73 protein-coding genes and 2 tRNA genes are annotated in these 81,763 nt (G+C 42.9%); 31 read left to right on the forward strand and 44 right to left on the reverse strand.

Annotation, left to right across the window (positions count from 1 at the left end):
• Positions 1-363: 363 nt before the first annotated feature.
• Positions 364-2,229: a DUF3858 domain-containing protein gene (locus tag VR862_RS09580; RefSeq protein ID WP_324720744.1), complete on the forward strand. Its 1,866-nt coding sequence runs from the start codon at positions 364-366 to the stop codon at positions 2,227-2,229.
• Complete coding sequence (locus VR862_RS09585) at positions 2,226-4,238, forward strand: transglutaminase family protein (protein ID WP_324720745.1); 2,013 nt, start codon at positions 2,226-2,228, stop codon at positions 4,236-4,238. Before VR862_RS09580 ends, VR862_RS09585 begins: the two co-directional genes overlap by 4 nt.
• 81 nt (positions 4,239-4,319) lie before the next feature.
• Here VR862_RS09585 and tsf read toward each other — a convergent pair whose 3' ends face one another.
• The 4 genes from tsf to rplM form a co-directional block, all read right to left on the reverse strand.
• Positions 4,320-5,144 (reverse strand): translation elongation factor Ts, encoded by an 825-nt coding sequence (gene tsf, locus VR862_RS09590; RefSeq protein WP_324720746.1) that lies wholly within the window; start codon positions 5,142-5,144, stop codon positions 4,320-4,322.
• Between the two features lie 91 nt (positions 5,145-5,235).
• Positions 5,236-6,135: a 30S ribosomal protein S2 gene (rpsB, locus tag VR862_RS09595; protein WP_324720747.1), complete on the reverse strand. Its 900-nt coding sequence runs from the start codon at positions 6,133-6,135 to the stop codon at positions 5,236-5,238.
• Positions 6,136-6,318: 183 nt separating this feature from the next.
• Positions 6,319-6,705, reverse strand: coding sequence for a 30S ribosomal protein S9 (rpsI, locus tag VR862_RS09600; RefSeq protein WP_324720748.1), 387 nt, complete (start codon positions 6,703-6,705; stop codon positions 6,319-6,321).
• Positions 6,705-7,160, reverse strand: coding sequence for a 50S ribosomal protein L13 (gene rplM / locus VR862_RS09605; RefSeq protein ID WP_266067999.1), 456 nt, complete (start codon positions 7,158-7,160; stop codon positions 6,705-6,707). Before rplM ends, rpsI begins: the two co-directional genes overlap by 1 nt.
• Positions 7,161-7,507: 347 nt before the next feature.
• Between rplM and VR862_RS09610 the strand changes: the two genes are divergently transcribed.
• Together VR862_RS09610 and VR862_RS09615 are read left to right on the forward strand one after the other, a co-directional pair.
• A complete protein-coding gene (locus VR862_RS09610) occupies positions 7,508-10,150 on the forward strand; it encodes a DUF5916 domain-containing protein (protein ID WP_324720749.1) in 2,643 nt (880 codons plus the stop codon).
• 242 nt (positions 10,151-10,392) lie between these two features.
• Positions 10,393-10,992 (forward strand): lipocalin family protein, encoded by a 600-nt coding sequence (locus VR862_RS09615; RefSeq protein WP_324720750.1) that lies wholly within the window; start codon positions 10,393-10,395, stop codon positions 10,990-10,992.
• A 93-nt stretch (positions 10,993-11,085) separates the two neighbouring features.
• Here the strand turns inward: VR862_RS09615 and polA are convergent, their stop codons facing one another.
• The 3 genes from polA to VR862_RS09630 form a co-directional block, all read right to left on the reverse strand.
• Positions 11,086-13,911 carry a DNA polymerase I gene (gene polA, locus VR862_RS09620; protein ID WP_324720751.1) on the reverse strand — a complete coding sequence of 942 codons (2,826 nt, stop codon included), beginning with the start codon at positions 13,909-13,911 and terminating at the stop codon, positions 11,086-11,088.
• Between the two features lie 338 nt (positions 13,912-14,249).
• Entirely contained in the window at positions 14,250-15,560 is a 1,311-nt protein-coding gene (locus VR862_RS09625) for a sugar MFS transporter (RefSeq protein ID WP_324720752.1), read from the reverse strand.
• 2 nt (positions 15,561-15,562) lie between these two features.
• Positions 15,563-16,528: a glycosylasparaginase gene (locus VR862_RS09630; RefSeq protein ID WP_324720753.1), complete on the reverse strand. Its 966-nt coding sequence runs from the start codon at positions 16,526-16,528 to the stop codon at positions 15,563-15,565.
• Positions 16,529-16,804: 276 nt separating this feature from the next.
• On the opposite strand from VR862_RS09630, the gene VR862_RS09635 reads away from it, so the two are divergent.
• Together VR862_RS09635 and VR862_RS09640 are read left to right on the forward strand one after the other, a co-directional pair.
• Positions 16,805-18,025, forward strand: a complete 1,221-nt coding sequence (locus VR862_RS09635) for a metallophosphoesterase (protein WP_324720754.1) — start codon at positions 16,805-16,807, stop codon at positions 18,023-18,025.
• 73 nt (positions 18,026-18,098) lie between these two features.
• The gene (locus VR862_RS09640) at positions 18,099-18,395 is read left to right on the forward strand and encodes a thioredoxin family protein (protein ID WP_324720755.1); all 297 of its coding nucleotides are present in this window, start codon (positions 18,099-18,101) and stop codon (positions 18,393-18,395) included.
• 193 nt (positions 18,396-18,588) lie between these two features.
• Here VR862_RS09640 and VR862_RS09645 read toward each other — a convergent pair whose 3' ends face one another.
• The 3 genes from VR862_RS09645 to VR862_RS09655 form a co-directional block, all read right to left on the reverse strand.
• Entirely contained in the window at positions 18,589-21,849 is a 3,261-nt protein-coding gene (locus tag VR862_RS09645) for a S41 family peptidase (RefSeq protein ID WP_324720756.1), read from the reverse strand.
• A gap of 111 nt (positions 21,850-21,960) precedes the next feature.
• Positions 21,961-22,599, reverse strand: coding sequence for a polysaccharide deacetylase family protein (locus VR862_RS09650; RefSeq protein ID WP_324720757.1), 639 nt, complete (start codon positions 22,597-22,599; stop codon positions 21,961-21,963).
• Between the two features lie 15 nt (positions 22,600-22,614).
• Complete coding sequence (locus tag VR862_RS09655) at positions 22,615-25,878, reverse strand: protein O-mannosyl-transferase family (RefSeq protein WP_324720758.1); 3,264 nt, start codon at positions 25,876-25,878, stop codon at positions 22,615-22,617.
• Between the two features lie 250 nt (positions 25,879-26,128).
• Here VR862_RS09655 and VR862_RS09660 point away from each other — a divergent pair.
• Positions 26,129-26,201: transfer RNA gene (locus VR862_RS09660), tRNA-Gln, on the forward strand.
• A gap of 172 nt (positions 26,202-26,373) precedes the next feature.
• Here the strand turns inward: VR862_RS09660 and VR862_RS09665 are convergent.
• Entirely contained in the window at positions 26,374-26,718 is a 345-nt protein-coding gene (locus VR862_RS09665) for a hypothetical protein (protein WP_324720759.1), read from the reverse strand.
• Positions 26,719-26,991: 273 nt separating this feature from the next.
• Here VR862_RS09665 and VR862_RS09670 point away from each other — a divergent pair, with 273 nt between their 5' ends.
• The 5 genes from VR862_RS09670 to hemN all read left to right on the forward strand — a co-directional run bounded on the left by VR862_RS09670 (position 26,992) and on the right by hemN (position 33,427).
• Entirely contained in the window at positions 26,992-28,461 is a 1,470-nt protein-coding gene (locus VR862_RS09670; RefSeq protein WP_324720760.1) for an AsmA family protein, read from the forward strand.
• 71 nt (positions 28,462-28,532) lie between these two features.
• Positions 28,533-29,792 carry a putative DNA modification/repair radical SAM protein gene (locus VR862_RS09675; protein WP_324720761.1) on the forward strand — a complete coding sequence of 420 codons (1,260 nt, stop codon included), beginning with the start codon at positions 28,533-28,535 and terminating at the stop codon, positions 29,790-29,792.
• Position 29,793: 1 nt separating this feature from the next.
• Positions 29,794-30,570, forward strand: coding sequence for a TIGR03915 family putative DNA repair protein (locus VR862_RS09680; protein ID WP_324720762.1), 777 nt, complete (start codon positions 29,794-29,796; stop codon positions 30,568-30,570).
• Between the two features lie 215 nt (positions 30,571-30,785).
• Positions 30,786-31,739: a DUF4382 domain-containing protein gene (locus VR862_RS09685; protein WP_324720763.1), complete on the forward strand. Its 954-nt coding sequence runs from the start codon at positions 30,786-30,788 to the stop codon at positions 31,737-31,739.
• Positions 31,740-32,062: 323 nt separating this feature from the next.
• A complete protein-coding gene (gene hemN / locus VR862_RS09690; protein WP_324720764.1) occupies positions 32,063-33,427 on the forward strand; it encodes an oxygen-independent coproporphyrinogen III oxidase in 1,365 nt (454 codons plus the stop codon).
• A gap of 524 nt (positions 33,428-33,951) precedes the next feature.
• Here the strand turns inward: hemN and VR862_RS09695 are convergent.
• The 16 genes from VR862_RS09695 to ccoS form a co-directional block, all read right to left on the reverse strand.
• Positions 33,952-34,338, reverse strand: a complete 387-nt coding sequence (locus VR862_RS09695) for a group III truncated hemoglobin (protein WP_324720765.1) — start codon at positions 34,336-34,338, stop codon at positions 33,952-33,954.
• Positions 34,339-34,345: 7 nt separating this feature from the next.
• Positions 34,346-34,636, reverse strand: a complete 291-nt coding sequence (locus VR862_RS09700) for a hypothetical protein (RefSeq protein WP_324720766.1) — start codon at positions 34,634-34,636, stop codon at positions 34,346-34,348.
• Between the two features lie 121 nt (positions 34,637-34,757).
• Positions 34,758-35,351: a Crp/Fnr family transcriptional regulator gene (locus tag VR862_RS09705; protein ID WP_324720767.1), complete on the reverse strand. Its 594-nt coding sequence runs from the start codon at positions 35,349-35,351 to the stop codon at positions 34,758-34,760.
• 4 nt (positions 35,352-35,355) lie between these two features.
• Complete coding sequence (gene trxA / locus VR862_RS09710) at positions 35,356-35,655, reverse strand: thioredoxin (RefSeq protein ID WP_324720768.1); 300 nt, start codon at positions 35,653-35,655, stop codon at positions 35,356-35,358.
• A 62-nt stretch (positions 35,656-35,717) separates the two neighbouring features.
• A complete protein-coding gene (locus VR862_RS09715) occupies positions 35,718-36,992 on the reverse strand; it encodes an acetyl-CoA hydrolase/transferase family protein (RefSeq protein ID WP_324720769.1) in 1,275 nt (424 codons plus the stop codon).
• A 4-nt stretch (positions 36,993-36,996) separates the two neighbouring features.
• A complete protein-coding gene (locus VR862_RS09720) occupies positions 36,997-37,569 on the reverse strand; it encodes a YceI family protein (RefSeq protein ID WP_324720770.1) in 573 nt (190 codons plus the stop codon).
• A gap of 72 nt (positions 37,570-37,641) precedes the next feature.
• Positions 37,642-38,907, reverse strand: coding sequence for a dehydroquinate synthase/iron-containing alcohol dehydrogenase family protein (locus VR862_RS09725; protein ID WP_324720771.1), 1,266 nt, complete (start codon positions 38,905-38,907; stop codon positions 37,642-37,644).
• A gap of 57 nt (positions 38,908-38,964) precedes the next feature.
• On the reverse strand, positions 38,965-39,555 hold the full coding sequence (locus tag VR862_RS09730) for a YceI family protein (RefSeq protein WP_324720772.1): 591 nt from the start codon (positions 39,553-39,555) through the stop codon (positions 38,965-38,967).
• Positions 39,556-39,932: 377 nt separating this feature from the next.
• The gene (locus VR862_RS09735; RefSeq protein WP_324720773.1) at positions 39,933-40,634 is read right to left on the reverse strand and encodes a sulfite exporter TauE/SafE family protein; all 702 of its coding nucleotides are present in this window, start codon (positions 40,632-40,634) and stop codon (positions 39,933-39,935) included.
• On the reverse strand, positions 40,634-41,080 hold the full coding sequence (locus VR862_RS09740) for a FixH family protein (RefSeq protein ID WP_324720774.1): 447 nt from the start codon (positions 41,078-41,080) through the stop codon (positions 40,634-40,636). The genes VR862_RS09735 and VR862_RS09740 overlap by 1 nt, the downstream gene beginning before the upstream one ends.
• A gap of 4 nt (positions 41,081-41,084) precedes the next feature.
• Positions 41,085-41,381 carry a hypothetical protein gene (locus VR862_RS09745; protein WP_324720775.1) on the reverse strand — a complete coding sequence of 99 codons (297 nt, stop codon included), beginning with the start codon at positions 41,379-41,381 and terminating at the stop codon, positions 41,085-41,087.
• A 19-nt stretch (positions 41,382-41,400) separates the two neighbouring features.
• Positions 41,401-42,819 carry a cytochrome c oxidase accessory protein CcoG gene (ccoG, locus tag VR862_RS09750; protein ID WP_324720776.1) on the reverse strand — a complete coding sequence of 473 codons (1,419 nt, stop codon included), beginning with the start codon at positions 42,817-42,819 and terminating at the stop codon, positions 41,401-41,403.
• A gap of 32 nt (positions 42,820-42,851) precedes the next feature.
• Positions 42,852-43,724, reverse strand: a complete 873-nt coding sequence (locus VR862_RS09755) for a cbb3-type cytochrome c oxidase N-terminal domain-containing protein (RefSeq protein ID WP_324720777.1) — start codon at positions 43,722-43,724, stop codon at positions 42,852-42,854.
• On the reverse strand, positions 43,721-43,906 hold the full coding sequence (locus VR862_RS09760; RefSeq protein ID WP_324720778.1) for a CcoQ/FixQ family Cbb3-type cytochrome c oxidase assembly chaperone: 186 nt from the start codon (positions 43,904-43,906) through the stop codon (positions 43,721-43,723). The genes VR862_RS09755 and VR862_RS09760 overlap by 4 nt, the downstream gene beginning before the upstream one ends.
• Positions 43,907-43,911: 5 nt before the next feature.
• Positions 43,912-46,101, reverse strand: a complete 2,190-nt coding sequence (ccoN, locus tag VR862_RS09765) for a cytochrome-c oxidase, cbb3-type subunit I (protein ID WP_324720779.1) — start codon at positions 46,099-46,101, stop codon at positions 43,912-43,914.
• A 16-nt stretch (positions 46,102-46,117) separates the two neighbouring features.
• Positions 46,118-46,294, reverse strand: coding sequence for a cbb3-type cytochrome oxidase assembly protein CcoS (gene ccoS, locus VR862_RS09770; protein ID WP_324720780.1), 177 nt, complete (start codon positions 46,292-46,294; stop codon positions 46,118-46,120).
• 177 nt (positions 46,295-46,471) lie between these two features.
• Between ccoS and nirK the strand changes: the two genes are divergently transcribed.
• Genes nirK through VR862_RS09785 form a run of 3 tightly spaced genes read left to right on the forward strand, consistent with a single transcriptional unit; the run spans position 46,472 to position 49,333 of the window.
• Complete coding sequence (gene nirK, locus VR862_RS09775) at positions 46,472-47,923, forward strand: copper-containing nitrite reductase (RefSeq protein WP_324720781.1); 1,452 nt, start codon at positions 46,472-46,474, stop codon at positions 47,921-47,923.
• 7 nt (positions 47,924-47,930) lie between these two features.
• Positions 47,931-48,710, forward strand: a complete 780-nt coding sequence (locus VR862_RS09780; protein WP_416384494.1) for a formylglycine-generating enzyme family protein — start codon at positions 47,931-47,933, stop codon at positions 48,708-48,710.
• A 2-nt stretch (positions 48,711-48,712) separates the two neighbouring features.
• The gene (locus VR862_RS09785) at positions 48,713-49,333 is read left to right on the forward strand and encodes an SCO family protein (RefSeq protein WP_324720782.1); all 621 of its coding nucleotides are present in this window, start codon (positions 48,713-48,715) and stop codon (positions 49,331-49,333) included.
• Between the two features lie 705 nt (positions 49,334-50,038).
• Here VR862_RS09785 and VR862_RS09790 read toward each other — a convergent pair.
• The 3 genes from VR862_RS09790 to VR862_RS09800 all read right to left on the reverse strand — a co-directional run bounded on the left by VR862_RS09790 (position 50,039) and on the right by VR862_RS09800 (position 54,777).
• Positions 50,039-52,411 carry a heavy metal translocating P-type ATPase gene (locus VR862_RS09790; protein ID WP_324720783.1) on the reverse strand — a complete coding sequence of 791 codons (2,373 nt, stop codon included), beginning with the start codon at positions 52,409-52,411 and terminating at the stop codon, positions 50,039-50,041.
• Between the two features lie 124 nt (positions 52,412-52,535).
• Complete coding sequence (locus VR862_RS09795) at positions 52,536-53,432, reverse strand: YihY/virulence factor BrkB family protein (protein ID WP_324720784.1); 897 nt, start codon at positions 53,430-53,432, stop codon at positions 52,536-52,538.
• A 94-nt stretch (positions 53,433-53,526) separates the two neighbouring features.
• Positions 53,527-54,777 (reverse strand): cation:proton antiporter, encoded by a 1,251-nt coding sequence (locus tag VR862_RS09800; protein ID WP_324720785.1) that lies wholly within the window; start codon positions 54,775-54,777, stop codon positions 53,527-53,529.
• A 141-nt stretch (positions 54,778-54,918) separates the two neighbouring features.
• On the opposite strand from VR862_RS09800, the gene VR862_RS09805 reads away from it, so the two are divergent.
• Positions 54,919-55,686 (forward strand): XRE family transcriptional regulator, encoded by a 768-nt coding sequence (locus VR862_RS09805; protein ID WP_324720786.1) that lies wholly within the window; start codon positions 54,919-54,921, stop codon positions 55,684-55,686.
• Between the two features lie 74 nt (positions 55,687-55,760).
• On the opposite strand, the gene VR862_RS09810 is transcribed toward VR862_RS09805, so the two are convergent.
• The 7 genes from VR862_RS09810 to VR862_RS09840 form a co-directional block, all read right to left on the reverse strand.
• Entirely contained in the window at positions 55,761-55,925 is a 165-nt protein-coding gene (locus tag VR862_RS09810; RefSeq protein ID WP_324720787.1) for a hypothetical protein, read from the reverse strand.
• A 15-nt stretch (positions 55,926-55,940) separates the two neighbouring features.
• Positions 55,941-56,093, reverse strand: coding sequence for a hypothetical protein (locus VR862_RS09815; protein ID WP_324720788.1), 153 nt, complete (start codon positions 56,091-56,093; stop codon positions 55,941-55,943).
• A gap of 38 nt (positions 56,094-56,131) precedes the next feature.
• The gene (locus VR862_RS09820) at positions 56,132-56,302 is read right to left on the reverse strand and encodes a hypothetical protein (RefSeq protein ID WP_324720789.1); all 171 of its coding nucleotides are present in this window, start codon (positions 56,300-56,302) and stop codon (positions 56,132-56,134) included.
• Between the two features lie 120 nt (positions 56,303-56,422).
• A complete protein-coding gene (locus VR862_RS09825) occupies positions 56,423-56,650 on the reverse strand; it encodes a hypothetical protein (protein WP_324720790.1) in 228 nt (75 codons plus the stop codon).
• Between the two features lie 195 nt (positions 56,651-56,845).
• The gene (locus tag VR862_RS09830; protein ID WP_324720791.1) at positions 56,846-58,537 is read right to left on the reverse strand and encodes a hypothetical protein; all 1,692 of its coding nucleotides are present in this window, start codon (positions 58,535-58,537) and stop codon (positions 56,846-56,848) included.
• Between the two features lie 134 nt (positions 58,538-58,671).
• Positions 58,672-59,067, reverse strand: coding sequence for a response regulator (locus tag VR862_RS09835; RefSeq protein ID WP_324720792.1), 396 nt, complete (start codon positions 59,065-59,067; stop codon positions 58,672-58,674).
• Between the two features lie 99 nt (positions 59,068-59,166).
• A complete protein-coding gene (locus tag VR862_RS09840; RefSeq protein WP_324720793.1) occupies positions 59,167-59,670 on the reverse strand; it encodes a DUF456 domain-containing protein in 504 nt (167 codons plus the stop codon).
• 109 nt (positions 59,671-59,779) lie between these two features.
• Here VR862_RS09840 and VR862_RS09845 point away from each other — a divergent pair, with 109 nt between their 5' ends.
• From VR862_RS09845 to VR862_RS09860, 4 genes are read left to right on the forward strand one after another with little or no spacing between them, the layout of a single operon-like run.
• Complete coding sequence (locus tag VR862_RS09845; RefSeq protein WP_324720794.1) at positions 59,780-60,142, forward strand: BlaI/MecI/CopY family transcriptional regulator; 363 nt, start codon at positions 59,780-59,782, stop codon at positions 60,140-60,142.
• Positions 60,142-61,581 carry a M56 family metallopeptidase gene (locus tag VR862_RS09850; protein ID WP_324720795.1) on the forward strand — a complete coding sequence of 480 codons (1,440 nt, stop codon included), beginning with the start codon at positions 60,142-60,144 and terminating at the stop codon, positions 61,579-61,581. The genes VR862_RS09845 and VR862_RS09850 overlap by 1 nt, the downstream gene beginning before the upstream one ends.
• Entirely contained in the window at positions 61,574-62,734 is a 1,161-nt protein-coding gene (locus VR862_RS09855; protein WP_324720796.1) for a tetratricopeptide repeat protein, read from the forward strand. The genes VR862_RS09850 and VR862_RS09855 overlap by 8 nt, the downstream gene beginning before the upstream one ends.
• Before the next feature lie 53 nt (positions 62,735-62,787).
• Complete coding sequence (locus VR862_RS09860) at positions 62,788-63,267, forward strand: hypothetical protein (RefSeq protein WP_324720797.1); 480 nt, start codon at positions 62,788-62,790, stop codon at positions 63,265-63,267.
• A 200-nt stretch (positions 63,268-63,467) separates the two neighbouring features.
• On the opposite strand, the gene VR862_RS09865 is transcribed toward VR862_RS09860, so the two are convergent.
• The 3 genes from VR862_RS09865 to VR862_RS09875 are packed head-to-tail and all read right to left on the reverse strand — an operon-like array spanning position 63,468 to position 66,484.
• Positions 63,468-64,340, reverse strand: a complete 873-nt coding sequence (locus VR862_RS09865; protein WP_324720798.1) for a hypothetical protein — start codon at positions 64,338-64,340, stop codon at positions 63,468-63,470.
• 48 nt (positions 64,341-64,388) lie between these two features.
• Positions 64,389-65,522, reverse strand: a complete 1,134-nt coding sequence (locus tag VR862_RS09870) for a glycosyltransferase (RefSeq protein ID WP_324720799.1) — start codon at positions 65,520-65,522, stop codon at positions 64,389-64,391.
• Positions 65,519-66,484: a hypothetical protein gene (locus tag VR862_RS09875; protein WP_324720800.1), complete on the reverse strand. Its 966-nt coding sequence runs from the start codon at positions 66,482-66,484 to the stop codon at positions 65,519-65,521. Before VR862_RS09875 ends, VR862_RS09870 begins: the two co-directional genes overlap by 4 nt.
• Before the next feature lie 75 nt (positions 66,485-66,559).
• Here VR862_RS09875 and ruvC point away from each other — a divergent pair, with 75 nt between their 5' ends.
• The 10 genes from ruvC (at position 66,560) to VR862_RS09925 (ending at position 76,808) form a co-directional block, all read left to right on the forward strand.
• Entirely contained in the window at positions 66,560-67,111 is a 552-nt protein-coding gene (gene ruvC, locus VR862_RS09880; RefSeq protein ID WP_324720801.1) for a crossover junction endodeoxyribonuclease RuvC, read from the forward strand.
• A gap of 74 nt (positions 67,112-67,185) precedes the next feature.
• A complete protein-coding gene (hemW, locus tag VR862_RS09885) occupies positions 67,186-68,313 on the forward strand; it encodes a radical SAM family heme chaperone HemW (protein ID WP_324720802.1) in 1,128 nt (375 codons plus the stop codon).
• 205 nt (positions 68,314-68,518) lie between these two features.
• The gene (locus tag VR862_RS09890; RefSeq protein ID WP_324720803.1) at positions 68,519-68,812 is read left to right on the forward strand and encodes a GIY-YIG nuclease family protein; all 294 of its coding nucleotides are present in this window, start codon (positions 68,519-68,521) and stop codon (positions 68,810-68,812) included.
• A 590-nt stretch (positions 68,813-69,402) separates the two neighbouring features.
• Positions 69,403-70,155 carry a cyclase family protein gene (locus VR862_RS09895; RefSeq protein ID WP_324720804.1) on the forward strand — a complete coding sequence of 251 codons (753 nt, stop codon included), beginning with the start codon at positions 69,403-69,405 and terminating at the stop codon, positions 70,153-70,155.
• Entirely contained in the window at positions 70,152-70,541 is a 390-nt protein-coding gene (locus VR862_RS09900) for a DUF4260 domain-containing protein (RefSeq protein WP_324720805.1), read from the forward strand. The genes VR862_RS09895 and VR862_RS09900 overlap by 4 nt, the downstream gene beginning before the upstream one ends.
• A 17-nt stretch (positions 70,542-70,558) precedes the next feature.
• On the forward strand, positions 70,559-70,915 hold the full coding sequence (locus VR862_RS09905) for an MmcQ/YjbR family DNA-binding protein (RefSeq protein WP_324720806.1): 357 nt from the start codon (positions 70,559-70,561) through the stop codon (positions 70,913-70,915).
• 8 nt (positions 70,916-70,923) lie between these two features.
• On the forward strand, positions 70,924-72,696 hold the full coding sequence (locus VR862_RS09910; RefSeq protein WP_324720807.1) for a MutS-related protein: 1,773 nt from the start codon (positions 70,924-70,926) through the stop codon (positions 72,694-72,696).
• A 112-nt stretch (positions 72,697-72,808) separates the two neighbouring features.
• Positions 72,809-73,810, forward strand: a complete 1,002-nt coding sequence (locus tag VR862_RS09915; RefSeq protein ID WP_324720808.1) for a metal-dependent hydrolase — start codon at positions 72,809-72,811, stop codon at positions 73,808-73,810.
• Positions 73,811-73,867: 57 nt separating this feature from the next.
• Positions 73,868-75,580, forward strand: coding sequence for a DUF885 domain-containing protein (locus tag VR862_RS09920; RefSeq protein ID WP_324720809.1), 1,713 nt, complete (start codon positions 73,868-73,870; stop codon positions 75,578-75,580).
• 652 nt (positions 75,581-76,232) lie between these two features.
• Complete coding sequence (locus VR862_RS09925; RefSeq protein ID WP_324720810.1) at positions 76,233-76,808, forward strand: PhnA domain-containing protein; 576 nt, start codon at positions 76,233-76,235, stop codon at positions 76,806-76,808.
• An 81-nt stretch (positions 76,809-76,889) separates the two neighbouring features.
• Here the strand turns inward: VR862_RS09925 and VR862_RS09930 are convergent, their stop codons facing one another.
• The 3 genes from VR862_RS09930 to VR862_RS09940 form a co-directional block, all read right to left on the reverse strand.
• A complete protein-coding gene (locus VR862_RS09930) occupies positions 76,890-78,830 on the reverse strand; it encodes a M56 family metallopeptidase (protein WP_324720811.1) in 1,941 nt (646 codons plus the stop codon).
• Between the two features lie 2 nt (positions 78,831-78,832).
• Positions 78,833-79,198 carry a BlaI/MecI/CopY family transcriptional regulator gene (locus VR862_RS09935; RefSeq protein WP_324720812.1) on the reverse strand — a complete coding sequence of 122 codons (366 nt, stop codon included), beginning with the start codon at positions 79,196-79,198 and terminating at the stop codon, positions 78,833-78,835.
• A 396-nt stretch (positions 79,199-79,594) separates the two neighbouring features.
• Positions 79,595-80,995 (reverse strand): dipeptidase, encoded by a 1,401-nt coding sequence (locus tag VR862_RS09940; protein ID WP_324720813.1) that lies wholly within the window; start codon positions 80,993-80,995, stop codon positions 79,595-79,597.
• A 293-nt stretch (positions 80,996-81,288) separates the two neighbouring features.
• Here VR862_RS09940 and VR862_RS09945 point away from each other — a divergent pair.
• Positions 81,289-81,370 (forward strand) — tRNA-Leu (locus VR862_RS09945).
• Positions 81,371-81,581: 211 nt separating this feature from the next.
• Here the strand turns inward: VR862_RS09945 and VR862_RS09950 are convergent.
• On the reverse strand, positions 81,582-81,763 hold a 182-nt coding region (locus tag VR862_RS09950), incomplete at its 5' end, for a hypothetical protein (RefSeq protein WP_324720814.1).

Genomic DNA, 81,763 nt, shown 5'->3' on the forward strand with positions numbered 1-81,763 from the left:
ATTCAAGTAAGTAAGATTATTTCTTTTTGTATAGCTTATCTTTGAAAAGATCCTCACAATTCAAACATACGAGGGTTTAGAACCCTGAAAGGGTTGAAGCAACAAAAAAACCCGCTCCTTTTTGGAAACAGGTTTTTCAGGTACTTCTCCTATCCCATAACTCCTCTCCAAAAGCTTTTTTCGAAGTGCACTTCCTTTTTTAACGAATAAGAAATACGAGTTAATTTTTTTAAAGAAAAGCAGGTTTCGTAACTATTTTAACATTAAATTAGTAAAATCTGCTGAAGCTCGTTTCTGCAACAATCGAATGCTTTCCTGAATCATTTCCTGGTCATAGGAAAGTCATTCAAAGATCATTTTAGCATGTTTAAATTAAGCCATTCGTGGAGGGCGAAAACTTTTTCTGTCGGTCTTTTATTCTTATCCCTTTTCGGTACTTTCCAGAATATCCGGAGCCAGGTTCTCAAAAATGAGACGCGAATAACAATTGATAACAAGAACAGGAAGAAAACAGTGAAGACTGTTTCCATCCAGATCAATAACAAATCTGAGAATTCCCTGGCCCATGTTGAGATCAGACATAGTCCTTTACAGGATTTTTCCTTTGGGCATGCCAGGATAATTGATTTTCAGGGAAACACGTTGAGGAAGATTAGGAAGAAAGATCTTACCACCCGAAATGACTTATCCTATGCTGCTTTCTACCAGGACGATTTAATTACCGAATTTGATCTTTACTGGCATCAGTATCCATACACCATAGAATATTCTTATACTATTGAAGAAAGAGAATTTATTTACCTGTCGTGGTGGACGCCGGTTTTATTTTCTTCTGTTCCGACGCTGAAAGGATCTTTAGAGGTTAATGTTCCATTAGATTATAAGATCAATGTTAGTCAAACGGATGATGTTGTATTCACTGAAGCGGTTATCGCTGACAGGAAAATTCTCCAATGGAATGCAGCTTTTGATGGGGATGTAGAGAATGAAATCTTTTCCCCTCCTGTACAGGAGTCTATACCTGTAGTTCGGGTTGTGCCGGAAAATCTGAATTACGGAGTACCCGGCAGTACCGAATCGTGGTCAACCTTTGGATCCTGGTTAAATGAACTTAATGAAGGAACAGATCTACTCCCTCTTAGGGAAAAACACGTGATCAAACGATTGATAAAAGACAGCAAAGATCAGGAAGAGATCGTGAGGAGACTATATCATTATCTTCAGGATCATACGAGATACATCAACGTGGCCATAGATGTTGGAGGACTCAAGAGTTACCCTGCAGATTATGTCTGTACAAATAAGTATGGTGACTGTAAGGCCCTCACAACCTATATGAAGTCTATGCTCAAAAGTGTAGGAATTAAATCATACTACACTGTTATTAATGCCGGTAAAAATGAAGCGCGGATCAATACCGATTTACCGGGACAGCAGTTCAACCATGTGATCCTTGCTGTACCACTTCAAAAGGATACCATCTGGCTTGAAAATACCTCCGGCTCTCTGCCTTTCAATTACCTTGGAACCTTTACCCAAGACCGCTATGCTCTGGCTGTTGGTGACGAAAAGAGCGAGTTAATAACAACTCCCGAACTAAAGCTTCCGGATGTCCTTGTGGAAAGAGACTACAAATACCTTTTGGATGAAAAAAAGGTTTGGCAGAGCCAGGTTACCCTGATCCTTCGGGGAGATGCATTTGAAGATTTTCGCCATGCCCTGTTAAAACAGGATAAAGAAGATAAGCTGGTGCAGGTAAACAAGAGCTTGGGAGTGAGGGGCTTTGAGGTCAGGGAATGGAGCTTAATGGACTTCCATAGGGATAGTAGTAGCGTTAAAATTCAGGTTTCAGGTTTACCACCTAATCCCGTCCGGGAAATAGGTAGCATGAAAATTATTAATCCTCTAAAAATCTCAATTCCCGATTTTGAGGATCCGGATAAAAGGACTTTGGAGGTAAGAGTCAGATACCCTATTAACAGAACGGACAAAACAGAATATCACCTGCCGTTTGAGGCTAAGGACGTCCAAATTCCCGAGGGTATTACCCTGAAAGGTGACTATGGGGAATATTCGGTCAGCTTTCATAGGGAGAACAATTCGATCATAACACGGGAAAAATTCACCTTACTAAAGAAGATCATAGCCATTGAAGAATACCCGCAATTTTATTCTTTTCTGCAATCCATAATAAACTACAAGAAAACAACAGCAATTCTAATACAATGAAAATTTTTCTACTTGCCCTCAGCCTTTTTATAGGCGTTCAGGCTCTATCTCAGAAAAAGGAAATAGAGTTTGGAAAAGTTACAAACCAGGAACTGGAAATGACCGGATATGATAAAGACAAAGAAGCAAAAGCGGTGGTCCTTTATGACAAGGGGAAATCGATATTCTTCGATACAGAAAGAGGATATGACATTCGTTTTACCCGTCATAAAAGAATAAAGATCTTTGACAAGAGTGAATCTCAGCACGCAGAGATTTCTATCCCTTATTTTGTAGATGGATATGGAAAGACAGAAATAGTGAAGTCTATTGAAGCCATCACTCACAACTATGAAAATGGAAGACTGGTCCAGAAAAGCCTTGATCCTTCAACTGTTTACGAGGAGCAGATCAATGACCGCTGGTTTAACAAGAAGTTTGTTTTCCCGGACGTCCAAAATGGATCGGTTCTCGAATTCAGGTACGTCCTGGAGACACCATTTCACTTCAATCTTCCAGACTGGACATTCCAGGATAAAATTCCAACCATTTACAGCGAATATGAAGCCAGTATGATCCCGTTTTATGAATATATCTTCAGAGTACAGGGTATTAAAAAATTTGACTACCAAACCTCGATAGTTTCTAAAGTTGACAGGACCTGGGGTAATGTCGCGAAGTCCTATGGCTCAAACGTGGGAAGGGGAATAGAATTTCAGGATTATGTACATACCTACGTCCTAAAGGATGTTCCTGCATTTAAAGATGAATCCTATATCTCATCCGTAAATGATTATGTTATAAAAATGGACTTTCAGCTGGCAAAATTTCACAGTCCTACAGGAAGTACTTCCGAAGTTATTTCAACCTGGCCCGAATTAAACAAGGCTCTACTTAAACACGATGATTTTGGTAAATATTTAAAAAAGAGTTCCCGGCAGGCAAAGAAAATCCTGAAGGAGGAGTTGAACTTGGCCAATCTTGAGGAAACCGACAAGGCGGCAAAAATTATTGAATATGTAAAGGGTAATTTTAAATGGAATGGCAATAATTCGAAGTATGCATCCAGGTCGGTCAATGACTTCTGGAAAGAAAGGGTTGGAAATGCAGCTGATATTAATCTACTACTCGTAGCTTTATTACAGGAAGCCGGGATTGAAGCCGAACCAGTTATACTGAGCAGCCGGAATAATGGAAAGTTGCACATAGGTTATCCATTTGACCACTATACTAATTATGTAATTGCTCTGGTCAAAACTTCCAGTTCATTCTTAGCAGATGCGACAGAAGACGATCTGCCTTTTAACATGCTTCCTCCCAGATGCTTTAATGAAACAGGCCTTGTAGTATCCAAGGCAGATGAACCTCAGTGGATCAAATTGGAATATAAAAAGCCTTCTTTAGAGAAGCAGGTTATCACTCTTACTGTTGATCCCTCAACTTTGGATACACAAGCTGTAGTCTTTATTCAGAGTACCGAATATGATTCTTACTTGAACAGAACCAGGTTTGGTGATGATACCTTAAAGATCAAGGAATATTTTACTGATAAAATAGGGGATATAGATGTTGTAAGGACGCTGGGATTCGAAAACAAATCCTCCTCTTATTCGATGAACTTTAAGGGTAGATCTGAAACTGAGAAGATCAATAAAAATGTGGTAGTCAAGCCATTTTTAAATCTGCCGATATCTACAAACCATTTAAAGCAGAAGGTGAGAAGCTATCCGGTGGATTTCATTTATCCATGGGAGGAGCAGTTTGAATCTATTGTACAACTGCCGGAGGGCTATGTGGTGCCCGTTCTTCCCAGACCATATAAAATGGATAATGAACTTGCCGAAATTAACCTAAACTACAGTTATTCTGAAGGAGCAATTGTGGCAAAAGGGAATTACAAATTTAAAAAACCGGTCTATGCTGCGAATGAATACTCCCGTGTGAAATATTACCTTGATGAAATCGTAAGGCACTTCAACCAGCCGGTGGTGCTGGAACCAAAGAAAAAGGAAACTTCAGGCGAAGGTTAAAATTTCTTCAGGAACGACCTATGGAAACAAAAAACCCGCTCCTTTATGGAAGCGGGTTTTTCTATTTTATTTCTAAAGGAATTATCCTAGAGCAACTCTTTCAAAAGCTACAACCTTGAGGTTGGCATCTTCAGACTTTACATATTCAGCAACAGACATTTTGCTGTCTTTGATGAAATCCTGGTTAACAAGAGTGTTGTCTTTAAAGAAACGCTTGATCTTACCTTTTGCAATATTGTCCAGCATTGCCTCAGGCTTCCCTTCCTGTCTAAGTTGGTCTTTAGCGATCTCAACTTCTTTATCGATCACAGATTGATCAACACCTTCTTCATTAAGAGCAACAGGGTTCATAGCAGCTGCCTGCATAGAAACGTTCTTTGCAACTTCTTCGGCATTATCAGTCTTTCCTGAAAGTCCTGTAAGAACAGCGATCTTATTACCGGCGTGGATGTAAGATCCTACGAATGGAGCCTCAAGTGTTCTAAAGTCACCGATCTCGATCTTCTCACCAATTACTCCGGTTTGCTCGGTAAGTTTCTCCTGTACAGAGATCCCTTTATAGTCTTTAGCAAGTAGCTCTTCCTTGGAATTTACTTCCAAAGCAAGCTCTGCAAGATCCTGGGCGAACTGCACGAAAGAATCGTTCTTAGCTACGAAGTCTGTCTCACAGTTAAGGGAAACGATAACTCCTCTGGTGTTGTCAGCATTCACAGTTGCGATCACAGCTCCTTCAGAAGATTCTCTGTCGGCACGGTTTGCTGCAACTTTTTGCCCTTTCTTACGAAGGATCTCGATAGCTTTATCGTAGTCTCCTTCAGCTTCAACAAGTGCCTTTTTACAATCCATCATACCGGCACCGGTAGCTTTTCTCAATTTATTTACTTCTGCGGCGGTTATATTAGCCATAGTCTTAAATGTTTTTTATTAAAAGAATAAGTCGTTTAGCTGAATTCTGATGAAAGCAACCAAACGACTCATAGATTAATTATATGAACTTCTATTCTTCTTCGTCGTTGGACTTTGCATCGGCTAAAGTCTCTTTCTTAGACTTTAGTTTTACATCTTCCTGAGCTTCTTTCATATCTTTTTGATCTTGTGGATCTTTAGATACAGCTTCGGCTTCTAATCTTGGCTTTCTTGCCTTAGGAGCTTTTTTTGCCGGCTTGTCTTCTGAAGCGTCTTCTTCTTTACCTTCTTTTCCTGAAGCTTTTCTTTCTGAAAGTCCTTCAACAATAGAGTCAGCAACATAAGAAACAACTTTACTGATTGATTTTGAAGCATCATCGTTTGCAGGAATCACATAATCCACATCTCTTGGATCTGAATTGGTATCGACCATTGCAAAAATTGGAATGTTTAATTTTTGAGCTTCTTTAACCGCGATGTGTTCACGAGTGATGTCTACTACGAATAAGGCACCAGGAAGGCGGCTCATATCTGCAATAGAACCTAAGTTTTTATCCAACTTAGCTCTTAAACGATCTACTTGTAAACGTTCTTTCTTAGAAAGGGTGTTGAAAGTACCGTCTTTCTTCATTCTATCGATAGAAGCCATTTTCTTAACAGCTTTACGAATAGTAACGAAGTTAGTCAACATACCACCAGGCCATCTTTCTGTGATGTAAGGCATGTTAGCTTTTTCGGCTTGTTCAGCAACGATTTCTTTTGCTTGTTTTTTGGTAGCTACGAAGAGTATTTTTCTACCGCTGGCTGCGATCTTGCTAAGAGCCTCACCGGCTTCCTGCATTTTAGCAGCACTTTTATAAAGGTTGATGATGTGAATCCCGTTGCGCTCCATGTATATGTAAGGCGCCATGTTTGGATTCCATCTTCTTGTGAGGTGACCAAAGTGTACACCTGCATCAAGTAATTCTTTTACTTCTACTTTGTTTGCCATTTTTGTAATAGTTTACGTTCTGTTGAGATAGCAACAATCAGGTGGCGATATGATATCAGGCCCTGACCGTTTAGATGCTAAACTAACCACCGGCACTTCGACTAGCTCAGTGTATATTCCGGAGTAACAACAAAAATCTTATGATTTAAATGAACTTTTTGGTGCTTTACACACCAAACAATATTAACGTTTAGAGAACTGGAATTTCTTACGAGCTTTCTTCTGACCGAATTTCTTACGCTCAACCATTCTTGGGTCTCTTGTAAGTAGTCCTTCCGGCTTAAGAGTGCTTCTGTTCTCAGCATCCAACTCTACCATAGCTCTGGAAAGGGCAAGGCGAATAGCTTCTGCCTGTCCTGTGATCCCACCACCATAAACGTTTACTTTGATGTCAAAGTTCTCGTTGTTTCCGGTCATGTTAAGAGGCTGTCGTACTTTGTACTGAAGCGTGCTTGTAGAGAAGTAATCCTTAACGTCTTTTTTGTTTACAGTGATGTTTCCGCTTCCTGTTGAAACGTACACACGTGCAACTGCCGTTTTTCTACGGCCAATTTTGTGAATAACTTCCATTACTTAAGATCGTTTAAGTTAATAGTTTTTGGCTTTTGCGCCTGAACGTCATGCTCAGATCCTGCAAAAACTCTTAGGTTACGGAAAAGATCTGCTCCAAGTTTGTTCTTTGGTAGCATTCCTTTTACTGCATTTTCAACAAGTCTCTCGGGACCTTTAGTGAATAATTCCGTTGCAGTTAAACTTCTTTGACCCCCAGGATAGCCGGTGTGGCGAATGTACTCTTTAGAGTCCCATTTCTTTCCTGTTAAGTTGATCTTCTCGGCATTGATAACAACTACGTTATCACCACAATCAACGTGTGGGGTGAAATTAGCTTTGTACTTTCCTCTTAGTAGCTTTGCTACTACAGAAGAAAGGCGGCCAAGGGCCTGTCCTTCAGCATCCACAACAACCCACTCCTTATTTACAGTGGCTTTGTTGGCAGAAACCGTTTTGTAGCTTAATGTGTCCACACTAATTAAATTTACTTTATAATTAAACATTCCATTCCCTGCATAAAACAGGGGTGCAAATGTACAATTATAAATTTATAATTCAAATGCCGTAAATATTAATTTCTTTTGCCTGAAGTTTCTGATTTTCAGGTAGCTCCAAACTCCTCTTTTTTGAGGGCTTTCAGGCTTCACAAATCCTTCAAGAATCCGGGTTGGGATTTTCTTTTTGAATAATTCTTTAAAGACCTCCCTTGACGATTTCATTTCTGTAATTTTGCCGCTCCAAAAAGATCAAATTATACATTTCTTCTTTTTTACTGTCACAAAGTACATTTTATACAGTCTTTATAGAAATTTCACTAACCATGCTAGCCAGGAAGATCTTCTATTTACTCTTTTTTATTTTTTCATTTAATTCAGCTTTTCCACAGGCAAACACAGAGCCCGACGTAAAGCTTCCCTTTGCTACCCGTACTTACACAACCCAGTCTGTAGCAGGAAAGGAAACCATTAAAATAGATGGGGTTATAGATGAAGAAACCTGGGAAGCGGTGGATTGGACCTCCGACTTTGTTGAGTTCGAACCAGATAATAATACTCCTCCCAGTTACCAGACTAAGATGAAGATCGTTTACGACGAGAAGTATCTATATGTAGCCTTTAGATGTTATGAGCCGAATCCCGAGAAAATAGTACGGCGTATGGGCAGGCGGGATGACTTTCCCGGAGATTGGGTGGAGCTCAATATCGACAGTTATAATGATGATCGCACTGCTTTTTCTTTCACCATATCTGCCAGTGGCGTAAAAGGAGATGAATTTGTTTCCAACAATGGTAATTTCGATCCCAGCTGGAATCCTATCTGGTACACGAAAACCAATATCGATTCCGAGGGGTGGACTGCAGAAGTGAAGATTCCTCTTAGCCAATTGCGCTTCAGCGCGGAAGAAGAACAGGTTTGGGGTATTCAATCAACCCGGCGATATTTCAATAACGAAGAAAGGTCTACCTGGCAACCGGTGCCGGCAAATCCGGCGGGTTGGGTCAGTTCTTTCGGGGTTTTGAAAGGATTAAAGGGAATAGAGCCTCAAAAGCAGCTGGAAATTCAGCCATACTCGGTAGGTAGAGTGTCCTCTTATGAAGCTGAGGCGGGTAATCCCTTCAGGACAGGAAGTGATGGTGAATTTGCTGCAGGATTGGATGCTAAAATTGGGGTGACCAATGACCTTACTGTAGATCTGACAATAAATCCTGATTTTGGACAGGTAGATGCCGATCCGGGTGCAGTTGCGCTTGATGGATTCGAGATCTTCTTTGAAGAGCGTAGGCCCTTTTTTGTTGAGAACAAGAGTGTGTTCGATTTTCGCTTCGCCAATGGACAGGACAACCTGTTCTTTTCCCGCCGTATTGGTCGTACCCCACAGGGATCAGCTTTCGGTCCTAATGTAGCCTATGTTGACCAGCCGGTCAATACGACGATATTAGGAGCTGCTAAATTCAGTGGGAAAACAGAGAACGGTTGGACCCTTGGATTATTGGAATCTGTAACCTCCAGAGAATTTGCTGCAGTTTTAAATGAAGATGGAAGCGAAGATGAGATTCTGGTTGAACCGCTTACCAACTATGTGGTAGGGAGGGTACAAAAAGATATGAACGATCGCAACAGCTATATAGGAGGAATGCTTACCGCTACTCATAGAAACCTGGAGGGGAATTTGAACTTTTTGCATGCCCAGGCTTACAGTGGCGGGTTGGATTTTAAGCACTCGTGGAAAGAAAGGACTTATTATTTAGAAGGTAATGCTGTGGTGAGTAATGTAAGGGGGAGTGAAGAGGCTATTTTAAATACTCAAACTTCCCTGGTGCATCTTTTTCAACGTGCAGATGCCGGTCATGTGGAGGTTGATCCCGGCAGGACTTCTCTAACAGGGACAGGTGGTAAACTGGAGTTTGGAAAAGAGGGTGGTGGAAACTGGCGTTATAATGTTGGCGGAAAATGGCTTTCTCCTGAGTTGGAGATCAATGATATTGGTTATTTACGGCAGGCAGATGATATTCGCCAGTATGTAAACGTGAGGCGACTGTTTAACAAGCCGACAAGCTTTTTCAGAAAAGCCATGGTTGGAATGGAGCAAATGACTTCCTTTGATTTTGATGGTAACCATAACCGCACCCATTATGAACTGCAGGGATTCATTAATTATAAGAATAACTGGTGGAGTGAAGGAGGAGCCGCCCATAAACCAAGAATATTCATAAACACATTTTTAAGAGGTGGTCCCCGCTGGAGATTCAATGAGGAGAACTATTTCTTTATTTTCTCCGGAAGCGATCAAAGAAAGAAACTTTCCTCCAGGTTTGGCTGGGTTCATTCCGAAGCTACTCAGAACAATTTCAGTCTGGACAGATTTCAGGCCGGCCTCCGTTATCAGCCTCTGAATTCCTTGAGCCTGTCACTGGATCTATCCTATGAAACAAATCCAAACAAGACCCAATACGTAGCTGAACGTTCCTTTAATAATAATGCCCGGTACATCTTGGGAGCAATAGACCAGGAAACACTTAGCGCCACTTTACGATTGAACTATAATATCAATCCCAATCTTACCATACAATATTATGGACAGCCCTATATCTTCAAGGCAGATTATTCCAACCTTAATTATGTCGTGGATGCTACAGCCGCCGATCTTGACCAGAGGGTGGCATGGTACGGTGAAGGACAGATCGCTTTTGAAGAGGGAGTTTATAAAATAGACGAGAATAGAGATAATATTATAGACTACACTGTAAGCAACCCCGATTTTGCCTTTGTGCAGTACCGTTCAAACCTGGTGGCAAGATGGGAGTATATTCCCGGCTCTGAGATCTTCTTCGTTTGGTCGCAGGGCATTACCGGTCTTGGGGATGTAAACAATGATTTTAGTGGGATTGTGGACAATCAGTTATTAAGACAGAAACCGCAAAATACCTTTTTAATAAAAGCGACTTATCGTTTGATCCTATAGAGAATTTCTGAAAAATAGAATTGGCTATTTTTCCCTCCTTTGAAGTGTAGAATCTCTTTTTCAGAATCATCTTTTTAATTCAAAATGGGAGCGGCAAGGATCATAGTGAAATCCTGCATCTCATTTAATTTCATCGATTAAAGGCAAGAAATGTACGATTAGTGGTAAAATTCACTGTTAAAGAATTATTAAAATCGACTTTTTTCCTTCTATCTTTGCTTCTGAAAATGAAGCATCTGGATATGAAAAAAAGTTTTACCCGATTTGTCCTTACCGGTGTAGCCGGAATTTTACTTTCTGCCTGTTCCGCGGAAAAATATAGTGAAATTGATAGTGCCTCCCTTAATGCCACAACAACCACTGCGTCTTCTCAGGAGATTGTAAGCTCCGACCTTGTTGGCACATGGAACATGTTTTCCATGACGTCAATGGAAACAATGGTAGATTTTAATTTGGATGGCACCTATACAAATGACCTTCTTGAAGAAACGGATTGTTTTGATCCCATGTATTTCATCTTTATGAATAATGGCATCGTGGATACCAGGCAGTCGAGGTTGTTCTTCGATTCTGTAAAAGGTGATTTTACCTGTTACACCACCGGAGATTACACAGCCACTTATTCCGTAAGTGGAGATATCCTTACTGTTACTTTTACCATTGACGGAGTAGAGTACACCGAAACCAAAACTATTTCAATCTTCAGTGAAAACGGAAATGATTTTCTAAAGGTCACCCTCACCAAAGAGGAAACTAATGCAGCTGTCTATGTTGCCGATGATCCCGGAAACACAGTTGCTTCCGAAATTCAAAAAATTGAAATGGTTTATATCAAAGCATAATAATTTTTGCCCCCCTTAATACCAACGACCCCCGAAGATATCTTCGGGGGTCATTTATATTCTACCGTCTACAGATTACCGCCTTCAGACTACCTAGTGTGCCTCCAGCCAGTTCTCGCCAACTCCGAGCTCCACTTCCAGCGGCACATCTATTTTAAAGGCATTTTCCATTTCGTGCTTCACCATTTTCTGAATGTCCTGTAACTCCGGGCGGTAAACGTCAAAGACCAATTCATCATGTACCTGAAGGAGCATTTTGGTTCTGTAGTTGCCTTCCTGCAGTTTCCTGTGAATGTTGATCATAGCCAGCTTGATAATATCGGCAGCACTTCCCTGGATTGGTGCGTTAACGGCGTTTCTTTCGGCAGCACCCCGCACAACCTGATTTTGGGAGTTGATATCTTTTAAATATCTCCTTCTGCCCAGCACCGTTTGCACATATCCATGCTCCCTTGCAAAATCGATCTGTTCACTAATGAAATTTCGCAGTTTCGGGTAGGTCTTATAATAGGTATCAATAAGTTCTTTAGCCTCCCCTCGGGAAAGATTAGTTTGATTGCTCAACCCAAAGGCCGAAACTCCATATACAATTCCAAAATTCACCGTTTTGGCGTTGCTTCTCTGTTCCCGGGTTACCTGTTCAATAGGTACGTTGAAAACTTTTGCTGCGGTAGAGGCGTGGATATCCTGGTTTTGCTGAAAGGCAGAGACCATATTATCTTCTTCACTCAAGGATGCTATGATGCGCAGCTCGATCTGGGAATAATCGGCAGCCAGGAGAATGTGATCTGCATCTCGCGGTACAAAGGCTTGCCTTACCTGTCTTCCTCTTTCGGTACGGATTGGGATATTCTGGAGGTTTGGATTGGTTGAACTCAGTCTTCCGGTAGCGGCAACTGTTTGTACATAATCTGTGTGTACCCTCCCGGTAGTTTCATCCACCTGCAATGGTAAGGCATCTATATAGGTATTTTTCAGCTTTACAAGTCCGCGGTAATCCAGTACCTGCTGTACGATCTTGTGCTGGGGTGCCAGGGCAGAAAGTATTTCCTCCCCGGTCGAATACTGGCCGGATTTCGTCTTTTTTGGCTTGTCTACTAAATTCAGCTTTTCAAAAAGAATAATTCCGAGTTGCTTAGGAGACCCAATATTGAACTCTTCTCCTGCAGTCTCAAAAATGTCATTTTCGAGCTGCTTTATATCCTTATCCATTTCTTCTGAAAGGCTGGAGAGAAAATCCTTATCCAGCTTGATGCCTTCCAGTTCCATATCGGCCAGTACTTTTACCAGCGGGATCTCAATCTCGTTGAAAAGTTTTTCTGTATTCGCTTCTTTAAGTTCGGGAGTGAAATGCTGCTTAAGCTGAAGGATAACATCGGAATCTTCTACGCTGAATTCTGTTTGTTTTTCCAGCGGGATCTCGCGCATAGACTTCTGGTTCTTACCTTTTCCTAACAGTTCTTCCACAAAAACAGGAGTGTAGTTGAGGTAGGTCTCAGAAAGCACATCTAAACTGTGACGCATATCGGGATTGATAAGATAATGTGCGATCATAGTGTCGAAGAGCGGACCTTTGAACATGATGTTGTATTTGGCCAGTACTTTTATGTCATACTTAAGATTTTGCCCCACTTTCTCAATGTTCTCAGCTTCGAAGAAAGGCCGCAGTTTCTCCATGGTTTCCTGGGCTGCCGTACGATTTTCGGGAACAGGTACATAAAATCCTTTCCCGGCCTCCCAGGAAAAAGCTATTCCTATTATTTCTGCAGCAAATGGATTCAGCCCTGTGGTAGTAAATTCAAAACAAACACATTTTTGCTTCATCAAATTCTGAAGAAAGAGGTCGGTAGCCATTCCTGTAGCAACGCTTTGATAAACATGCGGTACGTCCTTAATGGTTTTTCTTCCTGAAAATTTTTCGACTCCTTCTGAAGCTTCAGCTCCAAAAAGTGAAAATTGACCTGCTCCTGCCGGCTGCGCCTGTGCCTTTGCCGTGGGAGTGCTGGTCACCTGAGTAGGACGTGCAGTTTTGTCACCAGAGAACAGTTTTAAAAATTGCTCCTTTAGACGACGGAATTCCAATTCCTCAAAGATCTCCTGCACTTTTTCTGCATCGGGCACAGAGAGTTCATAGTCTTCGGCATGGAACTTCACATCACAATCGGTCATAATAGCTGCCAACTGCTTAGATACCATTCCCTGTTCGGCGTGAGCTTCCACTTTTTCCCGCATCTTTCCCTTTAGCTTGTCGGTGTTGGCAAGGAGATTTTCCATGCTTCCAAACTCCTTCAGGAATTTTTTAGCGGTTTTTTCACCCACTCCGGGTAAACCCGGGATATTGTCTACCGCATCTCCCATCATTCCGAGGAAATCGATCACCTGCTCGGGCCGTTCTACGGCAAACTTTTTCTGTACTTCGGGGATTCCCCATATTTCAATACCGTTACCCATTCGGGCAGGTCGGTACATGAAGATATTTTCAGAAACCAGCTGCGCAAAATCTTTATCTGGGGTAACCATGAAAACTTTATAACCCTCTTTTTCGGCTTGTTTGGCAAGGGTGCCAATAATATCGTCGGCTTCACAACCCGGAAGCACAACACAAGGAATGTGCATCGCCTTGAGGATTTCCTGGATGTAAGGAATGGCTTTTAGTATAGGTTCGGGAGTCGCATCCCGGTGTGCTTTATACGCTTCAAATAATTCGGTACGTGCAACACTTCCTTCTTTGTCAAAACACACTGCCAAATGATCTGGCCGCTCTCTTCTTATCACATCAAAAAGAGAGTTCATGAACCCCATGATGGCCGAGGTGTCAAGTCCTTTTGAATTTACAATAGGATTGTTGATAAAGGCGTAGTAGCCTCTAAAGATGAGTGCATAAGCGTCTAAAAGGAATAAGCGTTTTTGTTCGGGCATGGATAATTTTTTAAGAAGGCTAAAATTACGAAACTTCTATTACACAGGAGATTTTTGATTTTAGATGTGGGAAATTAATGCGCCAAAATACTAACACCAAGCATCAAGCACCGGGTACCAATTAAAAATATTTACCCGCCGAAGAATTTCCGTTAAGGTGGGCCATACTGTAAAACTAATTTTGGAAATGTGCTGGTTAGAAGAATTCAGGATGTTTGGTGACTAATAAATCCCAATTATAAGTCCAAAATTAATTTTTCATTAAGCGAAAGGGACAACGGGTAACAACGTGCAACCTAAGGCAGAACCCTAATCCTTATTCCTTAAACCTTTATCCATTAAACAGTAACCTCTGTTGCTTTGTGCTTAAACCCAAAGAACATGATATATCCATAGCACAACATGACCAGGATGAGCGCCAGATTGAATCCAAAGGAGTCTGTAAGGTAGCCGAAGGCAGGTGGGATAATTGCTCCGCCAACGATCATTGTACAAAGTACTCCCGATCCCTGCGGCTTATTATCTCCAAGTCCGTCAAGTGCCAAACTAAAGATAGTCGGGAACATGATCGAGTTGAAAAGTCCTACAGCAATAAGGGACCACATGGCGACCAATCCAACGGTAAGATCAGAAATCAGCACAAGGCCAATAGCACATGCCGCAAAGAACATAAGCACTTTCGCCGGATTCAGAATTTTAGTCAGATAAGAACCTATAAAGCGGCCTATCATAGCGCCTGTCCAATAGAAGGTTACAAATACTCCAACCACCGCCATATCGGTAGAGGTGGTAACTCCAGAGGTCAGGATCCATTCGGCAAGCGTCCGCATAAAAGGAGTTTCCCGAATAACATCGGGCAGGTTGAGACTCAGGAAGTAGTTAACCATGTAAGATCCTATAGCAACTTCGGCGCCCACATAGAAGAAAATTCCGAAGGCTCCCATCACCAGGTTTCTGTTCTTGAGTACAACTCCATAATCGTTTGAAGCCTCTGTATCTGTTACCTTTGGAAGGTTTACAAAAAGGAAAACAAGAGCTATAAGAATAATGAAAATTGCTATTCCTAAAAAAGGAGTTTGGACAGCAGCAGCTTCAGAGGCATAATATTTCAATTGTTCGGCTTCTGTCATAAAAGCGATCTCATCTTTGGTCATTACTTTATCACTCAGGATAAACAGCGCCCCCAGTGCCGGAGCAATGGCTGTTCCAAGAGAGTTGAAGGCTTGTGACAGGTTGAGGCGACTTGATGCTGTACTCGCAGGACCTAAGATCGTTACGTAAGGGTTTGCTGCTACCTGCAGGATGGTAATTCCTCCGGCAAGAATAAAGTACCCCAGCATAAAAATTCCGAAGACCCTATAAGATGCAGCAGGCCAGAACAGGAGGCAACCTGCAGCCATGGTAAATAACCCCAGCACAATCCCTTTCTTGTAGCCTATTTTTGAAAGCAGCCAACCGGCGGGTATGGACAGAAGAAAGTACGCACCAAAAAAGGCAAATTGTACCATCCCAGCCTGAAAATAGGAGAGCGTGAAGACTTCCCTTAACCTTGGAATTAGGGAGTCGACCAGTACTGTGATAAAGCCCCATAAAAAGAAAAGGACGGTAAGGAAAATAAATGCAGTGCGATAGGATTTTTTCTGTTCCATTTTTAGATGTAATATTTACTTGGGAAATTTTTGTTCTCACCGTTCCGGAAATCCATATAGGAAAAACCTTTTTGAATACAGTAAGAACCTACTTCTCCATTTTTGTTGATAGCAATGAAAGCTGCCTGAAAGTCTTTATAGTTTGGATTCTGTTTCACAATGCGCAAAATAGCAATTTCACATGCTTCCTGCGGAGATTTTCCCTGGCGCATAAGTTCCACGATCAGGAAGGAACCTACACTTTTTAGAATTGCTTCTCCCATTCCCGTGGCTACAGCACCTCCCACTTCATTGTCAAGAAACAGACCCGAACCAATGATTGGGGAATCTCCAACCCGTCCATTCATCTTATAGGATAAGCCGGAGCTGGTGCAGGCACCTGCAATATCACCTTTTGAATCAATACATAACATGCCAATGGTGTCATGATTCTCAATATTGATAATGGGTTTGTATTCTTTGGTCTTAAGCCATTCCTTATAGGCTTTTTCAGAATTTGTTGTAAGTAATTCCTCTTTTTCAAACCCCTGTTCAAGGGCAAAGCGGTCGGCACCTTCCCCTGCCAGGATGACGTGGGGCGTCTCTTCCATTACTTTTCGGGCAACAGAAACTGCATGAGTATTGTTCTTGAGGTAAACCACTGCACCGGCGTCGCCATTTGGGGCCATAATACAGGCATCTAGAGTGACATTTCCTTCCCTGTCGGGCGCACCACCGCGGCCCACAGTGGTGTTCCGAATGTCGGCTTCTTCCACCATCACTCCCTGTTCCACGGCATCAAGGGCAAGGGCTCCTGTACTGAGCATTTCACCTGCCTTTCGACTGGCATTTGGAAAATTCCAGGTTGCTATACAAACAGGTTCAGATTTTTGCATTATTGGGAGGTTTAGATAATTCATAAAGGGAGAAGCTGCAGCGACTCCAATCCCGCTTAAGGATGTATTCTTTATAAATTGGCGTCTTTTCAAGATTATAAAAAACAGGTTTTGACAGTTGGGGTGTAAATGTATGAAAACTGAATTATAATTTGCGATCTGGGATAACGCGGCTTCAGCTTTTCATGATATTTATCATCTCCCGAAAATTCTTCTGAAAATACTCTCAAAAAAGAGGTGATCTAAAAAATCATTTTTGAGGGGTGAGTAATTCTCCGTTAACCTCCTATAGTACTATAGATTATTCAATTGGTAAGGTGTGTTTTTTGGCAAGGCTTTAGCTGTATCTTTGCCGCTTAATTTTTCTACATGCGCTGGATCATTTTTGTTATCATCTATATAATCCTGGACATTTACGCTTACCAGGCCTTTAAAACCATCACGCGTCATTCCTGGATCTATTTTGTTTACCTGGCCCTGTCTCTGGGGGTGCTGGCATATTTGCTTTACCAGTTCAACGTGCCTGAAAAAGAGGGGCTAACCGGGGCACGGAGTTATGCAATAGGTTTCTTTCTTGCCTTTTTTGTGCCTAAAATGATTCTCTTTGTCCTTCTTTTTGGTGAGGATCTGGTAAGGCTGGTAGTGAGTGGATTTCAAAAGCTTACTCATACCAATGAAGCTTATTCTCTGCCTTCGCGGCGGAAATTTCTGAGTCAAATCGCTCTTGGGATTGCAGCAATTCCTTTTGCGTCCCTTCTCTACGGAATGTATAGGGGACGCTACAATTACAAAGTGCTGAAATATGTCTTACATTTTGAAGACCTGCCGGAAGCTTTTGACGGCTACAGGATCACGCAGATAAGCGATGTTCACTCCGGAAGTTTTGATAATGCTGAAAAGATAAGGTATGGGATTGAGCTTATCAATGAGCAAAAAAGTGATGCGATCATGTTTACGGGAGATCTTGTGAACAACACAGCTTCTGAAATGGAGCCCTGGAAAGAAATGTTCGCCTCTCTGTCTGCACCCGATGGTGTCTTTTCAGTTTTGGGAAACCATGATTATGGGGACTACGTTAACTGGGAATCTGCAGCGGCAAAAAGGGCAAATTTGGAGGACCTTAAAAATGTGCACCGCGAGATGGGCTGGAACCTGTTACTGGATGAGCATAAAAAAGTAGCCCGGGGTGATGACTCCATTGCTATTGTAGGGGTGGAGAACTGGGGAGCCGGTTTTAAGCAGGTAGGAGATCTGGATAAGGCTGCTCAGGGACTTTCAAAAGAAGAATTCAAGATCCTGCTCTCTCACGACCCTTCTCACTGGCAGGAAAAAGTAAAGAAGAATAACAAAAAATTCCACATCACTCTTAGTGGTCATACCCACGGAATGCAATTTGGTATAGAAATTCCCGGCTGGTTCAAATGGAGCCCGGTACAATACAGGTATGAACACTGGGCCGGTATTTACGAAGAAGCAGGTCGTTTCCTAAACGTAAACCGCGGCTTCGGATTTTTAGCTTACCCCGGAAGAGTAGGGATCTGGCCCGAAGTTTCTGTTATAGAACTTCGAAAAGGTCCCAAACCGGTATAAATCAAACTTTTGACTATATTTGAAATAAGCTGCTAAAGAAGCTTTCTGCAGCAGCTCTTCAAATATTACTATTATGTCAAAGTTTGGGGAATTAATAGACTTGCAGGTGCCGGTTCTTCTTGATTTTTATACCGAGTGGAATGAAGCTTCTGTAGCCATGCATCCGGTACTAAAAGATGTTGCCGCAGCTCTTGGCGACAGGGCCAGGATCATCAAAATAGACGTGGATAAGAATTCTGAACTTGCTGAAGCCTTACGTGTAAAAGGCTTACCTACTCTAATGATTTACAAGGAAGGGGAGATGAAGTGGAGGCAAAGTGGCGAGCAGGATGCCAATACCTTAATTGGCCTCATCAAAGAATACGTCTAGAGCAGGAGTCAGAAATGTTATTTTTGAAGCATCTGTTTTTCGGGTGTTTCGACTGGTTTTCTTTGAACTCATGTTTCTTCCACCTCCAATGTAGAACATTGATCTCTCATTACAGCTTTGCTATAAAAGCCGAAACTCCCTTTTCTTAAGGAGTTTCAGCTGGTCTAAGGTTTCAAAAAAGGTGTTTTTGCTATCAGTTTTTTGTTTTATCCGGGTACGGAGGACGCTTAACTTCTTTAGGCGGATTCTCTTTTAATTGCTGCATTACCACCTCAATTGCCTTTTGAAGTTGAGGGTCTTTTCCTGCAATGACTTCTTTTGGAAGTTGTTCTACTTCAATATCGGGGGCCACGCCTTCGTTCTCCACCCTGAATCCTTCTTCAGTATAGAAAGCAACATTGGGAGCAGTGACAATTCCGCCGTCGATGAATTCGGGATAGCCCAGTACCCCCACGAGTCCGCCCCAGGTCCTTTTTCCGATAATGGTTCCCATGTCGAATTTTCTAAACATCCAAGGCAGGTAATCTCCACCCGAGCCTGCAGTCTCATCTATAAGCATCACTTTTGGTCCCTGTATGGACGCACTGGGTGACTTTAGGTCATCACCATACCTAAAGTTCCAGTTGGCCTGGTGAGGTCGCTTTAACAGGTCGATATAATAATCTGCCAACTGGCCGCCGCCATTGAACCTCTCATCTATAATGACTGCTTTTTTGTTGGCCTGCGGGAAGAAATAGCGCTTAAAGTATTCGTGGCCTGCATCGGCAGTGTTGGGCACGTAGACGTAAGCTACCTGTCCATTGGTTGCTTCGTTCACTTTTTTGATATTTCCTTCAACCCAGTCCCTGTTTCTTAAAGCCCATTCAGAATCAATTGGAGTTACTTTTTCTGTTCTGGAATTCCTCATGGAAGGCGATGAGCTTACGGTAAGATTCACAAGCTTGCCGGCGGTATTTTCAAAGAAGCGGAAAAGGTTATCTTTTGCTGTTACTTCTTCCCCGTTCACTGCAAGAATATAATCTCCTTCCTTGATCTTTACCCCGGGCTCGGTGAGAGGCGAGCGCATGTCGGGATTCCAGTTTAGGCCTCCATAGATCTTTTTGATCCTGTACCTGCCGTTTTCTACTTCATAATCGGCACCCAGCAATCCGCCTTTGATGTTATCGGGTTCTTCAAAATCATCACCCCTGCTGGAAAACCTGTGGTGGCCTACTCCCAATTCGCTGAACATCCATTCCATAACCTGGTAGAGGTCATCCCGGGTGGTAAGGTGTGGCAGGAACTGGCTGTACTTTTCTTTCATGGCATCCCAATCCACTCCGTGCATTCCGGGATCGTAAAAGTAATCCCTGTTCACTCTCCAGGCTTCGTTGAAGATATTCTGCCACTCATCCCGGGGATCTATCTTTACCTGTACTTCGCCTAATGCCAAAGCAGGCTTATCGGGTTTTTTGCCTAAAGTGGCTACTCCGAACTTATTCTTTAGTTGGTAGAGCACCTTTTCCCCATTGGCCGAGATCTCAAAGTCTGATGCCGGCATGATAAGGGTATCTTTTTTTTCCTTCAAATCAAATTTTCTAAGGCTGCCGGGGCCATCTTCATGATATGGAAATTTGAGGTAGTACAATTGACCTTCGGCAGGGGCTTCGAGATTAGTATAAGCTCCGGCCGGTACCGGGATGTCCACCATCCGGAATTCCAGGTCTTCAAAATCTATTTTTAGAGGCTTGATCTCGGGCTTCTTGTTATCTTCCTTGTCTTTTTTCTTTTTTTCTTCTTCCTTTTCCTGCTGCTGAATGACTTCTACATCATTCTCCTTAAAGAAAGGAGAAACCACATCTTTCTGAAGGGTGACCAGGTACATCGAGCTGCTCATTTCCATGTCTTGATTTGATTGATCAAACCAGTTCACCACAGGCCCCGCATCTGTTGAAGCCAGCATGTAGAGATATTTTCCACTTGGATCGAACTCGGGACTTGTCACGTTTGAATATCCGTCTGATACCGGCCAGGACCTTTTTTCCGGAAGGGAGTAGACGAAAGCCTGCTCGAATTGAGTATCTGTAATTGTAGTGTAAGTGATCCAATTCGAATCATGTGACCAATCCCCAAACAGATCCCTGAAGACCCCGGGAGTATAAAGAACATCTGAAGCAATTTTTTCTACCCTGTCCTTCTCCCGGTTGTAAACATAGAGAGTACGGCTATTATCAACAAAAGCAATTTTCTTACTGTCTGGTGACCAATGTGGATACGCATAGAATCCTGCACCCTCCAGGTTTACTTTCTTTACCACTTTGTTCTCACTTTGGTCGTATAGATGTAAAGCATACTCGCCCGATTCATCCGAAAAGTAGGCTATGGTCTTACCATCTGGGGACCAGGCCGGGAATTTTTCATGTACTCCTGTGGTGCTTGTAAGGTTCATAGGATCACCTTTTTCTGCGGGAACGGTGATTATGTCTCCTCTATAATCCATCACAACTCTTGCGGCCGATGGTGAGATGGAGGCGCTGCGAACATATTTGTCTCCACTTACAAACCGCGGTCTCAGCTCCAGTAGATCTGTAGCTATACCTATTGTTATTTTTTCTGTACGACCGGTTTGTGGGTCGAGGCGGTGAAGGTAACCGGCCTGTTCAAAAATGATCTCATTTTCTCCTGCAGAAAGATCTACTACCGGGAAATCTTTGAAGTCTGTATGTTTTGAGACAGCGCCCTGTACAGGATCATAGCTGTAGATATTGAATTCCCCGTCGCGGTCACTTCTAAAGAATACTTTTCCTTGCAGCCATTGAGGCTTTGTGTCATTACTTCCTCCTTCAGGTTTTGGTACCTCTGTCACCTCATAGGTTTCGGGATCATAAATCCAGATCCTGGTAGTGGTACCACCGCGATAATGTTTCCATTGTTCAAAGCGGTCGCCGAGAGGAGTATAAGCAATTTTGCTGCCATCGTTGTTATAACTGGCCCAGTTCGCATGGGGTATCTTTAGAGGTACGACATTTCCATTCTCAATATCAACCTCAAACAGGCTGCTGTACCGGTTGGTAAAAACATCCCGTTGGGAAGCAAAGAGTACTTTTGAACCATCTGGCGAAAAATCCCTTACCGCATCGGGATAAGGGTGCCAGGTTAGTCTTTTTGGCACTCCTCCTTCTGCGGGAACCACATATACGTCGATGTTTCCGTCGTATTCAGCACTAAAAGCGATCGTGCTGCCGTCGGGAGAGAACACAGGATTTCTTTCTACGCCTTCATCTACAGTAAGGCGTTTAGGGTTCGACCCATCCCTGTTTGCCACCCAAAGATCTTCAGCATAAATAAAAGCGATCTTCTCATCGCTCATTGCAGGTTGGGAAAGGAGGCGGGTGTCCTGAGTGTTTATCTGGGCATTCGCCATTAATGATAAAAAAAGGGAAAGACAAAGCGGAAGGTTGATGAAGTACTTCATAGATGCCGGGATATTATTTAATAAAAAGTGCACCTGAAGATAGAAAATTCTGTAGGAAAAAAGGTGTCAAAAATGGCTTTTTTGGCACCCTGTAAAACCTATGATCTTTCTTTACAGAGATTTGAAGCTGTAGCCGAGTCCGGTGTAATGCTCCAGTACCAGTGGTAAAACTTCTCTCAGATTTTTTTCGGCTTTATGACTGTCGTGGAAAACTATGACGCTTCCCGGTCGGGCATTTTTCACCACGTTTTGATAACATCTCTCTGCGGAAATCCTGTGGTCATAATCCATGCTCACAATGCTCCACATGACGGTCCTATAGCCGAGCTTTTGTAGCTTTTTCGCCTGTACATTTTTAATCTTTCCATAAGGAGGACGAAAAAAGGGATTTCTTAGGCTCACCCCGTCGGGCAGTTCACGCTCCATTACCTTCTGCGCCCTGGTTGTGTTTTCAAGATATTCAGCAATGGGGGTTCTCCAGCCGTCAAGATGGTTGTACGTGTGATTTCCTACCACATGACCTTCAGCCAGAACCTGCCTGAAGATCTCGGGGTTTTTCTCCACATTTTCGCCAATACAAAAGAAAGTGGCTTTTGCGTTGTATGTCTTCAACTGTTCCAGCACCCACTCTGTAGGTCCTGGAATAGGCCCGTCATCAAAGGTGAGGTAAAGATCTTTATCCCCGGCAGGCCCGTCCCAGATCCTTTGGGGGTACATCCATTTAATGATTGCGGGTACACGCTCCCTCATCCTCTCCTGAGTTAACTACAGAGAATCCTGGATCTCCGTTGGCAAAAGGTCTTCTTCGGCGGCAGGTAATTCTTCCGAAGCTTCTGGACCTCCGTAGAAATGCTGGAACAACATGAGATAATTGTTGAATTTATCTGCTTCTTCCCGTGCAAATTCTTCGGTATCATTCATAATCAACAGATCGACAAGGCTTCTGTAGCGTTCAATATCGGTGACCACTTCACTGCCACGGTCAAACTGCCTGTCCAGATCAAGGGAACTGTAATAAGTAAGATTTTCCTGATATTTTTGAGCAACCTGTAAATACAGATCCCGGGCTTTTTCCCTTTCGCCAACTTCATAATAGCCCTGGATGAAAGGTTCAAGCAAGGTGTAATATCCAAAATACTCGACCGGCATTTTTTCCATCGCCAGGTCAAGAATATCTTCAGCTTTTTCCATCTTACCTTCGTTGATAAGAGCTTCGGCAAGACGTGCTAAATTACTGCGGTAAGTGATCGCATTTTTTCGGGTTTCAGGATCGTAATAAAGATCGGAGTCACCCGAATTCCCCCAGTACCAGTTCATCACGATATCGTACATCTTATCTTCATCTATACGGCCCATATCAAACGGGTTACGTGGATTTACCGGAGTCTCGATTGGCACCAGTTTGTAAGCTACTCCATCGAGCTGAAGGTAATCTTTCATCCACAGGTAATCATCATCGCCAAAGCTGCCGCCGGTAAAATAAATTGGACGTTTCCAGTCATTACCTGCAATTATATCCAGCATCAAGAGCCTGTTCTTGTATAGGATATCCCCTGAAAGTTCAATGATGATCTCGTCTACAATTTCATCTGCGTTTTGAGGTTTTACAATCCCGTATTCCAAGACATTCTCCTTGTTGACCGGAATCCTGATGTGTTTTGTTGGAAAGGTGCTTACGCTTTGTCCGCTCATCAGTTCAGCTTTGGTACGGGGGTCGTCACTGGCGATCCAGTTCATCCATGTCTGGATATTCATAGTGTCCTGGGTAATGGGTTGATACCATACGGCATCCCTGGTTCCATACCTGTACTGTTCATGCTCGAGCTGCCCGGGAATAGGTTCACTTTCCCATGCCTGTCTTTTCATTTGATCAATATACCAGTCGGTAGCAAAAAGGCTGGTGTTCACGATACGAACATCTGTACGATAACCTTCAACCTGCTGGGCATACCAGAGGGCAAAAGTATCGTTATCACCAATGGTAAACAGAATCGCATCCTCATCGAGACTGTCCAGGTACATCTTTGCCATTGCAAGTGCGGTATAGCGGTTCGATCTATCGTGATCATCCCAGTTTTCACTGGCAAGAACTCCGGGCACAGCAAGTAGTGAGATTGAGATCACCACAGGGACTGCGATCTTTGGCTTGAGGTAATCCTTTAGCATATCAAAAAGTGCATATGCTCCAAAGCCTATCCAGATCGCGAACACATAGAACGATCCAACCAGCGCATAATCCCTTTCCCGTGGTTCAAAAGGTCGTTCGTTAAGGTAAATCTTAAGGGCTATCCCGGTAAAGAGGAAGAACACCAGTAAAACCCAGAAGCGTTTTTTGTCTCTGCTGTAATGAAAAACAACACCGAGAATTCCTAACAGGAGGGGTAGAAAATAATAGGTGTTCCTCGCCGGATTGTTCAAAGCATCTGAAGGTAAAAGATCCTGGTTCCCCAGGCGGGCCTCGTCAATAAAGTCGATGCCACTTAACCAGTTCCCGTCTTGATCTGTGTATTTTCCCTGTATATCATTCTGGCGACCTGCAAAGTTCCACATGAAATAACGCCAGTACATATAGCCCATTTGATACTCAAATAAGTAATTCAAATTGGAACCAAAGGAAGGTTTTTCAACATCCAGGTATTCCCTGAAGCGGCGAAGGAAGGAATCATACTGCTGATAGTCAACATTCCCCTGATTAAAATTTCTTTTAAATTCATTCACAGCCTGAATGAGCTGCTCCTCCTGTTGATATCCCGGTTTGATCGTAAAGTCAAGAGGGCCTGTGAATTCCATGTAGTTGGAAGCGTGTTCTGTACTCCACATACGAGGCAAAACCGCCTTGTGATCATCATCGGTATTCTGCTTGGCGTTCTTGTAATCGTTCACAATTACATATTTGCCTGCAGCTTCGTCCTTTTCATATTTTGGTTTATCATCTATGTAAGGATTATTCTCATCCAGTCCGCTGTAGATCTCGGTGAATTGTGGTCCGTAGAACAAATGAGTTTCAGGATATTGTTCCCGGTTGTAATAGGCCAGTAGTTCCCTGGCGTTGTTCGGGTTGTTCTCATTGATCACTGTGTTTGCGTTTGCTCTAATTGGCAGCATTAGCCATGATGAGAATCCTATGAAAATGAACAGGATGCACAGGAGCAAGGTATTTAGCTGATAGTATTTTTTGCTTCGGGTGTATTTGAATCCGAAGTAAAAAGCAGCGATCAAGACCAAAGCAGTAAATATGGTTCCCGAATTAAACGGCAGCCCCAATGTGTTTACAAAGAAGATCTCTGTGGCCGAAAACAGCACTAGTGAATAAGGTAGAAGTAGCTTAAAAATGAACATAAGAACCGCTACTACCACTATGTTGGCAATAATGAAATTCTTAACCGTGATTTTAGAAAAATTCTTGAAGTAGTAAAGGAAACCTATTGCGGGAATGGTAAGAAGCCCCATAAAATGGACTCCAAAAGAAAGTCCTATAATAAAGGAAATGAGGATGACCCATCGGTTTCCTCTCGGAGCAAACATATCCCGTTCCCATAGCAGCCCCAGGTAAAAAAGTATGGCCATAAGAAAGGTCGCCATTGCATAGACTTCGGCTTCCCCGGCATTGAACCAAAAACTGTCTGTAAAAGTAAAGGCAAGGGATCCAACTGCGGCGCTACCTAGAACGGCAGCTTTTTTGGCAGCAGAGATCTCGGTCACAGGCCCGGAGATCTTCAGCAATAATAAAACGATCGACCAGAACATGAACAAAATAGTAAATGCACTGGCAAAGACCGACATAAGGTTCACCATATAGGCTACCTGTGAAGGTTCGCTGGCAAAGATCGAGAAAAATGCACCCATCATTTGATACAGTGGTGCTCCCGGAGGGTGACCTACTTCCAGGTTTGAGGAAGTTGCAATATATTCTCCCGCGTCCCAAAAACTAAGAGTGGGTTCTACGGTGAGCCAAAATGTGGTAAGAGCTATAAGAAAAACTAACCAGCCCAGAATTTTATTCCACCTGGTAAAGTTGAAATCGGTCATAGATGTGAGTTTGAGAACTGTGGCGAATTTAAGAATAATTAAGCTATTGTAGGAAGAACGATTTTTAAAAGAAGATATTTTGAAGCGACAGCTACTTAAGTCTTTAGCCTTATAGAGAGAGCAGTAAAATCAAGGGTTTCAAAAATGCCATTTTTAAGAGGATCTGTTTTTTAGATTTTGCCGAAAGAATTCGAAAAAAATATTTGTACAAGCCAAAGTTTGTTTTAAATTTGCATCCGCATTATAGCAATGGCCTATGGTGTAACTGGCAACACGTCTGATTTTGGTTCAGAAGAGTCTAGGTTCGAGCCCTAGTAGGCCAACAAAGTGAAACCCATCGTAAGATGGGTTTTTTTATGCCTTATGTTTTCTTCAGGTTTGCGCAATCTTCGCGATTACCATCACAACTTCTTACGGGACAAAAAACGCAATAAAAAAGCCCCGGAAGTACCGGAGCTTTATAATTATATAGTAAAGCCACATTTTTACATTTCTCTATGCCACCTGGGACAGAGCTCCCGGAATATGGTTATAATAATTTAAGGAGCTTTGATAAAAATTCAGGCTTCTTTTATCTTTTTTGATGCAGGATGAGAGGAAACGATCCAGGTCCTGGCATTCGAAATTCACAGTCGTAAACTCGTAATCAGAAATAGGAATTTCTGCTTTGATGGTTTGCAATTTATAATCGATCTCCACACGACGGGCTCCAAAATACATTTTTATGATGCCCTTGTGAAGGGAACTGAATTTCTCAATTTCAGTTTCACAACTGGTACAACTGCTATGTATAAAATTTTTAAATTCTTCAATAATTTGAGAGGGTTGAAATGATGTCATGAGGCGTTTGGTTTATGGTTAATTATTCTTCTTAACACCGCCTAAATTAAGGCTTGAGGTGTTAAAAATGTTTTAACAAGATGTTGATTAGTAAAGAATTAACAGCTTCCTACATTCCTTGTGAAAATATTGGGAGAGTAAAGCTCGAAAAAGGGCTCCATCTGCAAAAACAATTTTAACAGATTTGCAGGATTTTCCCTTAAAGAACACCTTCAGGATTTATTGTTAACAGGGGTTTGGAGGAAAAATGCTATCTTCAGAAAAAAGGAATTTGTGAGTAGTAAAAAGATTTTCTGGATAATAGGTGTGGTGGCTGGATTAATTCTCCTGATGTTCCTGACCAACTTCTTCGTCAAACAAAAGATAGAACAGGCGCTTGATGAGCGTTTTCAATCATCTGCGTATGAAGATCTATCGGTAAATATTTTCCTGAATAAGTTCAGTATTGAGGATGTGAAAATAGATCTCGAAAGATTGTCGATCAATGCTGAAAAAATTTCGGCAAGCGGAATATCCTATTCTAAATATTTGTTCAGCAATAAAATCGACCTTGATGAACTTGAGTTCACCTCACCTGAAGTAGATTTTTTTCCGGCAGATTCTGCTAAAGAGAAAAGTTCAGGAAAGGATAGGGAGGTGCTTATCAGGAGCATTTCGGTGCAGGATGGACGCCTGAGTAAAAAAGCCAGCGACACAGCCTCGGCCAGTTTTTTTGCTCATATACCAAGGGCAGTTGTGAAAAATGTGAGTCCGGGGATGGAGTTGTCCGGGCTTAAAGACTATAGTATTGACCTTGATACAGTTTATCTGAAGATGAATTCCGAGCATTACATCGACGTGGGGAAATTCTCAGCTAAAAATGGGCAAGTGGATATTTCTAGTTTCAGGATTCGTTCATTTTATCCCAGGAGCCAGTTTGACAGGGTCATACCATTTGAAAAGGACCAGATCACCCTCGATGTTAAAGGGATCAGTCTGGACAGTCTTCTTTTGAAAAGGCGCAAGGATTCCCTGTATCTCACCAATCCTAAAATGACTGTGACCAATGCGAATTTAACGATCTACAGGAATAAACTGCTGAAAGATGATGCCACTACTAAGCCCTTGTATAGCAAAATGCTTCGGGAGCTACCTTTCTACCTCAATTTTGATTTAGTACAGGTGGAGAATAGTGAGATCATTTATGAAGAACAGGTCAAGGAAGAAGGGGGACCGGGAATTGTACGTTTTGCCGGGATCAATGGCGAAATAAAAAATCTACACAACATAAAGGAATTAGAAGATCAGCCAAAAATCACTGCTAATGCCGATTTTATGAGGGGCACCCCCGTGAGCATAGACTGGACCTTTCCGGTCTTTGATCCGCAGGACCGGTTCCACATTTCGGGCCGCTTTGGACACCTGGAAGGGGAAGCTTTAGATCCTTTTCTCGTTCCTTCTCTGGACGTGCAGGCCCGCGGAACATTAAATGAGGTCTATTTCAATTTCTACGGAAATGATGAGGTTCTGCGGGGAGACTTCAGAATGGATTATGAAGATTTTAAAATCGAACTCCTCAATAAGAAATATAATAAAAAAGGGTTCTTTAGTGCTATAGCCAATCTTTTTGTTGATAACGAGCAGGAACCCGATGAAGGTGGAGGACAGGACGTGAGAGTGGAAAGAACCAAGAACAGGTCTTTCTGGAACTACGTGTGGAAAGGCTTGCGCGAAGGATTGATCGATGCTGTAGGTCAATTATAATCTCATCATTTTCTTATTAGGAAATATTCCATTTAATAGGATTATTTCCTATTTTTGCTGAAAATGATCGAATGGACTATGAGCGAATAAAGGAAAAGCTGAGTATTCTTGCTGATGCAGCAAAATACGATGTTTCCTGTTCTTCCAGCGGAAGCAAACGAAAAAACACCACCAAAGGACTTGGAGATTCCTCCGGGATGGGCATCTGTCATTCCTATACCGAAGATGGTAGATGTGTTTCTCTTTTAAAGATCCTGCTTACCAACCACTGCATCTTTGACTGCGCCTATTGCGTAACCCGTAAGAGCAATGACATCAAACGCGCAGCTTTTAAGGTACAAGAGGTCGTCGATCTTACCATACATTTTTATCGTCGAAATTATATTGAGGGGCTTTTTCTTAGCTCCGGAATTTTTAAAGATGCCGACTATACTATGGAACGGCTCATCCAGGTGGCAAAAAAACTGAGACTGGAAGAGAACTTCAATGGCTATATCCACCTAAAATCAATCCCGGGAGCAAGTGATGAACTTATGCGGGAGGCCGGACTCTATGCCGACCGCTTGAGCGTCAACATCGAGATCCCCACCAAAAGCGGACTCAAGTTACTGGCTCCAGATAAAAAACATGAAGATTTCATAAAGCCTATGGAGAAGGTGAAAAACGAGATCGTGCAGTACAAAAGTGAGAGCAGGCTCATAAAGAGTACCCCAAAATATGCACCGGCCGGCCAGAGTACGCAGATGATCGTTGGAGCTTCGGGGGAGAGCGATCGGGATATCATGTATTCGGCAACTTTTTTTTACAAGAAGTACAATATGAAACGGGTATATTATTCGGGTTATATCCCTGTAGCCGAGGATCCCAGGCTGCCGGCCCTGGGGAGTCAGGTGCCGCTGCTTAGGGAAAATCGGCTTTACCAGACAGACTGGCTGCTGCGGTTTTACGGTTTCGATGTGCGGGAGCTGCTGGACGGGCAAAATCAAAATCTTGATCTGGAACTAGATCCCAAACTCAGCTGGGCGTTACGCAACCGGCACCACTTTCCGGTGAACGTGAACAGGGTGGAGAAGGAACTGCTGCTCAGGGTCCCGGGGATCGGGTTGAAGTCGGTTAACAAGATCCTGCAGGCGAGGAAGTTCCGGAAGCTAAACTGGGAACACCTTAAGAACATTGGGATTGCAATGAACAGGGCGAAATATTTCATCACCTGCGATTCCCGGGATTTTGAAGTTAAAGAACCTTCCAGCGAATATCTCAAAAATGTCATTTTAGGCACTTCTTCCGGAAAGTTCAGAAAAGAAATAGGAACCCAATTAAGTCTTTTTTGAAATGGACACAGAAGCTGTGCTGGCCTATGATGGAACAATGCTGGGTTTTCTAACTTGTGTATTTTCAGCTTATGAAGAAAGATTGAAAGTAATAGCTATTAAGCCTCCGGAAGAGCAGGCATCCCGGGATCTTTTAGTCCAGACCAGAGAGATTGACACCATACCCGACAAGGCAAAACGGGTTTGGACTTCCCTCAAGAAAAAAGCATCTCCCGCCGGATTGAGGGATCTAAAATGGGCTTTTTTAAGTGAATTGCCCGGAATTGAAATGCACATGTTCAGTATGATTCGCTATATCCTGGCTGAAAGTTTGCCGGTGGACCGCGATTTTTCTCATCCTTCAGTTTTAAAGATCTCGCAGGCGGCGAAAAAGGTAGGGAGGGAAAAACACAGGATGGAAGCCTTTGTGCGCTTCAGGCTTACTAAGGATGCGGTTTATTTTGCAGCCATAGAACCGGACTTCAACGTGCTTCCCCTTATAAAGGGACATTTCAAGAGCCGGTATGCCGATCAAAAGTGGATCATCTATGATCTTAAACGGAATTATGGAATAGCCTATGATCTCTCAAAAGTAGAATATGTCACTCTTGACCTGGCTCCGGAGATCGGAATTTCGGGCGCCCCCGAAGCTTATTTTCATACTTCGGAAATCTCCTTTCAGGAACTGTGGAAGGAATATTTCAGCAGCACTAATATTAAAGGCAGGGCCAATCAAAAATTGCATGTTCAACATCTTCCGAAGCGATACTGGAAATATCTTACAGAAAAGAACCTTTAAAAATGACATTTTAGAGAGGTAAACTTTTGTCGATCCTTTTTAACAGTTCAAACTATGTTGCTGTAGGAATTAGATGGGCTAGATGCTAGAGTTATCACGGCCTGGCGAAGGAAATGAGGTAGGAGTAGTCCTGTTAAAGTTATTTAAAAGGTATTGGGAAAGCAAAATCAAATAATAAGTTTTGCGTTCTGTTAGCTAATATAAAACCCAATTCTATGTTACTTACAAAGTTTTCTAAATCTATTTTGTTCGGTGTTTTCGCTGTTTTACTCGTTTCCTGTTCCCAGGATGAGGACGGGATGAACGAGGGAGGAGAGGTTTCTTCCACCAGCGTTTACCTTACAGATTCGCCGGTTGATAATCCTGAGATAAGTGGAGTATTCATCACCGTGGCCGAAGTACAGGTAAATGGTAAGGCTCTTGAAGGTTTTTCGAAATCTACCATCGAAATTAGCAGTCTTACAGAAGGTAAAACTAAACTGCTGGGGAATGTAGACCTGGAAATTGGATCTTCCTCGAACGTGGTACTTGTTCTTGAAGAGAATTCGGATGCTGCTGGAAATGCACCGGCTAATTATGTATTGACTACGGGAGGGGAAAAGAAAGCTCTTCTGTCCTCCGTCAGCCGGATCGAAGTTAGCGACAAAGCTGAAATTTTGCAAGCTGAGCAGAATGAGCTAATCATTGATTTTGACCTGCGAAAGAGCATTGTTCAAAATTCTGAAGGCAATTATTCCTTTGTTAGTTCAGGAAATCTCTCCAATAGTATTCGAGTGGCTAATCGAGCAGAGACAGGTACTATCGAAGGTAATATTTCAAATTACTCGGCTGCCGGGGCAGAAGCAGTAGTAGTTTACGCCTACAAAGCAGGTTCCTACAGTGAAAGTGAAGCAGATGCCGGTGGAAGCTCGGCAGCAGCTTTTTCTAATGCCGTTACCAGTACGGCTGTAGCCGGGGCCGGAGGAGACTTTTCCCTGCATTTTCTTGAAGAAGGGGAATATGAGCTCATCTTCGCTTCTTATGAAGATGAAGATAACGATGGGAAGCTGGAGTATCAAGGTCGGTTAGAAATGGATCTTGCAGGAGAACTGACTTTGAATGAGGTCATGGTAGAAGCAAATACTACGGTAAACTTGAACGTGGCCATTGAAGGTCTTCTCAATTTGTAACTTATATTCTAGCCTGGTAATGAGGGCTGCCCCGAGAAGGCAGCCCTTTTCTTTTAATGAAGAAAATATTAATCAATTGAAGACAGGGCTGTTGTAGAAGTTACACCTGAGAAATGATCGGCTGTATCGGTACCTTGATAAGACTTCGAACCGGTCAAAGACATCTCCAAGATCTTTTGAAGCAATTCTGAAAAATATCTTTCAGAAAAGAACCTTCAAAAATGGCCTTTTTGGGAGGTGTTGGAATTCAGACCTTTTTGACCTGATTAAAATCATATTATAAACAGGATGAGGCTGGTACTTTTGCGTTCTAATTAAAAGGTATGAGCACATCTTTAATTCAGAAATACAACGTTCCCGGCCCAAGGTATACCAGTTATCCCACGGTGCCGTATTGGGACGAAGCTGCATTTACAGTAGAAAAATATAAGGAGAGGCTAAAAAAGTCATTTTTGGAAAGCAACAGGGAAGAGGGCATAAGTCTTTACATTCACCTGCCTTTCTGCGAGAGCCTCTGTACTTTTTGCGGTTGTAATAAACGCATCACAAAGCGTCATGAGGTGGAATCTCCTTATATTGCTGCCCTGCTTGAGGAATGGGATCTTTATGTTGACCTGCTGAAAGAAAAGCCGGTCATAAAGGAGATCCACCTGGGCGGCGGAACCCCGACATTTTTCTCCCCCGAAAATCTAAAGATCCTTCTTGAAGGGCTCTTTAAAAAAGCAGACAGGGCAGAGGAGTTCGATTTCAGCTTTGAAGGTCATCCAAACAATACCAAACAAGAGCATCTAAAGTTGCTTTTCGATCTAGGCTTTACCCGTGTAAGCTATGGCGTGCAGGACTATAACATGGAAGTGCAGCGGGCTATTCACAGGTTTCAGCCGTTTGTGAATGTGAAGAATGCTACGGAGCAGGCAAGAGCGATCGGCTACACTTCTGTAGGACATGATCTTATTTTTGGTCTGCCTTTCCAGACCGTTGATCATATCCGGGAAACTATTGAGAAGACCAAGGAGCTGATGCCAGACAGGATCGCCTTTTACAGCTATGCTCACGTCCCATGGATCAAAGGCAACGGGCAACGTGGGTTTAATGAGGAAGATCTTCCATCGGCTGCTGTGAAGCGGGAGATGTATGAAGTAGGAAAACAAATGCTGGCCGAGGCCGGTTATGTAGAAGTGGGGATGGACCATTTCGCGCTCAAGACTGATACGCTGTACAAAGCCATGGAAAATAAGAAGTTGCACCGTAATTTTATGGGTTATACATCTTCCAAAACAAAGGTGATGATAGGCCTGGGAGTCTCCTCCATAAGCGACAGCTGGACAGGGTTTGCACAGAATGTAAAGACCATTGAAGAATATTACGGCATCCTGGAAAAGGGGAAGCTGCCTCTTTATCGCGGACATATCTTGTCTACTGAAGATGAAAAACTTCGGAAGCATATTCTTAATCTCATGTGTAACCTGCAAACCTCCTGGCAGGAAGATTCTATGAAATTCCCTGAACTTCCTGAAGTACTTATAAACCTGAAGGAAATGGAAGCCGATGGTCTCCTTGAATTCGGAAATGAGCAGCTAATGGTAAAAGAATCCGGAAGGCCTTTTGTGAGGAATATCTGTATGGCTTTTGACCTGCTGCTTCAGAGAAGTAAACCGGAGACGAGGCTGTTTTCGATGACGGTGTAGTAATTCAGGGTTCAACATTCAAAATTCAAGATTTTCTTTTAAAGACGGGGCAAAGACCTTTCAGTCATTGCGAAGGAGTCCCAAGGTTTTGGGACGACTGAAGCAATCTCCTGCTTCAGGAATTCTTTTTTGTTTTCAGGGTAGAATCCAGAGCCTGCTCACTACAATAAGATTGCTTCGGTCGGGAGATCCCCTCTCTCGCAAAGACGTGTCGACGATTTTCTGTCCCCCTTTTTCACGTCACTGCGAAGGAGCCGAAAAGGCGATTGCAGCAATCTTAAACTTCTGCAAATGAACTCTTATTTTTTTAGGAGATAGTGTGAGACTGCTAATTCAGGAAAGAATTTTCGCCACGTTTCCAAAGACAGTTCCATTGAAAACAATTTCCAATTAGCTAGTAAAAAATTATCAGAAATACTTCAAAAAGGCCCCTTTATAGCACCCAGGTTTGACTAGTGATCAGTGGTTGGTGACCAAAAGAAAAGAGTGGTGAATTGGTGGCCCGTTGGAGGTGCCGGGAAAAGTTACTGCTTCCGGCTTGTATAAATATTCAGAAACAGGTTGTGCGCCATATTTCGTGCACGATTCTTAGCAATATTGGCTCTTTCTCCCTCAAAGAGCTCATCAATCGTTTGAAACCATAGATTCAGCCATTCGCCAAAATGTGCCTGTTCTATGCTATTTTGGAAATGCCTGTCAACCTCTTTATGAGCTCTCATAGGATTACCGCGAAACTTACTTACCATAAAAAGGTTGGTCTCCCAAAAGTCGGTTAGCTTCTCCAGGTGAGATGGCCAATCCTCGATCCTGTCATTAAAGAAATGACCAATTTTCTTATTTGCTCTTACTTTTATATAAAAAGAGGAAACCAGGAGAAAAACATCCTCCCGGTTTTGTATATCATTTTTCATGAAGTTTTTAGTATCGCATCCACACATTCATCAAAAGTAAAATACTGCTTAACAGTACACTAAAGATTAAGCTGTTAAATACAAATTTTGATTTCATTTGTGCCAAAACCGATACGAGATATGTCAGCGTTCCAACCAGTACCAGGAATAACTGGAACATCTGTATAAAATCATGACCGTTCATGAGAATGACCATTGCTGCAGCAGCTCCAAAGCAGGTGGTAAGAATAATCGCAACCGCCGAGTAACCTACGAACAGTTCATCAAAATCTTTGTAAAGTGTGTTGTAAAGTCTCATACCCTTATATTTTATTTAGGTGGTAAAATTAAAGGGATAGGAGAGGAGAAGATATGATCGAGATCATAAAACCGGACATTTCTATCCGTGTTGCGGCATATAAACTGTTGAAAATGAGATTTTAGCGAAAAACTTTTCTCTTTTTGATCTGCACTTCCCCTTTTTTTTCCAGGGATTTAGTAGCTCTTATCACAGTTTCAACGCGCAGTCCCGTAAGATCTGCCAGTTGTTGCCGGGTAAGGTCCAGGCGATAAGTGAACTTACCTTCGACCTTGTTGATCTGTTTCAGGTAATCGATAATTCGCAGGATGCGATGTTCAGGTTCCTGGCTGGAAATTTCAGAAACCATGATAGCTTTATAATGGAGTCTTTTTGCAAGCGTCTCTGTGATCTTGAGATGCACTTTAGGGTTGGAAGAAAGCAGCTCCAGAAATTGATCTTTTGATAGCTGAAAAACTTCGGCATCTGAAATTGCTTCAGCATTTGCGGGATACTTTACATTGGCCAGCAGGGGTGGCTCCCCGAAGCTTTGACCAATAGAAAAGATACCCTGGATGAACTCCTTACCATCTTCATTGTAGTTGTTCATCTTAATTTCCCCTGAGGCCACCTGGTAGAAGTTGTTGGCCGATTCTCCTTCCCGGAACAACTGGTCTCCTTTCGAAAAGACCACTTTTCTTGCCCCATGGTTAAGCAACAGGTTCTCGTCGATCATAGATCTACTGGTGAGAATTTACAAGCCTAACAAGGTCTGCCTTGGGCACTACGCCGGATTGTCTCCATAATTGCACCCCTTTTTTAAAGAGCATCAAGGTAGGGACGCCGCGTACCTGGTATTTTTCGGCAAGAGATTGATTTTTATCTACATCGATTTTGACGATCTTTACCTTGTCACCCAGATCGGCTTTTGCATCCTGGAGGATTGGGGCCAGAGTTTTACACGGGCCGCACCAGTCGGCAAAGAAATCTACTAGTACTGGTTTGTCGTCATTGATGATCTCACTAAAACTACTTTTCATATTTTCCTTTTTTAAGCATCTTAAAGGTACTCAAAAATGACATTTTTCGAAAGCTTTTTAGCTTAACGTGTTTTATTGATGCGGTAATAAGCCTCCTTTTCCAATTCCTGCCTGTGATCTGGGTGAGCGATGGAGATAAGAGCCTTTGCCCGCTGTTTTAAGTTCTTGCCGTAGAGATTTACAACCCCATACTCGGTGGCGATATAGTGCACGTGAGCGCGGGTAGTTGTGACACCGGCTCCTTCCCGCAAGTTGGGGACGATCTTTGAAATTCCTTTTGCTGTGACAGAAGGCATAGCGATAATGGCCTTTCCACCTTCAGAAAGTGAGGCACCGCGAATAAAATCCATTTGCCCTCCCACGCCGGAATATTGATATGTTCCAATTGTATCGGCACAAACCTGCCCGGTGAGATCGATCTCAATGGCGCTGTTAATAGCTGTGACCTTAGGATTCCTTCTAATAATGGCAGTATCATTGGTATATGCCGCCTCTTTGAAATGTACCACAGGGTTATCATCTATGAAGTCGTACAACGCTGAGGATCCAAGTGCAAAACAGGTGACGATCTTTCCGGTTTTTACTTCTTTTTCTTCCCCTGTGATGATGCCCTTTTCTATAAGAGGCAGAACTCCGTCTGAAAACATTTCGGTGTGAATTCCCAGGCGTTTGTGGTTCATCAGGTTATTGAGTACCACATTGGGAATACCACCTATTCCCATTTGCAGGGTAGCGCCGTCTTCTATGAGCTCGGCAACATGTTTTCCAATCTGCTTTTCGATTTCTGAAGGTGCAACGGGGGCATGAGAAAAGATAGGTGCGTTTGCTTCGACAGCCGCAGTGATCCTGCTTACGTGGATGATTCCGTCGCCATGTGTTCTGGGCACCTGCGGATTGATCTGTGCGATCACCTTTTTCGCTGTTTGAATTGCCGGCAGGGTAATGTCTACTGAAGCCCCAAGGGAACAAAAGCCGTGCTTATCTGGAGGGGACACCTGGATGAAAGCAACATCAAGAGGTAAGATGTTCTTTCTAAACAATACATGTATCTCACTCAGAAAGATAGGAATATATGCCCCATATTCAGAATTTACTGCATCACGAACATTCCCTGCCGCGAAACAGCTGTTTAAACAGAATGAATCGCGATAAGGAGGTTGTGTATAGCGGGCAGAGCCTTCGGTATGAATATGGAAGATCTCTACAGCTTTTAATTCTTTATGTCTGTCGACAAGAGCGTCGATCAAAATATTGGGAGTCATTGCAGCTCCCTGGAAGAACACTCTGTTTCCAGATTCTACAAAGGAAACAGCCTCGGCAGCAGATACGATTTTCATGAGATTATTTTTTTACAAGAAGATTGAAGTCGATATCAATCTCATCTTTTACGACAATCATTCCGAATAACTTTTTTGGTGCCTCAAGACCATAGTCTTTAATGTTGAGGTGCAGGTTTCCTTTAAATTCTGCTATTACCTCACTTTTGATCGTGACAGGTACCTTATAGGTTCTCTTTTTCCCTGCAATAGTGATCACAACAGTGGCTACACCGTGGGAAGGGGAGGAGAGATCGACCTTATTCAGTTCTAAAAAGATTCGGGGATGATCATCGGTCTTTAAAAGATCGTGGAAATCCTGGTTAATTCCTTTACTTCCGCAGTCAAAGCCCTTGTTCTTTAACACCAAAACGGCTCCTGTAAACATAATTTCATTTCCTGTTTGGGTATAACCTACCACTTGAGATTCCTCAAGGTGAGAGGTGTCGAATTCACACTGGAAAGCAGCGATGTTAGAATCCCCTATAATTGTAAGGTTGCTGGAAGGGAGTACTGTAACTTCTTTTTTTTGAAAATTTTGCGCGTGTGTTATCCCACCGCACAACAGTACCGCCAAAACAAACGCAATTTTTTTCATTTTTTTAAAGTTAAAAAAAATGGGGGAATCATCTTCCCCCATTTTCTGGCTAATTCAAACAATTCTTATTGATTAGAAGCTAATAACTGCTTCAATGTTAAATCCGTTGAATTGTGCATCGTCATAAATCGTTCCGGAAGGATAATCATTGTACTGCTGGTTTACGTACTCAATTTTTGCAAGTACGTTTTTGGTCATGAACCATCCGCCACCTACGTTGAAACGATTTACAGAAACATCATCATTACTGGCAGTGTTATAACGAGTACCTACGTAGAAGTCTTCATCTTGTCCAAAACGGTAGATAAGCTCACCTGCGTATTGATTCCAGTCATCATTTTCAGTTGATGCATTTTCATAGATTCCAAAGAACTCAAATCCACCTACTTTGATGAAAGGGTTGATCATGAAAGAAGTAAGTTCTTCTCCAGTGGCAGGGTTGATTCTACCAGCTCTAAAATCACCTTCAATTACATTGTAGTATCTAGTTCCTGCACGGTCACCACTGTAAAGGTATTGTGTAGCCCCTCTTGAACCAATAGGTCGGAATCCAGAGTGGAATACAGATCCTGTTAATCTAAATCTGAAATCTTCACTTATTTGTTTGTCATATCCAAATTTGGCAAGGTAAGAAGGGTCTCTTTCAGATTTGATTGAACTTTGGTTGATAGTACTGTTTGTAAAACCTACCATTGCTAACCATGGACCGTTCATATAATAAACCTCTGCACCAACTTCAGTAGTAAAGCTGTCCATCAAATAGTTGCCTACAAATGGGTTGTAAAGGGCCATTGCGTTGTCTGTTCTTCTAAAGTGAGCATCACCATAGTTGTTCTCCATGTGCCCGATTTTGATTCTCCAGTTGTCCATAACCCCTGCAAGGTCTTCGCTGATCCATTCTAGACCATCGATCTGGATGTATCCACCTTTAACGTATGCTTCATTGTGGTGTAAAGAAGAAAGATATGTTCTTAAGTGCATTCTCATCCCTGGAGCTAAAAGAACATCAAGATCAAGGTTGGCTGTAGCAAGGTTAAAGTTAGTTCCCAGTTCGGCAAGATCGTCCGCAGCATTTTCCTGACGTAGCCCTTGCAATTGGATGGTGGAAGCTCCACCGATTCTTACCTGCACACCATCAAAGTCATAATTAGTGTCTTTTGTTGGTTCGAACTCGTTAATACCACGCTGGTCGGGAGCTCTAAAGTTAGGAAGGTCTCTATCCCAGATAGAATAGTTATTTTCTTCTTCTACAACCAAGACATCTACATCTTGTGCTTGTGCCTGAAAGCCCATGGCCATCAAGAGAGCAATACCGGAATATTTAATTAAATTTTTCATTTTGATAAATTAAAAAGTTGATAGTTGAATTTTTAAAAATTTGTTTTTGAATTAGAATTATTTAGTGAAAACAGTTTGAAATTTGATGTTTACGTCGTCTCCGGTGGTAATAGTTCCAAACATGGCTGTTGGAGGATCCACTTTAAACTCGGTCATTTTGATTTTTTTGTTACCGCTTAAGGTTATTTTGTCACCTGCAACTTTTGCATCAAATACCATTTCCACATTCTTTTTAGTTCCAGAAATGGTCAATACTCCGTTGGTAGTGATCTTACATGATGTTTTTGAAGTACAATCAAGATTCTTTACGCTTGTCAAGTCGTAAGTGATTCTTTTATGATCATCTGTATTAAGAGCCTTATAGGTGTTCTTATCCATTCCGCCCTTTCCACTCTTCAGGCTTTCGGCAACTACTGCAAACTGTAATTGATCTAGTTGCACCAACTGTCCGTCTTCCATTTGAACCTTCATACTTCCCTGGAGCTCTTTTGCAGTCAACTCCCAGTCATGTATGTTTGAGGTTCCTTCCACTTTCAAACTGGATGCTCCGTTGTTCACATTGAAAGTTTGCCCTACCATTGGGGTGGCAGAAAAAACCATTATCAGGAAGCTTCCAATTACTAACCAAAGGTTCTTTGTTGTATTCATGATTTTTGTTTTAAATTATGATACAAAGATGGGGTACAAATGAAGGGTAGAGTATGACGCGGGTCAGGTTTCGGTAAGATTCTTCTGCCTGCATAGTATAATTTTGTGATTGCTTTCACAATCTTAAGCGAACCCTTGTCAATCCTGGGTTTTTAGGATATAAATGTCCTATTAGCTCCGGGAAAAGCTGATAGAACTCATATTTCTGAAACTTGATTATGATAAAAAAGTGGAAGGAGGGGTGATCTCCCGAACAACGAATGTGGATTTTTTTAACTTTTCCTTTAGAGATGGTAAAATAGAAGGCGGACCAGAATGTCCGGTTTTCCTGAATTTTCCCGGGGAGAATTTGAAAGCAGTAACAAAAGTTTAGAGATTTAATGGCAGCTGGCCGAAGCTTCGACCAAAGTACCTGCCGGAGCAGGGGATAAATAAGGTATGCCCAATCCAAGGCCTCTTAAAATAAAGAGGAGCCCAATGATGACTACAAAAGCCGGAATAAGTCGCTGTACTTTACTCCTTAATTCGCCACCTAACAGACTACTAAAGTAAACTGCTGTAGTCATTAAGGGAATGGTTCCCAGCCCAAAAAGAAGCATGTACAAACTTCCCGAAATGATCGCACCTGAAGCCACTGCGCCAAAGACAGCCATATAAACCAGGCCGCAAGGTAAGAACCCGTTCAAAAAACCTATGGTGAAGAAGGTGTCGGGAGTTCTTTTCTTTAGGGCTACGCCTAATGATGACTTTACTTTTCCAACAACCCGGTACAGGGGTTTCGAAAAGTTGAATTTTTGAAGTCTTTTCGACGGTAGGAGGATAATCAGTATCATGAGCGCGCCAATCCCAATGGACAATTGCTGCTGAATTCCGAAAATATTCAGGCTTTTTCCAATTAATCCGAAGGCAAGACCAATGATACTATAGGACAACAGACGTCCTGAGTGGTAAAGGAAGATCTGGAAGAACTTAAGCAATTTGTTTTCCCGTGACACCGGAAGCATAAATGCTATTGGCCCGCACATGCCAATGCAGTGGAAACTTCCCAGGAGCCCAAGTATGAACGCAGAGTAAAGCATTAGTAGATGATGTCCTCCTTAAAATAGAATTTTTCGCCCCGGTACTCCCAGTCTATAATTATGTTCCAACGGCCGTCTATCAAGCGGTTATCAGGTACGAGCAATTGATGAGAGGACAATGAAAGAGGAATTTCAGAGTCCAATTGCTTGTTTGACGGCCGATAAAGGAACACATTTCCGGTGATGTCTAAAGGATCAAGTTCGGCGGGAAAGGTGATCACCATTCCATCAACAGACTTTTCCAGGATAATATTTTCAGATAATCTGTTAGCATTTCGGGTCTTGTCCAGTTGCTCTTCAAAAGTGAGCTCGGTCTTGTAGTACTCTTCTACTACCAGGTCATGACTGTAATCTTCATCTGTGACCATGGTGACCACGAAGTACATGATAAAGGCTATAAAACCTACTATTGCCATTACTATGGCTGTTCCCCAGGATATCCTCATGTTCTTATTTTTTAATTACAAGAAAGATGCTGTCTTCCTGCGGTTCTACAGAATGATATTCCCCAATGGGGATGATATGCTCGTCAAAAAGAGCGAGGTTCATCTTTTTTTCACCTGCTATATAGGTAATGCGCCCTTTGATTACCAGGATCCTTGCAGGAATGTCGCTCTTATGTCCCTTTAGAATTACATCTTTATTAAGGCCAATTGCCAAAACATGAGAACCTTCTTCCTGTTCAAACCTCCTTACCACCGGCTTTGTTGCGGTTGGTAACTCAGACAATACTTCCTTTACTAACATTCTTCTCACTTTTAATTTTTTACCTAAAACTTCTGGGCCCCATAAAATTTGTACTGGTAGTTTCAATAAGTCTGTCTCCATTGTAGATACCTATTTCGACATTATTCTTTTCACTTTTCAGTAATGCCTTGGGAATCACAATAAATAATGTTCCTTCTGCAAGCCCTTTTTCGGGCACGATGATCTTGTTATGTGTGACAGATTCAATTTTACCTTCATGAGACATTAATCTGAAATTCACATTCTCAAAGCTACCAGTGGTTTTATTGATAAGCTTAAAGGTGTAAACATTGCTTATCATATCATTTGCCTTGGTCTCATACAGCTGTCCCGGCAGGCGCAGAACAGTTGCTTCCACATCGGACCTTAGGAACAGCATTCCTGAAAGTATCCCCACCAGCACGAAGAGAATTGCAGCAAAACCTTTCATTCTGGGGTTCAGTTTAAATTGCTCCTCCTTTTCGATGTTTTCTTCAGAATAGAAACCAATGAGCCCTTTTGGAAGATCCACTTTTTCCATCATGGCATCACAGGCATCTATACAGGCTGTACAGTTAATGCACTCCAACTGGGTTCCATTCCTAATATCTATTCCCGTTGGACAAACATTCACGCACTGGGAGCAATCGATACAATCCCCTTTTCCAATTTCCTGCCTGTTCTCATTTTTTCTGAATTTCGCTCTTCCCTGAGTACGTTCACCTCTTTTGTGGTCATAGGCTACAACAACAGACTTTTTATCAAGCAGGACACTCTGAAGTCGGCCGTATGGACAGGCGATCGTGCAAACCTGCTCCCTAAACCAGGAAAAGATGAAATAGAAAACGCCGGTGAAGATCATGAGCGCAACAAAGGTGCTGAGGTTCTCCAACGGCCCCTCTGTAACATACTGTAGCAATCTTTTGCTTCCTACCAGGTAAGCAAGAAAGACATTTGCAATCCCAAAGGATATTAAAAAGAAAAGGAACCATTTAAATCCTTTCTTTCTTATTTTTTCTGAGTTCCACTCCTGTTTATCCAGCCGTATCTGGGCACCTCGATCTCCTTCTACCCAATATTCGATCTTCCTGAAAGCCATTTCCATAAAAATGGTTTGAGGACAGATCCATCCGCAGAAGATCCTTCCAAAGGCCGATGTGAACAGGGTGATGAATAGGACACCAATGATCATTGCGGTCACGCCTATATAAAAATCCTGTGGCCAGAAGGGTTGCCCAAAAATGTGGAACTCTCTCCCCAGGATATTGAAGAGCATGAACTGGTTGCCATTAATATGAATAAAGGGAGAGACGATCAAGAACAGCAGCAGGAACCAGGTAAGGCGGGTGCGGTACTTATAGAACCGGCCGGAAGGCTTCTTGGGATACACCCAGGAACGTTTTCCTTCCTCGTTGATGGTACCTATCCTGTCCCTAAAATTGTTCTCTACCTTTTCCAATTCCCTCTGCTTATCTTCTTACTGAGTAATTGTTACTCTGTCCAGATCTCTCCTTCGGCTTCTTTTGGATTCGCAGGGGTTGTGCCCTGTAGACTTAAGATATAACTGGATACTTTCTGGATCTCTGCAGGCTTCAAGGTGCTTTTCCATGCGATCATACCTTTACCTGCACGTCCTCCTTCACTTACGGTATGGAAGACGTTTTTAATTCCACCCCCAAGGATCCAGTGTTCATCTGTGAGGTTGGGGCCAATACCACCACCACCATCGGCAGCGTGGCAGGCCATACAGTTGACCTGATAAATAGCCGCACCTTCCTCCAGGTCGCCTGCATCTGTTAGAAGTTCGACATTGTCTGCATCCACAAGATCTGGGGCTGTTTTCTTGTACTCTTCTAATGCAATTTGGGCAGCGAGCATTTCCTGCTCAAATTCGTCCACCTGGCTTTCACCACCCAGAATATGGTAGTAAGCCAGATATCCTGCTGCAAATACAATCGAAAGATAAAAGGAGTATAGCCACCACGGTGGAAGCTTGTTGTCCAGTTCTTTGATGCCGTCGTAATTGTGATCGAGCTCCAGTTCCCCTTCTTCAGAAATAGGACGGGTTCCCGCAAGTTTTCTGTAGATCCTTTTAAGATCATATTTTTCCATCCTCTTCTGTTGAGCTGCCATATAACGCTCTTTAGCTTCGGGCGAAAGTGACTGGAACATGATTTTCTCTACCGCACCTAATATGACTTCAGCAGCTATGAGGAATAACAGGATCACTAATAAGACCCCGCCAAGCAAAGGGTATTCAATAAAGGCATAATTGTCGCCTGAGTCTACAAAATATTCTAGGGCTCCCGCAATGATGAGGAAAAGAACTGTAATCCTTATCCAGGCTGGAATTGCATGTCTCATAGTTTCTGGTCGTTATCTGTTTCTAATGGAATTTGTTCTACATTGTGGATGTAATCTTTTTTGGCGGTGAAGACCCACCAAAAAAGTGCTACAAAAAAGAGGAAGAAAATGAGCAGGGAAATGATTGGATAGATCTCTATCCCTGCTATGCTTTCCATATGTCCTTTTACGAATTTTAGCATGATAGTTAGTTTGAAGTTGTTGAATTCACCACTTTAATATCTGTTCCGAGTCTCTGTATATAAGCAATGAGGGCGACGATCTCACGATCTTTCATTTCCACGAATTCCAGCCCGTGCTCTTCTGCATATTTCTTATCGGCTTCATAAGTGGCTACAAAGTCGGGGTCACTGTAAAGGTTTTGCTGTATCCGGGTTGCCTGCTCCTCCATATGTGCCTGCGCATTTGCGATCTCAGCTTCGGTATAAGGAACTCCCAACTTTACCATGGCCTTCATTTTATCTTCTGTAGAAGAACGGTCATGTTCATCTGTAATGAGCCATTTGTAACCTGGCATTATAGATCCTGCCGATGTGCTTTGTGGATCATACATGTGGTTGAAGTGCCAGTTATCTGAATATTTCTGGCCCACTCTCATCAGGTCAGGCCCTGTACGTTTACTTCCCCACAGGAACGGGTGATCATAGACATACTCACCTGCTTTTGAGTATTCCCCGTACCGCTCTACCTCACTTCTGAAGGGTCTAATCATTTGGGAGTGACAGGATACACAGCCTTCCCTGATGTAGATATCCCTTCCTTCCAGTTCCAGCGGAGAATAAGGTTTCACGCTGGTGATGGTTGGAATATTGGATTTTACAAGAATGGTAGGTACGATCTGGATAATCCCACCAATAAGAATAGCGATCGTAGCCAGAATTGTTAGCTGTACCGGTTTACGTTCTAGCCATGTATGGAAGCCTTCTCCTGCCAGCCTCCTGTTGCTTATCTTTTGTAATGGTGCAGCTTCAGCCAGTTCGTCTGTAACTTCAGTTCCGGTCCTGATTGTTTTGTAGACGTTGTATAACAGGATGAACATTCCGAAGATATACATACTACCTCCAATAGCTCTAAACCAGTACATTGGCATGATCTCGGTCACGGTCTCAAGGAAGTTTCCGTAGACAAGGGTTCCGTCAGGATTAAACTGTTTCCACATGGAAGCCTGTACAAAGCCTGCAACATACATTGGCAGGGCGTAAAGGATAATACCTAAGGTACCTGTCCAGAAGTGAGCATTGGCAAGTTTTATCGAATATAGTTTTGTTTTGAACATTCTTGGAACCAGCCAGTAGACCATTCCAAAGGTTAGGAACCCGTTCCACGCAAGCGCACCTACGTGAACGTGGGCAATAACCCAGTCGCTAAAGTGGGCAATAGCGTTCACGTTCTTTAGGGAAAGCATTGGACCTTCAAAGGTAGCCATCCCGTAACCCGTAATGGCAACGACCATGAATTTAAGAACAGGGTCTGTCTTTACCTTATCCCAGGCACCACGTAGGGTAAGAAGTCCGTTGATCATACCACCCCAGGAGGGCATCAACAGCATCACAGAAAACGCGACGCCCAGGTTCTGAGCCCAGTCTGGCAAAGATGAATACAATAAGTGGTGTGGTCCGGCCCAGATGTAGATGAATATTAAGGACCAGAAGTGTATAATAGAAAGTTTGTAGGAGTACACCGGCCTGTTGGCAGCTTTTGGTACAAAGTAGTACATAAGCCCTAAAAATGGAGTTGTGAGGAAAAATGCTACAGCATTATGTCCATACCACCACTGTACCAGCGCATCCTGCACCCCTGCATAAACCGAATAACTTTTGAACAATCCCACCGGGATTGCAAGGCTGTTAAAGATGTGAAGTACAGCAACAGTGACAAAAGTGGCAATGTAGAACCAGATAGCTACATAAAGGTGCCGCTGTCTTCTCTTGAAGATTGTGGCGATGAGGTTCCATCCAAATACCACCCAAACAACAGCAATAGCAATGTCAAAGGGCCATTCCAGCTCGGCGTATTCCTTGGAACTGGTAAAGCCTAAAGGCAATGTAATGGCAGCTCCAATAATGATCAACTGCCATCCCCAAAAGTTGATTTTACTCAGTATGTCACTGTACATCCTTGCTTTTAGCAATCGCTGCGTGGAGTAATAGACCCCTGCAAAAATGGCGTTCCCTACAAAGGCAAAGATCACTGCGTTGGTGTGTAATGGTCGTAAACGCCCAAAGCTCAACCAGGAGATGCCGTCGGTAAGGTTAGGAAACAGAAATAAGAAAGCTAAAAGAAGCCCGACTAACATCCCAATCACTCCCCAAAAAAGGGTTGCGTAGAGGAATTTTTTTACGATTTTGTTGTCGTAGTAGAACTGTTGCAATTCCATTTTTTAATTGTCTAGATTAATTTTTACTTGGTTTTGTTGATTTCTCTTTAACAAGCTCATCTTCAAAAAGTATACGCACAGAAGGGGTGTAGTCATCGTCGAACTGACCATTGCGCACAGCAAGAATAAAAACAACGAAAAACACTACCGCTACAATAATGCTTATTGTAAGGAGTAAATAGATGACGCTCATACCTATTTATATATAAGGGGCAAAGCTACAGGCATTGTCATTTGGTAAATATGATTTCGGTCAGGTTTGTCCAAATTGCTCGCGTAAAAAATTCAGGCATATATGATTAGGCTCATATTTGATAGCGACCCTAATTAGGACATTTGTATCTGAAATAATATTTTAATTCATCTGATCATGAAAAATTTGAAACACTTTAAAAAGAGAATTGTATATGTCTTCTTCCTTGCGGCAGTCGTAGCGGGTTTGCTTAGCTCCTGTGAAAAGGCAGTGGCTGCCAAAGAGGACCCACAATTAATGAAAGTATATGGAGAGAGTGAAGCCGAATTAACTGCTCCTCCAATGGTGCCAAGGCCGGTGGGAAAAAGAGCTGCTACCAAATTGATAGTGAACATGGAAGTAGTTGAAAAGGAAATGGAAATGAGCGACGGCGTCACCTACGTCTATTGGACCTTTGACGGAAGCGTTCCCGGAAGTTTTATCCGCACCAGGGTGGGAGACGAGATCGAGTTTCACCTTAAAAATCACCCCGACAGTAAACTTCCTCACAATATCGACCTGCACGCTGTAACAGGACCTGGAGGTGGAGCCGAATCTTCTTTTGTAGCTCCGGGACATGAATCTGTTTTCACCTTTAAAACTATGAATCCGGGATTATATGTCTACCACTGTGCTACCGCTCCTGTAGGTATGCACATCGCAAATGGAATGTACGGACTAATTCTTGTTGAGCCCGAAGGTGGTCTTCCTCCCGTTGATAAAGAATATTATGTAATGCAGGGAGATTTCTACACAGAAGGTGAGAATGGGGAGAGAGGTCTACAGGCCTTCAGCATGCAGAAAGCTGTTGATGAGGATGCAGATTACGTTGTATTCAATGGAAAAGTTGGTGGACTTACAGGCGATAATGCTTTAACTGCCAAAGTTGGTGAAACAGTTCGGCTGTTCGTGGGTAACGGTGGACCAAACCTGGTGTCTTCCTTCCACGTGATCGGGGAGATCTTTGACAAGGTTTACCTTGAAGGTGGTAATATGATAAACGAAAATGTTCAAACCACCCTTATTCCTGCCGGGGGAGCTGCTATTGTTGAATTTAAGGTTGAAGTTCCCGGAAATCTTGTATTGGTTGACCACTCTATCTTTAGAGCGTTCAACAAGGGTGCTTTGGGAATCCTAAAAGTTGAAGGTGAGGAGAATGAAGAGGTATTCGGCGGCAAGATCGAAGAAAAAGTATACAACCCGGGAGTAACTGCTACCGAGGTTACCGAAGAAGCCTCTGAAGCTGCACCGGTTGCCAGTACTTCATTAGCTGAAAAGATGGAAAGAGGAAAACAGGTCTACACTCAAAACTGTCTTGCCTGCCACCAGGCTACGGGAGCGGGAATACCTAATGCCTTTCCTCCACTTGCAGAGTCAGATTACCTGAATGCCGATGTACATCGTGCTATTGAGGTTGTGAAATTCGGTTTGACAGGAGAGATCGAGGTAAATGGTAATGTTTACAACAGCGCCATGCCTAAGCAGAACATTTCCGACGAGGACATCGCCAATGTATTGACCTATGTGTATAATAACTGGGGCAACGACAAGCAGGAGGTCACACCCGAAATGGTGAAAAAAGTAAAATAATATAAAGATGAAGACTTTAATCAGATTGGCAATTTGTATCGCTGCAATGATCCATAGCCAGGCCTATTGCCAGTCTGGTTCTATGGTCGAGATCCCTGGAGGGGAGTTCCTGCCGCTTTATGGAACAGAGACAAAAGTCCCTGTGGGAAATTTTAAGATGGATGTCTATCCCGTAACCAATGCCGAATTCCTGAAATTCGTAGAGGATAATCCGCGGTGGAGAAAATCCCAGGTAAAGCAGTTGTTCGCCGATGATAATTACCTTCGAAGCTGGAAAAGTGACCTTAGCCTGGGCGAGGGAATGCTGCCAAACTCTCCGGTGACCAATGTGTCCTGGTTTGCGGCGAAGAATTACTGTGAATGCCAGGGCAAAAGATTACCTACCGTAGATGAATGGGAGTATGTGGCCATGGCCAATGAAACCAGCCCTGATGCCCGAACCGAGAAGTCATACAACCAGTATATCCTGAGCTGGTACGAAACTCCGGCTACCTTTAATAATCCAGTAGGGGAGACCTTTAAGAATTATTGGGGAGTCTATGATCTTCACGGCCTGGTTTGGGAGTGGACCGCCGATTTCAACTCGGTAATGATAGGAGGGGAATCCAGGCAGGACAGCACCGGCGATAATAATCTTTTTTGCGGGGCGGCCGCAGTTGGAGCTACAGACCTTATGAATTATGCGGCCTTTATGCGTTATGCCTTCCGCGGAAGTGTAAAAGCAAAATACTCGGTGAAGAATTTGGGGTTTAGATGTGTTCAGGATATTGAAAAAACAGAGTTATGATTATGAAAAAGGTAATTTTTATAATGCTCTCGGTTGTTCTTATTGCAGCATGTGATAATGCCGGAAAGAAGGATGCGCAAGTAGAGAAAGAGATGGCAGTGAATACAGAGGAGCTAACAGGAGAGATCCCCGAGCTTTCCATCTATAACCTGCCCTCAACCTGGACTACACAGGATAATGAGCACATTCAGCTTGAGGAGTTGCGCGGCAATGTACTGGTCATGGTGATGATCTACACCTCCTGTAAAGCTGCCTGTCCCCGACTTATTGCAGATATGCGGAACATCGAAAAACAAGTGCCTGAACAATACCTCGGAAAGACCAAATTCATCATGGTGAGCATAGATCCTGAAACCGATACTCCACAGCGACTCAATGCTTTTGCCAAAGAGAATGAGATGGAGGATGATCACTGGATGTTCCTTCGCGGTACGCCTGAAGATACCCGGGAATTTGCCACCGTACTTGCCGTAAGCTATAAGAAGATCTCCCCCATTGATTTCTCCCATTCCAATATCATAAGCGTATTTGATGAGGAAGGAGTGCTGGTTCACCAGCAGGAAGGTCTTGGAGTAGATAATACTGAAACCGTGGAGGCGATAAACATTGAAGTTTCAAATTAAATAGAGATTATAAAAGATCAGACCGGAAGGGCTTCCAAAAAGGACAATTTTGGAAGCCCTTTTTTTGCTTTTAAACGCATTTTTAAAGTAGGGAACAAAAAACTGCAGCAGCAAACACCGCGGCAAAAAGAGCAGATGGGAGTCACTACCATTCGGGCAAAGAACTACTCTTTCAGCTGAATTCCGTGGTCCTGGTTTTTTATTTCATGATTTTATGAAGGTTAAACTTCAGCATAAATAAATGAGCAATGGTTTAGGAGAAGTCTTTGAGCAGGATTCATTGTTCTTCCTGATACTTTTCCATCTTCCCGCCCCCCGGGTTAGTTCAATTCTTTTTCCCTTCCCAAACCTGAAGTTTGCGGTGCGTCGTGTTTCAGGAAATCCTCACTGGTCTTCCTGAACTGGTTAAAAATGGTTGAAAAATGGTCTTTTTGAGAAGTAAAAACAACAAGAAGCAAGTAGGGGATTGCTTTCTCGTTGGCCCTCCCTGCCTTACGACAGGAAAACAAATAATTTAATCACTCTCCTAAAGTAGCCGTTTTTAGATCTCTCTTCAAAAGTTTTCACGGTAAAATTTCAAATCCGGCAGAAATTTAACATCCTGCTGCTGCTCCGGGGAATTTAAAAGAAGAAAAGGGCCGTCTCCTTAAGAGGCGGCAAAATACCTTTTTAGAAGTCGATTAAACTGTACATTCCAATTTCTTCTTACCTGATACTTCTGCCAATAATGTTGGTGCAAACAGTGGTGAAGGCAATAATTGAAATAGAACTCAAAGGCATAAGGACGGCTGCGATCACCGGCGAAAGCTGACCTGTTACAGCGAAGTAAAGCCCCACGAGGTTATAAAGAAAGGACAGGACCATACTTATTTTGATTACTTGCATTCCTTTTTTAGAAGCTTTAATGAATTTCAAAAGGCTGCCAAACCTACTTGCATCAAGAATTGCGTCACAAGCCGGGGAGAATACGTTTACATTTTCGGAAAGAGCAATTCCTACTTCACTTTTTGCCAGCGCCCCCGCATCGTTCAATCCGTCACCAATCATGATGGTCTTTCTTCCCTGTTGCTGCAGGGCACTGATATAAGAGAGCTTGTCTTCGGGTTTTTGATTGAAGAACATTTCTGTTTTGCCGGGCAACATTTTTTCAAGCCTTGTCTTTTCTCCTTCGTTGTCTCCCGATAAAATGGAAAGGTGATACTGCGGTGCAAGTTCAGAGAAAAGCTCTTCAACTCCTTCGCGATATTCATTATAGAATATGTAACGTCCTTTATATTGATTGTTAGCACTAACATGTACCGAAGTATTTAGAGAAGGAGCCGTGACTGTGTTGCCAACAAACTCAGCCGATCCCACCTTCATTGCCTGCTTTTGGTGTAGACTTTCTATTCCTTTACCTGTTATCTCCCGGAATTCTTCAGGCGGATTGATATCATATTCAGCCAGCATGTCATAGAGGGTACGGCTCAAAGGGTGATTTGAAGCACGAAGGGTGTTTTTAAGCAGTGATTCTTCTTCCGCAGTAAGTTCAATGCCTTCGTAGCTGATGCTGCTTTTTTTATTGGAAGTTATAGTTCCGGTTTTGTCAAAGATGAGGCTATCTGCTTTGGCCAGTTGCTCGATGACTCCGGCATTTTTGAGATAGAACTTCTTATTTCCGAAGATTCGCAGGAGGTTACCTAAAGTAAAAGGAGTAGACATGGCCAGGGCGCAGGGGCAGGCGATGATGAGGACCGCAGTGAATACGTTGACAGCGGTAGCAACATCCAGAAAGGCCCAGAATGCTGCAGCCGAAAACGCGATCACTAACAGTACAATAGTGAAATATTTGCTGATGTAATTGATGAAGGAAGTAAAAGAATCTTCCTTCTTTACCTGGAACACATCGTTGCTCCAGAGTTTTGTGAGGTAGCTTTGAGAAACAGACTTTAAAGCTTCCATTTCTATCATCCCCGAGACCTGTCGCCCGCCCGCAAATAATTTATCCCCCGATTCTTTTTGAACAGCCTCGGCTTCTCCGGTAACGAAGCTATAGTCAATTCTCGCATTTCCATTAATAAGGATCCCGTCTACAGGAATAAGCTCCTCATTTCTTATCAAGATGCGGTCGCCCTTTTCTATATCGTGGACGTGTATGCTTTCTTCTTTTCCGTCGGAGTTTATACGGGTGATTCCGATTGGAAAGTAGGACTTGTAATCTCTCTCAAAAGAGAGGAAATTGTAAGTTTTTTGCTGAAAAAATTTTCCGAGGGTGAGAAAAAAAACCAATCCTGTAAGGCTGTCAAAAAAGCCTGTTCCCCAGTCAAAACTGATCTCTATCGTGCTGCGAACAAAAAGCACCAGGACTCCGAGTGCCAGGGGCACATCTATGTTGAGGATCCCCGCCCGCAAGCCTTTGTAAGCCGAAATGAAATAATCCTGCGCGACATAGAATACTACCGGCAGGGAGAAGGTGAACGTAAGCCACCGAAACAAACCTTTGTATTGCTCCAGCCAGTATTCATTCACTTCAAAATATTCGGGGAAAGAAAGGAACATCACGTTTCCAAAGGCAAAGCCTGCAACTCCTAACTTATAGATAATGCTGCGGTTGATCTGTTTTTTTCCCGATTCGGTATCGTCAAGACTTATATAGGGCTCATAACCTATGCTGCTTATGAATAGCACCAGTTCCTTTAAAGTCAGCTTTTCAGAATTATAGGTGATCCGGAGCATTTTCTTTGGGAAATCCACCTGGGAAGACGTGATCTCCGGTTTGAGTTTGTTGAGGTTTTCCAGGATCCAGATGCAGGAACTGCAATGAATATGCGGGATGTACAGGGAGATCACCTGGATGTTGCCATCATCGAACTCCAGGAGCTTATCCACGATCTTCCCGTTGCTTAGGAAGTCGTATTTGCCTTCGTACTTCGCAGGTGCCGCACCGGGTGCAGCCTCCATGTCATAATAGGAAGCCAGCCCGTTCTCTGAAAATATTTCGTAAACGGTCTTGCAGCCGTTGCAACAAAAAGACCTGTCGTCAAAGGTGATGCATGACTTTATGGTATCACCACAGTGATAGCAAGAAAGTTCCTCCATAAAAATTGCTCGTTTCGTACCGGGTGCAAAGGTTGAAAATGAGCAGGTTGTAAAATATGATAGCGGTCATATTTCAATGATCACCTTCAAAAATGGCATTATAGGAAGGGATTTATTGTGAAAATTAAGCCTTGTGATCCACTCTTGCTCTGGAATATTTCTCAATTTCAGAATTGAGCTCGGCACCCAAAAGTATGATAAGGCTGGTTAAGAACAGCCATAGGAGCATTACTACAACTGCTGAGATTGAGCCGTAGACTTCTCCGTAACTTCCGAAGTTCTTGACGTAAAATGAAAAACCCCAGGAAGCAATAAGCCATAACACAGTGGCCAGAATGGCTCCGGGGAGGACCCATTTAAAATCCGGCTTCTTTCTGGCGGGTGCGTAGCGATAAACAGTACCCAGAAAGTACACTACTATTGCGGCAAGCACAAGCCAGCGCAACCAGGATATCAGACCTTTAGCGGTAGCCGGTAGAGGAATACTGTCTACAAATGTAGGCCATACTACAATGACGCCTAAACTTAAGATCACCAGTATAACGGCTCCAAAGGTAAAAAGCAGGGTGAGCGCGTTCTGTTTTATGAAGCCCCGGTCATTTGATGTGTTGTATGCGATATCGATCCCTGTGAATAATGATTTCGTACCTTTATTGGCACTCCAAATACTCAGAAGAATCCCGATGGCCAGGCTCCAGCTTAAAGCACTGCCCGATGTTGTAACCAAATCCTGCAGTTGAGCCTGTATGATTTCAAAAGCCTGTTGTGGCATCACCTGGGAGATTGTTTGCAGTTGCTCCTGTAGACTTTGTGGGTTCATAACCAGGCCATAAATAGAAACCAGGGCTCCAATGGCCGGAAAAACTGCAAGAAAAGCGTAAAAAGCAACTCCAGCTGAAACGATGGAAACATTGTCTTCCCCAAACATATCCTTGACTCCAATTCCTATGGACTTCCAGCCGGAAAAAGGGATCTCAGAAGGCTTATTCACTTTTCGTTTTGGATGGTAAGTCTTGCTCATTTTTTGCATTTTCTGAATTAACTTTCTTAAAATAAGAAATTCAAGCAGCAGAATTTGTAATGGCTGCTATAAACATTTGTTAATCCTGAAATTTTCAATCCCGTTCTGCTACCTTTCCCTGCTTCTTAAAATGGCCAATTACAGAAGGGGCCGTAAAGCCATGTATGATAATTGAAATTAGGATGATATAAGCTGTGATCGCGTATAGTTCATTTTTATGATCGAAGTAGTCAAAACTTACAAACGCCCAGGACAAATAAAATATGGAACCTATTCCCCGAATTCCAAAGAAGCTTATGGCCAGTTTACTTTTAAAATCCCCTTTTACCCCGGCTAAGCCTATGATGCCTGCTAAGGGCCGTATCACCAGTACAAATAAGACAGCAAACAGAACTCCCTTCCAGTCTGTTAATGCCAACATGCCGTTCATAAGAGAGCCTCCAAAGAGAAGGATATAAATTACCATGAAAAGATGCTCCATTTCCTGTACGAAATCATGTAATTTTTTCTTGTAATCCTGATCCACTTTTTCATAATAGCGAAGGGAGAAACCGGCAAAGAAAACAGCGAGAAAGCCGTACCCGTGTAAAAGCTCGGTCGCCCCGTAGGTCATAAAGGTGAGGGACAAGGCTAGAAAACCCACAAAGGTCTTTACGCCCGCGTATTTATATATCCGGTCCATCAAATGTCCGATCAGCCACCCTATAAACAAGCCACAGATCACTCCTATGACTACTTTAAGCAACAATTTGTCCCATAACCAGTTCGTAAAGTTGAAGGCAGCCCAACTTCCGGCTTGTGCCACCAGCACGGCAAGGTATGAGAAGGGGTAGGCAATCCCGTCGTTGAGCCCTGCTTCGGCGGTCAATGTAAACCTGATATCACTGGCAGGTTCTTCCTCCTCCATGGGATCGTCCAGTTGAACTTCAGCTGCCAAAACAGGATCTGTAGGTGCGAGAACGGCAGCCAGCAGAAGGCTGGAAGGCAGGCTTAATAACAGAAAGTACTGGCCCAGTAGAAAGGCAGAGATCATACAAATTGGCATAGTCACAAAGACGAGGAGAAGGGGCTTTCGCCAGGCTCTAAGGCTATAATGAGCACCAATCTTCAATCCCGCACCCATAAGGGAAATGATCACCAGAGCTTCAGAAAAGTACATGAGGCTTTGATCTTCCCACAAAGGATCGGGCCACCCCAGTGGCAGTCCAATGGCAAAAAGTCCAAACCCAATAAGCAGCAGCAGGATAGGAGAGCTTATTTTTAGCTTCTCAGAAAAAGCAGGGAGCCAGGCCATAATTATGGTGGCAAATCCAAGACCGGCAAGGATTAAATAGTGTTCTTTCATTACTGAAAAATATGATTTATTACGGCCTGCGCTTCATAAAGGAATGTTACTTCTTTAAAATTACCAGATTTGATCTGAATTTTTGGGATAATATCCAATGCGGAAGTAGGATTTTTTCCAAAAAGATCTAAATTTGTAAGTATGGGAACAGACGTATCACAAGAAATCAAAAGGTTCAAAGAGGTAAGAGATGAAAATAATTTCACTCAAACCGAATTCGCACAGCTGCTTGGAATCAAAAATTCTACAGCCGATATTGAAAGAGGACGTACAAAATTGTCCGGTAAAGTGGTTGCCGAACTCCTGCGGCAATTTGGGATCAACCCGTTGTGGCTGTTTGGAGAGAGCAACCAAAAATACCTTCAGGTCACTAAAGGAGATGTAAGTCCCAAAGTGGTAAGCCTCAACAGCGCAGAAGAAGAGAACATTGTGCTGGTGAACGTAAAAGCTGCTGCCGGTTATCCCCACAATGTGCAGGATGTAGATTGGTATCAACAGCTTCCGGCCTTTGACATTCCTTTGCCCGCATATCGCAATGCCACGCATCGCGGATTTCAAATAGAAGGAGATAGTATGCTCCCCAACTTCAGGCCGGGAGAGTGGGTGCTGGGGAAAGCGGTACCGACTATTGAAGAAGCAAGCAACAACAGGATCTATGTTGTGGTGCTTTATGACTCTGTACTGGTTAAAAAACTTCAAAAACTTCCCGATCCCTCTAAATTACTCCTCATTTCTTTAAATGAAGAATATCTTCCCATAGAGGTGAAGGTAAATGATGTGCAGGAATTGTGGCAGGTGAACAGCAAGCTAACTTTCAATCTTGAAGCGCCTTCGGAGAGTAGCTTATTAAAACAGCTGCAACAATCCATGGAAGATCTTAAGAGTGAATTCAAGACTTTAAAGCATTAAAAAACGGCCTGAGAATTTCAGGCCGTTTTCCAGGATTCTTTACATCCTGTGGTTAGAGCTGGTTAGTTGTTTTGTTAAAGGTCGTCATCTCCACCAAGCCCGGTGTTCTCACCGGCCTCGTTCACACCTTCCTCAACTGCTTCCCCTGTTGCTTCGGCAGCATCTTTGGTTTCGCGGCAGGAAATCAGAGAGGTGGAGAGAGCGAAACTAAAAAGCATTAGTAAAAAATACTTTTTCATCCTTAGGTTATAAGATTAATACTCGTCTTCTATTTCTTCAGCTTCCTCTTCAAGTTCTTCATTCAATTCCATATCATCTACATCGTCTGCTTCTTCGGTATCCCTACAGGATACAAAAGAGGTGCTGATCGAAAATAACAGGGCGAATAAGAAAATTAGCTTTTTCATAATTGGTTGGTTAGAGTTAGTTAGAGTTAAAATAAGAATTAGATATCGTCTTCCATGTCATCGTATTCCTCCTCTATCTCATCGCCTCTATCTTCAAGTTCGTCTGTAGCTTCTTCTATTTGATCTCCACGATCGGCTTCTTCCCGACAGGAAATAAAAGATGAACTTACACCAAAAAGTAAGGCCAGTATCAAGATTAATTTTTTCATTGCTATTGGTTTTTTAAGGGTTAGTTCTAACAAATTTATAGAAAGCTATTCATTATTAGCATTTTAGATGCTAAAGTTTTCCTAAAACACCCTTAAAACTGAAGATTTTATAGGAGTATTCTAATTGTCGTCTCCAATTTTTTCAATTTCTTCGTCGATCTCCTTATTTACCTCTTTGTCAACTTCCTTAGCGGTTCTCTCCAGGATACCTTCTCTTCCTTCTTCATCCTCAACTTCCCTCTCGACTTCTACTTCCCGTACCACTCTCTCTTCTCTTACTTCTTCTCTACAGGACATTAAAAGAACTCCGTTGAGGGTAAGGAACATAATCAATAATCTCAATTTCATAACTTAATTATTTAGGAATTTGAACAGCCAAGGTAGGAAAGTTCTGCCTCTGCTACTTCGAAATTGGCAGCACTTTAGGATCTTTTCTAAAGGAGATTTTAAAAGGAGCTTCTTAAAACTCCTTTTTTAAAGATTAATTAAAAAAGGCCATCCTGCAATGGATGGCCTCTTCTGCTTCTTATATGGAATGCCGGATTAGAATATTCCTTCGAGTGCCAACATTCCGCCAACAGCCGATGCTACTGCAGATACCACTCCGGTTGCAACCAGCCACCATGCTGCGGTTGCCGCTGCTTTTCGGGATTCTTCGGCAGCAATTAAAGCTTTTTCTTTAGCTTCGGCCATCTTTTCGTTTACCTTTATCTGGATGTCATAGGCCTTATTCAGCACAGTATCCCGTGCACTAACGATCTTCTCGGCAATAGGTTCAGCTTCAGCCCGGGTGAGGGAAGTCCTGTTGGAGATCATGGTGATCATCTCCTGCTTGTTGTAATGTTCAAGCTTATACTTAAGATCTGGCCCTGCACCTGAATCCTGAAAAATAGCTGTAAAATCTGAATAGATCCTGTTAAGATCATTTGTTCCACTCTGGAACATCGATTTCACTTTTGCTTCCAGGTCCTGTTTCTTCTGCTGTGCATCGCCTTTTTTAGCTTCTGCTTTGTTCCCCTGATCATTAAAGAATGATTGTACCTTATTGAGCACCTTTTCGGCCTGAGAAATTCTTTGATCTGCTTCTCTTTCGTCCATGTTCTGGGAAGCTAACAGTTGTACAAGTGTATTGCGATCAAATGCGCTGGCTTTAGCTTTGGCAATGTTCCTTGCTTCTTTTGGTTCGTTCAGGATCCTCTTAAGGTCCTCTTCCAGTTTTTCAGGTTGTAATTCGCCTTTGTTGGTGTTCCTTAAGGCATCCTTTATTTTAGCCTGGTATTTATTGATCTGCTCCCTGTCAGCCGGTGTAAGGTCCTCGATTCCGGCTTTAGCTTTTTCCTGGGAAGAGGCGTCACTCTTGGCAATATCCTTTATACTGTTCACGTGATCTTTAATGGCCTCTTTATCTTCTTTTGAAAGGGAGCTTTTGTCGGCTTCCTCAAGGATAAGTCGTTTAACCGAATTAGGATAATCAAAATCTGCTTTTTCCGTTACCTGTATATCGGTAATCAAATCCTTGATTTGTTTCTTCAGGTCTTTTATGTCAATTCGCTGGGGCTTTAATTCTTTGACATAGTCATCTACTTTTTTATCGATATCGTGAGTGGAGAACAGCTTCTCGAACTGTTTGCGCATTTCTTTTGCTTCCGTTTTGGCCTTCGTTTTGGCAACGTCTTTGGCAACGCTTGAATCTGATTTCGAAAACACAGAACCTGCAGATGATAAACTACTTTTAACTGTGGAAGCTAATCCTCCTACCAGAGACGTGATCATATTCACTTCCAAATAGGTGACTACCATAAAAAATGCAGCCCAAATGACGAGTCCCAGGGTAGCGCCAATAAAGTTTGCTCCTATGAGACCAAGCTTCACGGCAAAAAGACTTGCGAAGAAAAGAGCTATGGACGTGGTCACAAGGGTCCAGACTCCAAGGCCGGTAGAGACTTTTTGGCCCACATTCATGCCGTCATCATCATCATCGTCATGCTTATGAACCTTTTGCCGGTCTTTGGTAGAATCGCTGTGACCTTTCTTCCTAATGTTTCCTACTGCCGTAATTCCCCCCGCGACAGAAAAAGCCGTCAATAACAACTGGAATCCCAGGGCGAGTAAAACCCCGGCAACAACCGCAATAAAGAAATTGGTTTCTTCGAGGAGCACTGCAGCTCCTACTCCTTCCTGTGCAAATAGATTTAGTGGAAATAGAATTAATAGTAAAAAGATATACCTCTTCATAGCTGATATTTAATTGGTTATACTCCAATTTAAGGCTTTGAATGCAGTACCTTCTTTAAAAAAATCTTAAATCCCTTTTATTTTAAGGAGAACTTAATGTTTGAGAGGGGCAGTGGATTGGAAACAAAAAAAAATTAAGATTTCAACAAAGGCAGAAGCTTGAAGTAGACCTCCTCACAAGCTTGTTTGGAAAGAGGTTTTTCCCTGTAGTCGATTACCCGGGCATAACCTTTGGCAGTATTGCGGTCACTTTCATTAATGGAAGAGGTAACCATCACTACGAAGATACTTTCTTTATAAGGCAAATCTTCTATCTGGTCCAGGAAATCCCAGCCGTTGTAGTTAGGCATGTTAATGTCGAGGAATATGAGGAGGTTATTGTCTGAAGTCCTGTGATTGAGATAGTGCAGTGCATCCTCTGCCTTGAGAAAATCCCTGACGCTGGAAGGCAGCTTGCTCTTTTTTATGAGCACCTTGTGCAGGAACAATACTACTGCATCGTCATCAATAACAATAACATCTACGTTCATATAAGCAGGTGAAGCAATTGGCGGGGGCTACCTAAATTGCGGTTGATTAATTAACCTTTTGTGTGAGATCAAAGATAGGAAAATAATTTTCTCGGGTTGCTAAAACTGGAACAGCAGGCTCCTGAATTCCCATACCTTATAAAGAAAGAGCAGGAAGAAAATAGCAGTAACTACAAATTCCATAAAAGTAGAGGCCAGCAAACCTATAAAGGATCCCGAAGCCGCCTTGAGTGCAGATCTTGAATCGGCCTTATTGAGGATCTCGCCCAGATAAGCTCCCACAAACGGTGCAATAAGAATTGCGAAAGGAATAGGAATGAAGATCCCTGCAAACAATCCTATTGTCGCTCCAAACATTCCCTGTTTGCTTCCTCCCAGGTATTTTGTTCCCAGTGCCGGTATGGCGTATTGCAGAGCAAAAATAATAATGGTGACAAGTAAGGTGACACCAAGATAGGTGTAGTTCATAGGTACTACAGAGGTGAGATGGAGAAGGAGAAGGCCTGCCCAACTAACAGGGATGCCGGGGAGCATAGGCAGAAAGCTGCCAAGGATACCCACCAGCATTAAAATTGCTGCCAGGCAAAGGAGAACTATGTCCATAGAAATTCTTTTTTAGCTAAGATATACAAAGCCGGGAAAATAAAATTAACTAAATAATTAGTTTAAACTAAAATATTAGTTTAACTTAGCCCTATCAAGTCGAACTTTTATGAAACAATTGACCAAAGCCGAAGAAGAGATCATGCAGATCCTCTGGAATCTCAGAGAAGCCAACGTGGCTTCGATCATAGAGGAAATGCCCGAGCCTAAACCCGCGTATAATACAGTTTCTACTATAGTGCGTATCCTGGAAAACAAAATGTTCGTAGATCATAAAAAGGTAGGGAAAGGCTATATTTATTTTCCGGTTGTGGAGAAAGAGACCTATACTAACCAGAGTATGAATAAGTTGATCGACGGATATTTCAACGGTTCCTTCAAAAGTATGGTGTCCTTTTTTATGAAGAAGAACAAAATGGATACTGCCGATCTGGAGGCGATCCTGAAGGAGATCAACAAAAAAGAAGACTAATGCTACAGTACATTTTACAGACCATAGCTTTTCAGCTCCTTTTCCTTTTGGTGTATGAGCTGTTCCTGAAAAAAGAAACTTTTTTCACCTATAATCGCGCCTACCTGTTACTTACCCCGGTACTTGCTTTGCTGCTTCCCTTGCTGAAGATCCCGGCATTACAGGCTGCTATACCTGCGGAAACTTTTGTGATGCTGCCCGAAGTGATCATAGGTGGTAATTCCGCTGAAATTGCTTCCCGGGATCTGGCTGCCACACCTTCTCAAGTGACACCGGTCATTAACTGGTGGCTGCTTATCTATGGCGGCGGATTCCTCTTTAGCCTGGGATTCTTCTTTAACAAGTTCAGGATCCTGAGGCAGCTGTTTGCTCATAAACCTGTGATGACGACAGCCGAAATGAAGATCGTGGAGGTTCCAAATTCAAGGCTGGCCTGTACTTTTTACAATACCATTTTTCTGGGTGCTCAACTTTCAGAGAAGGAAAGAGAGCAGATCCTTTCTCATGAGTTGGTGCATCTAAAGCAAAGACACACGCTTGATCTGTTGTTCTTTGAAGTGTTAAGAATCGTTTTCTGGTTCAATCCGCTTATTTATATCTACCAGTCCAGGATCACTGCTTTGCACGAATACCTCGCCGATGCAGGGGTAGTCAAAAATGTCAAAAAACAGGAGTATTTCCAGCAGCTGCTCAATTCAGCTTTTAATACTGAAGATATTTCTTTCATCAATCAATTTTTCAATCATTCAATCATCAAAAAACGAATAGTTATGTTGCAAAAAACTAAATCAAAATCGACCTCAAAATTTAAATTTTTGATCCTTCTGCCGCTTATGCTGGCGATGCTAACCTATGTTTCCTGTTCGGAAGATCCGGCAACAAGTCAGGAAGAGAAGGAGCTTACAGCACAGGAGAAAATAGAGAAAATTGAGGCCATTTTTGGGGATGGAACAAACCTCACCTCAGAAGAAAGGGAAGAAATCAAAGCCATTCTAAAGACTGTTAGTCCTCAGGACCTGGAAAAGTATTCTAAGAGAGGGGAAAATGTGCAGGTTCAAAAAACTTCTTCGAGCATGGGAGATGTACCCTTTGCAGTTATAGAAGAAGTGCCGGTGTTTCCTGGTTGTGAAGGCCTTGGTTCAAACGAGGAAAGAAAAAATTGTATGTCAGAAAAGGTGTCTGAGTTCGTACAAAGCAACTTCAATACCTCATTGGGGAAAGAATTGGGTCTTAAGGGAATCAATAGAGTTTACGTTCAGTTTAAGATTCAAAAAGATGGAAATGTCGAATTATTAGGGGCAAGAGCGGCACATCCCGCACTACAGGAGGAGGCCGAAAGAGTTGTCAATCTACTACCTCAAATGACCCCGGGAAAACAAAAAGGACAGGAAGTAGGAGTTTTGTATACTTTACCCATAACTTTCAACGCAGGTGAATAGGTTTCTTTTTATTTTTTTATTATTCATAGCCACGAAAGCCGAAGCTCAAACTTCGGCTTTAAGTATTGCCGATAGTCTTTATGCAGTCGGAAATTACTCTGAAGCAATAAAAGAGCTGGAAAATACAGCTGTTCGATCGGAAACAGTGCTGCTAAAGCTGGCGCAGGCACAAAAAGCAAACGGAAATATCTCTGCAGCTTTGAAAAACTATAAAGCCCTTATGGAATCAAATCCCGAGAGGACTTTAACTGCTGTAGAATATGCAAAATTGCTTTCCTCCACCGGAAACCTTCAGGAGGCCGATAGCATTTTTACATCTCTTGTGAAGAAACATCCCATGAATGCAGGCTTTCACTATCAGCTGGGCTTGATCCGCGAAAAGCGGAAAGATTCCACTGCAATGAATCATTACAACATCACAATCCTGTTGCAAAAAACTCATCAACAGGCGCTAATAAAGGTCGCAACCCGTGCTCTCGCCGGGGGCAAATTACTTAGGGCAGAGCGGCTGAGCAAACAGGGTCTTGAAACGAATCCCAATGGAATTGCGCTCCTGTCGATCCTGGCGCAGTCCTACTACTATCAAAAAGAATACGAACAGGCCATTGAGCAATTTGAGAAGTTAATAGCCCTTGGTGCCGGCAGCGAGTTCGTCCACATCAAAACAGGCACTGCATATTTTCAATTGAAAAATTATGAAGAAGCGATAGCTCATTTCAATTCGGCGCTCGACTATGAAGATAAGAATCCTGAAACCCATTATAGCCTCGGGAAATTGTATGCTCTACAAGGGGAATACAAAAATTCTGAAGGGCATTTACTGCAGGCTCTGCTCTTAAAAGATGTGCTTGTGGATGAGGAACTCACCAGCATCGGGCTCACCTATAAGCTTCAGGAAAAGCCAAAAAAAGCACTGGCATACTTCAACAGGGCTATTGAAGAAAACGCCGATAATGAACGGGCGATGTACGAACGGGCTATTGCTGCCGATTCTTACTATGAGGATCTTCAAACCAGGCTTAAATATTACCAGGAATATCTTAGAAGATTTGAAGAATATGGCAACCCCGATCTTGTGCTGTTGGCCAAACGCAGGGCCAGGGATATCAGGGAAGAAATTCACATGAATTCCACAGCTTCAGGAACGAAGTAGAATTTTTTCGGCAGACTCCTTAAATTCACTATTTTTGAGAAGTTTCTGTCCTAATGAAGAAAATTGTACTCTTTGTCTTTATTTCTTTTTTTCTTTCCTCCTGCGAAGAATTAACTACCCGCAAAATTTCTTCGGAAGAGATCCTTATTGAAGAAACCCGGGATTTTAACTGGCACGAAGTCGACAATTATCCGGCCTTTGCCGAATGCCGAAACATAACGCGAGTTGAAGCCGCTAAAGCCTGTTTTGGGAACAAGGTTTCTCAATATTTTTATTCCCGGCTCGAAGCAAAACAACCTGTGGTGACCGAAGCTTTGGACGATACTTTATATCTCTATCTCAAAATTTCGGAAAAAGGGACTCCGGCCATTGATTCCATGGAAATTGATTCCCTGGTGCTGGATCAATTGCCTGAGATAAGAACCTGGCTTTCCCAAAGCGTGGATTCCCTCCCAAAGATCTATCCCGCAACAAAAAGAGGAATACCGGTGAAAACCACTTTCAGGATGCCGGTAGTGATCAAAGCGGAATAAATGGAAATTAGATTTTAGAAGTACGAAGTTAGAAGTGCGAAATTCAGAAGAAGACAAAATCTTTATGACCACTTTCTGAGAAATTCTGCAGAATCAGCAGAAGAACATGAAAATTTCCGATAGAACTATCTTTCTAATTACAGTCTACAGTCTCCCAACTACCGTCTCCGAACTATCGACACCAGTCTACAGTCTACCGTCTAAAGACTATACTTATATCCCACTGTGAAATCTATAGGAAAGTTCCCGTTGGTGTCCAGAACGATGGCAAAAATGTCGTTATAACCAAGGGTGATAAAGCTATTTGGAGTAATGGGAATGTCACTGCCTATCCCAAAGCTAAAGGGCGCAGTAAAAGTAAAGCCATTATCCTCTCTTATGGCCACGACCTCCCCAACGTCATTGGTCACTGCAATGGACTCTTCAGAATAGTAAAAGCTTGCCAGTCGCACATCAACATGCAGGTCAAAATGCTTTAGATAAAGGGCTTTGAACCTGTAATTAAGAGACAGCTGGGTAGCGGTATAATCGTAATCACTTTGCCTGAAGCTATGTCGCAGCTGCAAAAAAGCCGAATGCCTGGGAGCTAGATTTGGATCGTAAAATTCATATTCCAGTCCGGCAACGGGAGCAAGGGCATTTTCAGGATTATCTGTGTAGATATTATTACTCAGGCCCGTGAAGAGGCCTATGCGCTGCTTTATATTGTCTGTAGCTTCATTAAAAACATAATCCTCCTGGACAAGAGAATTATAGGTGTTAACGAAATGCCTTAGGCTGTACAGTACAAATTGCACGTCCTCCGTCCTAACCTTTGCATCTGTGGCAAGTGCAGCAAGTTGCTCTTTATATTTTTCATCTCCGTTAAGGTTCAGGAGTTCCACCATGCGGTTTCCCTTCTGCACAAAGTACCGGTAATCATGATCCTTTTCTGCCCAATACAGGCTTAAAGGTCCTTTAACTTCTCTGTTGAGCTGTAGGGTATCCTTATTTATAATGAACACTTCCTGTGCAGCTGTGGGAAGTGCAAGGAAGAGGATCAAGCCGAAAAGAATAAGCCTTAATTTCTGCATTTTTGGGACTCAAGAGAATTAAAGATAATAAAAATTTCCAGCGGCAGCCTATTTTTTAAATGCTCTGCCCTTCCATCTAAATCCTGAAAAAACAGAATTAATTACAACCCAGCTACTGAAAAACGGATAAATCATACTGCTTAAAAAGTAGCTTTTCACCGCAGGTTCCCGGTCAAAGAATTTGGCGCTGTTATAGATCAGGAAAAAGTCAACATTGAATTTTATCAGAAACATGAAAGACAGGAGCCAAACAGGAAATGCTGCAGCGATCGTTCCTATTGTCACTATTACCAGAAGAATATTCATCAGGAAGACCAGGAGCCCCAGGCTTTTGGAGAAGTGAGATTTATAGGCAGCTGCTTTTGCTGCCCATCTTACCCGCTGCGAAAATAGGCCAGACCAGCTCCAGGTAGCCGAAGTTTTTACAATGGCTTCCTGAGATTTTAGAAACACCGGATGCAAACCTCGTTGCCTGAATTTTTCCAACAGAAAAATGTCATCTCCTCCTGCGAAGTTTCGGTTTCCTTCAAAGCCACCAACCTCCAAAAATGCCTTTTTTGAATAGCAAAAGTTGGCGCCGTTGCACATAAAGGGCAGGTCAACTCCAAAGCTGCCGATTGTTGCTGCCTGCAAACTCAAAATATCCATCTCCTGAAAGCCTCTCAAAAAGGACATTTTTGACACCTCAGGTTTTAGCGCCACCGGGGCGGCAATAACTTTGGCACCTGTCTCCTCAATTTTGGAGCTAAAGCTTTCCAGCCAGGCTTGTGGCACCACACAATCGGCATCTGTTGTCAAAATGTAATCATATTCTGAAGCTGAAATCGCCAGGCTCAGGGCGTCTTTCTTGGGACTTCCTGTTTTTCGGATGTTTTGGAGCAGCCGAATGTTGAGCTGAGGATGTTCCTTCCGGAAGTCCTGCCATAATTCAGCCGATTTGTCTTCGGAAGCATCATCCACTGCCAGGATCTCAAACATTTCAGCGGGATATTTCAGCTTCAGCAGAGAATCAAACAGTTCCTGAAGATTTTCAGCTTCATCACGGTAGGGAATGACTATCGAAAAATGTGTTTTTGGAGCTGAATTTTTTCCGGAGAAGCCTTGCACCTGGAAAAATCCGTAGAGCAGGAACAGCATGGACAGTGCGTAAAGCAGCGTAATAATTACTGCTGCGGCGATCATGTTATGGCGTGCTTGGCTTTTTTGTACCTAAGAACGTAGTAACTCCCCGCAAGACCGGGAAGACCAAAATTGAGGATCCATACTGTAAGCACGATGGTAAGCACAATGATCTGTGGTACCTGTAGAAGTCCGAAGATCCACACTGCAAATCCGCCTTTAATAAAAGCGTCAAAAATGATCATGGTCGGGATGATCGACGCCAGGATATAGGTGCTGAAAACAGCAGCAATAAGCAGTGGATATGACACATCTACCTGGAATTGCAGCAGTAGAAAATAGAATTGATGGGTGAAGATGATGAACCTGATACTGGCAAAAATGAGGGTTTTCCACCTTATTTCTTCCGAAACCTTATGAAATGATTCCTCCAGCCTCTGAATGGAATATCCTTTAAGCCTTATCCTGAACTTTTTCATTACAAAGTATAGAATGAAAGGCGCAAAAAGAAGTCCGGAAACCAGGATGATATTGAAGACCGGCAGGGCCAGATCTACAGATGTGATAAGAAAAAGGAGTCCGGCAATTCCGAAGAAATAAGTAGCAAATAATTGGGCAGTGTTGCCGAGGAAATTCAGGAAAATAACCTTTCTCCATTCTGCCCGAACATAGTAGAGGCATTTTGCTCCATACTCTCCAATGCGGCTGGGCGTAAAGATCGCTGCGGTAAAGGAAGCCAGGCTCTCCCGCATGGAACGCGTAAACGAATTCTCTCTCACATGACCGCTTAGCGTCTGCCATTTTAAGATCTCAAAATACCAGTTCGCTATTGAAAAGAGTACCAGGATTACAATATTGGTAAAGGAAAATATCCTGTAACGATCAAGAATGTCTACAAAGCGCTCAAAATCCATGCTCTCGTCCTTTGTGACCCTGTACCAAATAAATGATACTGCGGCCAATACCACCAGGATCTTGAGAACTAGTGAGAAGAATTGATTAGCTTTGTGCGAGGTTATTCGCATGAATTTATTTAAGAACCCGATAGGAGCCGGGATTTGTATTACCGGCACGATTGAACCTGCAATATTACGAAGCTTTTGACTACCGAAAAAATCATTTTAGGCATTGACCCGGGAACCACGATAATGGGATTCGGCCTCATCAAAGTGGTGAATAAAAAAATGTCCTTTCTGCAACTCAATGAACTGCACCTTCAAAAATATGATGATCCTTATGTTAAGCTGAAACTGATCTTTGAGCGTACCGTAGAGCTTATCGACACCTGGCACCCCGATGAAATAGCTATTGAAGCGCCTTTTTTCGGAAAAAACGTGCAATCTATGCTGAAGCTGGGTCGGGCACAGGGAGTGGCGATGGCGGCAGGTTTGAGCCGGGAAGTTCCGGTGACGGAATACTCCCCAAAAAAGATAAAAATGGCGATCACAGGAAACGGAAACGCCAGCAAGGAACAAGTCGCCGGAATGCTGCAAAGCCTTCTTTCCCTTAAATCCCTACCCAAGAACCTCGACGCCACCGACGGACTCGCAGCTGCGGTGTGTCACTTCTATAACTCCGGAAAGGTGGAGGTTGGCAAGAGCTATTCGGGTTGGGCAGCTTTTGTGAAACAGAACCCGGGAAAAATAAAATGATTTGAAGATGTGTGGATTTGAAGATTTGAAAATGATCTTCAAATTCTCAAATTACCAAATCCTCAAATTGAGCTATGGCTGGAATTTACATACATGTGCCGTTCTGCAAACAAGCCTGTCACTACTGTGACTTTCATTTCTCGACTTCGGTAAAGAAGAAGCCGGAGATGGTGGAGGCGATTTGCAAAGAATTGCTACTGCGGAAGGAGGAGATCAAAAATGAGGTGGAGACGATTTATTTGGGAGGTGGTACTCCATCACTGCTTTCTGCGGAAGAGCTGGCGCAGATCTTTCAGGTAATCAATGAGAACTATTCCATTACCACAGATGCCGAGATCACCCTGGAAGCTAACCCCGATGATCTTGCTGAAGAAAAGATAAAGATGCTCTCGGCTTCCCCGGTCAACCGGCTGAGCATTGGCGTGCAGTCCTTCTTTGAAGAAGACCTGAGGCTGATGAACAGAGCTCATCATGCTGAAGAAGCCCTTGAATCCATAAAACTTGCGAAGCAGTATTTCAAAAATATTTCCATTGATCTTATTTACGGGATTCCGGGAATGAGCAATGAGCGCTGGAAAGAGAACCTCAAGATCGCTTTGGATCTGGGAGTACCACATATTTCGAGTTATGCTTTGACAGTGGAGCCAAAAACTGCCTTAAAAAGCATGATCGAAAAAGGTAAGGTAGCGCCGGTAGAGGAGGAGCTGGCGAAGGAGCAGTATGAGATCCTGATCGAAACCTTATCCGCTGCAGGTTTTGATAACTACGAATTTTCAAATTTCGGAAAACCCGCCTTCTTTTCCCGCAACAACACTGCCTATTGGTTCGGAAAGGCATACCTGGGAATAGGGCCATCCGCCCATTCCTTCGACGGCTTCAAACGGAAATGGAACATCAGCAATAATACCCTCTACATCAAAGCGCTTCAAAAAGGGGAAATCCCGGCCGAAGTTGAGAAGCTTTCGATTTCAGATCGTTACAATGAACTAGTGATGACGCGTTTGCGCACCAAATGGGGCATTGCCGTAGATGAAGTAGAAAGGAGCTTTGGAAGAAAATTCAAGGATTACCTGCTTAGAGAAGCTACCAAATTAGTGGAATCCGGAATGCTGGAATGGAACGACAACCGACTCCAGGTATCCAAAAAGGGCAAATTTTTAAGTGACGGCATTGCTGCAGACTTGTTTTGGGTGGAGGAGTAGCGTGAGAAATAACCCTGTCAGGGTTTAAAACCCCTGACAGGGTTGAAGAGTATGGTTAATTATTTCTTAGAAATTTAAGGAGATGCTGAAACAAGTTCAGAATAACGTGGTGTATTTTGCGTCCCTCCGTCACCCCAACGAGCCTCTTTTATATATTGCGTCACCCTGAATTTATTTCAGGGTCCTCGTGTTCTAAAAATTACTTATGAAAAACAGCTTCATTTATATGCTCTCCAATAAAAGAAGATCTATGTTATATATCGGAGTAACATCTAATCTTTACCGCCGCATTGTAGAGCATAAATCTGGCAAAGGTTCTATTTTTACAGAAAAGTACAGCATAAAGGATTTACTTTATTTTGAAGAATTTACTTCAATAGATCAGGCCATAATGAGAGAAAAGCAGTTGAAGAACTGGCACAAGGAATGGAAGTGGAATCTAATAAAACAGGTAAATCCTGAATTGAAGGATCTTTTTGAAGATTTGACTCCAAATTAGATGCTGAAACAAGTTCAGTGAGTGTGGGCGAAAGGTATAGAACCCCGTCACCATGAATTTATTTTAGGGTATAATTGAACTGAAGTCTCAAGAGATGCTGAAACAGGTTCAGCATGACGAGTGGAAAGTTTGGCGTCACCCTCAGTTTGATTTCAGGGTTGGTTTGAACTGAGATCTTAAGAGATGCTGAAACAAGTTCAGCATGACGGTGTTGGCGAAAGATACAGAACCCCGCCACCCTGAATCAGGGTCTATTTGAACTGAGGTCTCAAGAGATGCTGAAAAAAGTTCAGCATGACGGCGTTGGCGAAACATAAAGAACCCCGTCACCCTGAGTTTGATTTCAGGGTTTATTTGAACTGAGATCTTAAGAGATGCTGAAACAAGTTCAGCATGACGAGTGGAAGAATAACAGGGAGCATCGTCACCCTGAATTCATTTCAGGGTCTATTCGAACTGAAATCTTAAGAGGATGCTGAAACAAGTTCAGCATGACGGTGTTGGCGAAAGATAAAGAACCCCGTCACCCTGAATTTATTTCAGGGTCAGTTATATTTGAAATCATATTTACTGAAAATGATTAAAATTAGATGCAGGCCATAATAACATACAATCAGCAGCAATACAAAATCGACTTCTCCAAACCCCTGGACATTTCCCTGAGTCTGAGAGGTGATGATAAGAATCCTGTGGCATGGTATCTCAAGGCGCCGAGGATAGAGCCGGTGCAGGAAGGAAATTGGGTGGGAAAAGTGAGCAAAGGAGGGTCTGTGAATTTTAATAATGTCTATTTCAATCCGCACGGGCACACCACTCACACCGAATGTGTAGGGCATATCACGTCGGAGTACCACGGAATTAATGATAGTTTAAAAACCTTTTTCTTTCCAGCAAAGTTGATATCTGTAGAGCCGGTAAAGTCGGGCGGAGATGAGGTGATCACAAGGGAGCAGCTGGAATCTCATTTTAGGGAGGGAGAGGCACAGGCGGTAATCATACGAACGCTGCCAAATAGTATCGCCAAACGCAGCAAACATTACTCTCACACCAATTGGCCATACCTGCAGGAAGAAGCTGCCGTTTACCTGCGCGAATGCGGCGTAGAACATTTATTGATCGACCTGCCTTCTGTGGACAGGGAGGAAGACGGGGGAAAGCTGCTGGCGCATAAGGCTTTCTGGAACTATCCAAAAAATACCCGATTACAGGCTTCCATTACGGAGCTTGTGTATGTGCCTTCCCGCATAGAAGACGGATTTTATTTTCTAAACCTGCAACCTTCCTCTTTCGAAAATGATGCTGCACCCTGCAAACCGGTGCTTTACAAACCTGAAAAAATATGAAAACAACTTTAAAATTAGAGGAGCTGGCTATGTTGCTACTCGGAATTTATGTTTTTGGTTTCCTTCATTATGAATGGTGGTGGTTTTTAGTGCTCTTCCTCGCACCCGATCTAGGAATGACAGGTTATGCTTTTGGCAACAGAGCCGGTGCTTTTCTTTACAACCTTTTCCATCACAAGGGAGTGGCGATCATGATTTATCTCTTAGGTTTCTTTTTCATGGTTCCTGTAATGCAGCTCATTGGAGTGATCATGTTCTCTCATGCTGCTTTTGACCGGCTTCTGGGTTACGGACTTAAATATGAAGACGGTTTTAAATTTACCCATTTAGGTACTATAGGTAATCCAAAAGTGAATAAGTCCGAAAAAGATTCACAGCTCTCCTGATTTCTTATCTTTGAGCTATGGATATTGAAGGCTTCAGAAATTATTGCCTTGCAAAAAAAGCAGTGACCGAGGAGCTGCCTTTTGGTCCCGACGTACTTGTATTCAAAGTCATGGGAAAAATGTTTGCCCTTGGAGCACTGGAGAGCGTGCCTTTTAAGGTGAGCCTCAAGTGCGATTCGGAAAAAGCCATTGCTCTCAGAGACGAATATCCCGATCATATTGAAGGTGCATATCACATGAACAAGAAGCACTGGAACAGCCTTGAGACCGAAATGCTTCCGCCAAAACTGGTGATCGATTTGATCGACCACTCTTATGATCTCGTAGTGCAAAGCCTTCCAAAGAGACTCCAACAGGAACTAGAAAATCTATAAAATCAGAAATGCAGGATCCCGCAATTTTTTATAATTCACAAATAGAGAAATACCGTTCTCATCTTCACAAGGCATCCCGTAAATTGGGCTTGTCCAGCCTTTTGCGGCTGCTCGTATTTCTGGCGATGGCCTATGCCGTTTATGCTTTTTGGGGAGATGCCACCTGGGTTGTAGCCTCCCTGCTTATTGGCCTCACAATTTTTATATTTCTTGTTTCCAGGCATTCAGATCTGCGGTACGAACGGGATAAATTTCGGGAGTTGATCAAGATCAATGAAACCGAACTGGAGGTGCTAAAGCGGAATTTTCACAACTTGCCTACAGGCGCAGAATTCGCCGATCCGTTGCACCCTTACAGTCAGGATATTGATCTCTTCGGAAGAGGTTCCTTTTTTCAGTATCTCAATCGTTCAGCACTGGTGGAAGGTAAGGAGAAGCTGGCGCAGCTGCTGCTTTCGAATGATATCAACGACATCGACCTGAAGCAGCAAGCTATAAGGGAACTGGCTGAAAAAGCCGACTGGCGACAGAATTTTTCTGCCTTGGCAACTCTGGTAAAGACCGAAAGCAGAACTGCTACTATAATAAACTGGCTAAATACCTACAGGAACTTTGTACCGGGATTCATGAAATGGTTGCCCCTGGTTTTCTCTGCTATTTCCGGAGTGGTGATCACTGCTTTTTTTCTGGATATAATTGGAGGAATAGAACTGGCGATCTGGTTCTTCGCCGGACTTTTCATTACCGGATTTTTCCTCAAGCGAATCAACCTGCTTTCCAATAGTGTAAGTAAGGTGCAGGATACTTTTCATCAATACTATCAGCTGCTGGGATTGATCGAGAACACCAATTTCTCTTCAAAATTGCTTAAGGCTCAAAAAGAGCAGATAGCTTCAGAAAAACAAAAGGCTTCGGCCATCCTGAAGAAATTTTCTAAGGCCATAGATTCCCTGGATCAGCGCAACAACATGATCTTTGGAGTATTCGGCAATGGTTTTCTGCTGTGGGATCTTCGCTATTCTTACAAACTGGAGAAGTGGATAAAGGAACATGGACAGGTGGTCCAAAAATGGTTTCGTGTAATTGAATTTTTGGATGCCTACAATTCCCTCGGAAATTTCTCCTTTAATCATCCTGCTTATGTTTTTCCGGAATTGCATCACGATTCTCACATTTCTGAAGCTACTCAGCTGGCACACCCGCTCTTGGATCCCAAAAAACGTATTGCTAATGATTTTTCAATTGAAAAAGAACAATTCTTTATCATCACCGGAGCCAATATGGCCGGAAAAAGTACATTTTTGAGAACTGTAAGTCTGCAGATCTTGATGGGGAATGTAGGGCTTCCGGTTTGCGCAACCTATTGTCATTATACGCCGATAAAGCTTATCACGAGTATGCGCACCACAGATTCGCTTACAGATGACGAGTCTTACTTCTTTTCAGAATTAAAGCGTCTGAAATTTGTTGTTGACGAGATCAAAACCGACAAATATTTCATCATTCTCGATGAGATCCTTAAAGGTACGAACAGTACAGACAAGGCTATTGGTTCCCGTAAGTTCATAGAAAAACTGATCGGTTCAAATTCCACAGGGATCATCGCCACCCACGATCTTAGCCTTTGTGAAGTGGCCGAAGAACTGACGCAGGTGAAGAATTACTACTTCGACGCCGAGATCATCAACGACGAACTCAATTTTGATTACCAGTTCAAAAAAGGAATTTGTCAGAATATGAATGCTTCTTTCCTGCTGAAGAAAATGGAAATAGTGGATTGAAGATAGATTTTAGAAGTACGAATTTAGAAGAAGACCTCACAGGTTTCCAAGACCTGTGAGGTCTCTTAAAAAATTGGAATTTAGAATTTGAAAGTTTGGAATTTGCGAATGCATGGATAGTTTAACTCAAATAGTACTCGGTGCCGCGGTAGGCGAAGCTGTTCTTGGCAGGAAAGTCGGTAATAAAGCGATGCTGTATGGCGCAATAGCGGGAACTATTCCCGATCTTGATGCGCTTGCAAGCAATTTTACCGATACCATCACCGCTATAGAGATCCACCGTGGCTTTACACATTCCATCGTCTTTGCAGTTTTAGCAGCTCCCGTTTTTGGCTGGCTCATTTCAAAGATTGAGAGGAAGAGCGGGGTGGGCTGGAAAGACTGGTCCCGGCTCATGTTCTGGGGCTTATTTACCCATCCCCTTCTGGATTCCTTTACCACCTGGGGCACACAGTTGTTCTGGCCGCTGGATATCAGGCTGGCCTTTAAGAGTATTTTTGTTATAGATCCATTATATACTTTGCCTTTCCTGGTTTTTCTTGTCCTCGCGATGCGGCGAAAAAAAGAGGATCCAAAAAGAGCAAAATTTAACCGGCTTGGATTGATCGTCAGCACAACCTACCTTCTGCTTACGCTGGTTCTAAAATTCTTTGCTCACCAGCAATTCGTGGAAGACCTGGAGCGGCAGGGGATTTTCTATTCCCGTCTCGACACCCGTCCCACACCCTTGAATACCATTTTGTGGGCTGCAAATGCGGAAGCCGAAAATGATTTTCTAATAGGTTACTACTCTTTTTTTGATGAGGAGATAGTCAGGTTTGAAGCGGTTCCAAAAAATCACCACTACCTGGGGAGTCTCAAAAATGATAAAAATGTGCAGCGCTTGATAGAGATCTCAAAAGGCTGGTATACCATTTCTGAAAAAGATGGATTTCTCTATTTCAATGATCTGCGCTTTGGAAAGCTGAATCCATCAGATGAAGGATCAAATTTTGCTTTCAGCTATAAGTTGATTCCGGAAGATGGAACGATAAGGGCAGAAGAAGAACCTAAGCGGCCCGGAGATGCCTCTCAGATCCTTAAGGATCTTTGGCAGCGCATCAAAGGCAATTAGCTTCAGATGTTATTTTCAGCGAAACTTTATATTTACCATTTAACAAATAATCTGATCATGAAATACCATTTTTGGAGCCTCACATTTCTAGTCTTTACAAGTTTCCAGGTACAGAGTCAAAATCCTTCCGAAGCCCTTAGGCAGGTGATCGAAAAAGTAGATGAGCATAAAGGTTATGACCGGGAAGCTTATCCCCTAGGATTATATACGGAAGAATACTATAAAAAGCAGGCAAAATTTGCACGGGAGAGGCTAAAGGAGCTGGAAAGGATTGACAAAAATGAGCTTTCTGAAACTGCTAAGATCTCTGCCGAGCTGTTGAGGTATGACCTTCAGGAAACGGCGGATTTCTATGAATATGAAGCTTATTTGAATCCGCTGCTCTCCGATGCCGGGTTTCATGTGAGTCTGCCTTACCACGTGCGGGATTTCAGTACTTATAAGCAGGTAAAGGATTACCTGAACAAGCTAAATGCCTTGCCTGTTTATGTAGATCAACACCTGGTTTTACTGCGGAAGGGGATCAAAAAAGGCATTTTACAGCCTGCTGTTATTTTCGAGGGTTATGAAGCTACGTACAATGACCAGCTGGTCGAAGATCCAAAAGAAAGTTATTATTATTCTCCTTTTTTGAAGCTTCCGCCGGTACTAAGTCAGCAGCAAAGAGATTCGGTTTTAGCTGCGGCTGAAAAGGCTGTAGCGACAAAGGTGATTCCGCAATTCCGCCGGATAAAGACCTTTTTTGACACCGAATATCTTCCGGCAGCGCGAAAGAGCATCGGGGTATCAGAAATTCCAGGCGGCAGGGATTATTACCAAAACCGCCTGAATTACTATACCACTCTAGATCTTTCCGCAGAAGAGATCCATCAAAAAGGCCTTGAAGAAGTTGCGAGGATCAATGCTGAAATGAAAAAGATCATTGCGGAGGTCGGTTTTGAAGGTAGTTTTGAAGATTTTATCCACTTTCTAAGGACAGATGAGCAGTTTTATGCAAAAACCGGAGAAGAACTGCTGAAGGAGGCGAGGGATATCTCCAAGCGCATCGATGCCCAGCTTCCGAAGTTTTTCAAAAAGCTGCCAAGAAAACCCTATGGAGTTGCGCCGGTGCCCGATGCTATTGCTCCAAAATATACTACCGGCAGGTATGTGGGAGCGAATGATGACACGCAGCCGGGATATTATTGGGTGAACACCTATAACCTTTCGAACCGGCCACTTTATGTGCTTCCGGCTTTGACTGCACACGAGGCAGTACCGGGACATCATTTGCAGATTGCACTAAATGGAGAATTGGGAGATAGTATCCCAAAATTCAGAAGGAATTTTTATTTATCGGCTTTTGGAGAAGGCTGGGGTCTTTATTCCGAAACTTTAGCAGAAGAAATGGGAATCTACCGAACTCCGTACGAACGCTTCGGAAAGCTGACCTATGAACAATGGCGCGCCGGCAGATTGGTGGTCGATACAGGAATTCACGCCATGGGCTGGACCCGCGAACAGGCAGTGGAATTCTTACGCTCTAACACTGCACTTTCCATGCACAACATCAACACCGAAGTCGACCGTTACATCTCCTGGCCGGGGCAGGCGGTATCGTATAAAATAGGGGAAATGAAGATCCGCGAACTCCGTAAAAAAGCAGAAGAAACTTTGGGAACCGACTTTGACATCAGGGAATTTCACGAGGTGATTTTGGAGCAGGGAACCGTAACGCTGCCAATTCTTGAGGAGCGGGTGGAGGCGTATATTGAGAGGGGAAGGAAATAAAAAAGACGGAAGATCGCTTCGCTGCTAGAGCCAAGAGGCAAGACTGAGCTGGAATTTCCGTAATTAAAAATCTAATGATTCTCTAAAGAACATACTGTGTAATTGGGAGAACAGAAGAGTTTTCGAAGCCTGGATCTAATTGTAGTAATACCAGATCTAAGTCGGCCCTTCCTTTTTTATAAAGCCTGAAAGGCTTAAACATCTTAGCCCCCGGGTGACGCCCGGGGTATGAATGTCCAACATGATATTCAGCCTGTAAGGCTGAGACTTTAGGACACCTTTAAACGTGCCAGCCTTACAGGCTGATGATCAACTTAAAACACCCCGGAGCGATGCTCCGGGCTATCGAGTTAAAGGCTTTCAGCCTTAGAATTTCTGTTATAGTTTAATCAAGACTGAAGTATACTAAAGATTTCATCTTCGCAAATTTCATCCTTTGGATCATTTTGTTTCATGAGCAGTAAAAGACCAAAGTCCTCTTTTTCTTCTTTTGTCATTTATACGTCCTTAGGTTAATGCAGAGATAATTAAATAAATTCTAGAACAGGAGGATCTTTGAAGGTTGCACCGAGCCATGTTTTATTCATTGCCGGCAAAATTTCCATCCGTGCCGATCTCTCCAAAAAAGCTACATTTGCAAAAATTCTCTCCCATGAGCCTTGAACAAGACCTGTTTCAAAGAAGCGGATCCCAGTGTGAACTTTGCGGTTCCAAAGAAGACCTGCAGGTATATGCCATACCCGATTCTCCACAAGGAGCAGAAAATCATATCCTCATTTGCGGCACCTGCAAGGAACAGATCGAAGATCCCGAAAAAACAGACCCCAATCACTGGCGATGTCTCAACGACAGTATGTGGAGCCCGGTACCTGCAGTACAGGTGATGGCCTGGAGAATGCTCAACAGACTAAAAGCTGAAGGCTGGCCACAGGATCTCCTCGATATGATGTACATGGAAGAAGAGCAGCTGGAATGGGCTAAAGCCGGACAGACTACCGAAGAAACTAGCGGCGAAGAAGTACATAAAGACAGCAACGGAGTGACCATAGAGGCAGGGGATACCGTAGTGCTGATCAAAGATCTTCCCGTTCGTGGTTCAAGTATGGTAGCCAAAAGAGGAACAGCCGTGAGAAGAGTGTCCTTAGTTCATGACCATCCCGGGCAAATAGAAGGTAAAGTGGATGGGCAGCAGATCGTTATCCTTACCAAATTTGTGAAAAAAGTATAAAAGCAAAGCCGCGGAATATCTGCGTCTATACTATTCCGTTAAAAACCTCACAGGTTTTCAAAATCTGTGAGGTTTGTTATTTTATCTTTTATTATTGGAAATCCTTACCGTTTTCCCGGAGCCATCATCCCGGACCTGCACATTTAGATTTTTTCCATTATTTTTCTGTACTGCCTTGAGTGCCTCGTTACCTGAAACTTTTTTTCCGTTGAGGTAAAACACTGCGCCTTCTTCCATCCATTTTTGAACTGCTTCTTCGGGAGATGGTGGAGGTGGGGGTGGAGCGGGTAGATCATCAACTACAGGTGCAGGTGGAGGTGGAGGTGGCACTGGAATATCGCCCTCGTTAGAAACCGGAGGAGCCGGTGGTGGAGGTGGTGGTGGAGGAATTTCACCGTTTATTCTCCTTCTCTCAATTACAAGTTCGCGTTTTTCTGCTCTGGCCTGCTCCCTTTGAAGCCTCACTTCTCTTCTTTCTTCCCGCAGTTCTTCCCTTTTTTTTCTAATTGCCGCTCTTTCCTCTGTCCGTTCCCGCAGTATTGCCGCATTCCTATTTTGGCGGTCCTGCCGGACAATGATGATGTCTTTTCTGTCGATTTCCGGAAAGGTTTCGGAATTTTTCTTTTGTTCTGCCGTCATCAGGCTGTAAATGTGCCGCATTCGATCAAGTTTTTCTTTAACCACGGCTTTTTCACCTTTTTCAGCCTTGAAGGATTTTGCCCAGGCATTGTATTCAGCAACCATTTCGGGCGTGGCTTTTTCCTGGATTTGTTGAGGCTGTTGATACCGAATCTGCAAATGATCAATTTTATCTAATTCCTCATTTATAGCTTTCTGATGTTCAGGAGAAACTAATTCAGCTTTTTCAATAGATACTGCGTGGACGCCATATTCAAATAATTTTTCTCTTACCCGTGAAATCACTTCCATTGGAACTTTTTCTTCAGCTGTAATTAAAGCTCTCACCACTGTTTTGCGTACTTCCTTAGAAAGATGGGTATTAATCTGGTTAAGACGATCGGAGAGTTCTTCCGGTTTTATCTCATGCCCATTAACGACTAGCAGGTTTGCTACAGGGATATATATTTTAATGGTTTCTGCAATTACAAGATCCTCAGACTGAAATTTTTCTTTTTCCTCAGGTCTGTTTTCTGCGTAAGAAGATTTTTCTTTGATCAATAATTCTTTGCTGCTGAAACTGTAAACGAGTACGGATAATAAGGGTAATAATACCAGACTCTTTATCCAGATCATTTTTCTTGAGGTGTTTGTTCTCATAACTGTAAATCGTTTTTTGATTGATTGATAATTGATTGAATTGACCAGACCGGGATTTTTTCCTGAGCTAAGGGAAAGCAGCAGGTGTTGATATTGATGAGGATCATTCTTTTTTAGCACCTCTTTATCGGCTAAAAATTCGTGGTTGAGCTTAATTGCTTTTTTGAGCAGGTAAACGAGAGGAAGAAACCACAGGAGTACCTGAAGGATCTCCACAAAGATGACATCGGCGCTGTGCTTTTGTCTTACGTGTGCCAGTTCGTGGTCTATCACCTCCTTCGGAATCTGTTTTTCCTCGAATTTGTTTTTGTTCAGGTAAACATAGCTCCAGAAGGTGTGGGGATCAATATTATCTTTTAACAACACCTGTATGGCACCCGGAATTTTCACTTTCGGGTTTCTTTTTGCCTTTTTCAGAAGAGATTGCAGGTTTAGAAAAAATCTACTTCCGAAGAAGAGTACTCCGAACAGATAGAGTCCAATGGCTAACCATTTAAAAATGGGAAATTCAGCAGTCTTTTCTGAAAAATTCAGATTCTCTGTTGTTCCGGTAGGTACAGGAACTTCAGAAGAAATTTCGATATATTCTGGAAAAGTAATTAAAGGGATTCCGAAGGAAAGAAAAGGAATTGCCAGCAAATAGATCCTTTTAAACACGTGCATGTCATCCTTTTCTAACAAGAGCTTGTAAAAAAGTAGCAGGATCGCCATACAGGCCGCCGATTTTAAAAGGTATATTTCCATAGCTATTTGTTTTCGATTTCCCGGTCAATAAGATTTCTGAGTTCTTCCAGTTCTTCCTTGCTCAAATTGGTTTCTTTGGTGAAGAAAGAGGCAAATTGCGAGGCAGAATCGTTAAAAAAATTCTTGATCATTCCGTTCACCTGTCGGGAGAAGTAATCTTTCTTCTTTACAAGCGGAAAATATTCCCTTGACCTGCCGTATTGTTTGTAGTCGACAAAGTTTTTATCCTGCATTCGCTTGAGCAAGGTAGCTACTGTGGTTTGGGCAGGTTTTGGATCGGGATAGGCTTCGATAAGGTCTTTCATGAAAGCCCTGTCCTTTTTCCAGAGGATCTGCATGAGTTGTTCTTCGGCTTTGGATAACTGCATTTGTTCTACAAGATTAGATGTATATCTACAAATGTAGAATAAATATTTAATTCTACAAACATAGAGGAAGAAAAGTTGGCATTCTACTTCCAGAAGAGGGGGTTACGTATTGAGCGAGAAGCTAACTTCTTACCTCTTATTCAAATCGGGACCCGGGCTCTAGATCGTTGAATCGGATTCAAACCCAGATTTTTTACCCGTACCCGGATTTGAAAAAGATATCCGCACATTCCGACCGGCACACGTACTTGTACTACACCCGTACCCGCACTGCACCCGCTGTCAGGATTGTTAACCACTGACAGGGGTGAACAAAAAAAGACCTCACAGGTCTTAAAAACCTGTGAGGTCCAGTATTTCAAAGAAAAAATCTGATCACTGATCACTGACCACTGATCACTTTTTTTCCGCCTGCTTCAGTTTCGTAAAATGTTTGTAAAACAGAGGGATTGTCTCAATTCCCTTGAGGTAATTCCAAATTCCGAAATGTTCATTAGGAGAGTGGATGGCATCTGTATCCAATCCAAAGCCCATTAAAATAGTCTTACTATTAAGTTCCTTCTCAAAAAGGGAAACAATCGGAATACTTCCTCCACTGTGCTGCGGAATAGGATCTTTTCCAAAAGCTTCGGCATAGGCATCATTGGCCGCCTGGTACTCCAGGGTGTCAATGGGTGTGACATAAGCCTGCCCTCCGTGGTGGGTGGTAACTTTTACTTTAACCGACTTTGGCGCCAGACTTGTGAAATGTTCGGTGAACAGTTCGCTGATCCTTTTCCACTCCTGATCGGAGACCAACCGCATAGAGATCTTTGCGTAGGCTTTTGAAGGCAACACCGTCTTTGCTCCTTCCCCTGTATATCCACCCCAAATTCCGTTTACATCAAGAGTCGGCCGAATTGAACCTCTTTCCAGAGTAGAATATCCTTCTTCTCCCTGTACTTCTTCGATATTCAGTTTCTTTTTATAATCTTCAAGATCGAAAGGAGCCTCGGCCATTTTTGCTCTTTCGGCTTCGCTGTATTCCTTTACATTATCGTAGAACCCGGGAATGGTAATGCGGTTGTTCTCATCCTGAAGGGAGGCTATCATCTTAGCAAGTACATTAACAGGATTTGCTACCGCCCCGCCATAAAGTCCGCTGTGAAGGTCACGGTTCGGACCAGTAACTTCGACTTCCATGTAACTCAGTCCACGTAAGCCGGTAGTAATGGAAGGAGTTTCTTTTGCGATCATGCCGGTATCGCTTATAAGTATCACGTCGTTCTGCAGCTTCTCCTTATTCTTCTCAATGAACCATCCCAGATGTTCACTTCCCACTTCTTCTTCCCCTTCGATCATGAATTTGACATTACAGGGAAGTTTGTCATTTTTGGTCATGTATTCCAAAGCCTTCACATGCATATACATCTGGCCCTTATCATCACAGGCTCCCCTTGCATAAATGGCACCTTCGGGATGAATTTCGGTCTTCTTGATCACCGGCTCAAATGGCGGACTCTCCCATAGGTCAAGAGGATCTGGGGGTTGTACATCATAGTGCCCATATACCAGAACAGTCGGTAATTCTTTATCAATGATCTTCTCTCCATATACAACAGGATGACCCGGTGTTTCATAGATCTCGGCCACATCGCACCCTGCATCCAGCAGACTCTGCTTAACGGCTTCGGCGGTGTTTAAAAGGTCATTCTTGTATTTGGAATCGGCACTGATGGACGGAATTTTGAGGAGTTCTATCAGTTCATCAATAAAGCGCTCTTTGTTGTCATCAACGTAATTTTTTATGTCTTGCATTCTGAAATTTTTGGTATGAAGTAAAGGTAAAAAATAGATTTCAGATATGAGATTTTAGAGGTGAGACTTAAAGTGAAAACCCTTAAGATCTCAATACTGATATCTAAGCTCTCACATCTGGAAAAGAAAATTTTTCGATGTCGACAGCAAAATTTTTTCTTTTCCTATTTGCAGATTCAAACTTATACTTATATTTGCATCCGCTTACAACAAGCAAACATATTGAAATTACCAACGCGGGCGTGCCCGCCGGGAAATTCCCGAAAGGCATGGACAGCGTAAATACCAGGCAGGCGGGCGTGGTGGAATTGGTAGACACGCTAGACTTAGGATCTAGTGCCGCAAGGTGTGAAGGTTCGAGTCCTTTCGCCCGCACAAAAAGCTCTTCAGAAATGAAGGGCTTTTTTCATTTTCCACTTTTCATATATCCTTTCTTGTAATATCCATAAAGTTCGGGTCCTGAGTTTATCCTGAGCGGCAGTCGAAGGGCCCGCACAGATAGCTCTTCAGAAATGGAGAGCTTTTTTCATTTTCCACTTTTCATAAATCCTTTCCTGTAATATTCCATAAAGTTCGGGTCCTGAGTTTATCCTGAGCGGCAGTCGAAGGGCCCGCACAGAGAAAGCTCTTCAGAAATGGAGAGCTTTTTTTCTTTTCCACTTTTCATAAATCCTTTCCTGTAATATTCCATTAAAGTTCGGGTCCTGAGTTTATCCTGAGCGGCAGTCGAAGGGCCCGCACAGAGAAAGCTCTTCAGAAATGGAGAGC

Source organism: Salinimicrobium aquimaris, from assembly GCF_035607535.1.
Classification (GTDB): Bacteria; Bacteroidota; Bacteroidia; order Flavobacteriales; family Flavobacteriaceae; genus Salinimicrobium.

Coding starts and splice junctions, on each gene's coding strand:
- VR862_RS09900 (WP_324720805.1), top strand. CDS start 70,152: ATGAAAACAACTTTAAAATTAGAGGAGCTGGCTATGTTGCTACTCGGA.
- VR862_RS09700 (WP_324720766.1), bottom strand. CDS start 34,636: ATGAGACTTTACAACACACTTTACAAAGATTTTGATGAACTGTTCGTA.
- VR862_RS09745 (WP_324720775.1), bottom strand. CDS start 41,381: ATGTTAGTAAAGGAAGTATTGTCTGAGTTACCAACCGCAACAAAGCCG.
- VR862_RS09840 (WP_324720793.1), bottom strand. CDS start 59,670: ATGGACATAGTTCTCCTTTGCCTGGCAGCAATTTTAATGCTGGTGGGT.
- VR862_RS09645 (WP_324720756.1), bottom strand. CDS start 21,849: ATGAAGTACTTCATCAACCTTCCGCTTTGTCTTTCCCTTTTTTTATCA.
- VR862_RS09805 (WP_324720786.1), top strand. CDS start 54,919: ATGGGAACAGACGTATCACAAGAAATCAAAAGGTTCAAAGAGGTAAGA.
- ccoN (WP_324720779.1), bottom strand. CDS start 46,101: ATGGAATTGCAACAGTTCTACTACGACAACAAAATCGTAAAAAAATTC.
- VR862_RS09640 (WP_324720755.1), top strand. CDS start 18,099: ATGTCAAAGTTTGGGGAATTAATAGACTTGCAGGTGCCGGTTCTTCTT.
- VR862_RS09865 (WP_324720798.1), bottom strand. CDS start 64,340: ATGCAGAAATTAAGGCTTATTCTTTTCGGCTTGATCCTCTTCCTTGCA.
- VR862_RS09835 (WP_324720792.1), bottom strand. CDS start 59,067: ATGAACGTAGATGTTATTGTTATTGATGACGATGCAGTAGTATTGTTC.
- VR862_RS09680 (WP_324720762.1), top strand. CDS start 29,794: ATGGACACAGAAGCTGTGCTGGCCTATGATGGAACAATGCTGGGTTTT.
- VR862_RS09705 (WP_324720767.1), bottom strand. CDS start 35,351: ATGATCGACGAGAACCTGTTGCTTAACCATGGGGCAAGAAAAGTGGTC.
- VR862_RS09655 (WP_324720758.1), bottom strand. CDS start 25,878: ATGACCGATTTCAACTTTACCAGGTGGAATAAAATTCTGGGCTGGTTA.
- VR862_RS09870 (WP_324720799.1), bottom strand. CDS start 65,522: ATGATCGCCGCAGCAGTAATTATTACGCTGCTTTACGCACTGTCCATG.
- VR862_RS09850 (WP_324720795.1), top strand. CDS start 60,142: ATGCTACAGTACATTTTACAGACCATAGCTTTTCAGCTCCTTTTCCTT.
- VR862_RS09800 (WP_324720785.1), bottom strand. CDS start 54,777: ATGAAAGAACACTATTTAATCCTTGCCGGTCTTGGATTTGCCACCATA.
- VR862_RS09810 (WP_324720787.1), bottom strand. CDS start 55,925: ATGAAAAAGTATTTTTTACTAATGCTTTTTAGTTTCGCTCTCTCCACC.
- ccoS (WP_324720780.1), bottom strand. CDS start 46,294: ATGAGCGTCATCTATTTACTCCTTACAATAAGCATTATTGTAGCGGTA.
- VR862_RS09790 (WP_324720783.1), bottom strand. CDS start 52,411: ATGGAGGAACTTTCTTGCTATCACTGTGGTGATACCATAAAGTCATGC.
- VR862_RS09930 (WP_324720811.1), bottom strand. CDS start 78,830: ATGGAAATATACCTTTTAAAATCGGCGGCCTGTATGGCGATCCTGCTA.
- VR862_RS09910 (WP_324720807.1), top strand. CDS start 70,924: ATGCAGGATCCCGCAATTTTTTATAATTCACAAATAGAGAAATACCGT.
- VR862_RS09935 (WP_324720812.1), bottom strand. CDS start 79,198: ATGCAGTTATCCAAAGCCGAAGAACAACTCATGCAGATCCTCTGGAAA.
- VR862_RS09720 (WP_324720770.1), bottom strand. CDS start 37,569: ATGAAAAAAATTGCGTTTGTTTTGGCGGTACTGTTGTGCGGTGGGATA.
- VR862_RS09830 (WP_324720791.1), bottom strand. CDS start 58,537: ATGAAGAGGTATATCTTTTTACTATTAATTCTATTTCCACTAAATCTA.
- nirK (WP_324720781.1), top strand. CDS start 46,472: ATGAAAAATTTGAAACACTTTAAAAAGAGAATTGTATATGTCTTCTTC.
- tsf (WP_324720746.1), bottom strand. CDS start 5,144: ATGGCTAATATAACCGCCGCAGAAGTAAATAAATTGAGAAAAGCTACC.
- trxA (WP_324720768.1), bottom strand. CDS start 35,655: ATGAAAAGTAGTTTTAGTGAGATCATCAATGACGACAAACCAGTACTA.
- VR862_RS09890 (WP_324720803.1), top strand. CDS start 68,519: ATGAAAAACAGCTTCATTTATATGCTCTCCAATAAAAGAAGATCTATG.
- VR862_RS09785 (WP_324720782.1), top strand. CDS start 48,713: ATGAAAAAGGTAATTTTTATAATGCTCTCGGTTGTTCTTATTGCAGCA.
- VR862_RS09860 (WP_324720797.1), top strand. CDS start 62,788: ATGAAGAAAATTGTACTCTTTGTCTTTATTTCTTTTTTTCTTTCCTCC.
- VR862_RS09755 (WP_324720777.1), bottom strand. CDS start 43,724: ATGAGACATGCAATTCCAGCCTGGATAAGGATTACAGTTCTTTTCCTC.
- VR862_RS09580 (WP_324720744.1), top strand. CDS start 364: ATGTTTAAATTAAGCCATTCGTGGAGGGCGAAAACTTTTTCTGTCGGT.
- VR862_RS09725 (WP_324720771.1), bottom strand. CDS start 38,907: ATGAAAAATTTAATTAAATATTCCGGTATTGCTCTCTTGATGGCCATG.
- VR862_RS09675 (WP_324720761.1), top strand. CDS start 28,533: ATGGACTATGAGCGAATAAAGGAAAAGCTGAGTATTCTTGCTGATGCA.
- VR862_RS09610 (WP_324720749.1), top strand. CDS start 7,508: ATGCTAGCCAGGAAGATCTTCTATTTACTCTTTTTTATTTTTTCATTT.
- VR862_RS09715 (WP_324720769.1), bottom strand. CDS start 36,992: ATGAAAATCGTATCTGCTGCCGAGGCTGTTTCCTTTGTAGAATCTGGA.
- VR862_RS09925 (WP_324720810.1), top strand. CDS start 76,233: ATGAGCCTTGAACAAGACCTGTTTCAAAGAAGCGGATCCCAGTGTGAA.
- VR862_RS09815 (WP_324720788.1), bottom strand. CDS start 56,093: ATGAAAAAGCTAATTTTCTTATTCGCCCTGTTATTTTCGATCAGCACC.
- VR862_RS09665 (WP_324720759.1), bottom strand. CDS start 26,718: ATGACATCATTTCAACCCTCTCAAATTATTGAAGAATTTAAAAATTTT.
- VR862_RS09625 (WP_324720752.1), bottom strand. CDS start 15,560: ATGGAACAGAAAAAATCCTATCGCACTGCATTTATTTTCCTTACCGTC.
- VR862_RS09845 (WP_324720794.1), top strand. CDS start 59,780: ATGAAACAATTGACCAAAGCCGAAGAAGAGATCATGCAGATCCTCTGG.
- VR862_RS09875 (WP_324720800.1), bottom strand. CDS start 66,484: ATGCGAATAACCTCGCACAAAGCTAATCAATTCTTCTCACTAGTTCTC.
- VR862_RS09635 (WP_324720754.1), top strand. CDS start 16,805: ATGCGCTGGATCATTTTTGTTATCATCTATATAATCCTGGACATTTAC.
- polA (WP_324720751.1), bottom strand. CDS start 13,911: ATGCCCGAACAAAAACGCTTATTCCTTTTAGACGCTTATGCACTCATC.
- hemN (WP_324720764.1), top strand. CDS start 32,063: ATGAGCACATCTTTAATTCAGAAATACAACGTTCCCGGCCCAAGGTAT.
- VR862_RS09825 (WP_324720790.1), bottom strand. CDS start 56,650: ATGAAATTGAGATTATTGATTATGTTCCTTACCCTCAACGGAGTTCTT.
- VR862_RS09730 (WP_324720772.1), bottom strand. CDS start 39,555: ATGAATACAACAAAGAACCTTTGGTTAGTAATTGGAAGCTTCCTGATA.
- VR862_RS09685 (WP_324720763.1), top strand. CDS start 30,786: ATGTTACTTACAAAGTTTTCTAAATCTATTTTGTTCGGTGTTTTCGCT.
- VR862_RS09920 (WP_324720809.1), top strand. CDS start 73,868: ATGAAATACCATTTTTGGAGCCTCACATTTCTAGTCTTTACAAGTTTC.
- VR862_RS09760 (WP_324720778.1), bottom strand. CDS start 43,906: ATGCTAAAATTCGTAAAAGGACATATGGAAAGCATAGCAGGGATAGAG.
- VR862_RS09905 (WP_324720806.1), top strand. CDS start 70,559: ATGGATATTGAAGGCTTCAGAAATTATTGCCTTGCAAAAAAAGCAGTG.
- rpsB (WP_324720747.1), bottom strand. CDS start 6,135: ATGGCAAACAAAGTAGAAGTAAAAGAATTACTTGATGCAGGTGTACAC.
- hemW (WP_324720802.1), top strand. CDS start 67,186: ATGGCTGGAATTTACATACATGTGCCGTTCTGCAAACAAGCCTGTCAC.
- rpsI (WP_324720748.1), bottom strand. CDS start 6,705: ATGGAAGTTATTCACAAAATTGGCCGTAGAAAAACGGCAGTTGCACGT.
- VR862_RS09735 (WP_324720773.1), bottom strand. CDS start 40,634: ATGCTTTACTCTGCGTTCATACTTGGGCTCCTGGGAAGTTTCCACTGC.
- VR862_RS09615 (WP_324720750.1), top strand. CDS start 10,393: ATGAAAAAAAGTTTTACCCGATTTGTCCTTACCGGTGTAGCCGGAATT.
- VR862_RS09795 (WP_324720784.1), bottom strand. CDS start 53,432: ATGAGCAAGACTTACCATCCAAAACGAAAAGTGAATAAGCCTTCTGAG.
- VR862_RS09695 (WP_324720765.1), bottom strand. CDS start 34,338: ATGAAAAATGATATACAAAACCGGGAGGATGTTTTTCTCCTGGTTTCC.
- VR862_RS09740 (WP_324720774.1), bottom strand. CDS start 41,080: ATGAGGATATCCTGGGGAACAGCCATAGTAATGGCAATAGTAGGTTTT.
- VR862_RS09940 (WP_324720813.1), bottom strand. CDS start 80,995: ATGCAAGACATAAAAAATTACGTTGATGACAACAAAGAGCGCTTTATT.
- VR862_RS09915 (WP_324720808.1), top strand. CDS start 72,809: ATGGATAGTTTAACTCAAATAGTACTCGGTGCCGCGGTAGGCGAAGCT.
- VR862_RS09650 (WP_324720757.1), bottom strand. CDS start 22,599: ATGAGGGAGCGTGTACCCGCAATCATTAAATGGATGTACCCCCAAAGG.
- VR862_RS09820 (WP_324720789.1), bottom strand. CDS start 56,302: ATGAAAAAATTAATCTTGATACTGGCCTTACTTTTTGGTGTAAGTTCA.
- VR862_RS09895 (WP_324720804.1), top strand. CDS start 69,403: ATGCAGGCCATAATAACATACAATCAGCAGCAATACAAAATCGACTTC.
- VR862_RS09585 (WP_324720745.1), top strand. CDS start 2,226: ATGAAAATTTTTCTACTTGCCCTCAGCCTTTTTATAGGCGTTCAGGCT.
- VR862_RS09780 (WP_416384494.1), top strand. CDS start 47,931: ATGAAGACTTTAATCAGATTGGCAATTTGTATCGCTGCAATGATCCAT.